This is a genomic window from Paenibacillus aceti, assembly GCF_003614185.1.
GTDB classification, from domain to species: Bacteria; Bacillota; Bacilli; order Paenibacillales; family Paenibacillaceae; genus Fontibacillus; species Fontibacillus aceti.
Window position 1 is genome coordinate 531,646 of record NZ_KZ987724.1, and the last position, 115,343, is coordinate 646,988.

At 46.4% G+C, this 115,343-nt stretch carries 105 protein-coding genes, 3 tRNA genes and 1 pseudogene (1 of these 109 running past the window's edge); 86 read left to right on the forward strand and 23 right to left on the reverse strand.

The features are described 5' to 3' along the window. On the forward strand, nt 1–187 hold the 3' portion of the coding sequence (locus tag BFJ94_RS02435) for a L,D-transpeptidase (protein ID WP_120460874.1). The gene continues 1,274 nt to the left of window position 1, outside the view; 187 of the gene's 1,461 nt are visible here — the last part of the coding sequence; its start codon lies off the left edge, out of view; its stop codon occupies nt 185–187. A 21-nt stretch (nt 188–208) separates the two neighbouring features. Here the strand turns inward: BFJ94_RS02435 and BFJ94_RS25300 are convergent, their stop codons facing one another. Next, the gene (locus BFJ94_RS25300; protein ID WP_162944127.1) at nt 209–346 is read right to left on the reverse strand and encodes a hypothetical protein; all 138 of its coding nucleotides are present in this window, start codon (nt 344–346) and stop codon (nt 209–211) included. A gap of 190 nt (nt 347–536) precedes the next feature. Between BFJ94_RS25300 and BFJ94_RS02440 the strand changes: the two genes are divergently transcribed. The 6 genes from BFJ94_RS02440 (at nt 537) to BFJ94_RS02465 (ending at nt 6,267) form a co-directional block, all read left to right on the forward strand. Beyond that, nucleotides 537–1,631, forward strand: a complete 1,095-nt coding sequence (locus tag BFJ94_RS02440; protein WP_120460876.1) for a quinone-dependent dihydroorotate dehydrogenase — start codon at nt 537–539, stop codon at nt 1,629–1,631. Nucleotides 1,632–1,659: 28 nt separating this feature from the next. After that, a complete protein-coding gene (yjbM, locus tag BFJ94_RS02445; protein WP_120460878.1) occupies nt 1,660–2,481 on the forward strand; it encodes a GTP diphosphokinase in 822 nt (273 codons plus the stop codon). Beyond that, on the forward strand, nt 2,471–2,947 hold the full coding sequence (locus BFJ94_RS02450) for a DUF309 domain-containing protein (RefSeq protein ID WP_120460880.1): 477 nt from the start codon (nt 2,471–2,473) through the stop codon (nt 2,945–2,947). The genes yjbM and BFJ94_RS02450 overlap by 11 nt, the downstream gene beginning before the upstream one ends. 175 nt (nt 2,948–3,122) lie before the next feature. Beyond that, nucleotides 3,123–4,691: an RsmB/NOP family class I SAM-dependent RNA methyltransferase gene (locus tag BFJ94_RS02455; protein WP_120460882.1), complete on the forward strand. Its 1,569-nt coding sequence runs from the start codon at nt 3,123–3,125 to the stop codon at nt 4,689–4,691. Between the two features lie 5 nt (nt 4,692–4,696). Further along, the gene (locus BFJ94_RS02460; RefSeq protein ID WP_120460884.1) at nt 4,697–5,455 is read left to right on the forward strand and encodes a pseudouridine synthase; all 759 of its coding nucleotides are present in this window, start codon (nt 4,697–4,699) and stop codon (nt 5,453–5,455) included. A gap of 17 nt (nt 5,456–5,472) precedes the next feature. After that, on the forward strand, nt 5,473–6,267 hold the full coding sequence (locus tag BFJ94_RS02465) for a Cof-type HAD-IIB family hydrolase (protein ID WP_120460886.1): 795 nt from the start codon (nt 5,473–5,475) through the stop codon (nt 6,265–6,267). A gap of 81 nt (nt 6,268–6,348) precedes the next feature. Here BFJ94_RS02465 and BFJ94_RS25730 read toward each other — a convergent pair whose 3' ends face one another. Beyond that, nucleotides 6,349–6,456: a YjcZ family sporulation protein gene (locus tag BFJ94_RS25730; RefSeq protein ID WP_229716857.1), complete on the reverse strand. Its 108-nt coding sequence runs from the start codon at nt 6,454–6,456 to the stop codon at nt 6,349–6,351. Between the two features lie 118 nt (nt 6,457–6,574). Further along, nucleotides 6,575–7,987 carry an RsmB/NOP family class I SAM-dependent RNA methyltransferase gene (locus tag BFJ94_RS02470; RefSeq protein WP_120460888.1) on the reverse strand — a complete coding sequence of 471 codons (1,413 nt, stop codon included), beginning with the start codon at nt 7,985–7,987 and terminating at the stop codon, nt 6,575–6,577. 220 nt (nt 7,988–8,207) lie between these two features. Between BFJ94_RS02470 and BFJ94_RS02475 the strand changes: the two genes are divergently transcribed. Further along, on the forward strand, nt 8,208–9,329 hold the full coding sequence (locus tag BFJ94_RS02475) for a glycosyltransferase family 4 protein (RefSeq protein WP_120460890.1): 1,122 nt from the start codon (nt 8,208–8,210) through the stop codon (nt 9,327–9,329). Nucleotides 9,330–9,351: 22 nt separating this feature from the next. Here the strand turns inward: BFJ94_RS02475 and BFJ94_RS02480 are convergent, their stop codons facing one another. After that, entirely contained in the window at nt 9,352–10,395 is a 1,044-nt protein-coding gene (locus BFJ94_RS02480; protein ID WP_120460893.1) for a YkvI family membrane protein, read from the reverse strand. Between the two features lie 112 nt (nt 10,396–10,507). Between BFJ94_RS02480 and BFJ94_RS02485 the strand changes: the two genes are divergently transcribed. The 3 genes from BFJ94_RS02485 to BFJ94_RS02495 all read left to right on the forward strand — a co-directional run bounded on the left by BFJ94_RS02485 (nt 10,508) and on the right by BFJ94_RS02495 (nt 11,921). Next, on the forward strand, nt 10,508–11,080 hold the full coding sequence (locus BFJ94_RS02485) for a xanthine phosphoribosyltransferase (protein ID WP_120460895.1): 573 nt from the start codon (nt 10,508–10,510) through the stop codon (nt 11,078–11,080). An 88-nt stretch (nt 11,081–11,168) separates the two neighbouring features. Continuing rightward, entirely contained in the window at nt 11,169–11,495 is a 327-nt protein-coding gene (locus BFJ94_RS02490; protein ID WP_120460897.1) for a hypothetical protein, read from the forward strand. Between the two features lie 210 nt (nt 11,496–11,705). Beyond that, complete coding sequence (locus BFJ94_RS02495) at nt 11,706–11,921, forward strand: hypothetical protein (protein WP_120460899.1); 216 nt, start codon at nt 11,706–11,708, stop codon at nt 11,919–11,921. 506 nt (nt 11,922–12,427) lie between these two features. On the opposite strand, the gene BFJ94_RS02500 is transcribed toward BFJ94_RS02495, so the two are convergent. Beyond that, entirely contained in the window at nt 12,428–12,868 is a 441-nt protein-coding gene (locus BFJ94_RS02500) for a YhjD family protein (RefSeq protein WP_188831391.1), read from the reverse strand. Between the two features lie 196 nt (nt 12,869–13,064). On the opposite strand from BFJ94_RS02500, the gene BFJ94_RS02505 reads away from it, so the two are divergent. Next, nucleotides 13,065–13,148 (forward strand) — tRNA-Leu (locus tag BFJ94_RS02505). Between the two features lie 138 nt (nt 13,149–13,286). Here the strand turns inward: BFJ94_RS02505 and BFJ94_RS02510 are convergent. Next, nucleotides 13,287–13,766 (reverse strand): MerR family transcriptional regulator, encoded by a 480-nt coding sequence (locus tag BFJ94_RS02510; RefSeq protein ID WP_229716856.1) that lies wholly within the window; start codon nt 13,764–13,766, stop codon nt 13,287–13,289. A gap of 219 nt (nt 13,767–13,985) precedes the next feature. On the opposite strand from BFJ94_RS02510, the gene BFJ94_RS02515 reads away from it, so the two are divergent. The 18 genes from BFJ94_RS02515 to desA all read left to right on the forward strand — a co-directional run bounded on the left by BFJ94_RS02515 (nt 13,986) and on the right by desA (nt 32,561). Next, entirely contained in the window at nt 13,986–14,861 is an 876-nt protein-coding gene (locus BFJ94_RS02515; RefSeq protein ID WP_120460901.1) for an SDR family NAD(P)-dependent oxidoreductase, read from the forward strand. A 94-nt stretch (nt 14,862–14,955) separates the two neighbouring features. After that, complete coding sequence (locus BFJ94_RS02520; RefSeq protein ID WP_205571016.1) at nt 14,956–15,948, forward strand: NADP-dependent oxidoreductase; 993 nt, start codon at nt 14,956–14,958, stop codon at nt 15,946–15,948. 402 nt (nt 15,949–16,350) lie between these two features. After that, nucleotides 16,351–17,052 (forward strand): VanR-ABDEGLN family response regulator transcription factor, encoded by a 702-nt coding sequence (gene vanR, locus BFJ94_RS02525; protein WP_120460903.1) that lies wholly within the window; start codon nt 16,351–16,353, stop codon nt 17,050–17,052. Continuing rightward, nucleotides 17,042–18,172, forward strand: a complete 1,131-nt coding sequence (locus BFJ94_RS02530) for a sensor histidine kinase (protein WP_162944129.1) — start codon at nt 17,042–17,044, stop codon at nt 18,170–18,172. Before vanR ends, BFJ94_RS02530 begins: the two co-directional genes overlap by 11 nt. 121 nt (nt 18,173–18,293) lie before the next feature. Further along, nucleotides 18,294–19,721 (forward strand): VanZ family protein, encoded by a 1,428-nt coding sequence (locus BFJ94_RS02535; RefSeq protein WP_120460905.1) that lies wholly within the window; start codon nt 18,294–18,296, stop codon nt 19,719–19,721. Between the two features lie 277 nt (nt 19,722–19,998). Next, on the forward strand, nt 19,999–21,126 hold the full coding sequence (locus BFJ94_RS02540; protein ID WP_120460907.1) for an ABC transporter substrate-binding protein: 1,128 nt from the start codon (nt 19,999–20,001) through the stop codon (nt 21,124–21,126). A gap of 161 nt (nt 21,127–21,287) precedes the next feature. Beyond that, complete coding sequence (locus BFJ94_RS02545; protein WP_120460909.1) at nt 21,288–22,646, forward strand: IS4 family transposase; 1,359 nt, start codon at nt 21,288–21,290, stop codon at nt 22,644–22,646. Between the two features lie 82 nt (nt 22,647–22,728). Then, a complete protein-coding gene (locus BFJ94_RS02550; protein WP_120460911.1) occupies nt 22,729–23,649 on the forward strand; it encodes an ABC transporter permease in 921 nt (306 codons plus the stop codon). Then, nucleotides 23,649–24,458, forward strand: a complete 810-nt coding sequence (locus tag BFJ94_RS02555; RefSeq protein WP_120460913.1) for an ABC transporter permease — start codon at nt 23,649–23,651, stop codon at nt 24,456–24,458. Before BFJ94_RS02550 ends, BFJ94_RS02555 begins: the two co-directional genes overlap by 1 nt. Next, nucleotides 24,455–25,498, forward strand: a complete 1,044-nt coding sequence (locus tag BFJ94_RS02560) for an ABC transporter ATP-binding protein (RefSeq protein WP_120460915.1) — start codon at nt 24,455–24,457, stop codon at nt 25,496–25,498. The genes BFJ94_RS02555 and BFJ94_RS02560 overlap by 4 nt, the downstream gene beginning before the upstream one ends. 4 nt (nt 25,499–25,502) lie before the next feature. Continuing rightward, entirely contained in the window at nt 25,503–26,327 is an 825-nt protein-coding gene (locus BFJ94_RS02565) for an alkaline phosphatase family protein (RefSeq protein ID WP_120460917.1), read from the forward strand. 19 nt (nt 26,328–26,346) lie between these two features. Continuing rightward, nucleotides 26,347–27,354 carry a PHP domain-containing protein gene (locus BFJ94_RS02570; protein ID WP_120460919.1) on the forward strand — a complete coding sequence of 336 codons (1,008 nt, stop codon included), beginning with the start codon at nt 26,347–26,349 and terminating at the stop codon, nt 27,352–27,354. Between the two features lie 820 nt (nt 27,355–28,174). After that, nucleotides 28,175–29,347, forward strand: a complete 1,173-nt coding sequence (locus tag BFJ94_RS02580; protein WP_120460921.1) for an NAD(P)-dependent malic enzyme — start codon at nt 28,175–28,177, stop codon at nt 29,345–29,347. Nucleotides 29,348–29,444: 97 nt separating this feature from the next. Next, a tRNA-Leu gene (locus BFJ94_RS02585) sits at nt 29,445–29,528 on the forward strand. Between the two features lie 389 nt (nt 29,529–29,917). Continuing rightward, complete coding sequence (locus BFJ94_RS02590; RefSeq protein ID WP_120460923.1) at nt 29,918–30,121, forward strand: cold-shock protein; 204 nt, start codon at nt 29,918–29,920, stop codon at nt 30,119–30,121. Between the two features lie 180 nt (nt 30,122–30,301). Beyond that, nucleotides 30,302–30,775, forward strand: coding sequence for an IS200/IS605 family transposase (tnpA, locus tag BFJ94_RS02595; protein ID WP_120460925.1), 474 nt, complete (start codon nt 30,302–30,304; stop codon nt 30,773–30,775). 210 nt (nt 30,776–30,985) lie between these two features. Further along, the gene (locus tag BFJ94_RS02600) at nt 30,986–31,258 is read left to right on the forward strand and encodes an HU family DNA-binding protein (protein WP_120460927.1); all 273 of its coding nucleotides are present in this window, start codon (nt 30,986–30,988) and stop codon (nt 31,256–31,258) included. A gap of 304 nt (nt 31,259–31,562) precedes the next feature. Further along, nucleotides 31,563–32,561, forward strand: coding sequence for a Delta(5) desaturase DesA (desA, locus tag BFJ94_RS02605; RefSeq protein WP_120465058.1), 999 nt, complete (start codon nt 31,563–31,565; stop codon nt 32,559–32,561). 576 nt (nt 32,562–33,137) lie between these two features. Here desA and BFJ94_RS02610 read toward each other — a convergent pair. Together BFJ94_RS02610 and BFJ94_RS02615 are read right to left on the reverse strand one after the other, a co-directional pair. Next, nucleotides 33,138–34,742, reverse strand: coding sequence for a helix-turn-helix domain-containing protein (locus BFJ94_RS02610; protein ID WP_120460929.1), 1,605 nt, complete (start codon nt 34,740–34,742; stop codon nt 33,138–33,140). Further along, nucleotides 34,735–36,564, reverse strand: coding sequence for a sensor histidine kinase (locus BFJ94_RS02615; RefSeq protein ID WP_240431890.1), 1,830 nt, complete (start codon nt 36,562–36,564; stop codon nt 34,735–34,737). The genes BFJ94_RS02610 and BFJ94_RS02615 overlap by 8 nt, the downstream gene beginning before the upstream one ends. A gap of 179 nt (nt 36,565–36,743) precedes the next feature. On the opposite strand from BFJ94_RS02615, the gene BFJ94_RS02620 reads away from it, so the two are divergent. The 12 genes from BFJ94_RS02620 to BFJ94_RS02675 all read left to right on the forward strand — a co-directional run bounded on the left by BFJ94_RS02620 (nt 36,744) and on the right by BFJ94_RS02675 (nt 52,129). Then, complete coding sequence (locus BFJ94_RS02620; RefSeq protein WP_120460931.1) at nt 36,744–37,634, forward strand: carbohydrate ABC transporter permease; 891 nt, start codon at nt 36,744–36,746, stop codon at nt 37,632–37,634. 13 nt (nt 37,635–37,647) lie between these two features. Then, nucleotides 37,648–38,478, forward strand: a complete 831-nt coding sequence (locus BFJ94_RS02625; protein WP_120460933.1) for a carbohydrate ABC transporter permease — start codon at nt 37,648–37,650, stop codon at nt 38,476–38,478. Between the two features lie 73 nt (nt 38,479–38,551). Then, entirely contained in the window at nt 38,552–39,889 is a 1,338-nt protein-coding gene (locus tag BFJ94_RS02630) for an ABC transporter substrate-binding protein (protein WP_120460935.1), read from the forward strand. A 29-nt stretch (nt 39,890–39,918) separates the two neighbouring features. Beyond that, nucleotides 39,919–42,177, forward strand: coding sequence for a glycoside hydrolase family 31 protein (locus tag BFJ94_RS02635; protein WP_120460936.1), 2,259 nt, complete (start codon nt 39,919–39,921; stop codon nt 42,175–42,177). Nucleotides 42,178–42,502: 325 nt separating this feature from the next. Further along, complete coding sequence (locus BFJ94_RS02640) at nt 42,503–43,216, forward strand: NAD(P)/FAD-dependent oxidoreductase (RefSeq protein WP_120460938.1); 714 nt, start codon at nt 42,503–42,505, stop codon at nt 43,214–43,216. Nucleotides 43,217–43,508: 292 nt separating this feature from the next. Continuing rightward, nucleotides 43,509–44,669, forward strand: a complete 1,161-nt coding sequence (locus tag BFJ94_RS02645; RefSeq protein WP_120460940.1) for a GntR family transcriptional regulator — start codon at nt 43,509–43,511, stop codon at nt 44,667–44,669. 208 nt (nt 44,670–44,877) lie between these two features. Continuing rightward, the gene (locus tag BFJ94_RS02650) at nt 44,878–46,170 is read left to right on the forward strand and encodes a glycoside hydrolase family 125 protein (RefSeq protein WP_120460942.1); all 1,293 of its coding nucleotides are present in this window, start codon (nt 44,878–44,880) and stop codon (nt 46,168–46,170) included. Between the two features lie 59 nt (nt 46,171–46,229). Continuing rightward, entirely contained in the window at nt 46,230–47,531 is a 1,302-nt protein-coding gene (locus tag BFJ94_RS02655; protein WP_120460944.1) for an ABC transporter substrate-binding protein, read from the forward strand. Nucleotides 47,532–47,608: 77 nt separating this feature from the next. Then, entirely contained in the window at nt 47,609–48,499 is an 891-nt protein-coding gene (locus tag BFJ94_RS02660; protein ID WP_162944131.1) for a carbohydrate ABC transporter permease, read from the forward strand. Nucleotides 48,500–48,512: 13 nt separating this feature from the next. Then, entirely contained in the window at nt 48,513–49,439 is a 927-nt protein-coding gene (locus tag BFJ94_RS02665; protein WP_229717196.1) for a carbohydrate ABC transporter permease, read from the forward strand. Between the two features lie 65 nt (nt 49,440–49,504). Then, nucleotides 49,505–51,046: a glycoside hydrolase family 76 protein gene (locus BFJ94_RS02670; RefSeq protein WP_120460946.1), complete on the forward strand. Its 1,542-nt coding sequence runs from the start codon at nt 49,505–49,507 to the stop codon at nt 51,044–51,046. 33 nt (nt 51,047–51,079) lie between these two features. Then, a complete protein-coding gene (locus tag BFJ94_RS02675; protein WP_120460947.1) occupies nt 51,080–52,129 on the forward strand; it encodes a glycoside hydrolase family 76 protein in 1,050 nt (349 codons plus the stop codon). Nucleotides 52,130–52,405: 276 nt separating this feature from the next. On the opposite strand, the gene BFJ94_RS02680 is transcribed toward BFJ94_RS02675, so the two are convergent. Beyond that, a complete protein-coding gene (locus BFJ94_RS02680) occupies nt 52,406–53,038 on the reverse strand; it encodes a TetR/AcrR family transcriptional regulator (RefSeq protein WP_120460949.1) in 633 nt (210 codons plus the stop codon). Between the two features lie 151 nt (nt 53,039–53,189). Here BFJ94_RS02680 and lpdA point away from each other — a divergent pair, with 151 nt between their 5' ends. From lpdA to BFJ94_RS02745, 13 genes are all read left to right on the forward strand, one after another. Further along, nucleotides 53,190–54,593, forward strand: a complete 1,404-nt coding sequence (lpdA, locus tag BFJ94_RS02685) for a dihydrolipoyl dehydrogenase (protein WP_120460951.1) — start codon at nt 53,190–53,192, stop codon at nt 54,591–54,593. Between the two features lie 201 nt (nt 54,594–54,794). Further along, the gene (locus BFJ94_RS02690; RefSeq protein ID WP_120460952.1) at nt 54,795–55,652 is read left to right on the forward strand and encodes a hypothetical protein; all 858 of its coding nucleotides are present in this window, start codon (nt 54,795–54,797) and stop codon (nt 55,650–55,652) included. Between the two features lie 41 nt (nt 55,653–55,693). After that, a complete protein-coding gene (locus BFJ94_RS02695; RefSeq protein WP_120460954.1) occupies nt 55,694–57,424 on the forward strand; it encodes an SGNH/GDSL hydrolase family protein in 1,731 nt (576 codons plus the stop codon). A gap of 74 nt (nt 57,425–57,498) precedes the next feature. Continuing rightward, a tRNA-Leu gene (locus BFJ94_RS02700) sits at nt 57,499–57,582 on the forward strand. A gap of 428 nt (nt 57,583–58,010) precedes the next feature. Continuing rightward, on the forward strand, nt 58,011–58,724 hold the full coding sequence (locus BFJ94_RS02705; RefSeq protein ID WP_120460956.1) for an HAD family hydrolase: 714 nt from the start codon (nt 58,011–58,013) through the stop codon (nt 58,722–58,724). Nucleotides 58,725–58,739: 15 nt separating this feature from the next. Then, nucleotides 58,740–59,597 (forward strand): MurR/RpiR family transcriptional regulator, encoded by an 858-nt coding sequence (locus BFJ94_RS02710; RefSeq protein ID WP_120460958.1) that lies wholly within the window; start codon nt 58,740–58,742, stop codon nt 59,595–59,597. Between the two features lie 21 nt (nt 59,598–59,618). Further along, complete coding sequence (locus BFJ94_RS02715) at nt 59,619–60,353, forward strand: MBL fold metallo-hydrolase (RefSeq protein WP_120460960.1); 735 nt, start codon at nt 59,619–59,621, stop codon at nt 60,351–60,353. 21 nt (nt 60,354–60,374) lie between these two features. Continuing rightward, a complete protein-coding gene (locus BFJ94_RS02720) occupies nt 60,375–61,973 on the forward strand; it encodes an ABC transporter substrate-binding protein (protein WP_229717195.1) in 1,599 nt (532 codons plus the stop codon). 14 nt (nt 61,974–61,987) lie between these two features. After that, nucleotides 61,988–62,932 (forward strand): ABC transporter permease, encoded by a 945-nt coding sequence (locus BFJ94_RS02725; protein WP_120460962.1) that lies wholly within the window; start codon nt 61,988–61,990, stop codon nt 62,930–62,932. 5 nt (nt 62,933–62,937) lie between these two features. Continuing rightward, the gene (locus BFJ94_RS02730) at nt 62,938–63,756 is read left to right on the forward strand and encodes an ABC transporter permease (RefSeq protein ID WP_120460964.1); all 819 of its coding nucleotides are present in this window, start codon (nt 62,938–62,940) and stop codon (nt 63,754–63,756) included. A 12-nt stretch (nt 63,757–63,768) separates the two neighbouring features. After that, nucleotides 63,769–64,752 carry an ABC transporter ATP-binding protein gene (locus tag BFJ94_RS02735; protein WP_120460966.1) on the forward strand — a complete coding sequence of 328 codons (984 nt, stop codon included), beginning with the start codon at nt 63,769–63,771 and terminating at the stop codon, nt 64,750–64,752. Beyond that, nucleotides 64,749–65,756, forward strand: a complete 1,008-nt coding sequence (locus BFJ94_RS02740; protein WP_120460969.1) for an ABC transporter ATP-binding protein — start codon at nt 64,749–64,751, stop codon at nt 65,754–65,756. The genes BFJ94_RS02735 and BFJ94_RS02740 overlap by 4 nt, the downstream gene beginning before the upstream one ends. Next, nucleotides 65,722–66,534: a metallophosphoesterase gene (locus BFJ94_RS02745; RefSeq protein ID WP_120460971.1), complete on the forward strand. Its 813-nt coding sequence runs from the start codon at nt 65,722–65,724 to the stop codon at nt 66,532–66,534. The genes BFJ94_RS02740 and BFJ94_RS02745 overlap by 35 nt, the downstream gene beginning before the upstream one ends. Before the next feature lie 194 nt (nt 66,535–66,728). Here the strand turns inward: BFJ94_RS02745 and BFJ94_RS02750 are convergent, their stop codons facing one another. Further along, on the reverse strand, nt 66,729–67,640 hold the full coding sequence (locus BFJ94_RS02750; protein WP_120460974.1) for a helix-turn-helix transcriptional regulator: 912 nt from the start codon (nt 67,638–67,640) through the stop codon (nt 66,729–66,731). Between the two features lie 101 nt (nt 67,641–67,741). Between BFJ94_RS02750 and BFJ94_RS02755 the strand changes: the two genes are divergently transcribed. Next, complete coding sequence (locus BFJ94_RS02755; RefSeq protein WP_120460976.1) at nt 67,742–68,206, forward strand: VOC family protein; 465 nt, start codon at nt 67,742–67,744, stop codon at nt 68,204–68,206. 301 nt (nt 68,207–68,507) lie between these two features. On the opposite strand, the gene rplD is transcribed toward BFJ94_RS02755, so the two are convergent. The 3 genes from rplD to BFJ94_RS02775 form a co-directional block, all read right to left on the reverse strand. After that, nucleotides 68,508–69,131, reverse strand: a complete 624-nt coding sequence (gene rplD, locus BFJ94_RS02765) for a 50S ribosomal protein L4 (protein WP_120460978.1) — start codon at nt 69,129–69,131, stop codon at nt 68,508–68,510. A 321-nt stretch (nt 69,132–69,452) separates the two neighbouring features. Continuing rightward, nucleotides 69,453–69,716 (reverse strand): CD3324 family protein, encoded by a 264-nt coding sequence (locus BFJ94_RS02770; protein WP_120460980.1) that lies wholly within the window; start codon nt 69,714–69,716, stop codon nt 69,453–69,455. Nucleotides 69,717–70,265: 549 nt separating this feature from the next. Next, nucleotides 70,266–71,561: an IS110 family RNA-guided transposase gene (locus tag BFJ94_RS02775; RefSeq protein WP_120460554.1), complete on the reverse strand. Its 1,296-nt coding sequence runs from the start codon at nt 71,559–71,561 to the stop codon at nt 70,266–70,268. Between the two features lie 105 nt (nt 71,562–71,666). Here BFJ94_RS02775 and BFJ94_RS02780 point away from each other — a divergent pair, with 105 nt between their 5' ends. From BFJ94_RS02780 to BFJ94_RS02795, 4 genes are read left to right on the forward strand one after another with little or no spacing between them, the layout of a single operon-like run. Continuing rightward, the gene (locus tag BFJ94_RS02780) at nt 71,667–72,314 is read left to right on the forward strand and encodes a P-loop NTPase family protein (RefSeq protein ID WP_162944133.1); all 648 of its coding nucleotides are present in this window, start codon (nt 71,667–71,669) and stop codon (nt 72,312–72,314) included. Nucleotides 72,315–72,328: 14 nt separating this feature from the next. Then, nucleotides 72,329–72,583: a hypothetical protein gene (locus tag BFJ94_RS02785; protein ID WP_120460984.1), complete on the forward strand. Its 255-nt coding sequence runs from the start codon at nt 72,329–72,331 to the stop codon at nt 72,581–72,583. Between the two features lie 28 nt (nt 72,584–72,611). Further along, nucleotides 72,612–74,405, forward strand: coding sequence for an ABC transporter ATP-binding protein (locus BFJ94_RS02790; protein WP_162944140.1), 1,794 nt, complete (start codon nt 72,612–72,614; stop codon nt 74,403–74,405). A gap of 54 nt (nt 74,406–74,459) precedes the next feature. Continuing rightward, nucleotides 74,460–75,257, forward strand: coding sequence for a DUF6033 family protein (locus BFJ94_RS02795; RefSeq protein WP_120460988.1), 798 nt, complete (start codon nt 74,460–74,462; stop codon nt 75,255–75,257). A 25-nt stretch (nt 75,258–75,282) separates the two neighbouring features. Here the strand turns inward: BFJ94_RS02795 and BFJ94_RS02800 are convergent, their stop codons facing one another. The 3 genes from BFJ94_RS02800 to BFJ94_RS02810 form a co-directional block, all read right to left on the reverse strand. After that, nucleotides 75,283–76,713, reverse strand: coding sequence for a S8 family serine peptidase (locus tag BFJ94_RS02800; protein ID WP_120460990.1), 1,431 nt, complete (start codon nt 76,711–76,713; stop codon nt 75,283–75,285). 262 nt (nt 76,714–76,975) lie between these two features. After that, complete coding sequence (gene wsfD, locus BFJ94_RS02805) at nt 76,976–78,409, reverse strand: glycan biosynthesis hexose transferase WsfD (protein ID WP_120460992.1); 1,434 nt, start codon at nt 78,407–78,409, stop codon at nt 76,976–76,978. 278 nt (nt 78,410–78,687) lie between these two features. Then, a complete protein-coding gene (locus BFJ94_RS02810) occupies nt 78,688–79,881 on the reverse strand; it encodes a transposase (RefSeq protein WP_016311143.1) in 1,194 nt (397 codons plus the stop codon). A 361-nt stretch (nt 79,882–80,242) separates the two neighbouring features. Here BFJ94_RS02810 and nrdI point away from each other — a divergent pair, with 361 nt between their 5' ends. The 7 genes from nrdI (at nt 80,243) to BFJ94_RS02845 (ending at nt 86,690) form a co-directional block, all read left to right on the forward strand. Then, nucleotides 80,243–80,602: a class Ib ribonucleoside-diphosphate reductase assembly flavoprotein NrdI gene (gene nrdI / locus BFJ94_RS02815; protein ID WP_120460994.1), complete on the forward strand. Its 360-nt coding sequence runs from the start codon at nt 80,243–80,245 to the stop codon at nt 80,600–80,602. Further along, nucleotides 80,589–82,673 (forward strand): class 1b ribonucleoside-diphosphate reductase subunit alpha, encoded by a 2,085-nt coding sequence (nrdE, locus tag BFJ94_RS02820; protein ID WP_120460996.1) that lies wholly within the window; start codon nt 80,589–80,591, stop codon nt 82,671–82,673. The genes nrdI and nrdE overlap by 14 nt, the downstream gene beginning before the upstream one ends. 29 nt (nt 82,674–82,702) lie before the next feature. Next, nucleotides 82,703–83,662, forward strand: a complete 960-nt coding sequence (gene nrdF / locus BFJ94_RS02825; RefSeq protein ID WP_120460998.1) for a class 1b ribonucleoside-diphosphate reductase subunit beta — start codon at nt 82,703–82,705, stop codon at nt 83,660–83,662. Nucleotides 83,663–83,888: 226 nt separating this feature from the next. Beyond that, a complete protein-coding gene (gene tnpA / locus BFJ94_RS02830) occupies nt 83,889–84,362 on the forward strand; it encodes an IS200/IS605 family transposase (RefSeq protein ID WP_120460925.1) in 474 nt (157 codons plus the stop codon). Between the two features lie 232 nt (nt 84,363–84,594). Beyond that, complete coding sequence (gene rpmG / locus BFJ94_RS02835) at nt 84,595–84,744, forward strand: 50S ribosomal protein L33 (RefSeq protein ID WP_082672940.1); 150 nt, start codon at nt 84,595–84,597, stop codon at nt 84,742–84,744. 20 nt (nt 84,745–84,764) lie between these two features. Beyond that, nucleotides 84,765–85,982 (forward strand): GTP-binding protein, encoded by a 1,218-nt coding sequence (locus BFJ94_RS02840; RefSeq protein WP_120461000.1) that lies wholly within the window; start codon nt 84,765–84,767, stop codon nt 85,980–85,982. A gap of 171 nt (nt 85,983–86,153) precedes the next feature. Continuing rightward, a complete protein-coding gene (locus BFJ94_RS02845; protein WP_120461002.1) occupies nt 86,154–86,690 on the forward strand; it encodes a pyridoxamine 5'-phosphate oxidase family protein in 537 nt (178 codons plus the stop codon). Nucleotides 86,691–86,836: 146 nt separating this feature from the next. Here BFJ94_RS02845 and pdxR (BFJ94_RS02850) read toward each other — a convergent pair whose 3' ends face one another. Further along, the gene (gene pdxR / locus BFJ94_RS02850) at nt 86,837–88,267 is read right to left on the reverse strand and encodes a MocR-like pyridoxine biosynthesis transcription factor PdxR (RefSeq protein WP_120461004.1); all 1,431 of its coding nucleotides are present in this window, start codon (nt 88,265–88,267) and stop codon (nt 86,837–86,839) included. A gap of 178 nt (nt 88,268–88,445) precedes the next feature. Between pdxR (BFJ94_RS02850) and BFJ94_RS02855 the strand changes: the two genes are divergently transcribed. From BFJ94_RS02855 to BFJ94_RS02880, 6 genes are all read left to right on the forward strand, one after another. Further along, a complete protein-coding gene (locus tag BFJ94_RS02855) occupies nt 88,446–89,357 on the forward strand; it encodes a helix-turn-helix domain-containing protein (protein ID WP_229717253.1) in 912 nt (303 codons plus the stop codon). Between the two features lie 158 nt (nt 89,358–89,515). Then, nucleotides 89,516–89,989 (forward strand): IS200/IS605 family transposase, encoded by a 474-nt coding sequence (tnpA, locus tag BFJ94_RS02860; RefSeq protein WP_120460925.1) that lies wholly within the window; start codon nt 89,516–89,518, stop codon nt 89,987–89,989. Nucleotides 89,990–90,219: 230 nt separating this feature from the next. Then, on the forward strand, nt 90,220–92,016 hold the full coding sequence (locus BFJ94_RS02865) for an ABC transporter ATP-binding protein (protein ID WP_120465063.1): 1,797 nt from the start codon (nt 90,220–90,222) through the stop codon (nt 92,014–92,016). Further along, nucleotides 92,009–93,754, forward strand: coding sequence for an ABC transporter ATP-binding protein (locus BFJ94_RS02870; RefSeq protein WP_120461008.1), 1,746 nt, complete (start codon nt 92,009–92,011; stop codon nt 93,752–93,754). Before BFJ94_RS02865 ends, BFJ94_RS02870 begins: the two co-directional genes overlap by 8 nt. A gap of 125 nt (nt 93,755–93,879) precedes the next feature. Beyond that, the gene (locus BFJ94_RS02875; RefSeq protein WP_120461010.1) at nt 93,880–94,794 is read left to right on the forward strand and encodes a helix-turn-helix domain-containing protein; all 915 of its coding nucleotides are present in this window, start codon (nt 93,880–93,882) and stop codon (nt 94,792–94,794) included. Nucleotides 94,795–95,120: 326 nt separating this feature from the next. Further along, nucleotides 95,121–96,311 (forward strand): IS256 family transposase, encoded by a 1,191-nt coding sequence (locus BFJ94_RS02880; RefSeq protein ID WP_120461011.1) that lies wholly within the window; start codon nt 95,121–95,123, stop codon nt 96,309–96,311. 317 nt (nt 96,312–96,628) lie between these two features. On the opposite strand, the gene BFJ94_RS02885 is transcribed toward BFJ94_RS02880, so the two are convergent. Then, the gene (locus tag BFJ94_RS02885) at nt 96,629–97,147 is read right to left on the reverse strand and encodes a DJ-1/PfpI family protein (protein WP_120461013.1); all 519 of its coding nucleotides are present in this window, start codon (nt 97,145–97,147) and stop codon (nt 96,629–96,631) included. Between the two features lie 190 nt (nt 97,148–97,337). Between BFJ94_RS02885 and BFJ94_RS02890 the strand changes: the two are divergent. Further along, a pseudogene (locus BFJ94_RS02890) lies at nt 97,338–97,703 on the forward strand (winged helix-turn-helix transcriptional regulator); the annotation flags it as partial. Between the two features lie 66 nt (nt 97,704–97,769). Here the strand turns inward: BFJ94_RS02890 and BFJ94_RS02895 are convergent. After that, nucleotides 97,770–98,684 carry a LysR family transcriptional regulator gene (locus tag BFJ94_RS02895; RefSeq protein WP_120461015.1) on the reverse strand — a complete coding sequence of 305 codons (915 nt, stop codon included), beginning with the start codon at nt 98,682–98,684 and terminating at the stop codon, nt 97,770–97,772. A gap of 154 nt (nt 98,685–98,838) precedes the next feature. Here BFJ94_RS02895 and BFJ94_RS02900 point away from each other — a divergent pair, with 154 nt between their 5' ends. The 4 genes from BFJ94_RS02900 to BFJ94_RS02915 all read left to right on the forward strand — a co-directional run bounded on the left by BFJ94_RS02900 (nt 98,839) and on the right by BFJ94_RS02915 (nt 101,904). Further along, nucleotides 98,839–99,594, forward strand: coding sequence for an SDR family NAD(P)-dependent oxidoreductase (locus BFJ94_RS02900; protein ID WP_120461017.1), 756 nt, complete (start codon nt 98,839–98,841; stop codon nt 99,592–99,594). Between the two features lie 47 nt (nt 99,595–99,641). Beyond that, nucleotides 99,642–100,385, forward strand: a complete 744-nt coding sequence (locus BFJ94_RS02905) for an SDR family NAD(P)-dependent oxidoreductase (RefSeq protein ID WP_120461019.1) — start codon at nt 99,642–99,644, stop codon at nt 100,383–100,385. Nucleotides 100,386–100,580: 195 nt separating this feature from the next. Beyond that, on the forward strand, nt 100,581–101,258 hold the full coding sequence (locus tag BFJ94_RS02910) for a LexA family transcriptional regulator (RefSeq protein WP_120461021.1): 678 nt from the start codon (nt 100,581–100,583) through the stop codon (nt 101,256–101,258). A gap of 76 nt (nt 101,259–101,334) precedes the next feature. Then, nucleotides 101,335–101,904: a putative ABC transporter permease gene (locus BFJ94_RS02915; RefSeq protein ID WP_120461023.1), complete on the forward strand. Its 570-nt coding sequence runs from the start codon at nt 101,335–101,337 to the stop codon at nt 101,902–101,904. Nucleotides 101,905–102,087: 183 nt separating this feature from the next. On the opposite strand, the gene pdxR (BFJ94_RS02920) is transcribed toward BFJ94_RS02915, so the two are convergent. Beyond that, entirely contained in the window at nt 102,088–103,524 is a 1,437-nt protein-coding gene (gene pdxR / locus BFJ94_RS02920) for a MocR-like pyridoxine biosynthesis transcription factor PdxR (protein WP_120461025.1), read from the reverse strand. 683 nt (nt 103,525–104,207) lie between these two features. Between pdxR (BFJ94_RS02920) and BFJ94_RS02925 the strand changes: the two genes are divergently transcribed. From BFJ94_RS02925 to BFJ94_RS02945, 5 genes are all read left to right on the forward strand, one after another. After that, complete coding sequence (locus BFJ94_RS02925) at nt 104,208–105,158, forward strand: carbon-nitrogen hydrolase family protein (RefSeq protein ID WP_229717100.1); 951 nt, start codon at nt 104,208–104,210, stop codon at nt 105,156–105,158. Between the two features lie 41 nt (nt 105,159–105,199). Then, on the forward strand, nt 105,200–105,772 hold the full coding sequence (locus tag BFJ94_RS02930; RefSeq protein WP_162944142.1) for an HDIG domain-containing metalloprotein: 573 nt from the start codon (nt 105,200–105,202) through the stop codon (nt 105,770–105,772). 331 nt (nt 105,773–106,103) lie between these two features. After that, nucleotides 106,104–106,646 carry a helix-turn-helix domain-containing protein gene (locus tag BFJ94_RS02935; protein WP_120461032.1) on the forward strand — a complete coding sequence of 181 codons (543 nt, stop codon included), beginning with the start codon at nt 106,104–106,106 and terminating at the stop codon, nt 106,644–106,646. 17 nt (nt 106,647–106,663) lie between these two features. Then, nucleotides 106,664–107,011: a hypothetical protein gene (locus BFJ94_RS02940; RefSeq protein WP_120461034.1), complete on the forward strand. Its 348-nt coding sequence runs from the start codon at nt 106,664–106,666 to the stop codon at nt 107,009–107,011. Nucleotides 107,012–107,169: 158 nt separating this feature from the next. After that, the gene (locus BFJ94_RS02945; protein ID WP_120461036.1) at nt 107,170–107,457 is read left to right on the forward strand and encodes an alpha/beta fold hydrolase; all 288 of its coding nucleotides are present in this window, start codon (nt 107,170–107,172) and stop codon (nt 107,455–107,457) included. A 26-nt stretch (nt 107,458–107,483) separates the two neighbouring features. On the opposite strand, the gene BFJ94_RS02950 is transcribed toward BFJ94_RS02945, so the two are convergent. Beyond that, complete coding sequence (locus BFJ94_RS02950; protein WP_120461038.1) at nt 107,484–108,920, reverse strand: aminotransferase-like domain-containing protein; 1,437 nt, start codon at nt 108,918–108,920, stop codon at nt 107,484–107,486. A gap of 112 nt (nt 108,921–109,032) precedes the next feature. Between BFJ94_RS02950 and BFJ94_RS02955 the strand changes: the two genes are divergently transcribed. The 3 genes from BFJ94_RS02955 to BFJ94_RS02965 all read left to right on the forward strand — a co-directional run bounded on the left by BFJ94_RS02955 (nt 109,033) and on the right by BFJ94_RS02965 (nt 111,606). Further along, complete coding sequence (locus BFJ94_RS02955; RefSeq protein WP_120461040.1) at nt 109,033–109,656, forward strand: LysE/ArgO family amino acid transporter; 624 nt, start codon at nt 109,033–109,035, stop codon at nt 109,654–109,656. A 214-nt stretch (nt 109,657–109,870) separates the two neighbouring features. Further along, nucleotides 109,871–110,596, forward strand: a complete 726-nt coding sequence (locus BFJ94_RS02960; protein ID WP_120461042.1) for a ThuA domain-containing protein — start codon at nt 109,871–109,873, stop codon at nt 110,594–110,596. Between the two features lie 140 nt (nt 110,597–110,736). After that, nucleotides 110,737–111,606, forward strand: a complete 870-nt coding sequence (locus BFJ94_RS02965; protein ID WP_120465064.1) for an AraC family transcriptional regulator — start codon at nt 110,737–110,739, stop codon at nt 111,604–111,606. A gap of 297 nt (nt 111,607–111,903) precedes the next feature. Here the strand turns inward: BFJ94_RS02965 and BFJ94_RS02970 are convergent, their stop codons facing one another. Together BFJ94_RS02970 and BFJ94_RS02975 are read right to left on the reverse strand one after the other, a co-directional pair. Further along, nucleotides 111,904–114,093, reverse strand: a complete 2,190-nt coding sequence (locus BFJ94_RS02970; protein ID WP_120461044.1) for a GH92 family glycosyl hydrolase — start codon at nt 114,091–114,093, stop codon at nt 111,904–111,906. Between the two features lie 39 nt (nt 114,094–114,132). Continuing rightward, the gene (locus tag BFJ94_RS02975; RefSeq protein WP_120461046.1) at nt 114,133–115,227 is read right to left on the reverse strand and encodes a GntR family transcriptional regulator; all 1,095 of its coding nucleotides are present in this window, start codon (nt 115,225–115,227) and stop codon (nt 114,133–114,135) included. Nucleotides 115,228–115,343 lie beyond the last annotated feature (116 nt).

The following is a 115,343-nucleotide window of genomic DNA, read 5'->3' on the forward strand; positions in this document are numbered from 1 at the left end:
GTCGCTGGGTTGTATCAGAATGCTGAAGAAGGATATCGAGGAGCTATTCGATATGATGCCGCGTGGGTCGAAGGTGGAGATCGGCAAGGGGATTCTTCCTCGATTGGAGAGTGTTCCTAAGGAGCGCTTCGTGCTGAAACGCAGCCAGGATCAGACGAATCCCCACCGTACCTATCATTGGCTGTAAGAAGATGATGGAGCACACATCTCAAAGCTTAGATACGACAAGGACGATGATAACGAACAGAATGAGCACTCCGGTCACTGAACTTGCCCAGATGAGTGCCTTCTTGTTCACTTCGTCCTTCTTTTGCTGCAAGGTTGGCGGTTTACGTTTATTGGACATCGATCATTCCCCTTTCTTGTGCTTGAAGGCGTATACATAGTCTATTCTATAGGCAATTCTTATAAATTTCCATAAGCTTGTTATATACTTCACTTGGAACTCTAAACTTTTCTTTTGGCTCAGAAACGGCTAAACTGGAAAAGGAGATAAAGTTAGCGCAAGGGCGAAGGATCGGAGTGAAGCGAAGAACGTGTTGTATCGTAATTTAGGAAAACCTATATTTTTTAAGCTGGACCCAGAGGCAGCTCATCATCTGGTGATCGGTGGTTTACATAAAACAGCGAAAATACCAGGAATGATTCCCGTTGTTCGCGGAATGTACGGTGTGCCGGAGGTGCCGGAGCTTGCTATGGATTTATTCGGGGTGCATTTTCCCTCTCCCGTAGGGCTGGCCGCCGGTCTTGATAAGAATGCGGAAGCGGTAGAAGGATTTTCCTCTATTGGCTTCGGCTTCATGGAAGTAGGGACGGTGACTCCGAAGGGGCAGCCGGGCAATGAACAGCCCCGATTGTTCAGGCTTCCTCCCGATGAAGCGCTGATTAATCGTATGGGATTTAACAACCGCGGTGCTGAGGATATGGCCGAACGACTTGCGGCACTGAAGTCACGCCGGATTCCGGTGGCGGTGAATATCGGCAAGAACAAGCTGACGCCAAATGAAGAAGCCAATGCGGACTATGAGCGGTGTATCTCGATTCTGTACCCGTATGCGGATTTCTTCGTGGTCAATATCAGTTCACCGAATACGCCTAATCTGCGTAGTCTGCAGCATGGGAGCGAGCTAGCTTCATTATTGAAGGCCGTGACGGATGAGATGGCGTCGCAGGCGAAGCATCATGGAGTCGACAAATCCGTATTAGTGAAGATCGCTCCTGATGTCAGTGATGAGGAATTGGAATATATGATCGACACGATTCAGAAGAGTGGGGTATCCGGGCTGATTGCCACGAATACGACGATCTCCCGCGACGGTCTGGCGCATGGTAATGCCCAGGAAACCGGAGGCTTAAGCGGCAAGCCGCTGCGGGCCAGATCGACGGAAGTCGTGTCCAGAGCGTATCGACAGACGGGAGGGAAACTGCCGATCATTGGATCAGGCGGGATCTTTACGGCTGCTGACGCTTATGAGAAGATCCGGGCGGGCGCAAGCCTGGTAGAAATTTATACGGCGCTGATTTATGAAGGCCCCGAGATTAACCGCAAGCTGCATCGCGGGTTAAGGGAGCTGCTGCGGCGGGATGGGTTCTCCCATATATCCGAAGCGGTCGGTGCTGATCACCGATAAGGGGCTACTGAAGATAGGAGGCACAACGATGGATAGTAGAGATTGGGGAACATTTTTGCTTCCATATGAACAAGCTGTTGAAGAGTTGAAGGTCAAGTTCAAGACGATGCGGTCCGAGCTCAAGAAGATTGAGGAATATGCTCCGATTGAGTTCGTCACCGGGCGGGTCAAGAAGATATCCAGTATTCTCGATAAAGCGAAGCGGTTGAACGTTCCGATGGAAGATTTGGAGACGGGGATTGAAGATATCGCGGGAATCCGGATTATGTGCCAGTTCGTTGAAGATATCCGCCGGGTCGCAGAGTATATCAGGAAGCGTAAGGATCTGACGGTTCTATATGAGAAGGACTATATTACGAATTATAAGGAGAGCGGCTATCGCAGCTTCCATATGATTGTGGAATACCCGGTGCAGACGGCATTGGGACAGAAAAATGTACTGGCCGAGATTCAGATCAGGACGTTAGCTATGAATTTCTGGGCGACGATCGAGCATTCGCTGAATTACAAGTATCGTCAGATGCTGCCTGAAGAAATGCGTGTCCGGCTGAAAAAGACTGCAGAAGCAGCGTTTATTCTTGATAATGAAATGTCCAGTATCCGCCAGGAAATTCTTGATGCTCAGAAGAGCTTTGAGGATGATGCCAATATCGTCTCCTCGGTGCTGAATGCGATCCATCGTTTGTACTTCTACCATAAGGTGTCTGAGGCGATCGAGTCGCAGGAGCGGTTCAACCAGCTCTGGGAGGCCCGGGACATGGAGGGAATGAAGGCTCTGCTCGGTGAAGTCAAGGAGATGCTCCAGGATTCCAAGATAAAGGCAGAGGAAGACGCTGCGAATGAAGAATGAACCGTTGTACGTGGCGTTTCTGGTCTATTTTAATCGTGATAGGGATTATTTCGAATGCCATGAAGTGATGGAAGAATTATGGCTGGCCAAGGGGCATGACCCGCTCTATAAAGGGCTGCTCCAGGTTGCGGTTGGGTTATTCCATTTCCGCTACGGGAACGTGATGGGTGCCAGGAAAATGCTGCGCTCCGCCGTGGAGCGTCTGAGACCATATCCGGCGGATTGCCTGGGGATTGATCTGGGCAAGCTGCGCAGTGAGGCAGCGCAATATGCTGCTGATCTGCAGGCGTATGAGCAGAGGCCATTTGCATATTATGATCTGACGATCGATATTACAGATGCAGAGCTATATGCAGCGGTGGAGCAGGCTTCTCGCGGGATCACCCCTAACGAACCACAGCGGCTTCGACCTATGCGCGGGGCCAAGCACGAACAACGAATGCAGCACCCATCCAGTGGATCATAAAGATATCGGCCGCTTTCGCGATAGCGAGGGCGGTTTTTACATAAATGTACGATTTTGCGGCAGTTGACACGGGTATTTTATGCTTATAACTTCCTTTCGCGAAAAGCAAGGGGCTTGTGGTACAATAGTTTTGCTTTTTTATTTTACACAAGTCTATATAGTTGGAAGGTGAAGCATGGGGTTACAATTACCGATCGCTTTTGCGACGAGAATGCAGCTGCTGCTTGGGGATGAATATGAAGAATTTCTCGCTTCTTATGAGAAGCCACGTTATGCGGGAATCCGCGTAAATACACTTAAAATCGATGTAGAGTCTTTCCGCGCGATATCGCCGTTCGAGCTTAAGCCCATTCCATGGTGCGAGACGGGATTCTATGTGGAAGAGAGCTTGAAGCCGGGCAAGCATCCGTATTATCATGCGGGCTTGTATTATATACAAGAACCGAGTGCGATGGCTCCTGTTGAGGTGCTCGACGTGAATCCGGGGGACCGTGTGCTCGATCTATGTGCAGCTCCGGGGGGGAAATCGACGCAAATTGCTGCTAAGCTGCGCGGCCAAGGCCTGCTGGTGACGAATGATATCAGTGCAGAACGAACCAAAGCGTTAGCCAAAAATATTGAGTTAAGCGGTGTGCGTAACGCGATTGTCTTGAATGAGACGCCTGAACGGATCGCTGGCCGATTCCCGCAGTTCTTCGACCGCATTCTGATCGATGCGCCTTGCTCGGGTGAGGGAATGTTCCGTAAGGATGAGGATATGATCAGACAATGGGAGAAACGCTCGCTTGAGCAGTATACGAATATGCAGCGGGATATTCTGCATACAGCGGCCAGAATGCTGTCTCCTGGCGGGAGGATCGTGTATTCAACCTGTACCTTTGCACCGGAGGAGAATGAAGCGATTATCGCCGAGTTCCTTCAGCAGAATGAAGATTATGAAGTTATTCCATTGCCCGTTGAAGGGGGCTTTGCGCCTGGACGAGCCGATTGGCTCGTTCAGGCGGAAGGTTTGGCAGACTTGGACAAGCGCCAAGGTCTCACAGTGGATACGGCTGCCAAGACCGATCGCTGCGGACGATTATGGCCGCATCGGGTCGATGGTGAAGGGCATTTCCTTGCTGTACTCCAGCATCAGGGACAAGCTGAGGCAACGCTGGATATAGCTGAGATGATCCCTTGCCTTGATCGTGTGAATAGTGGACATCATGAAGCTACAGATAAGAAGGGTAAAATGAAACAGCCTCACAGACGCTCCAAAGGGTCGCGTAATGTGAGTAAGTACTCGACTGCCCCGACGGATATCAGCGAGCTGCTGGCAGGCTGGGATAAGTTCAGCGATGAGCATCTCCAGAGCAAGCCTGCGGGCGAGGTCATGCTGTTCGGCAGTCATGTGTATATTTCTCCCCTGCCTAAGGACAGGCTGGATGGTCTAAAGACGATCCGTCCAGGCTGGTATATCGGTGCAGTGAAGCATGGACGATTCAGTCCCGGCCACCCGCTCGCTACCGGACTGAAGCCGGAGGAAGCGGTGCGAGTCTTGGATCTGTCGGTTCAAGACGGCGAGGCCGTGAAATATTTAAAGGGAGAAACGCTGGAAATCCCACAGCCCCGTGTTCAGTTTAAAGAGGAGCTCGGCCCTAAGGGATACGTGCTAGTGATGGCAGGCGGCTTCCCTCTAGGCTGGGGCAAATGGATGGATGGAATTCTTAAGAATGAATATCCTGCCGGATGGAGGTGGACATAAGCGATATGGGAACAGGCAAGAAGAGGCAGAGAATCGATAAAGTTCTCGGAAACCTCGGATACGGCTCGCGGTCTGAGCTGAAGAAAATGGTAAAGCAGGGTCGGATTACGCTGAACGGAGCTGTCGTGAAGGATAGTGGCGCGCAGACAGATCCGGAGTGTGATACGATTGAGGTCGACGGGGAGACTGTCGTATATCGCAAATTTATATATTTGATGCTGCATAAGCCTCCGGGCGTTATTTCCGCAACCGAGGATCTCAGGGACAAGACAGTGATTGACCTGCTGCCGGATGAATTCAAGGTATTCTCTCCTTTTCCGGTTGGAAGACTGGATAAGGATACGGAGGGGCTGCTGCTGCTGACGAATGACGGAGGGCTGGCTCATGATCTGTTATCTCCGCGCAAGCATGTTCCGAAGACTTATCTGGCCGATTGTGTCGGCCGGATCGGAGATGCGGAAATTGCCCAATTTAAGACTGGCGTAAGGCTGGATGATGGTTATATCACCTTGCCGGCTAAGTTGGAAATATTGCATTATAGCGAGTATGCCGACGGCAGAGTCAAGTCGCGTATATCCCTGACGATCTCGGAAGGGAAGTTCCATCAGGTGAAGCGCATGTTCGAGTCGGTAGGTTCCAAGGTGACCTATCTGAAGCGGGTATCGATGGGGGCACTGCAGCTGGATGAGACACTTCCGATGGGTTCTTTTCGCGAATTAACTGCGGCGGAGCTGGAGCTATTGACGGGAGTCAAGAATAGATAGAGAAGGAGTGGAGAGAGATGAAGTATAAATTGATTGCGCTGGATGTTGACGGCACACTGCTGACCGATGATCATGTGCTGACGCCGGGAACGATTGAAGTGATTAAACAAATCGCTGAACAGGGCACGGAATTTGTCCTGTGTACCGGACGCGCACCACTGAGCTGCATTCCCTATATGGAGCAGATGGGCCTGGACGACTATGCGATTACGCATAATGGCGCAGCAACGATCAGTGTTAAGGACGGGAGCGTCATCCACGACTTCTCACTGCGCAGTGAGGGGTTGGAGCGTTATATTCATTACTGTGAGGAACGCAATCTTCATTATGATTTGAATACGACCTTCAGGCTATATGTCAAGGGAGCTGCCGGACTTAGCCGGGAAGCGCTCGATATGTACCGCAAATTTCTGATTGAACCGAAGGATCTGACAGAGCGTCCCGCCGATGATCCGTTCGTTAAGATGACCGTGTCCGGGGATACTCCGCTCATGGATCAAGTCATGGAAGAATGGAATACTTGGACGCATGAATTCAACGTGCTGCGCAGCGGAGACTATTTCATCGATCTGATGCATAAGGATTCCTCCAAGGGCTCAGCGCTGAGTAATCTGGCGGAGATCCGCGGGATTCCGGCGGAGAATGTGCTGGCGATCGGCAATTATTATAATGATCTGACGATGCTGGAATTTGCCGGATTAGGTATTGCGATGGACAATTCGCCGCAGGAAGTGAAGGATGTGGCTGATGTCATGACAGCATCCAATAATGAAGAAGGCGTTAAGCTTGCTTTGCAAAAATATTGCTTGTAAAACATATCCCATAAGTCGTGCGAAAAGAAAAAGGGCGGTGAACCAGTGGTTCGCCGCTCTTTTTCTAATCAGATTTCAGGGTCAGATGACAAATGCACGGGATATGATAACGAGCAGGATGAACAGTACAAGAATGACACCTGTTGAAGTCCAACCTCCACCGATTCCGCCGCCGAATACTTCGCCCATTGTGATTCCTCCCTTAGTCTTATCTTGTTCCCGTTCATCACGGGATACGGTATTTTATGTTTGGGAGCGAATATGGTATGGACTATTACCATGATTGACACAAAACAGGGGATTAGCCTTAATGGCAGCAACGGCTGCGCAGGCCCTTGGGCAGATGGTTCTTCAATTGGCCGCCGCTAGCCTTGCCCCAGCCAACCGGGTAGCTGGCGCTGCCGCATAGCACGGTCACGAGAACCCAGCCGCGCAGCTCCGGCGCGACGGATAGAGCTTCCCCATGCAGAAAGGCGGCAAGCTGAGGCGAATCGGCTTCCAGGGACAAGCTATGCGCCGCCTCTTCCGGGCGGGAAGCCATCGCCAGAGCGTGAGCCGGAATGAAGCGATTCTTGTGACAGTCGCCGACATGCAGCCCGGCTCGGGGAAGCTTAATTCCGGAGAATTGTTCTATATCCAGGATCAATCCCTGACTTTGGGGCAGTAAATATAAGGCTTCTCCAAACAGGACGGGCGTTGCCCCGATGGCCTTGAACCCGGGCAGATCCCGTCTGGCCCAGCTGGTGAAGGCCTCCCAGGCGTTCTTCAATTCTTTGCCTGCTTCAAGACCGGTGCGTTTTGATTTTCCGCGCTTCTTCTGGCTCTTGTCCCCGCTCTTGCTCAGACCTGCTTGTTCCTCCTCCAGCGTATCTCGCTCCAGTACGGCGACATAATGCCCTTCACCCCGCTGTACATGGGGCCATACCCGTCTTTCGGCTTTTAAACGCATGAACGGATAGGCCTCGAGGACCCGGGCGATCATTTCCTCATTTTCGCTGCGGTTGAAGGTGCAGGTAGAGTAGGCGATGGTGCCGCCAGGCTTCAGCATGGCGATCGCACCCTGCAGGATGTCCCATTGCCGGCTGGCACAGAGCGCGACTGAGTCCGGAGACCATTCCGCGATGGCGGACGGGTCTTTGCGGAACATCCCTTCTCCGGAGCAAGGGGCGTCAAGCATAATCCGGTCGAAGGTTAAGGGGAAACGAGCCGACAGCTCGGGCGGTGAAGCCTGGGTGACGATCGCTCTGCGAATCCCCATCCGTTCCACATTTTCCGCCAGTATCTTAGCACGTTGTGGATGGATTTCGTTGCTGATCAGCAGGCCTTGGCCGTTCAGTTTTGCAGCGATTTGAGTCGTCTTGCCGCCCGGAGCGGCTGCGAGGTCGAGGATAGTCTCGCCGGGCTGCGGGTCGAGCATTTCTACCGCCGACATGGCGGAGGGTTCTTGAATATAATAGAGCCCGGCCATGTGATACGGATGCTTGCCCGGGCGGGTATCTTCCTTGTAATAGTAGCCTGTATTGCACCAGGGAACAGGACTTAGATTGAAGGTGCGAATTATATTTGTTAGAGAATCATCGGATTTGAGTTTCAGTGAGTTGATGCGTAGGCCGAAAGTACGTGGTTGTTCGTAGCTGTTCAGAAAGGCACTGCCTTCCTCTTGTCCCAGCATGTGAAGGATCTGCTCCTTGTATTCTGCAGGCAGGGATGGGTCTGACATATTTGCGGCTCCTTTTCGATCAAATAATATTCCTTTCGCAGTTTACCATAATGGATAGCTCGGTTCAAAAGCTTTTTAGACGCGAGTATTGCTGGAATTTGATGTTATGGATAGAAAAAGGGGAATGGATGTTCCGCTCTGCCTATGGCATAATAAGATGAGATGGTTCATTCGCATATAGGACTACCTTTTATACATAGAGCAAAGGAGAACCTTTTTAATGAGATTACTACAAGCTTTATTCTTTCCTCCGGAACAGCCGGGAGGCGTATCATCGATGATCCCTTTTTTACAGGAACGGTTTAATTCTCCCCGTTGGGAGATGGAATTATTTTCGATCCCAAAACGTATTAGAGATAAAGGGCATGAACCTGTCCGCTTTCATACTTTTGATTGGCAGCAATATGGGGACAGTCCGATCGTGCAGAAATATATACAGACCTATCAGGACTACGTATGGTGGACGAGGCTGCGCCTGATCAAGCCGTATGATTTGATTCATGCGCATCATCCGATCGCGGGGCTGGCGATGAAGGAGGTCTTCCCGGAGACACCGGTGTTACAGAGCATTCACTCCAGCTATGAGCGGGAATTGCTACTCAACGGTCGGATCAAGCCGGATGGGCCGGAGCAGCGGTTTTTGACTTCTTTGTACAGGGAGCTTGAAGCGCGTACAGATCGGTTGTTCACCGTATCCCAATCCTTCAAGAGCTATCTGTCGGATTATGTAGACAACCCGGAGCAGATCGGGGTCATACCGAACGGCTTCGATGAGCGGCGCTTCAAGCCAGTGCCCCATGAGAATGAGGTGACACAGCTTGTAACGGTATGCCGGCTCGTACCAGCCAAAGGATTGGATATTCTGCTCAGAGCCTGTAAGGAGCTTAAGTCGCGCGGGCTAAACTATGTGCTGCATATTATCGGCGATGGCCCGATCCGCAAGGGGCTTGAGGATTTGGCCAAGGAACTAGGGATATATAATGAGACGATCTTCTATGGCTACACCTTGCATCCTGAGGAATTTATGCCTTTCTTCGATGTATTCGTGCTTCCTTCCCGGGCCGAGGCGTTCGGCTCGGTATTTGCTGAAGCTGCGCTCTGCAGTTTGGCATTGGTAGGCACGGATGTCGGAGGCATCGCCGAGCAGATCGAGAATGGTTCCAACGGTCTGCTCGTCCCGCCGGAGGATGCGGTTGCACTGGCCGATGCCTTGGAGCAGGTCATTATCGACCCGGCCTTCCGTTATGAGTTGGCCCGTACCGGCTCTGATCATGCCAAGCAGCACTATTCCTTGAACCGGGTTGTCTATGAATTGAAGAAGCTATATTTGGAGTATCAATGAGAGAGTGCCTGGTATCTGTTATCTATGGTTTCGCTCGCTTCGGTCTGTAGGTAGCCAGCATCGCTACCCAGAGCAGGCTGAATATGCCGAAGAGCGGGTATAATATAGACAGTAATGTGCTGAAGCCGAATTGGCTGGTCGCATAGCACAAGCAGAGAATCGTCACGGAAATGAGACGAGGGGGTACATTAATCCGCTGTCTAAGCTGCAGGGTGACCCCATAAATATCGGATACGAAGGTGCTGAATATTTCCATGAAGATCAGCAGGATATAGATAAGCTGGATTGCACTTCCCAATTGCTGGGCGATATTGCCCATCGGAATCTCAAATTGGACGATGCCTGGCATATTCGCGGATAAGGCGAAATGACCCGCCATCAGCATAAAACCGACGCCGCAGCCGCCGAGAACGCCTCCCCATATAATAGCTCGGCGGTTATTCGTGTGGCTGCCGATCGGGACGAGTACAGCTTGCGCCATCGACAGATTGAAGGCGGTGTACATCAGCGGGGATGCCCAGGCGGCGAACAGGCCTGTATCGGTATCGAGGGTCAGGAAGCGTGTGGCGCCTGGAGAACCGGCGGTATTAATAATGATGGCCAGCGACAGGGTGATCATCATCGGCACGACGATGGAATTGAGCTTCATAATTCCGCTAATTCCTCTGCCGAGCAGCATATAGGTGCAGATCAGCGTGATCCAAAGGCCAATCTGGTAATTAATACCGAGATGCTCATTGAAGACGGAGCCGGCTCCAGCCAGCATAACGCTATTCACCCCGATCAGCACGAGCAGGGTGAACAAGCTTAGCGCTTGTCCGAATTTCTCGCCGAATAATTTACGGTTCAGGTCTTCATAGGAGACGGCTTTGATCTTGCTGGCCAGCAGCATCATCTTCGTACCGAGCCATATGAAGAGAAGGGTGGCCAATAGAATGGTCAGAATCCCCCATTTGCCAAAACGGGTAAAAAACTGCAGTATCTCTTGCCCGGTTGCAAAACCGGCGCCGACAACGGTCCCGATATAAGTGAATGCAATCTGCAAAACTTTGACGGCATTTTTCATGTTTTCCTCCCGGTAATTATGCTATATATAGTACAAGGTATGTTGTCTTCAAAGAGGACATGACTCAATCTGTAAAATGAAACTTATTTGCTGTAACTCGGGAGGAATTAGGATGGATAAATTAAAACAACGAATCGTTGAGGATGGCATGGTGGTATCGGAGGAAGTATTGAAATTGGACAAGCTGCTTAACCATCAGGTTGATCCGCAGCTTATGATGGAGCTTGGCCAGGAATTTGCCCAGCGATTCCGTGATGAAGGGGTTACCCGCGTCGTTACGGTGGAATCCTCAGGGATCTCCATCGCGTTCGCTACCGCTTATGCTCTAGGTGTACCTCTGGTATTCGCGCGGCGCAAGAAGACGCTGCTGGAGGAAGCGGATATGCTTCAGGAACGGGTTCCATCCTTTACGAAGGGGATTGTGAGCGATATTCTGATTTCCCGAGATCTGATTTCTGCGCAGGACCGGATTCTGTTCATCGATGATATTATTGCCCACGGCGATGCCGCCAAAGGTCTGATCAAAATTATCGAACGCTCCGGCGCCAAGCTGGTCGGTGCGGGGATTGTTGTCGAGAAATGTTTCCAGCCCGGGGCGCAAGCGCTTCGCGAGCAAGGAATCCGTTTGGAGACGTTGGTCAAGATCAAGTCTCTGGAGGACGACAAGGTTATTTTTGCTGAATAAAATTGGCTCTTCCCATTTTCTCCTGACTCCTTTGCAGGGCACTGTTTTTTCGCTATAATGAGGATTACTAGGGAGAGGAGGCTTAAAAATGGGAAAAGATTCGGTAGTCCCTACAGAATTTTTTATTTCAAAACTATCCGAAGCCAAGACTGCTTTTGAACGGGCTCTCGATTGTAAGCATACAGAGTTTGATGACCTTTATCCCTATATGCTGGAACATCCCCAGTTCTTCTGGTACAAACGCTATGTGGCGTGGTCGAAGCTGCTGACGATTGTTGAACTTTGCGAAGAGCTTGATATGCCTTGGAAAGACGAATTCAGCTCGCAGCAGGTCGAGTATTTGGAGCAAAGGGTTATGTCCGCGAAGGTGCTCGATTTCTGGTTCGATGGAAGCAAGGAGCATGCTCAGCGTTAATAGGGATTCGGGCGGATCAGGGCGCCGTATGCCCCCGTTATTGGGGAGACAGACGGAACCTTAAGCTGAACGATATAGAGGACTCCGCCTGATGCGGGGTCTTTTTTTGAGGGATGATGGATAAATATAGTCCCTTCTGATATAGAGTTAGTTGTTGTTTAGTCTGTATTGGGGCATATTGGAGGAAGAGGGGAGTGAATTGTAAAGACGATGATTACGGACGAACAGTTAAATGAGTATCGGTTATCCGGAGAAAAGGTGCGTGTGGTGCGCGATGCGCTCGCTGAGAACGACGTAAGGGGAATTGTGGTGGCCTGGGATGAGACCCATGTGCTGATCCGTAGACCCAATCGCAATGTGGTTAAGCTGGATCGCAATTATTTGATCCAATCGGCGAAGGAGCCGCGCCCTTCATTTGAAGAATAGATGATACAACTATCCAGGGTGATTGTCGCTTGCGGCTCACATCCTCGGATAGTTGTATTTGTATCCGGGGCTGTCTCAAAAGTCGATCTTCCGACTTGAAAGACGCCTCTTTTGCGTGCCCAAAGATGTCAACATCCCCCTGTTCTGGCCAGATCACTCGGACACGGACATAAATGTCCGTTAGCGTTGATTCTGTGGCATCCCGCCCTTGTAACGGACAATAATGTCCATTACAAGGGAAGTTTTCGTGAAAATGGCATTTTGTGCTTCTAAGGGTAAAAAGTGTCCGTTAGAGGCGGATAGTTGTCGTTTTCAGGCTCTAACGGACATTTGTGACCGCTAGATCAGCGGAGAGTCCTGACCGTCCGTGTTTGTCTCTTGCGCCACGCAAGCTTAATAGATGGTACAAGGATCGAAGCCGACGCGAATAAATACGGAGTTTGGGGATTGTGGCTTTGGCCCACAAAGAAGTTGGACAGAAAACATGACGTTTCTCCGCCCAACTTTTATTTTAGGGGCTTATTGGACAGCCCCCTGACCTCTGAGTTAGTACGTCTGCTGGGCTGCTGGCGTACTCGCTTAGGGGCATTTCCTGCCAGATAGGCCCGCATGCGGGAGTTGATCTCATGGCGCAAGCCGGACCATAGTATTCTCATCTCACCGCGATATCCGCGGCAAGTATAATCGGCCCAGATCCCGTTCTCATCCTGGCGGATTTGATAGAGCTTGATGTTCCGCTTGCGGAATTCGCTCTGTATCTCGGATAGCACGAGCGCGGCCCGCTGTTCTCCACCTTGAATCATCTCTACATAGATCTCAGGACTCTTCAATACCCCGCTCTGTTCCAGAATCCTTGCGTCCCGCTGAAATACATGACGCACGAACTTCAACAGCAGGGCGCTCTTGATCAGAGCCAGCTCCTCTTCAACCATACCGGGCACTGCCATATGAACACCTTCTTCTCGTATACGAACTTATGTTCTTATTATATCCAAAATATTTAGAAATAACAATGGAATAAGCAGCATTGGGAATAGGGCTAGAATTTTTTTGTGAAAAAAGTATTGACTCTTTGAAATGAGCGTAATATTATATATCTTGTCGCTGCAGAACACCAAGTGATCTGCAATAGACATTACATATGCGGTCGTGGCGGAATTGGCAGACGCGCACGGTTCAGGTCCGTGTGGGCTAACCCCCGTGGAGGTTCGAGTCCTCTCGACCGCATCACCCTAAGAATGAACAAGCTCTTGAATCGGTCCTTTTGACGGTTCAGGGGCTTTTTGTTTGATTGGAATTTGCAATGTGTTGCTCATGACTTGCACCGACGAAACCTTGGTGCTGTAATCCAAATGGGCATAAATGTTAGCCGTTGTGGGGGTAGTGGAAAGAAGATACTCTTTTGGCCTTCAATTGCTTCTCTGCCTGTTCAGAGGCACCCGTTCGGTCTTCGACAGGATATTTCTTACAATTTGTCCCCTGTTCTAGCTTCAGATCGATAAAATCCACGGCCTGCTGTAACAAATGAATCTGTTGCACCATATGTTCGCGGTGCCGCCTCATGTAGTCAACCAACTCGGAATAATTGGCGGAGCTCCAGTCGGCAGACACCTGCAAAAAAGGCTTCATTTTCTCTAGCGGCATCCCCGTCTTCTTCAGGAAACCAATTAGCTTGAGGGTCTCGATATCCTTCTCCCGGAAAACCCGGTGACCGTTCTCTTTTTTTTCCACCCGCGGCAGCAATGAAATTTTTTCATAATATCGGATGGTATCCTCGGAAATGCCGGTTTGCTCGGCAGTTTGCTTAATACTGAATGCTGCGTTTTGATCCAAACCCATGCTCATAATGATATTCCCCCTTCGTTTTGTTGGGCTGGAGTCCCTATTGTCCTGAACAGTTCATTTAACGCTATTTTACAACATGGAGTCAACTTCAGGTCAAGCAACTTGAGAGGTTTTAAAAAAATGAATTGGTCCTCTTGACTTGGAGTCGACTCCAATATTTAAACTGTTTCCTAACGGCAGGAAAATCATTCTGCCCACTCTATACGAGGAGGGGATAACATGCAAAGAAGTAAAAGTGAACACGTTGCACTGATTACGGGAGCAAACTCGGGAATCGGGTTGGAGTTGACTAGAAAACTGCTTGCTGAAGGCTGGCAGGTCATTGCTCTAAACCGCTCTAAGGTGCCGACCGAGGATATGGAACTGCAAAAAGCCATTAGCTCCGAACAATTAAGGATTTATAAGGTTGCCGATCTTACCGATTATGATAGTTTGCGGCTTGCGCTGCAGAAACTTCATAATAAGGAGCCGTATATCGACGTCATCTTCAATAATGCCGGCCAGAGCTTTCCTGAGCTTACCTATTCCAGGCAAGGCCGGGAAACCCACTATGAGCTGATAACCGTCGTACCTTACATCATTTTGATGGAGCTCAAAGACTTACTGCTGAAGGGGCGCCTCAAGACCGTCATCAATACCTCGTCATCCGCGTTAAACATGAGAAAATCTTTTACTCTAGAGCAACTTGAGCACCCGCAAAAGTTCCGCAAAGTAGTTGGACCTTACGCTGCTTCCAAGCTGGCGCTTTCGCTATGGACGGAGGCCATAGCTCCTTCCCTTGCTAATGAGGGAATTCTTATCCGCAGCGTTGATCCGGGAGTCAACAATACGGTGCGTAAAAACCAAAAATCCGGTCTGCCCATTTGGATGAAGCCATTTATGCGCTTCGCCTCGCCCCCAACGCATGGGGCTGGTTTGCTCTTTGAAAGCGCCGTAGGGAAACATCAGAGCAAGACAGGCGTATTTCTTATCAAAGGAAAGATTCAATCGCTCCCCTTCAGAGAGTCCGCTCCGCAGCTGCTTAAACGTCTGGAAGAGATTTATCGCCAGCAATTTAAACAAGAGGCCGGAATTGAAGCCGACGCCAGAGTGTAAGCACATATGCCCAATGGAAGCACGCTTTGCTAGAAACATTGTTTGAATTTATGTAAAAAACATTATTTTCCAAATAAAAATGGAGGTTATCGAAATGGAGAATTTAGATACGTCGAGCAAAGAGGTGAACAATCAGGCAACCAACCGTGCTACTATGCGGACGATCCGCTTCCACGACTATGGCGAACCGGCCGAAGTCCTGCGCATGGAACAGGTCGCGATCCCTGACGCAGGTCCAGGACACATTCGCGTGACGGTGCGAGCTTGCGGGCTGAATCCTGTCGACAGGGCCTTGTGCAGAGGGCTGTTTCCCGGTAATCTGCCCCGCGGTATCGGGCTGGAACTGTCCGGGATTGTGGACGCGGTCGGTGAGGACGTCACCGATGTTGCCATCGGTGACGCCGTCCTGGGTACCGCCGACTTCGTGGGCGTCCGGAGCGCCGGCGCGTCGGACCGAGCGATCATGGACCATTGGGTCCGCATGCCTACAGGACTCGACTTCGTGCAGGCTGCGGCGCTGCCAATGGCGGTCACAATAGCATACAACCACCTTGAATCGCTTGGGGTGAAGTCGGGCCACACCCTGCTTGTACACGGAGCCGGCACAATGATGGGCTTCGCTGCCGTCCAGATCGCCCTCATGCACGGCGCCCGCGTGATCGCTACCGCCGGAAACACTTACGCCGACCGGCTCCGTTCGATGGGAGCGGCAGTAACTTCGTACGGTAACGGAATGGTCGAGCGGGTAACCGAGCTCGCCAGACAGCAGGTGGATCTGGTTCTGGACACTGCACCAGTCAGTGGCATAATACCCGATCTTATCCGGATCGCCGGTGGTGATCCCCGTCGTGTTCTAACCATCAGCGACTTTGCCGCTGCCGCCGAACTCGGCGTCCGCGCCAGCACCGAAGAAGACCAGACCTTTCGCTATGACGTTCTCAGCGAGTTCTCCCAGTACGCCGCAGATGGCAAGTTCACCGTTCCGGTCGCCCAGACTTTCGCCCTCAAGGACTGGCGTAGAGCACTCGACATCAGCCAGAGCGGCCACGCCCGTGGCAAACTGATCCTCCTGCCTGCCGACGACTGATGTATTTTCTTGTCCTGCGCTCGTGTTAGCCCCATTTCCAAGATACGCATCTTATGCCATAATAAGGGCAATTGTTTAGGGCGAAGTACGAGAGAAAGCTCTAGACGGGAAACGGAATGCGATCCGAATTGCGGCTTTATTTGCCCTTCGGGGCTTTTTTTTGCGTGAGACCCTCAGTTGGAGGAGAGGGAGTGAACGGTCGGTGCGCTCAAAAAACGAAACGGTGGAGGAACTGCTTTACGACAGAATGCCGATTTATCCCGGCGTCAAAGAGTTAGCAGCGACATCTTGGAAAAAGCCTCGCCATAGTGCGTGACGCAAGGAGGCGATAAATAAGTTATATTAAGGACATGGAGAAACGGAACCGATATACCGAACGCACAGGAAAGGAGCATTCCAGTTATGTCAGAAAAAATACTTATTGTGGATGACGAACAGGAAATTGCGGACTTAGTTGAATTATATTTAAAAAATGAAGGATATACGGTTTATAAATTTTATTCAGCAAAGGACACTCTTACCTGTATTGATACAGTTGAACTTGACCTTGCAATATTAGACGTTATGCTGCCAGATATGAATGGGTTTCAGCTATGTCAGAAAATTCGAGAAAGATATACTTACCCCATCATTATGCTTACAGCAAAAGATGAAGAAATTGATAAAATCACAGGTTTGACATTAGGTGCAGATGATTACATTACAAAGCCATTTCGTCCTCTTGAAATGGTAGCGAGGGTAAAGGCACAATTACGAAGATATAAAAAATATAATCCGTCACATTCTGCGGATCATGAAGAACCCGTAATTGTACATTCGGGTTTACTAATGGATATTAAAAATCACGAGTGTCTCTTGGACGAAAGGCCACTGACCCTTACTCCTACCGAGTTTTCTATACTCCGTATCCTGTTAGAGAATAAAGGTAGTGTTGTGAGTGCAGAAGAATTATTTCGTAAAATTTGGAAGGACGAGTATTACAGTAAGAGTAACAATACGATTACCGTTCATATTCGTCATTTAAGGGAGAAAATGAATGATACGTTAGAAAATCCAAAGTACATCAAAACTATATGGGGGGTAGGATATAAAATTGAAGGGTAAAAGTAAAAAAGAACTTGATTATACCCGTTTGCAAGTTAAAATTTTCTTTGCCCTGATTGGAGTATTGGCTGCCTTTCTTTTAGCGATTGGTCTAATGTATTTTTTCCATTGGAGCAGCATCGGCGGAAGATGGGTTACTCAGATCGCAGCGGATTTCCTTCAAGTGGGTTTTTTTGTAGCACAAAACATATACCGGCCATTTTTCATTTTATTAGTATTGCTTACCGGTGTAGTATTTTTTTTCATAATTCGTATATTCTTACGCTATGTTACCAAGCCACTGTGTGATGTTGAGCAAAGCATGGGGATGCTTCTCATCGACAATTCGGAGGAAATCCACTTATCGAGAGAACTCACTGCCATCACCCAAAGGCTAAACGCTATGAAACAAACCTTGGAACGTCGGAAGCTGGAAGCGCAATCAGCGGAACAGCGTAAAAACGAACTTGTGATGTACCTTGCCCACGACATCCGCACTCCGCTTACTTCTGTAATAGGATATTTAAACTTGCTGGAAGAAGTGGAGAATATGCCGCCTGAACAGAGAAAAAAATACACGCATATTGCACTCGATAAAGCATACAGGCTGGAAAAAATGATCAATGAGTTTTTTGAAATAACACGTTATAACCTACAACAAATTAATATAGAAAAAGCAGATATAGACCTCTACTATATGCTGGTACAATTAACCGATGAGCTGCTGCCCATTTTGTCAAGACGCGGAAATACTGCCGTTTTACATGCAGAAGAAGAACTAATGCTTTATGGAGATGCTGAAAAGTTAGGGCGAGTTTTTACTAATGTTTTGAAAAATGCGACTGCTTATAGCTACCCAGATACAGAGATTCAAATCACAGCCCAAAAAAGCGGTAGCAATACCGTAACAATTACATTTCAAAATAAAGGAGATACAATACCTCCTGAAAAATGCGATGCTATATTTGGAAAGTTTTATCGTCTTGACGAAGCTCGAACAAGTAATACCGGGGGCGCGGGATTGGGACTTGCCATTGCGAAAGAAATTATTATTTTGCATGGTGGATCAATTACTGTGGAAAGCCGTGAACATATAACTTCTTTTATAATTACACTTCCGTTAAATGACACCGCATCTTAGTATTTTCTTAGGAATTAATCAAGAAAGTATTAAATTTTATGCGGCACAAATGTTTTATATTGTAGTTATTGATTACAAAGACTGTTGCCTATAACTACAATATATAGACGGAGGATGTTTCATGGACTTTATTACAATTTCTCAAGCGTTGCTTCGATGGGGTGTGTTTGCACTCATCGGAGGCCTTGTATTGGCACTTACCCTCTCTCTCGGCTACATGGTATATAAAAAGGTGTTTCATGGCCAAAGGAGTATGTCGAAAACAGAGTGGATTGTCCTGTTTCTTTTATGCTGCTGGTTGTTGCTGGTACTGGCACTGACCACCTTAAGCCGCGGTGCAAACTTCACCGGAAGCTTTAACATCGACTTTTTCAGTGCCTATTTGAACGCATGGAATAAGTGGTCAATCAGCGAATTGCAGCTTATTATCTTCAATATGCTGATGTTTACACCATTGGGATTTTTATTACCGCTTCTCTGGAAAAAAGCAGAAAAGTTTAAAGTCACTTTTTTTACATCTATTGGGCTGACTATCTGTATTGAAATCGTACAATTATTGACAGGAACGGGGATATTTGAACTTGACGATTTATTTCACAATTGTATTGGAAGTTTGTTTGGATACTTCTGCATAATGGCGATTATTTCTACTGTTAGAGAAAAGCGCATTCGTTTTGCTCCCATTGGCAAAGTGCTCATATTCCCATGTCTCATTGGAATGATAATCGGTGCCGTGTCGTTTGTTTATGAGCAGCAGCCTTACGGAAATATGCCTATTCTTCCTGCATCAAAACAGGATATGTCAAAGGTTCATATTAACACTGACCTTTCCTTATCGGATCAACCGGCAACGGCCTCCATGTATAAAAATAAATATACAGAAGATCACAATTATATAGAACAAATAATCGCTAAACTTTCCGAATCGGAAGATGTGACCTTCTCTGGTGTTCAACGCCGTGAAGGTGAAAATCGTGTTTACATTGGAAAAAGTCCAAATCGTGAAAATGTTCAACTCAACTTCTTTTTCAGGACAGGACAATGGAGCTACACAACATGGCGTGATCCCGCTGCATTGAAAGAGAAGGCGGCAAAGAACTATGCAGACTTTTATAAAAACTGGCTAAAAGAAAGTGGGCTGTTTCCCAATTCCGCTGTATTCAGTATACAAAATAACGATACGCTTCGATGGGAGATACCGGAAGAGAACAACCTGTCAACTTCCAAAACCGCATTCACATCCGGCGCGATTTTAATACAGTTCGATAGCGATTTGGAGCTTTCCTCCATATATTACGGAATCAGCTGGAATGAATTTGTAGCCGCAGAAGAAATTATTTCTCCCAAAGCAGCATTTAAAGAAATTGAAGAGGGGAACTTTGAACAATATGTCCCGTTCCAGCAGGGGGATACCTTGTGGATAAAGGAATATAAGCTCGCTTATGTTTACGATACAAAAGGATTTTATCAGCCGGTTTATCAATTTACTGGATATATTAACAATGAGGATAATTTATGGGATTGTCAAATTCCTGCTTTAATTAAATAACAACTTTACTTGCCAATAAGCTGCTAGCGCGCACCGATACTTAATCGGTGCGCGCTGTTTCAATTTGTCTTGAAAGCGGTGATAATTTCATAGCGCCGCTCCTTTAACACTCCTTTTAATGCTGCCAATACAAAACCAGCTACTTTTACCGGCAATTAATAAATTTAAACCCTTCAGTTAATCCCGCGCAAATAGTCACTTTCTATACTTTAAGAGGGCCTGAAACAACGAGAATATATCATGAACCCACATTAATTCACAGGGAGTGCGATAAAACATGAAACCTTGGTTAAAGAAAGAATTAGGATTGGGTCTTGTTCTAAGCTTATTTGTTTTGATGCTGGCAGCTTGTGGAGGTTCAAACAGCAGCAAAGAAGCAACTACAAGCGGAAATGCGAGCGCTGCTCCTGCAACGGAAGAAATCTCAGTAACTGATCTGGAAGCCAAAGCGAAGGAAGAAGGCTCTGTCGCAAGCGTTGGCATGCCGGATTCCTGGGCGAACTGGAAGGGGACATGGGAGGATCTCAAGAGCAAATACTCTCTTACTCACACAGATACAGATATGTCGAGCGCGGAGGAAATCGCCAAATTCGAGGCGGAGAAGGACAAGCCTACTGCCGACATCGGTGACGTAGGTATTGCCTTCGGATCGGTTGCGATTGATAAGGGTGTCACACAGCCCTATAAAACTTCCTATTGGGATGAAATTCCGGACTGGGCTAAGGATAGCGAAGGCCACTGGCTGGTCGGCTACCAGGGCTCTATCTCGATCTTTACGAATACACAGCTTGTTCAATCCGCACCGCAAAGCTGGGAGGAACTCAAGAACGGGGACTATAAAATCATTGTTGGCGATGTAACAAAAGCAGCGCAAGCGCAAATGGCTGTGTTAGCGGCTGCAATAGCTTATGGCGGCGATGAATCGAACATCGAGCCGGGAATTGCTTACTTTGAAGAGCTTGCGAAGAAGGGACGTCTGTCCAATGCAGAAGCTTCACTGGCCAACATAGAGAAGGGCGAGGTTCAAGTTACGCTGTTATGGGACTTTAATGCACTCAACTATAAGGATCAATTGGGTGCGGATAAATTCAGCGTGGCTATTCCTAAAGAGGGCAGCGTAGTAAGCGGCTATGCAACGATTATCAACAAATATGCTCCACATCCAAATGCCGCCAAGCTTGCCCGCGAATATATTCTAAGCGACGACGGCCAGATTAACCTGGCTAAAGGTTATGCGAGACCGATTCGTGACAGCGTACAGCTTCCTGAAGAGGTAGCCGCCAAGCTTTTGCCTGCAGAAGCCTATACCAACGTGAAGCCGGTTAACGATTACAAGGTATGGGAAGAAACCGCGAAGACTCTTCCGCAGCTTTGGCAGGAACGCGTACTTGTTCATATGAATTAATGACTCAACTTTCGCAGAGCGAAAACTAGCCTTATTACATGGTGTTACTGGGTAGAATGTCGATTCAATATGGAAGTTGTAAAAATAGAAAAACACCGCTTCGTTTGGTAAAGTGAGAGTGTCCTAAGCAATCACTACCACGCAGAAGAGGTGTCCTCTACATGATAGAACAAAACGTACAGCAGAATCAACTTCCAAATGAAATTAAACCAGCCTTTAAAGAACTAAAAGTACTGCAACACCTAAGAACAGCGGGCTTTAAAAAGAAATTCGGTTATACCTGTTCGTTTTTATTCCAGCTTGTCTTTGTCCTTTTGTTCCACCACAAGAACTGGTTTCGTCTACTGGAAAGCGAGAAAGGTGCATCCTTTCCTGGCAAAGATGCGGTCTATCGCTTCCTGAATCACAGCGGCTATGCATGGCGGCGGTTTCTGTCGTTGCTCAGTTCCTCTACAATTGAGAAAATTCAACCGCTAACGGGAGAAGATCGCGTATCCGTATTTGTAGTTGACGACTCCATGTTCGAGCGCAATCGCAGCAAAGCGGTTGAACTGCTTTCCCGATTTAAAGACCATGCAACGGGGTGCTACTATAAGGGATTTCGTATGCTTACTCTAGGTTGGTCAGATGGCCATACGTTCATTCCGGTGGACTTCTCCTTGCTTGCTTCGATGAAGTCTCAAGTGAACGGCATCATGCAAGAGATTGATAAGCGTACGTCCGGCTACAAGCGGCGAGTTGAAGCTTTGCTTCCTGCTCCTGAAGTCATTCCGGCGATGATTGATCGGGCGCTTTCAGCGGGTGTGCAGGCTTCATACGTCCTCATGGATAGTTGGTTCACTCATGCCCCATTGATCCAATCGATACTTGATCGCGGTCTGGATGTGATCGGCATGGTTAAAGATGACAAGAAGCGTTATCTTGTTGGCGGAAGCCGATTAACTTTGCAAGAGCTTTACTTTAGAGCAACCCCTGTCCAAGGAAAAAACAAGGGAATCTTACGTTCCATCCGTACCGAGTTATCCCCAGGGATTCCGGTTATGATGGTATTTGTCCGCCACCGCTCGAAGAAGAAGGAATGGCTTGCGATTCTATGCACCGATCTCTCGATCCCCGAAGAAGAAATTATCCGGATTTACGGAATTCGTTGGGATATTGAAGTGTTTTTCAAGTGCGCCAAATCCTTGCTGCGTCTACAAAAGGAGTTTCAGGGCCGTTCTTATGACCTGCTGATTAGTCATACGACGATTGTCTTTTCACGTTACATTTTGCTGGCATGGCAACACCGACAAAGCACTGACAACCGCACGCTGGGCGGCTTATTTCATTTGCTGTGCGACGAAGTAAGTCAACTAGATTGGGCAGTCGCCTTAACACAACTTATTGAATTGCTTGAGGATATCGCCAAGAAGGCCAGTAAGAAGATCACAATACTCATCCAGACACAACTCCAGCAATGGATCGCTGGTTTGCCTAATTACATCAAGGCCTACCTGCCGAAATTAAGCTGCGAAAGTTGAGTTAATGAGCAAGCTTAAAGGTGGAGCGTCTTCGTCATCCGATGAACGACGCCCCCTTTTTTACAAGAAGGAGAGTGAGGGCGTGAAGCATAGTCATCGATGGTTCTTACTGGGGTTAGTTCCTTTTGTAGTAATGATCGTCCTGTTTCAATTAGCTCCAATCCTGTCGATGCTGACGGGAAGCATTAGTCAGGGGAACGGTTCAGGTTTTACGCTTGATTATTACTCGCGGATTATTCATAGCGAATTTTATTTGAAAGCCATTAAGAACAGCTTGCTGATTTCCATTTTCTCTAGCGTGATTGGTATTGTAGCCGGGTTGATTTGTGCTTATTCGATTACGCGATTCTCGCCAAAGATGCGGGATCGGTTGTTGATGCTATCTAACATGACATCGAATTTTGCGGGTGTTCCGCTTGCGTTCGCTTATATTATTCTGCTTGGCAGCAATGGGGTATTTACGTTGCTCTTTAAGCAGTGGGGCTGGAGCGTGTTCGCCGATTTCAATTTATATAGCTGGGCAGGACTTGTGCTGGTCTATGTGTATTTTCAGGTACCCCTTGCTTTATTGCTGTTGTATCCTTCCTTTTACGGGATTCGGGAGCAGTGGAAGGAGGCGGCTTCCCTGTTAGGCGCAAGCAAATGGCAGTTTTGGAGAACGATCGGACTGCCTATTCTGACGCCTGCTGTTTTCGGTACATTGGGAATTTTGTTCGCTAACGGGATGGGGGCCTATGCAACAGCCTATGCCTTGGTTGGCGGGAATTACAATTTGCTTGCAGTTCGGATAGGATCATTGGTCGCGGGAGACGTGGTCAATGAGCCACAGCTAGGCAATGCACTCGCAGTTATATTGGCATTATCGACGCTGCTAGCGGTGTATCTTAATCATAAAATGACACAGCGTTCCAAGATGCTTCAATCCGGATTTACTTCAAAGAATACCAGGAGCTTACGGATATTTCCCAAGCTGAAGTCCTCGGCAGTGAAGGAGGAGCTGTAATGGAGAACCATAGAAAGAAGGCAGGCTGGGGTCATCGGTCACTAATGCTGCTCTTGATGGTTTATTTGCTTCTTCCTTTGCTTGCTACGTTTATTTATGCGTTCGCGAAGGAGTGGCAGGCAACGATCCTGCCGCAGAGCTGGACGTTGGCATGGTTCAAGGAGATGCTTCAGGATGTCAGGTATACGGAGGCTCTGTGGACCTCGCTATATCTCTGCATCATTAGTGTAGCGCTGAGCCTCGCCGTGATGCTGCCCGCTGTGTTTATTATTACGGTGTATCTGCCCAGGCTGGAGAGGTTCATGAAGGGAATCGTTGTCCTTCCTTATGCCGTGCCGGGCGTCGTTGCAGCGGTAGGGCTGATTCGGGCCTATTCCTCGGGGCCGATACCGATTGCAGGTACAGCGTATATTTTGATCGGTGCGTATTTCATTATTATATTGCCTTACATGTACCAAGGGATTCGCAACAGTCTACTAACGGTATCTGCCGTTGAACTGGTTCATTCGGCTGAGATGTTAGGCGCCGGTCGATGGCAAGCTTTCGTAACCGTAATTGTGCCTAATATTTGGCCAGGGATTATCACATCTACATTGTTATCCTTTTCCGTATTATTTGGTGAATTCGTTCTAACGAACATGTTGGTAGGCGGACATATTCAGACCATCCAGATTTATTTGTATCAAAGGGTCAACGAAAGCGGACATTTGGCTAGCGCCATTGCAATTTCCTACTTTTTGTTTATTCTAGTGCTGTCTATGATTCTAATGAAGCTAGGCAAAAAAGTGAATAAGGGGATATCAGGATGAAACCATATTTGAGACTTGAAGGTATCCGCAAGCAATTCGGGGATACTACGGTGCTTCATGATGTCAATTTGGATATTCGTGAGGGAGAACTCGTTACGCTGCTGGGTCCATCCGGCTGCGGAAAAAGTACGCTGCTGCGTTGTATTGCCGGCCTGACTGACCTGGATGGCGGACATATTTTGCTCGATAGCAAGGACATCGTGAACCTGCCACCCCGTAGCCGCGAGATCGGCATGGTATTCCAATCCTATGCCCTGTTTCCGAATTTGTCGGTCAGCGAAAATATAGAGTACGGGATGAAGATGAGAGGAGTCTCCAAGGAAGCAAGACGTAAAAGATCGGCTGAATTGCTGGAGCTTATTGATCTTGGTGATAAACGGGATGCGTATCCTCAGCAGCTGTCGGGAGGTCAACAGCAGCGCGTCGCGCTCGCGCGTTCACTTGCGGTTCAGCCTAAGGTTCTTCTGTTGGATGAGCCCCTTAGCGCTTTGGATGCCAGAATTCGAAAAAACCTGCGGTCGGAAATCCGGGAGATTCAGAAGAAATTTAATATAACGACGATCTTTGTGACCCATGACCAGGAGGAGGCGTTAACCTTATCCGATCGGGTATGCCTGATGAATAAGGGAAGTATTGTTCAGCAGGGTACTCCGGAGGAGCTATATGCAATTCCACGCACAGAGTTTGTCGCGCAGTTTATGGGAAGCTATAACGTGCTGACTCGTCCTGAGGTAATGCGATTATTCGGAAAGGTGAACGGGGATGCAGACAGCTTCGCCATTCGGCCTGAAGCGTTGCTACTGGTGAGTCCGGATCTATTAAGCGAAGTTTCGCGTGAAGGTAAGCAAATCGTGCAGGGTACTGTCCATTCGATATCCATTCTAGGCAATATTATCCGATATGCCATTGATGCTGCCGGCGTAAGGTTAATCGTAGATGCGCTTAATGATGGCCGATCCTTAAGAATTCAAGAGCAGAGTCACGTGAAGCTTGCCCTGGATCATACGCAATTGCTGCAGCTAGAGAAGGAAGGAGCCTAAAATAATGGTCCATTTCAGAGAAGCCAAGCTTATCGTAGTTGTACTGGACGGATTAAGATACGATGCAGCCCGCAAGTATTTGGGATATATGGAGCATCTTGTTGAGCAGGGCGAGGTGAACTGTTATCGGGTACAATCCCAGCTGCCGAGTCTCTCGCGTCCGTTGTACGAAGTACTGCTGACCGGCACGCACGTGGCGAGAAACGGGATTACGGCGAACCATATTGCGAGGTTAAGTCATGAACAGAGCGTGTTCCATCTCGCGCGCGAAGCCGGGTTAAGGACTGCTGCGGCAGCGTATCATTGGGTAAGCGAGCTTTATAACAGCGCTCCATTTAACCTTGCCTCAGACCGCCATCAGCATGATGACAGCAGGCCGATCCAGCACGGGATATTCTATTTCGAGGATCACTATCCCGACAGCCATCTGTTTATAGATGCCGAACATTTAAGATCGGTATACGATCCGCACTTTTTATATATTCATTCTATGAACATCGACGACATGGGCCATAAGTATGGGGGTGAAAGCAAGGAATATGCGGGTTCAGTACGTGTTGCAGATGGAATACTGGCCACCTTGGTTCCTATGTGGCGCTCACAAGGGTATCAGGTGGTAGTCACGTCCGATCATGGGATGAATGCGATGGGTCATCATGGAGGAACCGAGCCTGAAGAACGGAATGTTCCGCTCTACGTGTTCGGCGAGCTGCCTTCGCCTTCCTTAATGCCGGATCAGACATGGGCAATATCGCAGCTGCATTTGGCACCGTTAATGTGCCATTATTTGGGGATTAAAACTTCGGAAGCCATGCTGGCATGGAATTAGATCAAGGAGGATACGACGAGTGAAGGTAGATATGCATTTTCATCTGGAGGAGGGTCCCTATTCGCTGCGTTGGTTATCCCGCACTTTGCAGGCGCTTGCCTCTACAGAGCCTGAACGGGATGTCTCATTAGGTCATCATACGCTGCAATATGGGGAGGAAATGACCAAGCTCCTGTCGCATAGAATGGAGCAGGGTTGCTATAATGAGGAATGGCTTGATCGCTTTCTGAATACGGGGCGTAAAAGAGGAATCGGACAGTTCGGCGTGGTAGATCATTTATACCGATTTCGCGAATGTCGGCCGTATTACGAGAGACATATGCTGCTGGACGACAGCCCTGTCGGGAGAGTGCAGCAAGCATGGCTGGATCAGGTATGCGTGGCGTCGCTTCCCGATTTCGTTCGCTTCTTAACGGAGGCAAAGGCCTCAAGACCGGATATTGCCCTGGGAATCGAGGCTGATTTTTTCCCGGGTGGAGAACGGGAGCTGAGGGAAATCCTCGCAGGGTACGAGTGGGATTATGTCATTGGGTCCGTTCATTTCTTGGATGGCTGGGGGTTTGACAATCCCGAGACGAGACATGAATTTGAGGGTAGAGACCCGGTTCAAACCTATAAGCACTATTACGAGCTGATGAGGCAGGCTTGCGTGTCCGGGTTGTTTCATATTATCGCCCATCCCGACAACCTTAAGGTATTCGGCTTCCGGCCAGTTGACGAGAAGGAGCTGCTTCCATATTATCGAATGCTGGCGAAGGAAATGGTGCAATGCGGGGTCATTACCGAGATTAATACAGGACTTGCTTACCGTTACCCGATCGAGGAGAGCTGTCCGAGTCCCTTATTTCTCTCTGTGCTGGCTGAATACAAGGTTCCGCTCACTCTGTCCTCGGACGCACATTTTCCGGATGATATCGGGATGCTGTTGGATCAAGCCAGAGCGGATGCTGAACGTATGGGTTATAAAGAGCTTGTGGCCTTCAGAGACGGGAAGCGGTTGTTAGTACCCATAAATAATGATAGGTAATCGTAAGGGCAGTGCAACCATTTCTTCTCCGGAGCTGTTCAATCCTTAACAGACAGCAACGGTAAAAAGCTGGCGCCAATTACCTACCAAAATACGACGTATTTGCCGGTGCGGGCGATTTCCAACATGGCTGGAATTCACGTAGAGTTTGATGACGTTAGCCATCAGATTCGACTGGAAACGCAACAGGACGGCGATAACCAGCCGCGGAATGGTATACACCTTCTGATACACCGATGCTCGGTTTCCAAATGGACGACCGGACGGTGACGCTTAGCTCCCCTGACGGTTTCCTGAGCAGCCGTCAAATTGAGCAGGTCGCTGTTAGTGTAGCTAAACTAAAGTAAGGAAGGACTTCAACGTGGCACTGTACTAAATAACAAATAAGCTCGTGAATTTCCATCTCCGGGGATTTACGAGCTTTTTAATATAGTAAAGCAACAAAGGGGGTTCTAAGAACCTGACGGAGGGCATATCTAGAACAGTGATGTCCGTATGTTAGGAACATAGGGACAAAGACTTCAGCTTGCCAAGGCTTACTCTCATAGGATTTTTAAGTTTCCGCCATTATCGATTCCCATAAAGGACGGCGCGTGTTATTATATGAATGTCCACTGGTGATATACATCATAACGCCGGGTATACGGTAGATGTTCTGGCAACTTGGTCGTTGGCAACCCTGAGTCAATGAAGTGAGGGGGGATACGCTGTAAGCGCTGTCAGAATGGAAAGACAGGTCGGTCATTAATGTTATCCGTTTAGGTTAAGAAGGAATGATAAGAGCCGAACAGATCTATCAATTATGCCGGGGGTTGGGACAATGAGCATTAAGGAAGAGGCGTTACAGGCACATAGGTTGAGACACGGTAAGCTCGAAATAGCAACTAAAGTACCACTTAATAACAAACATGATCTGGAGCTGGCCTATACGCCGGGGGTAGCGGAACCTTGCAAGGAAATTGCCAAAGATAAAGAAAAAGCCTATGAGTACACGATCAAAGGCAGCACCGTAGCTATTGTCACGAATGGGACCGCCGTTTTAGGGCTGGGCAACATCGGCCCTGAGGGAGGATTGCCCGTTATCGAAGGCAAGGCATTGCTGCTCAAGAAATTTGGCAATGTGAACGCGTTCCCGATCTGTATCGATAGCCTGGATCCAGATGAAATTGTAAGAACTATTCAAGTTATCGCACCTGGCTTCGGAGGTATTCATCTAGAAGATATAAAAGCGCCTGAATGCTTCTACATCGAGGATAAGCTGAAGGAAACTCTAAATATTCCCGTATATCATGATGACCAGCACGGGACGGCTGTCGCAGTGCTTGCCGGTCTGTACAACGCAATGAAGATTGTTGATAAGTCTTTGGATAGTATACGCATCGTGATCAACGGCGCGGGCGCATCGGGCATTGCTATAGCGAAATTGCTGCTGGCGGCGGGGGTAAGGCATATGGTGCTATGCGATATTAACGGTGCCATTTCGGAGAAGGCCGGCTCAATGAACGAGGCCCAGTATAAAATCGCCAAGGTTACGAATAGGGATTTCGAGACCGGAACCCTTGCAGATATTATTAAGGGTAAGGATGTATTCATCGGAGTGTCGGTTGAAGGGGTGTTGACGAAGAGCATGGTGCAATCCATGAATCCGGACGGTATCGTCTTTGCTCTTGCCAACCCGGTACCGGAGATAATGCCGGAGGATGCTGTTAAAGGTGGAGCAAGAATAGTGGCCACAGGTAGATCTGATTACCCCAATCAGATCAATAACCTGCTTGTCTTCCCAGGCATCTTCAGAGGTGCTTTGGAGGCAAGAGTACGGAATATTACGGACAAGATGAAGCTTGCTGCGGCTCAGAGTATTGCAAAGCTGGTGAAGGCTGAGGAACGAAATGAAAATTACATCGTCCCGGACGCCTTCGACAAGAGAGTGAGTAATGCCGTTAGTGAAGCAGTAATCCGCATCGCCCGGAAGACGGGAGTCGCAAGGATATAGTTTGCAAAATGTAATGTTAGGAAATTTTGATTGACTCACTCATAAATACATGGTATATTATATTTCGTTGCTGCAAAACATTGCATCAACGAAATATGCGGTCGTGGCGGAATTGGCAGACGCGCACGGTTCAGGTCCGTGTGGGCTAACCCCCGTGGAGGTTCGAGTCCTCTCGACCGCATCAATCTAACAATGAACGAGCTCTTGAATTTCTCTTGCGGATATTCAGGGGCTTTTTTGTATGCTTGGGATCGGCAACAGCATCTATTATTGTGGGAATTTGCTCCAAGCTGCCGCTGGCAAACGGCATCATAACCTCGATGTTATCGAAGCTCCCCTCGTCTGAGCAGGCTGCCCTAATGCAGTGACGCCTGTCCCATAATTAGTGCCAAGCGGTGTAACTGCGCATTTACTCCAAATATTGACTTATATTATCGGATATGGTATTCTTAACTTTGATACATTAGCGGACATCAAGTATGGGATTCTAAAAATGCCTAATGGCCGCTAATCTTTATTAGTGGCCATTGAAATAGTTGTGTTAAATAATTTGATTTTTGGAGGAATCCTATGCAAACAGGTACAGTTAAATGGTTTAATGCTGAAAAAGGCTTCGGTTTTATCGAAATCGAAGACGGAAACGATGTGTTTGTTCATTTCAGTGCGATTGAGGGTGATGGTTACAAGTCGTTGGATGAAGGTCAACGCGTCCAGTTCAATGTGACCCAAGGCAATCGTGGACCGCAGGCTGAGAACGTTTCTAAACTCTATTAAATCTTTCGAGCTGCCCTAAATGTGGGGCAGTTTTTTATTATGGCTTTAGCCAGTTGAGTGCGTGAAACGCGCGAAACAAAAAACCACCCGCTATGCGGGTGGAGGGATCGAGGGTTTGACCAATAAGACCATCCCGATAGAATTGAGATGTTCAGGCTCAATTGAAAGGAATGGTCTTAGATGGCAAACAAGAGCTATAGTCTAGCTCACACGAAGTGGATGTGCAAATACCACATTGTGTTCACCCCGAAGTATAGACGGAAAGAGATCTATAATCAAGTGAGGAAAGACTTAATCGAAATTTTCAAACGTTTATGTAAGTATAAGGGAGTGGACATCCTGGAAGGTCATATGATGCCAGATCATGTACACATGCTGGTAGCGATCCCCCCAAAGATAGCCGTGTCCACATTCATGGGATATCTGAAGGGGAAAAGTTCGCTAATGATCTTTGAAAAGCACGCGCAACTAAAGTATAAATATGGGAATCGAAAATTTTGGGCAGAAGGCTATTATGTAAGTACAGTGGGCCTAAATGAAGCAACCGTAGCAAAATACATTCGTGAACAAGAAGCACATGACCAAGCAATAGATAAGTTGAGTGTAAAAGAGTACGAAGATCCGTTTAGCAGTAACAGGAGCAAAAAGAAATAAACCAGTTTAACTGGTTAGTGAAAGTGACAAATTACACTGAGCCTGAACAGATTTGTGGTCAGGCTAGCGTCTTTAGGCGCAGTTTGGCAACAGGGGGTTATACCCCAAGTGCAAACCACCCGTTGGACGGGTGGTCATGATTTGTTCCTATTTTACATCTATGCACGAGGACTGTCATCTTCGTAAATAAAATAAGCGGAGGTATTGAAAATGAACAAAGAACAATTGATCGAAGAAGTGGCGAAATCTAGTGGATTTTCAAAAAAGAATGCTGAAAAGGCAGTAACACATGTGCTGGACTCGATTTTTGAAGCTCTAAAGCAAGGCGAAGAAGTTAAACTAGTAGGCTTCGGAAGATTTAATGTCCGTACTCGTGAAGCACGCATGGGAAGAAGCCGCAAAACCGGTGAAAGAGTGGAACTTCCTGCAGGTAAAGTTCCTGTATTCACGGCAGGAGTCACTCTGAAAAAGGCTTTGAATTAAACATAACGTCAAATGCTAATATAAAAAAGATGTAACCACATCAGAAAGCGGTTTTTTATCAAAACAAGTACACATGATTCGAACGTTAGCGGCGCATTTTCTACCATTGATGACATTATTAATTTTTATTCCAAACAGAGTTTGGAGAGAAAAGCAGCCAATTTGAGCAATTTAAAGAAGGACATAAGCAAGGAAAGCGATGATAAATGATAATTGGAGAAATGATTTCCTGTGTTTTTTCTTCATGTCTGGTAAATTCCAGGAATTCATGGCTGCAAGTGACTTCCAAGAAAAGGGGATTGCTATGAAATCACTTCAAGAATACAACCGCTGGAAGAAGGACATGGCTCTTCACGGTAAATCGGATTTGCGGAAGAGCGTCTGGCAGTTGGTTAATAGCATCGTTCCCTTCCTCTTGCTGTGGGGGCTTGCCTATGAAATGCTGTCTATCTCAATATGGATCACCCTGTTACTTGCCATTCCAGCAGCCGGATTCATGATCCGAATCTTCATTATATTCCATGATTGCTGCCATCTGTCGTTCTTCGCTGGGAAGAGGGCGAACACGATCATCGGAACGATAACGGGGATACTCACTCTCTTCCCTTATGAGCAATGGAAAAATGAGCACTCCATTCATCATGCGACTAGCGGCAATTTAGGACGTAGAGGCACAGGTGACATTTGGACGCTGACTACGAAGGAATACGCGGCACTTTCCTCATGGAAGCGTCTGGGATACCGTCTATACCGCAACCCATTTGTCATGTTCGGACTCGGACCGGTATTTATCTTCTTGTATGTATACCGCTTGAACCGGAAGAATGCCAGACGCAAAGAGCGCATGAACACGTACCTAACGAACGCAGCGTTAGCAGGCTTGATGGGACTGCTCTGTTGGTTGCTAGGCTGGAAGGAGGTCCTACTAGTGGAGGGAACGATTCTCTACTTGTCTGGCGTTGCGGGCATATGGCTCTTCTACGTGCAGCATCAATTTGAGGGTACCTATTATGAGCGTGCAGAAGAGTGGGATTTCGTCAGCGCGGCTATGAAAGGCAGCTCCTACTACAAGCTGCCCAAAATCCTGCAATGGATAACGGGGAATATCGGCTTCCACCATATTCATCATCTGGATCCTCAGGTGTCAAACTATAACTTGCAGCTAATACACGATAGCAACGCAGCCATGCATGACGTTCCTGCTATTGGAATTCGTTTGAGCCTGCAGGCGCTTCGATACCGACTGTGGGACGAGAACAGCAAACGATTTGTGGGGTTTCGGGGTCTGAATAGCGAAGGATAAGCGGCATTTTTTCCATATCAATCTTTTGGGTTGGTACACCCATAATGTTTCTATAGTGATCGGTTACGGAGTTAAAGGAAGATATTTCTTCCTGTGTTTTATTATTTTCTTCATTATCCGACTTAGTCATAAACAACATACCTCTTTATAATGTGGTTTTATGAATTGTAGGACTATACAAGCTATATGTTCAAATTTTTAGAAGCTGGTATGCAGAGATTAGGGTGGGAGCTAGCGTACAGAAGCTAGGTTCAGAGGATAGAGTAGGAATTAGGTGCAAAGCCAAAGTGTTAAAAACTGAGCATAAGAGTGAAGTTCGGAGTGCTAACGGAAATGTGGTTCGCTATATGGCTGAAATTAGCAGATAACAAATTCTAACGGAAATGAGGGACGTTATTCGGGGTGGAACAACTAATGTCTCTCATTTTTGGTCCAATAACGTCTCACATGGCTCAGGATCACTATTAAAACACCCAAGCACCTTGCTTGAAAATTAATTGGAAGAGATCATGCAACATCACACCGCGCTGGGGGGTATGAGGAAGGCCATCCCCTTAGCAAAAAAAGAGCGGCGCATCACAATCTTCTGCGCTGCTCGTTCGGCGAATGGCCGGAATAGTTGCGAAATAGCTTGATGAAATAGCTTGTATGCTCATAGCCAAGCTGCTCTGCTATTTCATGAACAGTGAGATCGGATTGATCTAACAGTTCTTGCGCTCGTTCCATTTTGACCCTGGTTACAAAAGAGATGAAGTTTTCCCCGGTTTCATCCTTGAACATTCGGCTAAAATGGCTGGAATTCAAATTGATCCGCTGTGCCATTTCCTCCATGCTTATTTTTTTGCCTGGATTCATTATCACGTAGCGTTTGGCCTCGGCAACCTCCTTGCGAAGTGAGACATCCTTAATTGCCCCAAGAGACGTAATTTTTTGCTCCAAATACTGCGTAAGCCACCGTTCCAAATGATCCAGCGTTTCTATGGCATAAATGATACGGTGAAATTGCTCGACGTTGAAATTAGTAACAAAGCTTTGCATCACGGTATATTTAAGCTCGATTTCTGTAACTAGCTTTAATACCAGGCCTTGCACAGCCTCCATAGGATACTTCAAGTGATTGATGTGGACGATCCAGTGGTGGATCGTTGTGGCAGCCAGTTGCTTGTCTTTGCCGACGATACAATTTCGAATGCTTTGTAATATGTTGGCATAGTGAACGAAAATATCATCTTTTGTTGTTTCTATAGCTTGCCATTTGACGAGACAATTCTCTCCAGCATAAAACCGAAAGGAGCCTAAGTCCAAAATTCGCTGCGCTTCGGTCTTCAACTCAGTCAAGTTTAAGCAAACCCCTCCCAGATAGAAGGAAATGCCGGTTTTCAGATACTGGATCATTTTATTTTGGATTTGCTTAAGCAGCAGTTGGATCTCTTCATACAGATTGCGAGAAATCGTCTTTGGAAAAGGAAACATTATCAGTGAAGAGCGTTCATCGAAGGAGAGAAGTACACAACCGTCGATTGTAATCAGTTCATCGAGTCCATTAAGGAGCACAAACCGCATATTATGCTTTCCGCCAAAACGCTCCTCTAATTCATGCGGATGCTCAAGAATCGATATAACCGGCAAGTAGGGCATTTTTTGCTCAAAATGAATACCGATCGACTCCGCTTTTTCCTCCCACTCGGTCAGATTCCAGATAGGCTGCTCAATTAATGAACGCAGGAAAGTGGCACGGATGGCTGAGCCGTTGGACTTGACGACATCCTGCAGTTGTTGATGTTCACGCTGCGATGCGCGTTCAGCATCCAGCTTCCCACGAAGTTTTTTTAGTATCTCCGTAATCTGCTCAATCCGCAAGCTTTCTTTCAGTACATAATCACTGACCTCCAGTTGTACGGCACGCTGAGCATATTGGAAATCCTCATGGCAAGACAGGATAATTGTTTTTAATCGGGGGTTCGCTGCACAGGCGAGTTGAATGACCTCCAGACCGTTCATGATAGGCATACCAATATCGGTAATTAATATGTCGGGCCGATGCCTAGCGCAGGCTTCCAACGCTTCCTCACCATCAGCGCAAGTTGCAACCAGTTCAAGTCCAAGGCTTTGCCAAGGGATATTGGCTGAGAGATAGTTAAGCATGGGCATATGATCATCGGAAATAATTACTTTATACATGGTAGTCCTCCTTCTCGGTCTGGAGCGGCAGCATTAATGTGACGCAGGTTCCTCGCTGATCCTGACTGCGAATAGTCATTTCAAACTGCTCGCCAAAAATCAGCTTCAATCGATCATAAACATTGGACAAGCCGATGCCAGCGGATTGCTGTTGATCGTCTGCAAGAGAGACGTTAATAATTTCCCAGGTTTGTAGTTCGAGGCGCTGTTGCAAGGCCTCTAAATCCGCTGCCTTCATACCTCGGCCATTATCTTCGATTTCTATTTTTAACATGACCTTGTTTTTTTTACTACAATTCATGTTTTCCATATGTGCTATTGGCTTGACTTGCTCAACGCGAATAACGATGATCCCGCCCTTGCTGCCAAACGAATGTTTATAGGCATTTGCGATAATAGGCTGAAAAATAAAGCGGGGTATCATTTCAAGCCATAGCTCCTCATTTACATCTATCTTGACTTCGATCGGGTGCCTCATTGTGAAATTCATTAACTCAACATAATCTTTTACCGTTTCCAGCTCGGCATAGAGCGTAATAAACTCATCCTTTTTGGAAATCGTGGCCCGCAACAATGAGGATAGCGAACCAATCAGTTCGGCGTTCTCCTCATCCTGCTTGATCAACAGCTGCATGCGAATAGAACTCAGCACATTGAACAAAAAATGCGGATGGATCTGCGCTTGCAGAAGCGATAGCTCTGCGCGCCGTTTCAGCTCTTGCTCGATCTGGACCTGATCCAAAGTGCGCTGAATTTGATCCAGCATCTTATCAAAGGAACGACCGAGACTGCCAACCTCATCACCGCCGCGGATATTGGAACGGATTGTGAGATTGCCGCCTTCTACCTTCTTTGCTACTTGGCCGAGTACTTTTACGGGCTTGGTAAAGCGCTGTAACAAATAGGTGAGTGCGATCAGAAAGCTGACCGCCAACAAGATTTGAACTAAGATGCCGCTCCGGGAAATGCCGTTCAGCTTTTCAGTTAATTGTTCATAGCGGGCTACACTCACTAGGCGCCAGTCGGAAAATCGAACAGGCATCGAGATGTAGAGCTGATTCTCTCCATTAGCATGAATAATACTTGGCGATTCCAACGCTTTTGTATCCAAGATAGAATCAAAGTTTTGTCCAATCAGCTCGTCTTTACAATTTGATAAAATACGATTTTGACCGTCAAGCAAATAAATATCCTCTTTAAAATCAGCGAACAGCTCGCGAATCGTATTTTCGGTGCGGCTAACGATGAGGTAGGCATAGGGTGAACGTGACACATCCTCCATTATTGCGCGTGCCGTGATGATGACATATTGCTGATCGGCAGATTGCGGAGGCAAGTAGTTCTGCTCTGCTCCAAGAAACAAGGTTTCGAACGGAGAGAGCTCAGACATCTCGGAAAACCATTGCTTTTCAAAAAACAGCTTAGGCTGAAAATCGTAAAATGAATAATCGGAATAAGCCCTTCCATCCTGTAGCAGCAGAGTAATCTTCAGGTCGCTTTTCTCTCCAGCAATTTGTTCCAATCGGGTCGTTAGACGTTTCGCTGCAGTCGGATCATCTTTGGCTAGATCAAGTAAGGTTTTAATTTCCGCATCAAATTGAATGAAGTTTGATACAGAGATCATCTCTTCCAAAATCGCTCTGATTTGAGACTGAATGATAGCAAGCGATTGGGTTGCGCTTTCTTGAGAATGCTCACGAATAATCCATTGGGAGTAAACATTGGTGATGTTTAGCATGAGGATCGTCGGAAGCATTAAACACAAAATGGAAGTCATAATCAGTTTTTTGCGAAGTGACAATTTACTTTGAAAATTACGCAAACGCTTTCATACCTCCTTTATTTACGATTATATATGAACGAAAAGAATTTTGTCGAATATGATATTGGGAATTACGCAAGTTAGCATATTTTTTTCAGAATAGAAAAAATCGTTTCATGTAATGAACAAACAATGCTTCTATAATGGGCTTATAGTGAAGTAAGCGAGAGGTGATAGAGATGAAGCAACGCAAGCAGTCTTTCTATAATAGTATAGCTGGATACCTGTTTGTTTTGCCGATGTTGCTGACGACCATGCTGTTGACGATCATACCGATTTTTCTGTCGGGCATAATTAGTTTTACGGATTGGAATTTCATCACAGGGCTGGGGAATATCCATTTTATTGGTTTTGGCAATTATGAGGAATTATTCAAGGATGAGCATTTTTGGCGGGCGATGACAAATAATCTGACGATGATATTAACGGTCCCATTCAGTATGATTATTGCGCTTGTGTTGGCTGTCTTGATTGATCGCATGACGTATTTCAAATCGTTCTTTAAGGTTATCTATTTCATGCCGTTTATATCTAGCTTTGTAGCCGTCTCATTATTGTGGAGAGTGCTGTATCATCCGACAAGCGGACCGATTAACGGTTTTCTAAAATCCATTGGAATTGCCAATCCGCCGCTATGGCTTGCAGATCCAAAGTATGCACTGATCGCTGTGATGATTATTATGGTGTGGACAGGCCTTGGATTCAATATGATCTTATTTATTGCCGGCTTACAAGGGATTCCGAAGGATTTGTATGAGGCCGCCGATATGGATGGGGCTTCGAAATTCAGACAGTTTATGAATATTACGATTCCGATGCTGTCGCCAACTATCTTTTTCTTGCTGATTACAGGAGTCATCGGCTCCTTCAAAGTGTTTGATCTGGTCATGGTGTTGACCGAGGGGGGACCGGCAGGCTCTACTTCAGTGATCGTGCATTATTTGTATGAGGTTGCCTTTGTTAATTTGCGCTCAGGGTACGCATCTGCAATTGGAATTGTATTACTGTTCTCTCTGATAATCGTTACGGTTGTTCAATGGTTTGGACAGAAAAAATGGGTCAACTATTAAGGAGTGATCAAGCATGCAACCGATTCGTGTTAACCGTGTATTGGTCACGGTTCTGATGGCATTCGCAGGTATCTTCTTTATTATGCCGTTTTTGTGGATGCTCTCCGCATCTTTCAAGCCTGAGCTTGATGTTATGAAATATCCGATTCAGTGGATTCCGGAAACCTGGCGAGCCATTGAAAATTATAGAGAAGTGATGTTTGGTACGGTACCCTTCGGACTTTATTATTGGAACAGCATTAAGGTGACATTAGCTACGACAGCCTTTTCGCTGACCATATCGTCCATGGCTGCTTATGGTTTTTCGAAAATTGCTTTTAAAGGGCGCGACTTCCTGTTTCTCGTCGTTTTAGCGACATTTATGATTCCCTCGCAAGCGGTGCTGGTTCCGCAGTTTATTATTTACCGCTGGTTTGGACTGTTTGACAGTCATATAGGGCTTATGCTGCTTGGCGCTTCAGGTGTGCTTGGAACGTTTATGCTGCGCCAGTTCTTTATGGGCATTAACAATGAAATTATCGAGTCGGCGAGAATGGACGGAGCGAATCATTGGTCGATTTTCTGTAAAATAGCGATTCCACTCGTGATGCCAGGACTGGCAACGTATATGATTTTGCGTTTCATTTGGACATGGAACGATTATCAAGGCCCTCTAGTTTTCCTGCGATCAGAGAACCTTTATACGATTCAGCTTGGCATCAGGAAGTTCTCGGATATGCATGGCGAGTTTTACTCACTTATGATGGCAGGTACGGTTATTGCAATATTTCCCTTGCTGCTGATCTTTATTTTTGGGCAAAAATATGTCATTGCAGGTGTAGCTTCAGGCAGTGTGAAAGGTTAATCCCCGTTCGAAATCCGCAATAGCGGTTCCGATATAGCATTCCGTTTCTTCACAAAAAAGGGAGGGTATTATTATGAAACATTTTTGGGCAAAATCGATGGCAGGACTGCTAGCATCGACTTTGTTGCTTTCTGCTTGTTCCACGTCAGGGGGAAACCAAGAGAATGAAAAAGCCGAAGGAACAAGTAAAAACGAAGTTGTAACCTTGAAGTTTAATACTTGGAACAGTCTCGATGCGGGGTTTGACGTTATGATCAAAGAATTTGAAAGCTCTCATCCAAATATTAAAATTGATTTCGTATCGCCGGGCGACAATAACTCGCTGGAGGCTATGAAAAGAGTTGATTTAGCCGCGGCCTCCGGTGAAGAGATGGATGTTATCATGGTGCCCGGAACGAATCAGCTCGTACCTAGAATTGCACTTGATATGTTCGAACCGCTTGATGACTACATGGCCAAAGAAGGCGTTGCTTATGAAGACGAATATAAAGTTGATTTGAAAGTAAACAACAAGTACTACGGGCTTCCAGGAACGATGACGACGAATTTGGTTATTATTAATGAGGATCATTTGAAAGAAGCTGGTCTTGAAGTTCCTAAGGATTGGACTTGGGACGAGTACTTGGAATATGCGAAAGCGATGACAAAAACAGAAAACGGTAAAACGAGGTACGGGAACTATTTCCACACTTGGGCGAACTATGCGTCGCTGGCGCTAAACGGTCAGATGGAAAATACAGGGCTTGTTATGGATGATCATAAGACAGCTAATATTCTAAATCCGGCACTGAAAAAATCACTTGAGCTGCGCTTGCAATCTGAGAAAGATAAATCGTCAACTCCCTATGCAGAAGTGATCAGCCAAAAGCTGAACTATCGTCCGCAATATTTGAATCAAGATGCAAGCATGCTCATTACGGGATCTTATATATTAGTTGACGTTGGCGGTACGGAAACCGTTCCCGCTAACTTTAAGACCGCGTTCGCTCCTTATCCTAAAATGAATAAAGAAGATCCGATGGTTGGACCGATAAGCGCAGATATTTTGACGATATACGGTAGATCGAAGCATAAAGAAGAAGCCTACACATTCGTCCGCTGGTTTACCACAGAGTGGTTAACGATGCAAGGGCAGTATTTGCCATCCTGGAAAGGTGCAGACCTTGAGCAGGTAGTAGATAAAATCATTTCCAATACCCAAACGCCTGAGCATGTGGATAAAGAATCTCTTCTTTATGTGCTGAACAATTCCATTACACCAAAAATAAATGTGCCAGTCTCTTATCAGCCTGAAGTTGAGAAAATCTTCATTGAAGAGTTCGACCGCATGATGCTCTCTAATCAGGATTTGGATACAACGATGAAAAATATGAATGAGAAAATTCAGAAACTGATTGATGATAGACAATAATGATTGCTTTGCAGTGGGAGGCATGGAAAATGACAAAAATTCATTCCGATCGCTTGAACGGATCAATCGATGTCGGCGAATCGTTCAGGACGCTGGAAAGCCAGTATTTTCATGGACATGAAGTCACTTCGTTTGCTCCTCTCGAGCAGCAGGGCATACTGAAATGGGTGCGCGCCAGCCGCAAGCCAAGAATGGCGTTTAATAAAATAGATTACTTTTTCGAGCCAACGGCGATGTGGGAGTTTCCTCCTGATTATGAGCAGTCGCCGGAAATGCCCTTTAAGCTGTCCTTTGTAGCGCAGGATGCCGTGCGGATACAAATTCAGACACGCCTAAGAACGGCCGCTGCAGTTCCATCGGTTATGCTTGATGGAGAGATTGGCATAGATGAGTCTTGGCGTGAAGAAAAAATGGAGAAGGGTTATCGCTGGAGTAATGAATGCGGCTCCGTTGAACTGGAGCTTGCTCCATTCCGTTTGATCTTTAGAGACAGTAAAGGTAGAGTGCTGACCCAAACGTATCATCACGAAGATAAGCCGTCCTTAAACAATACGTACCCTATTCCGTTTTCCTATGCGCGTTCTATTTCCGACATGTCACATCGCATGGCGGCATCCTTTACCTTGTCTCCTGGAGAGAAAATATATGGCACAGGCGAGTCCTTTACGGCATTGAATAAACGAGGGCAACGTATCCGTTTGTTTACCCGGGACCCGCTGAGCGCGCAGTCGCCTGATATGTATAAGCCGATTCCGTTTTTCATGAGCAATAAAGGCTATGGCATGTTTATTCATTCCAGTGCTCCGATGACGTTAGATATTGGTCAGGATTACGATGCTGCCAATACTCTTTATGTGGATGATGACAGCATTGATTTGTTTTTCTTTTTTGGAGAGCCTAAGCAACTCCTGTTATCCTATACAGCGATAACGGGTAGAAGCCCGCTTCCTCCGCTATGGTCTTTCGGGCTTTGGATGAGTCGGATTACGTATAATTCTGAAGCACAGGCTAGAGAAGTGGCTGCTAAGCTTAGAGAGTATGATATTCCCTGTGACGTTATTCATTTGGATACCGGTTGGTTTGAGCAAGATTGGCGTTGCGACTATCAGTTTTCATCCACCCGCTTCGATGATCCGCAGCAGATGATTCACGATTTGCGCAAGGACGGTTTTCGGATCAGTTTATGGCAAATTCCTTATTTTACCCCGCATAATCCGTTTTTTGAGGAACTGATTGAGAAGGGCCTGGTCATTACAGATCATGAAGGCAATTTGCCGACAGGCGATGCTATTCTGGACTTTAGTAATCCAGAGGCGGTTGCATGGTATCAAGAGAAAATTGAAGGTTTGCTGGATATGGGCGTTGCAGCGATCAAAGCAGACTTTGGCGAAAGCGCGCCGATCTATGGACGTTATCATTCCGGCAGAAGCGGACGACTGGAGCATAATCTCTATCCGCTTCGCTATAACAAGACGGTTGCAGAAGTAACGCAAAAGGTAACAGGCGATACGATTATTTTTGCCCGCAGCGCCTGGGCGGGAAGCCAGCGTTATCCGCTTCATTGGGGTGGCGATGCTGAGAACACGGATTCCGCGATGCATGCCAGCTTGCGTGCCGGCTTATCGATGGGGCTTAGCGGCTTTACCTATTGGAGTCATGATATTGGCGGATTCGTGAAGAAGAGCCCCGAGTCTCTATACCGTCGCTGGCTTCCATTCGGTATGCTCTCCTCACACAGCCGTGCGCACGGAGCTCCGCCCAAGGAGCCATGGGCTTACAGTGAGCAGTTCTTGAAGGATTTCCGAGCCGCGGTACAAATGAAATATAGACTGATGCCCTATATTTATACGCAGTCTTATTTGTCATCCGAAGCAGGATTGCCGATGATGAGAGCGATGTTCATAGAATATCCGCAGGACCCGGCATGCTGGATGGTTGATGATCAGTATTTATTCGGCTCAGACCTGCTTGTTGCTCCTATGTTGGAGGAGACCTCTGAGCGCCACGTTTATTTGCCGAAGGGCAAGTGGATCGACTACCAAACAGGTGAAGTCTATGAAGGCGGTGGCTGGGTAACTATTACAGCAGGTGATATCCCGATTATCGTGTTGGTGCGCAGCGGTGCAATCATTCCGCAGGTAGAGCCTGCTGTTTCTCTTGATTTTGTAAATTGGGAGGAAGTAGAGGCGGTGGCTTATAGCGCTGATGGAGCTACTTGTTCAGGCGTTTTTTATCATCCAATTACGAGGAAGTTAGTAGAGTTAGAGGATCGAAGGGTCAACTCTTAAAGCACAAACCAAGCGACTTCGGACATATTTGTCCGGAGTCGCTTTGCTAGACCTCCATAGATTCGTCAACGTGATGGATCGGCGTTCTATTGGGATTTATATGAAATTCATTAAAAATAACTATGAATGATGAAGGTATTATTAGTTCCGAACAGGACGGAAGCCAAAAGGGTTTATTTTCCTATATCGGCTGTAAACCGGGGCATTATATACAGTCGAACCTGGTGTGAAAGTACAAGTTAATAGAAGTAGACCTAAAAGCGTCCACTCTTATCGGCGGCGGGCCGATAGGACTCTTTTCAGCGTTTTATGCTGCATGAGGGATATGAAAATAAAAATTATCGAGGCGGCTCCGTTTCTGGGTGGAAAACTACCGTATTATTCGGAGAAGTTTCTGTACGACGTTGGAGGAATCGCTGCGATTACGGCCGGAGACTTGACGAAGCAGCTGGAGAAGCAGGCGCGCATCTTCGAGCCGACGCTAGTATATTCGCAGTTGATTGAAAAAATGGAGCGTTTGGAGGACGGAACATTTCGTTTGACAAGCAACACCGGGGAAAAGCATTTGACGCGTTCGATTTTACTCACGATTGGATTCGGCACGCTTGTGGCCAACAAGCTGGAAGTACCAGGCGCAGCACAGTATGAAGGCCGTCATCTGCATTATAGGCCCATAAACGTGGAACAGTTCCGGGCTCACGAAGGAAACGTCGTTCAGCTTCAGAGGCAGGCCGTAGCTGTCATGACTTCCTCCCGGATCAAGGAGATATATGGGAATGATGATCGAATTGACAGTGTAAAGATTGAACGGTTGGATATGGAGGAGCTGTTTACACTGGAAGTGGACGAGATCCTTCCGCCCGCCTATTGCCGCCTGTTCAATCTTTCGCGTTGTCTCTTGAAGTCACTGCTGCCCGGTGTTCTTCAGCTTGGACTCGATTTTAAGGTCAATGGAAGCTTGTTGATAGAGCTCAGGTCCGCATGGAACGCTTTGATGCGGTCCAGAAACAAGTGGTTGGATAGGGGCGAAAACAGATAGACCGCATGATGAGGAAAAAGGAAAGAACAGAGCTAATTGAAGCGGCACTAATGGCCATATACAGAAAGCCTGCAAATATGCAGGAATTTCCTCATCACGATAAGCAAGCTGCTCCTGTAATTGTCCTAGTGGCGAGTCAGGGGCTTTTTTTATGTGTATTGCATGCATCTATTGTTCATTGCTAAAGTAGATATAACATGTTATATTATTATATAAGGTTATACATAATATCTATATTATTGAGTATTATCTATCCGACAGGGTAGATATTTTCTTGTGGAGGGGTCTTACCATGTCGCATGAATCATCCTCAAAACCGATGTACGAGCAAATATTCGAAGCGCTGCGAGATCAGATCATATCTCATAAATATGAATTAGGCGAACGGATTCCTTCCGAGAAGGAGCTGGGCGAGGCCTATAATGTCAGTCGTATAACAAGTAAAAAGGCGCTTGATATGCTGACTCAAGAAGGATATATCGTCAGGAAACCGGGGCGAGGCTCTTTTGTTTCCGAACAGCTTGATCCGGAGATTATATCGAAGGGCAATGCAGCGGCAGTTGGCGTTAAGTCGCGACGCGATAATGAAAAACTTATAATAGGAGTTGTCATGACTGACTTCGGCGACAGCTACGGCACAGGACTTATATATGGAATGGAGGAAGCATCCCGGCAGCATGGCAGCTACTTAATTCTTAGAAGATCTCTTGGAGAGCCAGAGAAAGAGCAGGAGGCCATTCAAGACTTCTTGGAGCTTGGAGTCGACGGGATGATTATTTTTCCGGCCCAGGGGGAGTATTTTAATGCCGAGATTCTGAAGCTTGTTATCAGTCAATATCCTTTTGTATTGCTAGATCGCCATCTCAAAGGTGTCTCAGCCAGCTCGATCAGTTCGGACAATATTGCGGCAGCGAAGCATATGGTACACTATCTTTTTGAATTGGGGCATACGCATATTGCATTGATGACAACCCCGCCGCAGGACACATCAGCCATTGAAGAGCGGATCGAAGGGTTCATCCAGGCTCATGCCGAAAGAGGCATCGTCGTGGATCAGAGTCTTTGGATGGATCATATCACAGCCACCCTGCCGACCGCATTTGTCTCCAAAAATAAGGAGAAGGAGAAGGAAAACATCAAAGTTCATCTTCAGGTGCATCCCGAGATCACTGCATTGTTCGCGATGGAGCACAATATTGCTCAACTGGCCTATGAGGCTGCGCGTGAATTGGGATTGCGTATTCCGGAAGATCTGTCGATCGTATGTTTTGATAGTCCGGATTATGCCGGAGGCTTTCTCTTTACTCATATGCGTCAAAATCAAGAGGAAATGGGAAGGCTGGCTTTTGAAAATGTCCTCAAGCTAATAAGCGGAGAAAGCGTGCCAAGCAAAATTCTACTGGAAACTGAGCTGATTGAAGGCTCCTCTACAGGGCCTGTAAACAAACGGTAACTAAAACTGAACCTAATTAAGATGCTATTCGATATGAATGGCATCTTTTTTTAGATTTTGAACAGAAATCTCTTTAAATATTATATCAATATGTTCAAATGTTATATTGACATACTAACTAACTGGAATTATAATGTGTTTATGCAAGAGCTGGCAATACCTGATATATGGTTGTCATAAAAAACTACATACAGCAGGAGGAATGCACATGGAATCATTGGGCCAGGAACCAGCTTCCTTGAGGCAACTGGTTGAAAGAATGTCCGGTAGACTAAGTTCGACTCCGCATCTTTTGTCTATCTTCCAAAATGCCATCCGTAACACATGGGGGACAACACTGAAGAGGATGGAGAACGGGACCACCTTTGTCATTACCGGCGACATTCCCGCTATGTGGCTTCGCGATTCAACTGCGCAGATAAGACCTTTTCTGGTATTGGCGGCAGAGGATAGCGAAGTGGCAGATCTGATCGAGGGGTTGGTGGTTAGGCAGTTCAAGTCCATCTTACTCGACCCATATGCAAACGCTTTCAATAAAGACCCTAACGGTCAAGGGCATCAGGCGGACGAGACGGAAATGTCCCCATGGATCTGGGAACGCAAATATGAAGTTGACTCTCTCTGTTATCCGCTGCAGCTTAGCTACCTTCTCTGGAAGAATACCGGGAGAATCTCGCAATTTGACGACCTGTTCAAAGAGGCGTCGAGCGTAATCATGAATCTTTGGATTACGGAACAAAGGCATGAGACCGACTCGAAGTACAGTTTCCAGCGAAAGGACTGTGTCCCGACGGACACGTTAATCCGCGAGGGAAAAGGCGCCGAGACCGCATATACCGGCATGACGTGGTCAGGATTCCGTCCGAGTGATGATGCTTGCGACTATGGCTACTTAATTCCGTCTAACATGTTTGCGGTGGTCGTGCTTGGATATCTTCAGGAGATTGCCAAAGAGGTACTTCGTGATGAAGATCTATACAGCAGGGCCTATCAATTAGCTGCGGAGATCGACAACGGCATTCAGCAGTATGGAATTGTAGAACACCCTGAATTCGGCAGAATTTATGTTTATGAGACGGACGGTCTCGGCAATTACAATCTGATGGATGATGCCAATGTACCGAGTCTTTTATCCATTCCCTACCTTGGATACCGAGGGACGAACGATGCAGTTTATCAGAACACGCGCCGGTTTATTTTAAGTAGAAATAATCCTTACTACTACACGGGAAGTGCCGCGGCGGGGATCGGCAGTCCACATACGCCAAGAGGTTATATCTGGCACATAGCGCTGGCGATGCAGGGGCTCACTGATGACCGCGTGGAGGAAAAGGAACGTCTTCTTAAGGTCATTAGTGAGACGGATGCCGGTACAGGCTTGATGCATGAGAGTTTCAACGCTGATCATCCCGAGGACTACACCAGACCCTGGTTTTCCTGGGCGAATATGATGTTCTGCGAGCTGCTTATGGATTATTGTGGAGTTCGGGTACTGCGGTGACCCATGGATGATAGCCGGATTCATTTCAAGATAAAGAGAATATTAAGGGAGGTTCTTTTATGAAAAAATGGGCATTCATGATGCTGACTGCGTTAATGATGGTCTCGCTGTTGGCAGGGTGCGGATCGAAAGGAACAGATAGCAATACAGCAGCTAAGGGAGGTGTGAGTTCCTCTGATGAACCAGTTGAACTTGCTTTCTGGGGAGATTGGGCCGGTGAAGGACAAAAACAATTCGAGACGATGGTTGATGCTTTCAACAAATCCCAGGATAAAATCCGTGTGAAATATGTACTCCAGCAGGATATGATCACGAAATTCATGACGACGGCAACTTCGGGCGGGGAAGCACCGGATCTTGTGTTTTGGGACAGATGGCGGACCTCGCTGTATGCGCCGAAAAACGTGTTTCATCCTATCGATGAATTTATGGAGCAGGACCAAATCAACAAAGACGATTTCTACGGCGAAGCGCTCAAGGAATTGAGCTATGACGGCAAGCTCTACGGTCTCCCACTGACAGTGGATGCAAGGGCACTCTTCTATAATAAGAAAATCCTAGATGAAGCCGGTGTGACACCTCCGACGAACTGGGATGAACTAGAGCAGGCTGCAACCAAAACAACCAAGTGGAACGGTAGCAAGCTGGAGGTCGCAGGTTTCTCACTTGCGGACAATGGATTGTTCAACATGTATCTGCAGCAGGCTGGCGGCCAAATGCTGGATGAGACTGAAACGAAAACCAACTTCAATAACGAGAAGGGGCTTGAGGTGCTGGATTTCTGGGATCTTCTCTTAAATAAAGACAAAGTCTACAAAATTGGATTCGAACAAGGGTTGGGCGAAGGGACCGATGCTTTCGTAACCGGGAAGCTGGCGATGCAGTATACCGGGCCTTGGATGCTTAGCACCTACAAAAAATACGGCAAGGACCTTGACTTTGGCATTGTCACGCCTCCGGTCGGGCCCAATGGTGATAAAGGCAGCGTAATGGGCGGTTTGGGGCTTGTCATCCCGGAAGGCTCTAAGCATCAGAAGGAAGCCTGGGAGTTCATGAAATGGTGGGCGGCGAATAAGGACAACGCTCTGCTCTGGGCCAAGACGAGTCTGAATATTCCGGGCTTCAAGCCGGCTATAGAGGATCCCTTCTTCCAGGAGGATCCGCTCTGGAAGCCGTTCCTGGATACCCTAGAATTTGCGAAAATCAGAGCACAGCATCCAGGCTATTCTGTGATGGAGGATGACGGTCTAATTCCGAATTTAGAGCTGTTCCAGCAGAATAAGCTGAGCAAGGAAGAAGCACTGGCCAAATCCCAGCAACGCGGCGACCAGCTTCTGCAGGACAACGCGGTCGTGAAATAAAGCCGACAGAGTTATTTACAATAAATGAGCCATAGGGGCTCCAAAAGAGGGCCCCTATGGCTCAAAGGGAGGGATGGATGTTGGCTTCGATAGGAAAGCTGAACCGGCATCAGGAAAAAATGGCCTATGTGTTTATCACCCCGACACTGCTTTTATTTGCGATCTTTACCGTAATTCCGGTCGTGATGGCTCTATATTTGAGCTTTACGAATTACGATGTCTTGAGCCGGATGGACTGGGTGGCTCTGGACAATTACCAACGGTTGTTTAAAGACGGCCTTTACTGGACTACTTTCAAAAACGTCATTTTTTATTCGATTATTTTCGTACCGCTGAATATTTTGCTCTCCTTGGGAATGGCGATGCTGATGAATTTTAAACGCTTCGGTATCCGTCTGTTCCGTACCATGAACTATTTGCCGACGCTGACTTCAGCCGTTGCAGCGGCAACGGTGTGGATTTGGCTGTTGCACCCGGAATTCGGCTTGGTGAACAACATGCTTGGCTGGTTCGGGATTACAGGCCCAGCCTGGCTGGCTCAGACCGAGACGGCGATGCCTTCTATTATTATGGTGACCCTATGGCAGTCGATAGGCTCCAATATGGTAATTTATATTGCTGGTCTGCAGGGAGTACCGGATTATCTGTATGAGTCGGCAAAGCTCGACGGTGCCTCTGCTTTTGCGAGATTCCGCTATATCACCTGGCCGCAGTTAAGACCGACAACCTTCCTCATTAGCACGATGGCGATTATCGGTGCACTGCAGTTGTTCGATCAGGCCTTCGTGCTCACGCAGGGCGGTCCAGGAAATGTGACCAAAACGCCAGTGTATCTGATTTACCAGCAGGGCTTCAAGCAACTTCAGATGGGGTATGCGTCGGCGCAGGCATTCGTCTTGGCCATTGCCATTCTCATATTCTCGCTGATCAATATGCGTATCAATAAAGCGGAAGAACCGGTGGTATAAAGGAGGAAAGACCATGGATACAACGATGGAACCTAATGCTGGAACAGGAAGGCTTTCGAGACCGCCGGGGGTTGTTTTTGGTAAAATCGCGGCTACAGCGCTGTTCTATATAGTAGCCATTCTGATTGCGGTGGCCATGTTTCTGCCTTTTTTCTGGAGCTTGATCACCTCGTTCAAGCCAAGCGACGAAATTTTCTCAGTGCCGCTGCGCTGGCTGCCATCGCACTTTACATTAGAGCATTACATCAAGGCGTTTACGACGGTGTCGTTCGGCCTGTATTTCAAGAATTCCGTGATCTTGGCTGTCGCCGGCGTTATTGCAAACCTGTTTTTCGGTTCCCTTGCCGGATATGCGTTCGCCAAGCTGAGATTCCGCGGTAATATGCCGATTTTTCGCACGCTCCTGGCAGCGATGATGATCCCGGGCATCGTGACGATGATTCCAAGCTTCTATGTATTGCGACATTTGCCGCTACTAGGAGGTAATGATCTCTTCGGCTCCGGGGGAATGGGATTGTTGAATTCCTTCTGGGGGATTATTCTTCCGGGAGCTTCCGGAACGTTCGCTGTCTTTTTTATGCGGCAGTTCTTCCTGACATTGCCCTCTGACATGATGGAAGTCGCTCGAATCGAAGGGTGTAGCGAATTCCGCATCTTCTGGAACATATATCTGCCACTCACGAAGCCGGCGCTTGCCACACTCAGTATTTTTACGTTCCAGGCAGGTTGGAACAGCTTCCTGTGGCCGATGATCGTTCTAAACGATCCAGCCAAAGCGACCATTCAGATGGGGCTGCAGGCCTTTTCCTACAATAACCAGACAGACTATGGACCGATGATGGCGGGCGCCCTTATTGCGATTCTGCCGATTCTTCTTCTGTTCCTGTTACTGCAAAAGTATTTCGTGCAAGGTATTGCCTTCAGCGGCATTAAAGGCTAAGGAATGGCACGGCCACATGCTGCTGAATTTTATCCTATTCCACGTAAGGAAGGAATGAAGAGTATATGAGGAAGAAATGGGGGAAATGGGCGCTTGCAGCTCTGTTGTTTACCGGAGCTTTTGCTGGAGGTGCCGCCGCACCCAAACAGGCTAAGGCGTTCACAGCGGATAATGCGGATACTGCAATGCATGCGTTCGTAAGCGTGTTTTATGACTCGGATGCTAAATATTTCTATACAAACAGCGATCATCAAATTCATGCCGAACATGCGTATGGACCGGATAACGGAAGGTACACTGATTTCTGGTGGGAAGCCCAACTGTGGGAGACGGTGATGGATGCTTATGAGCGAACGAACAGCAGCACATATCGAACGATGATTGATGATATCTATACAGGCTTCAATACGAAATATACCGATATGATGAGCAATGATTTCAACGATGATCTGGGTTGGTGGGCGCTAGCATGCATGCGGGCTTATGAACTAACGGGGACTGATGAATATCGGAATCGCGCATCATTCTTGTTTGATCAGATCTACAGCTTTTCTGACGAAACCTATGGCGGCGGGATTTGGTGGAAGCGGGACGGAACCTCCCCTCAGAAAAATATGGCGACTAAGGCACCTATGGTCATGTCTGCCGTTAAGCTTAAAAATGCCACTGGCAATACGGATTATCTGACGAAAGCGAAAAAAATCTACGGATGGATTCAGAGCAGGCTCGCCGGAAACGGTAAGCTGGCGGATCATGTGGAGGGCAGCGGCAACGGTGCTGTTGTCGATTGGGAATTCAGTTACAATTACGGCACATATCTTGGGGCTGCACTGGAATTGTACAAAGCGACCGGAGACAGTTCTTACTTGGTGGATGCGAATAATGCCGCGAACTATGTAATCAACAATATGACATTATCCAATACACCGATGTATGAAGGGGAAAATGACGGTGCTGGTTTTAAAATGATCTTTATGCGCAACCTTAATCAGCTCCGGCTGGAAACTAACGATGCGGCTTACCTGACTTTTTTACAGCAAAATGCCACGCAGGCATACAACCATAGACGTATCTCGGATCAAATCATCGGCAGCGACTGGACAGGACCTACCGGTTCGGGGTATGTTCAGAGCCTTGCCGCTGCTGCGGGAGCTTCTGTTCTTCAACTCGTGCCTGCTGATGGTTACACCGGATATATTGCCGGTAATGGGAACTATGAAGCGGAAAATGCCCTGTTAGTTAAAGCTGAAGGTGGCGGTATCCTGACAGAGAGTAGTTCGCCGGGATTTTCCGGAAGAGGTTATGTTGCGGGTTGGAATACCGACGGAACGGCTGTGAAGTTCAATGTGAACCAGAACTCGGCGAGTACGCGCACAATGACGATCCGTTATGCCTCTGGGGCGGGGAATGCGAGCCGATATGTCTCGGTGAACGGAAATGTGGTTCAATCAGACCTGAATTTTCCCGCTACAAGCGGCTGGGGGGACTGGAAGACTGTGACGATTAACGTAGATCTTCAAGCTGGATATAACCAAATTGTCATCGGCCAGGATACCTCGAAAGGAAATGCTAATTATTTGAACCTTGATAGAATATATGGACTGTAAGGCTTAGTCTAGAGAAAGAGGAGGAGAGAAGGCATGCTATGGTCTGACCGTGCGGAAGCCGCTCAAGAAGCACTCCAGCAATATTTTTGGAATCCGGAGATTGCGATGTACAACATTGAAACGCCTTGCCCGAACGGGGAGTGCAATACGATTTTTCATTACTGGTGGATGGCTCATGCCGTAGATGTGTTGGTAGATGGTTTACTCAGAACGAAGCGGGATATTTATGACCGGACGCTAGCCGAGCTTCACCAGGGTATTTTGCGCCGCAACGGAGGCGTGTATCCGAATGAGCTATATGACGATATGGAATGGATGGCCATCGCCTGGCTCCGTGCTTACAACGCGACTGGGCGAGAGACCTACAGGGAAACGGCTCTTTTGCTATGGGAAGATATCAAAACAGGTTGGAACAATCATATGGCCGGAGGCATTGCCTGGCAGAAATCGCAGCTGGATTATAAAAATACCCCTGCCAATGCTCCGGCTGTTATTTTGGCAGCAAGACTATATCAGTGTTTCGGGAATCAGGAAGATCTCGATTGGGCAAAGAGGATTTATGATTGGCAGAAACAGCATCTGGTTGATCCGTTGAACGGATTTGTCTGGGATGGGATGAACCGCACCGGTGATGGGAGCATTGATAAGGATTGGAAGTTCACCTATTGCCAGGGGGTGTTTATAGGCGCAGGAGTAGAAATGTATCGTGCAACTGGAGAGCCCTTGTATCTAAAGGATGCACTGCGGACGGCAGAGGCGGCAGAAGCGGAACTTGTGGGACAGGACGGATTGTTCCCGGATGAAGAGGACGGCGACGGTGGCCTGTTCAAAGGTATTCTGGTACGTTATTTGGCGGAGCTATGCCTTTGTATCGGCTCTCCTGGACAGCAGTCGACAGCATTGCTGATCCGCAATGCGGAAAGCTTATGGGAAAAGGGAAAAGGCGCGGATCATCTCTTCGGGACGGATTGGGGCCAACCTCCTGTCGGGCACGTATCGCTCAGCACGCAGCTTAGTGGTATCAAGCTTCTGGAACGGATGGCCGAGTTGGAAAGGAACAGGATTCTACTTCAAAAGATTTAATATTACGCATAACAATAAGGTTTTAAAAGCGCTCTTCGTCTACAGTGAAGGGCGCTTCTCTAGGTTCAGTTCTACTTTTGCCAAAGCTTTCCGTTAGAAAGGGATTTAGTCTATTCATTCCTCTTTGATTACGCTTTAAATAGTACTGGTCGTTCCGAAATAAATCCAAAATGATTAAAAATAACAACAAAATCGTAACAGCGCCCTATCTGAAAGGGCGCTGTTACGATTTTAAAATAATATCAAATGTCTATTAATTATCCCGAGTTTTAGGAATCAATTAACTTCTAAATGTGGGGGATTGCCCGGGCACGGCTTCTGATCGAAAGTGGGCCCTCCCTGGCTATTCTTAATCAGCTCTTTCGCTTGTTGCTTGCCCGCCTCCAGGAGGCCGTCGCTAAGTTGGGGATCACTAACCGATCGTGCGAGCATAAGCGTGCCGACCATGAGGCTAAGCAAAGCGCTGCCAGAAGAATGATCGATTCTCCCCAGATCAGAGACAAAGTCGATCATACGTTGCAACTCGAGGTTGAAGACTTGACGCACCTCTTCCGATAATCGGGATATTTCACCAGAAAGAGCAGGGAGAATGCAGCCGATCTCCGCATGATCACGATGATGCGGGCTTAAATAAAAATGGATAACCGCATGAATCTTGGGTTCTTCCACTGCCTGGTCTGCCGCTTTCTGCAAAAGCGCGATCGTATCCTTTATGGCATAACGGCAAGTTTCCGACACCAGTTGGTCCTTATTGTCAAAGTGTGAATAGAACCCCCCGTGCGTCAGACCGGCACCTTTCATAATGAACGGGACGCTGGTATCGTGTATTCCGTTCGAGCGAAACGCTTTGGCGGCACTTCCGATGATACGACCTCGAACTTTGATCTTATGTCCTTCAGGATATGGCATCGTCATCGCCTCCTTTCGCATAAACTATCTTCAAAACATTATAATCATCATAATAAAACGCGTCAATTTCGCAGGGTATTGACTGGATTTAAATATGATGACTATAATATATTATGATCATCATATTTAAGGGCGGGAGGTGTTGTTGGAAATGAGCCAACATAAACAAGTAGATACATTAGTCATTGGTTCAGGGCCAGGAGGTTATACCGCGGCGGTGCGATCGGCGCATCTTGGAATGAAGACCATTGTTATTGAACGCGGTCAAATTGGTGGCGTGTGCACAAATGTGGGCTGCATTCCTTCCAAAGCGCTGATTGCGGAATCACATCGATATAATTTACACAGACAATGGAGCCGTTCGGTTGCTTCAGATTACTTTGCTGAGGCTCAGGCTTTCAAGCAATCGGTCGTTAACAAACAGTCCGGTGGTGTTCAATATCTGTTGCAAACTGCCGGAGTAACGGTTCTCGAAGGGGAGGCCAGCTTGATTGACGAACATACTGCCATGATTAAACAATCGGAATCGGAGCAATTGATATCTTTTAAATACGCTATATTGGCGACGGGTTCTCGTCCAATTGAGTTGCGGGCGTTGCCGCTGGGTGGACGTATTTTGTCTTCAACGGAAGCTCTGGCATTATCTCATATTCCAACCAGTTTGGTAGTGATAGGCGGCGGATATATTGGCGTTGAGTTGGGACAGATGTACGCCAAATTCGGCAGCAAAGTTACCATTTTGGAAGGAGGACGGCAAGTGCTTCCCGGGTTCGAGGCAGACCTTGTAGCCCCTGTTATCAAGCAGATGAATACCGACGGGATGACCATGATAACCGAAGCGACTGCGGTCAAAGCGGAGCAAGATGCGGATGGGCTAACACTTCATTATGTAAAAAATGAAGAACAGCATGTTGTTAGAGCGGAGTATGCGTTAGTGACTGTCGGAAGGAGACCAAACACAGACGGTAGTCTAGGGCTTGAACGAATCGGCTTGCCGACAACGAGCAAAGGGTTGATTGAGACGGACGAACAATGCAGAACGGTGATACCGAATATTTTTGCTATCGGAGACATTACAGGCGGTCCGGCGCTTGCCCATAAAGCCTCTTATGAGGCCAAGGTCGCAGCCGAGGTGATTGCGGGCCAACCTTCCATCGTCGATTACAAAGCGATTCCGCTTGTCGTTTTTTCCGAGCCGGAGCTGGCCAGCGTCGGCTTAAGCGAGACAGAGTGTACGGCAAGAGCGATTCCGGTTGTCATTGGGAAGTCTTCATTCGGTATTAACGGTAGAGCGCTGGCACTAAAAGCTACGGAAGGATTTGTAAAAGTGATAGCCAATTCGGAATCCGGGATGGTTATAGGCGCGCAAATTGTGGGTGCAGAGGCGTCAACCCTCATTTCTGAGCTTACTTTGGCAATGGAGATGGGAGCAACCGTCGAGGATTTAGCGATGACCATCCATCCCCATCCTACCTTGGGTGAAGTTATTATGGAGGCTGCCGGCAACGCCGTAAGAAAAATATCGAAAAATAAAAACAATAAACAGGTTGTTTAGAAGCATGCAGAGAGTCCGGGGACAATTGCATGTCAATGCGGCTGTGGCGATTCCGTCAAACAGGAAGATCCTCTCCTCTTTAGTGAAGTTTCATCAATGACAGGTTTCTGCTCTGCCTTTTCTGGCAGAGCTTTTTTTATTTCAACAGAAGTGAAACTTAATGAAGGATAAGAGTGTTTATTATATAAAGGAGGGAGAATCGTGCGGATTAGACTCGTTTATCTTATACTCATACTTATTTGCGTCACTTTTGGTTTTACCGTACTTTCTGCATGTACAACCGAAAAATCTGAAACGTTCCAGTCAATACAAGTACAAGGAAAGGAAGGAAGCGAAGAAATGCTAGGCCATACGTCCATTGAAAAAATCAAATTCACTACGACGATTTATTCAATGGATTTGAGCAGCTATGCAGGTAAGAACGTTAATAAGATACCATTTTATTCGGCCGGAAAGATCGATTACCTTACTGAAGACACAGTAAAGTCCTTCAATGAGGGTCATCACCCTTGGTTAGGGCATGCAGAAACCTTCATTAGCATTAAGGCGGCAAATCTTGTTCCCGATGAATATAAAGAGGAGGATGGGATAAAGAGGGAGAATATCAAAATCAAGGCCCTTTCCGATATTGCTGCAATAGCTACGATTACGCTGGGAAGTAGTAAGTATTATGAAATAACCATGGAGTCATCCGAGAACACCGGAGGTATTTTCTATATCACAAATATTGTTCTACATACGACCATCGATGAACAGCCTGCGGTTATTTCACAATTAGAATTTGAAATCTCCGGTAAGATAGATGGATTGGAGCAAGATTATTTCTTTTATCTGGTTGAGGATGGACATGGTTTTTTGGCTGACGGAAAAATAGTTCTTCAAAAGAATGGAGAATTTAAGACGAAAATATCAATAAAACCTCCAACAAATGGCTTTGGACAAATTTCGTTTTATAGTGATGTGAATCAAAATGGGGAATTCGATATTGAAATGGATACGCAGCAAAAAATAAATTCATATGATCTTGTGTACGATAAGCCTCTTGTCGTATCCAATTGAAGTAGTAAGGAGAATTTAACACAGGGAAGGGATGATGATCTATGACTAATTCTTCGTCTGATGTCGTAAATGGAACGGGAGGTCCGATAGCGCCGCGGGATCCGGTAGCAAAGCGCAGTGAATTATACATATTACATGAATCTATGATTGAAGCAACGCTTCGTTCTGATGGGAAGTTCTCTCAAGAGATTTACCTGGACGGCACCCGGCTTGTTGATAAAGCGCGTATTGTGGGCAATGTATCAGATGAAGCCATTCTTGAACTTCTGAAGAGCTCTAGCGGGTTTCGTCGACTCGTCCATAGTATTGGAATCTCCGTTCAAGCGCATGAAGAAGAGGTTACCCATGTTAATTTTACGCTTGAGCATCGTGGGATGAACAACTCGGGATCCCGAGTGAGCGTCTCATGCCCTACTGATGGCAATGAAACGCTCCTGATCTTGGACGATTACGAAGCGTCTCCGGATGATGATGTTCTCGCCAAATTCGTATTTGAGTTTGGGCGAGTGGGCGCTCTGGCGACGACTACCGTAGTTTTCTATCTGAATGATGGTTACGAGGTCCCAGAGCTTGTGAATGACTCACCTGTCGAGTTCGAGTCGCAGGCCTATCGGGAGATGATTAAGAGATCTCTCATGTCTACAGGCAATAACAAGAGATTGAAGGCAGCCATCGAGAAGGCGAAAAGAGGCGAGCCCGTCACGATCGCTTACATTGGCGGCTCGATCACTCAGGGCGCAGGGGCAGTTCCGATTCATAGCCATTGTTACGCTTATCGTTCTTATGATCTCTTTAAACAAATGTTCGCTCCGCAGGATGGCAGCTCGATTCGACTGATCAAGGCTGGGCTAGGAGGCACGCCATCTGAGCTGGGCATCGTCCGCTATGACCGGGACGTACTGAAGGAAGGCACCACCCATCCAGATATCGTCATCGTGGAGTTTGCTGTTAACGATGCGGGCGACGAGACTGGGGGGAATTGTTACGAGAGCCTGGTACTGAAGGCTCTTAACGCTGATAACAAGCCTGCGGTAGTTTTACTGTTCAGCGTGTTCATGAATGACTGGAACCATCAGGACCGTCTTGCTCCTGTCGGACAGCATTATGATCTTCCTATGGTCAGTGTGAAGGATGCCGTAGTGGAACAGTTCCGCTGGACTGCAGACCAAGGCAAGGTTATCTCTAAAAAGCAATTTTTCTACGATATTTATCATCCTACCAATGCGGGACATAGGGTTATGGCCGATTGCTTAACCTGGCTCTTCGCTGTAACCGACCAGGCCATATCTGATGAGGAGGATATTTCGACGGACAAGTTGCCGATCATCGGGAATGATTATATGGGGATTCAGCTGCTGGATCGCCTGAATGGCGAGGGCATAGTTCAGATCGATGCGGGGGGATTCCGGGAGACAGATACCGATCTGCACACAGCAAATATGGACGATCATACTTACGGAACGCCACAATTTCCTAATAACTGGATGCACACCGCCGAATCAGGAGCTGACCGCTTCAAGATGACACTTCGGAGTAAACGGCTTATTCTGGTGTTCAAAGACTCCGGAGATCCTAGCTTCGGCACCGCAAATATATGGGTAGACGGGAAGCTGGTGAGGCAGGGTGATCCACATATAGCGAATTGGACGCACTGCAATGCTGTGATCCTGTATGATGAACGGGACTCGAATGAGCATACGGTGGAGATCGAAATGGCAGTAGGGCATGAGGACAAGCGCTTCACGATTTTAGGGTTCGGTTATGTGCTGTAATCTTGTAATTGACTCACTTAGAAATTCATGTTATATTTTATTTCCCTGCTGCAGAATATTGCATCAGTGAAAATGCGGTCGTGGCGGAATTGGCAGACGCGCACGGTTCAGGTCCGTGTGGGCTAACCCCCGTGGAGGTTCGAGTCCTCTCGACCGCATCAACTTAACAAAAGGGTTCGTAGTTGCTTAGGCGATTACGAGCCTTTTTTTGTGTAAACAGAAAGTATGAAACTCTGGATTACGTCTGCTCTATTTGATCATAAGAAGATAAGCTGAATGTCAACCAAGAGCTGTCCGATGAAAAAATTAGCATAGAGTTTACAAAAGTTCATTAAATTTACCTATCAAAAACTATTATCGTTCAAAAAATGCCTCCAGTTGCTTTATAAAGCTTGGAGGTATTTTTTTGTGTACTTATTATTAACAGGCCTCTTCCCTTAAACGATACTAACTTTGCCTAATTTACGAAAACGACAAGTTCATTTAATTTTCGACAAATATTTTATCTCTATCATGATGGTGAAGGGAAAATATCATTTGAGCAAGAACGAAGGAAATCCTACAAAGGGGAGAAGTGGATGAGGTTATGATTCGTTACTTATGGTTTGACCTGGGCTACACCTTAGTTGCAACTAACCGGGAAGAGGTCTATCAGAAGACGCTGGAGCGATTTGCGGTGACGAAAACGATCGATGAAATTACTATGGCCTACCATCAGGCAGACAAACTGTTCATGCGAGAGTATCCAGGAGTTTTGGGCAAGGACAGCAGGACGTTTTTGCCGTGGTATGTAGGCACATTGAATTATTTCCTTGGACTGTCGCTGCCGATTGAGGACTTGATTCGTATTCATTTGGAACTGGCGAAAGAGCAGCCGATACAGTGGAGAGCATTCGAATTTACTAAACCGACCCTTCATTGTTTGAAAGAAGCGGGATATCAGCTTGGCTTGATCTCTAATTGGGATCAGAGCGCTCGTGAGGTGTTGTCACGCAATCAATTAGAAGAGTTGTTCGATGAAATCATCATCTCTTCGGAGGTAGGGGTAGAGAAGCCGGATCCGGCTATTTTTGAACTGGCTTTGGCCCGAGTCCAGGTGACGGCAGAACAATCCTTATATGTAGGAGACAATTACTATGATGACGTCAGAGGTTGTCAGCAGGTTGGCATTCATTGCCTACTAATCAATCCGTATAACAACCAAGGCATTGAAGAGTTGGATTATACACATATCATCCCAAGTATCCAAGGTGTAGTTGATTATCTGGGACTCAAATCTATCCCGCAAGAGATTAAATAGTCTGGAGCAAGGATCATGACAACGATTAAGGACAAAATTCAAGAGCAATTCGAGACTTTGAGCGCGGGGCAAAAAAGAGCGGCCCATTACATTCAGCAGCATATGCAGGAGGTTGCGCTGCAACCTGCTCATAAGACTGCTACCAAAGCCGGCGTTAGCGAAGCAACGGTTCACCGGCTGGCCCAGGCACTATCCTATCCGAGCTTCTCGGCGATGCATCAGGATATCCAGCGATATATATTGCGCGACCAGCGCGCTGTCAAGAATCTTGAGCATTTGACCAGCCGGCAGGAAGAATCATGGCTGGAGAAGCACTTTACACAAGAAATGGATAATATTCGGGAGACGATGCTGCAAACGGACAAGATGCAGATTCAAGAGACGGTAAGGGCGCTTCTGCAGGCGGAGCGGATTTGGGTAGCAGGCTGGCGAATGGGGTTATCGGTCACCTCTTTTCTCAGCTTTGTCCTTAAGTATATGCTGGGCAATTGCGAGCTAATTCCGCAGGGCAGTGTAGCGGAGTATTCAGCCTATATTCGGCCTAATGATGCCTTATTCGTCTGCGGGTTTCCAAGATACTGCTCCAGAACACTAAAGGTATCGAAGCTGGCCAAGGAGCAAGGAGCCACGGTTATTGCATTGACGGACTCCAATCTATCGCCTTTCGCCAAGCTGGCCGATCTGACTTTATTGGCGCAGAGCAAATCGAAGGGATTTCTTGACTCGTATACGGCTTCTTTATCCGTAGTGAATGCAATCATTAATGAAATCTCTTATTTGGAGAAGGACCGGGTCAAGGTCAATATTGAGCGAATGGAGCTTATGTTTGAAGAGTTCCAGGATAGTTTCGAGTGGATGGGTAGAACGAAGTGATTTGTTGGAAAGGAAATAGCAATGGATCTTACGGTTATAGGGTACTGGGGAGCATATCCCGACAAAAATGAAGCAACCTCAGGTTATTTACTTGAGCATAAGGGCAGCAAAATTTTATTGGACTGCGGCAGCGGGGTTCTGTCCAAGCTGCAAAATTACACGACGCTAGAGGAACTGGATGCCGTCGTTATAACTCATCTGCATGCGGATCATATGGCGGATGTGTACAGTCTGGAGTTCGCTACACTTATTTCCATGCAATTAGGTAGGCGCCTTAAACCGCTGGAAGTGTACGTCTATTACAAGGATTCCAACAGGCTCGATTTCTCTTATCCGCAATATGTAAATGTACATCAGGTTACTCCGCAAAGTGTAGTGACGATTGGCGAGCTTACTTTGGAATTCTCGGAGAATATTCATGAAGTTCCTTGTTGCGCAGTCAAAGTGACATCAGGGGAAGGAAAGAGCCTCGTCTACTCTGGTGATACGGGTTACTGCCAGAAAATCATTGATTTCTCATGGGGTGTTGATGTGCTGGTGCTGGAGAGCAGCTTCTACAGCTGGCAGAAGGAATTGAATCAAGGCCACCTGACTGCGGGAGAGGCAGGTCAAATCGCTGCCATAGCTCAGCCCGGAAGGTTAATCCTGACGCATCTTCCCCATTATGGTGATCATCAACAATTGGTGCTAGAAGCTTCCGTTCATTATAACGGTGAAATTCAATTAGCTTATTGCGGTATGAGACTGACGATTTAATTCAGGAAGGGGAAAATCAACGTGGCAATTTTGAAGAAAAAACTGGCTCTTGGTATTTCTACTCTCTCTTTATTGGCGGTTATCATCACAGGCTGTGGCAGTAATAGTACGGCAAGTAACTCAGTAGGCAATTCAGCAAACACAACAGCATCTAACGAATCCAACCAAACTGTGCAGAATTCAGGTGAAAAGGTCATGGCGGGTGGGACCGTCCGAGTAGCGATGTCTACGGAGCCCGATAATCTGGATCCTTATTTATCGGCTGCAACGGATACCAACTCCATGATGGATAATGTGTTCGACGGATTATTTGAAGCGGGAGAGAACAGCGATTTGGTCCCAGCGATTGCTTCTTCCTACCAAGTGTCGGAGGATGGATTGACGTATACTTTCACTTTGAAACAGGGCATTAAATTTCACAACGGCGCTGATCTGACGTCAAAGGATGTGTATTACTCCTATGCCAAGCTGTCCGGGCTTAATGGACAAGAGCCGCTATCATCCAAGTTCTCGGGTATCGAAAGTATAGATACGCCGGACGATTATTCAGTTGTCATTAAATTGAAGGAGAAAAATGCCGCCTTCCTCGCTGCCAACATTATCGCTATTGTACCTAAGGATTATGAGCAGCAAAGCGAGAAACCGATTGGCGCAGGACCTTACAAGTTTGTTGAATATAAACCGGGTCAGGAACTGGTTCTAGAGAAAAACGAAAATTTCTACAACAAGGACCATGCCCCTGTAATAGATAAAGTCGAGTTCAAAATTATGCCGGACGCCAACGCGTCTGTATTAGCCCTGCAATCGGGGGATATTGATATGATCCCAGGCATCAGCAGTCAAGGCGTACTTCAATTGGGTGATGGCTACACCGTGATCTCCGGTCCGCAAAACATGGTTCAACTGATGGCTTTAAACAACTCTGTGAAGCCATTAAACGATGTAAAGGTTCGTCAGGCCATCAACTATGCGATCGACAAGGATGCAATTATTCAGACCGTTGCGGAAGGGAATGGCACGAAATTAGGTTCCAATATGAGCCCTGCCATGAAGATGTACTACCAGGAAGGTCTGGAAGATTACTATAAGACTAACGTTGATAAAGCCAAAGAACTGTTGAACGAGGCCGGTTATCCTAATGGATTTGATCTAACAATCACAGTTCCATCCAACTATCAATTCCACGTAGATACTGCTCAGGTGATCGCAGATCAACTCAAGAAGGCTGGCATCAATGCAACAATCAAGCAAATTGAGTGGAGCAGCTGGCTGGAGGATGTCTATAATAACGCCAAATATGAATCAACTATTGTTGGACTAACCGGCAAGCTGGATCCGCAAGAGGTATTGGGAAGATACGAAACTACTTACGCTAAAAACTTCTTCAAATTCAGCAATGCTGATTTCGATAAGTTAATCAGTGAAGGCAAGATAGAAATCAATGAAGCAAAGCGGGCCGATTTATATAAGCAGGCACAAACCCTGTTAACAGAACAGGCAGCGGCCGTCTTTATTATGGACCCTAACCGGACCGTTGCGATGAAGGGGAATTTAAAGGGCTTCAAAATGTACCCGGTGCAAAAATACGATTTTGCTGAGATGTACTACACAGAACAGTAAAGTAGGGGAATATCTTGAGATTTTATATTCGCAAGCTGATCACCTTTATATCTACACTGGTTCTTGTGTCCGTCATTACGTTTCTGGTATTTCAGGTTCTTCCCGGAGACCCGGCGCAAATTATTCTCGGTGTGGATGCAGACCCGCAGCAAATTGCCGCTTTGCACGAAGCAATGGGGCTTGACCGATCGGCCGGAGAACGTTATTTGATGTGGATCAAGGATACCTTATCCGGCGATTTCGGCACCTCGGTGCGATATCACAGACCGGTAGCCGACCTGTTATTGGAGCGTCTGCCTGTTACCTTATCCTTGGCTTTATTCTCCCTGGGGCTGACCCTGATCATAGGGCTCCCCCTGGGGATTTATATTGCCAGAAGAGACGGCAAGTTATCGTCCTTGCTCCTGTCGCTATTTACGCAGTTAGGCGTATCGGTGCCTTCATTTTGGCTGGCTTTTATTCTAATCTTATTATTCTCGGTCACGTTCAAATTGTTCCCGACCTATGGATATACTTCATGGAGCACAAATCCGCTTGGTGCCATCAGGTCGTTGTTTCTGCCCTCTCTGGCCCTCGCTATTCCCGGCTTCGCGGTGGTGATCCGTTATTTAAGAAATACGCTGCTGGATCAATCGCGCATGGATTATGTACGGACGGCTAGAAGCAAAGGTCTGCATGAGAAGGGAATCATGTACCACCATATACTGCGCAACGGACTGATTCCTGTCATTACCATTGTCGGGTTATTAATTGCCGATACGCTGGGAGGCAGTATTGTGGTTGAGAATGTATTTGCACTCCCGGGTATTGGAAATTTGCTGGTCAGCTCCATCGGGGCGCGAGATCTGCCGCTGGTACAAACGATGGTGCTGTATATTGCCGTGATTGTCGTCAGTATTAATTTTATCGTCGACATGCTCTATAAAGTCATCGATCCCCGGATCCGGTTGAAAAGGTGAAAGCTATGAATTGGAAGCAGTTAACTAAAAGCAAGCCGCTCCTTATCGGCAGTTCGCTCATTGCCCTGTTAATGCTGATGATGCTAATCAGTTTGTTCTATACTCCTTATGGCCCCAACGATATGAATTCCGGCATACGGTTGTCGCATCCCCAATTGTCCCACTTATTTGGGACAGATAATTTCGGGCGGGATATCTTTAGCCGGATTATGAAGGGCTCACAGACCGCTTTTCTTATAGGGCTAAGTTCTGTGCTGATCGGATTATCCTTGGGTGTGCTTATCGGCGCAATCTCCGGCTATTTCGGAGGCTGGCTGGACGAAGTGATTATGCGTTTGATGGACGCGCTGCTGGCTTTTCCGGGCATTTTGCTGGCCATCATGCTTGTTTCGGTATTTGGACCGGGACTTAACAATACAATCATTGCCTTGGGCATCATGAGTATTCCCTCCTTCTCGCGGATCGCCCGCAGCGGTTTTATGCAGTATAAGGAGTTTGATTTCGTTAAGGCGGCAATAGCCAAAGGGGCAGGGCCGCTGCGAGTCATCTGGTATCATATTTTGCCTAATATTGCTTCGTCCCTTATTGTTGCCACCTCATTGAGATTCTCAGGCTCCATTCTGGCCGAGGCCGGGTTGAGCTATTTGGGACTAGGCGTACAGCCACCTGACCCAAGCTGGGGCAGAATGCTGAATGAAGCGCAGCCTTTTATGATCAATGCTCCTTGGTATGTTCTTATTACAGGTGTGATCATTACGATCATGGTTCTGGGTTTCAATTTATTGGGCGATGGGCTTCGTGATCTTTATGACAGGAAGAGCTAGGGGGTGGACATAATGAATCCGGCTTTATTGGCCTTGGAGAATGTGGAGGTTGCCTTTTCCGTTAACGGGAAGAGCTATCCAGCATTGCAGGATATCTCCTTTCAGGTAGGGGAGAAGGAAGTAGTAGGCATTGTAGGTGAATCTGGTTGTGGCAAGAGCCTGACTTCATTATCTGTGATGGGCTTGCTGCCGGGTACGGCAAAGACGACAAAAGGCCAAATTGTTATGGATGGGCTGGCGGTAAGCGGCTTAACCCCGGAGGCCTGGTGCGAAATCAGGGGGAAACAAGTCTCCATGATCTTTCAAGACCCCATGACCGCATTAAATCCTCTAGTGCCGATCGGCAAGCAAATTGCTGAGACGCTATTAATACATTCCGCTGTTACAAAGAAGGAGGCTAAAGAACGGGCACTCGAAATGATGACCAAGGTTGGTCTATCCAGAGTTGAGCAGTTGTATAATGACTACCCTCATCAGCTCTCCGGCGGGATGCGGCAGAGAGTGATGATTGCCATGGCGTTGATCTGCAATCCACGGCTATTGATCGCTGATGAGCCCACTACGGCACTGGATGTTACGATACAGGCCCAGATTCTCCAGCTACTACGTGATATTAATGAAACGATGGGTACAGCGATTATCTTAATCTCTCATGATTTGGGGGTTATTCGCGAGGTATGCGATCGGGTTCTGGTCATGTACGCCGGGTATATCGTTGAGGACGCACCGGTGCAGCGTATATTAGAGGAACCGAAGCACCCGTATACGCGCGGCTTGCTGCACTGTATTCCTGATATCAGCAAGCGGGGACAGCCTCTGTACACGATACCTGGCAGAGTTCCGCCGATTACGGAACGGCCTGGAGGTTGTCCTTTTGCCGGGCGTTGTGCGCAGGCGATGCCGGAATGCAGGGAGCATGTGCCGCAACTAGAGCAAGTAGTGGAGCAGCATCAAGTTCGCTGCCATCTTTATCCCGGGGCAGGTGAAGCCGTATGACACAGTCTCTACTCCGGGTTGAGGATTTATCGAAGCACTATGAAGTAGCGAGACAGGGACTGCTGGAAGAGAAGAGGTGCGTAAGGGCGGTAAATGGTGTTTCTTTTGACATCAGAGAAGGTGAAACGTTTGGACTAGTTGGGGAGAGCGGTTGCGGTAAATCTACGACAGGGCAAATGCTCGTTCATTTAGTGCAGCACACGGGTGGGCAGATCCATTTTGCTGGCAGAGATATTACCAATCTGTCCAAGCATGAGATGAAGGCGCTGCGCAAGGAGCTGCAAATCGTCTTCCAAGACCCTTATTCTTCGCTTAATCCGAAGAAAAAAATCGGCTGGCTGCTGGAAGAGCCGCTCATCATCCATCAAATCGGCAGCAAGGCTGAGCGGCAAAAAACCATAAGCGAAGTGCTGGAACAGGTTGGATTGGATCAAAGCCACCTTCAGCGCTATCCTCATGAGCTTAGCGGCGGCCAAAGACAACGGGTCGGGATTGCTTCGGCTCTAGTTCTGAACCCTAAATTTATCGTTATAGATGAGGCGGTTTCGGCGCTCGATGTTTCCGTTCAGTCGCAAATCCTGAATCTGCTGAAGGAGCTGCAGCGGGTGCGCGGCCTAACTTATCTGTTCATCTCACATGACCTGAATGTTGTTCAGTACATGAGTGATCGAGTAGGTGTGATGTATTTGGGAAAAATGGTGGAGATTTTCGATGTAGAAGCAGGCGGCGAGCCGCTGCATCCTTATACACGTGCGTTATTTTCGTCGATCCCTCAAGTAGGAAGCCGCCAGAAGGAACGTATCGTATTGTCTGGAGATGTTCCTAATCCCATTTCTCCGCCGCCCGGTTGCGCTTTCCATCCCAGATGTCCTTTGGCTGTGGAGCAGTGCCGTCACTCTACCCCTGTACTTCGCAGTCAGGAAGCCGGTCATTACGTTAGTTGTCATTTATATGAGGAGGAAGCAGTTCATGAGATTAGGAGTCATATCGGATCTGCATGTTGATCTAAACGAAGTGTCCGGGCAGCCGCTGATTGAGGAGGTATTGCTCGAGGTCGTTGCTGCAAGTGAATTGCAGCATCTGATCATTGCCGGCGATATCTCTAATGATGTGAACCGAAGCATGGCTGTACTGAGAAGACTGAAGGCTGAATCAGGCATTCCGGTGCTGTTCGTACCGGGTAACCATGATTATTGGAGCAAGGATAACGGTATAACCGATACTTGGGAGATTTACAGACAATATCAGTCTTATGAAGGCTGTTTGAGTCAGAATCCAATCCAGCTTGATGACGATTGGGTCGTTATCGGCAATTCCGGCTGGTACGACTATACAATGGGCGAGCCCAAATACAGTTTCGCCGATTTCGAGAAAATGCATGCTATGGACCGCACCTGGCAGGATAGCATTTACGTGAAGTGGAACATGAGCAATCAGGAGATTCATCGTTACTTCTATCGCCATTTAGAGCAGGAATTGGAGCGTCATCAGGGCCAAAATATTATTATGGTTACCCATATGCTCACCCACCCTTATTTTAAGGCGCCTGTCGATCATCCGCAGTGGCAGTATTTTAATGCTTTTCTTGGGAGTAATGAGTATGCTGAACTGTATCATAAATACAAGGTGCGCTACGGGATAATGGGTCATGTTCATTATCGCAAGCGAATGAAGGAACAGGAGACGGAGATGATCTGCGCTTGTCTTGGTTATCGCAAAGAATGGAGAACGGTGGAAGCGCTGAAGGAAGTTCAGGATTGCTTACAGATTATTTCGATCTAAGAGACACCATAATAAAAGATATATTACAGATAGCCTCTGTTCATCGCTTAAATTAGCGGAGGGGGTGGTCCAAGCCTGCGACTCGATCTTACCATGCCTAAAAAATCAGCTCCTGAAATGTCCTTAAGGCGGTTCAGGAGCTTTTTGCATATTAGGGGATTATAAGTATTGCTCAACACTTGTGCGTTACCTTCTTAAGAATATTTCTTCATCATTTCATGCAAATAATTTCGAAAATCTTCAACATAAGTTTTTGGCTCTATTATTTCTAGATTTGTACCGAAGCTTGCTAGAAATTGAAATCCAATACTGTTTTGAGGAACATGGATTGTTGCCAATAAAAGTTCAGAACTATAGTTTTCAATACTCTTTCGACCATACCTTTCTATGAAGTGATCTTGTATGCTGGGCGAAATCAACGCTCTTACAGCGACTAGTTCCGGTTGATAACTTGTTTCATGTTCTTGTTCTAACGAATAATCCCTAGGGTTAAATGTTTTTTCATCTACATGAAACTGATCGATCCTAGATAATTTAAATGTTCTAAATCTCATGCGATGCAAACAGAATCCTTTCAAATACCAACTCGTTTCACTGAAATGAAGCTGATAGGGCTCGACCATTCTCTTCGTTATCATGCCATTTTTATCGATATAATCAAATGAAATCAATCTTCTCGCTAATATGGCCTCTTGACACATCTTCAAGATTTGACGAATTTCGGACCGACCCTCCCAATCATAAAATGACAGTTGGATGGAACCTTTCGGGGACAACGGGCTAACCATGGCTTCTATTTTTTTTATCGTCACTTCAACTTCTTCGCTAATTAGAATTTGTTCCAATCCGCCGAGCGCGGTCAATATATTCTCCAAGTCAGAGCTGCTTAAAAGACGTTTATCAACCTTATATTCGTCCATAATACCATAGCCACCATGAACTCCGTTGACAGAATAGATGGGGATATTTGATAAACTCAATGTTTCCATATCACGAAGAATCGTTCTTTTGGTAACGTTAAATAACTGTGCGAATTCTTTGGTTGAAACAACATCCTTTTTCAGCAATATCATGATGATGGATATTAATCTCTCAACCTTTTCCATATGTTCTCCTTCTTTTTTGAACTTTATTTATAAATGGTGACATACATATGTCACCTCTTATTCATTATACTACATTTATAACAAGAAGGAGGTTTTACTTTATGTCAGCTATTGTCTATTTAAACTTTGATGGGGTTGCAGAACAAGCGATTGATTTTTATTCGGAGGCTTTAAATGCAATTGAAGTAAAAAAAGTTAAATTTAAGGATTTTCCGCAAGATCCAAACTACCCGTTACCGGAAAATGAGTTAAATATGATCATGGAGTCTTCAGTAGAATTTGCAGGCGGGAAAATCATGATGTCGGATATTATACCTTCGATGAAGAGTGTAACGGGCGAGTTGGTTAAAGGTAATAATATACTGATTAGTATCGTTAATGATGATAAACAGGCACTAGAAAAATATTTTTCTAATTTGTCTGTAGGTGGTTATGTTATCATGCCGTTATCCAATACGCCTTGGTCTTCGTGCTTTGGGATGCTGGTCGATAAGTTCGGAGTTTCCTGGAAGTTTAATAGTGACGCAGATAAGTTTCTAAATAACGTAATTTCCAACAAACAGTAACTCATTTTTGCATATCCCTTAGGCGTATAAATCTATTCAGAACAGGAGAATGGATTTGATTTATGGAAATCGGAGATCTAATTCCAGTAAAATCGAGAGCAGATTTAAGGATTTGGCTGCAGAACAATTTATCGGAGACGGATCTAGCGCAGAGACTGTCTCCCAGGAGCAAAAAAAGTTCAAGGACTGAATTGTACGGTCAATGGAACGATAATGGACGTCTGCTAGACTATTAATATAGGCAAGAATAAAAAAACCGTCAAAAGTCTTGATTTTACAAGGTTTTGACGGGTTAAAAATGTTAAGAGTACATTTCCGTAATCATATTGACGGCTTCCTTGGCGATTATTAATTTATCACAATTCAGAACGTTGTATACATTAAGTGAATCTGCTACAGTGGTTTCTACACCAGGAATGTTATTGGCGCTCTTAAAAACAAAGTTATTTATCATAGGTGTAACAATTAGCACCTTTTTCTCTGCCCCAAGAGCATTAAGCATAGCTACTATAGACTTTGTCCTGTAGTTATCCAACTTGATTTCATCGACGACAATGAATTCTTTATTCTGTACTTTGCTTGATAAGGCAGATTTTATCGCGAGCCGCTTAACCTTTTTATTGAGTTTGTAGCTATAGTCGCGAGGTTTAGGAGCAAACACAACTCCTCCACCGCGCCAATGTGGCATACGAATCGAACCTGCTCTAGATTTATCAATTTTATTCTGCTTATATGGTTTTCTGCCACCGCCCCTAACTTCACCACGTGTTAATGCAGATTGGGTTCCACTGCGATTATTTGCTAGATAATTTAGAACTGCATCATGCATAACTGATTCATTGGGAATAATACCAAAAATAGATTCTTCAAGTTCCATTTCCCCAACATGAATACCATCCATGTTAAAAATAGTAACGTTCAACATTATTCTTTCCTCCAGATCCTAAACTTTCAGGATGTTGGTACCCACATCCAAAGTAAAAACTTCATTGCATTAGAAAAGTTGTTGATTAATGTTCTTTGTATATTTACAATAGCATCCATTATATTAACCTCCGTTTGTCCTGCTACATTTTAGAAGAACCGCTAGTAATTAAGGTAACAGATAGAAATCACATAAACTATACACAAAACGGCTCTGTAATGTTTGGTATAACCTGCATCAGGGGACAAAAAAAGATGGTCCCGTGTGAGTACAGGGATCATCTTATAATTTGTGCACAATAAGGATCGCAGTTCAGCGTTTTTATTTGTTATAAATTATTTTTCTGATAGCATAAACAGAAAGGCAGTAAGATTCTGCAAGTTCCTGAATCGAATTACCAGAATTATATGCTTGTATTATTTCACTATTTCTCCTATCAATCTCTTTACGAAAACCGGATAATTCTCCCCAATTTTTATGTTGATCTTTAATTGCCGGAATGTAGATGTATTCACCTTGTATAAAATCTTGCAATTTTTCAACCAATTCTTTTGGGAGAATGTCATTAGCGTTGATATACCTCATGTAGACTCACTCCTTGAATAAATGTAGGATCTCAAGTAGCAAAGCCAGCATGATTGGTGATGATGTTATTCCATGCAAATATCACCAAATATCTGTCTTTGCATGGAATTGAACATGGGTTATAGTAATATTCTTACGAGACATAATCATTCTCCCACTATAAATTAATGTTTTCTTTCATTTGCTCACGTTTTCTTAGAATCTCAAACACGATGTTCTCAAGAGATGGGGATATCATGCTGTTATGACATATTTTTCTCGAGGAACCGGTGACGGGAATAAAGCCTGGAACACATTTTCCAATCTGTGGATGGTACCTATGATCGCACCTTGGATATCCACAATTCCCTCGACGGTTTACCCTCCCATGTCACACTGGGTCTATGCCCTCACATTCCTTCGTTCTACCTCTCAAGGGGTGGATGCCGCTTCTTGCTCCTTTACTGGGTCGTTGCCCTTATGATGAAAAATCTGCGGCTACTCCGTGCTTCTGTTTGTCGCGTTTGAAGTCTAAGCACTGTGAAGCAAGATGAATCGTTAATGTTTGAATTAAGCAACCATCTGTAGCTGAGACTGGCGTACCGGTCCCAATACGTCATTTGCATTGTAGCGTATCTGTTTTGTTCCCAACGTATGCAATACTCGAATGAGTTTTCCACATAAGGCTACAATAGATTGTTTCTTCTTTAGCGGGTTCTGGGCTCGTTTCGTGTAATAGTGATGCAGCGCTTTAAATTCTGTATTTTTTGCCACCATGGGCATCATCGCACGGAACAGTAAAGCTCGAAGTCGAGACCGTCCCCGTTTGGTAATCGTGGACTTCCCTTTCTTCTTCCCAGAACTGTTCTCCCTTAGATTAAAGCCCGCAAGCCGTATAATCTGCTGACTATGATTATATCCTTTGAGATCGCCTACCTCGGCCAGAAATCCAGCCAATGTTACGACTCCAACCCCAGGAACCGTTAGCATTTCTTCCGAACCAGGGATCTGTTCAAGCAGTTCTACCACCTGTCTCATGATGTCGTCTATCTGCCGAGTAAACAAAGTATGCTGCTCCAGCAAGTTCTTCAATTCAATCTTGGCTGCCATTAAACCCTCTGTGAGGCCGATAGAGTCCTGAGCTGCTTGAACCAGTTTCTCTGCTCGCTTCATGCCAACCGCCCGTTTAACCTCTTGTTTCCACCGTTTCAAAACTGTGAAAGCTCCAAGTGTTACAATTTCTTGCGGGGTAGGAAATTCTGCAAGCGTGATGAGAGAGGCTTTTCCTTCCCAGTCAGCAAACACGTTTTGATATTCAGGAAAGAACCGGTCGAGCCAATTTTGAATCCGTCTTTGGACTTGACCCAGGTTTAACATAACCTTTTCTCGATGATTCATGAGGATGCGTAAATCCGCATAAACGCTCTTTGGAAGCCGGGGCTCCGAATAATGGCCGTTACGAACGAGATCTGCAATAACCTTGGCATCCTTGTAGTCGTTTTTCGTTGGTGAATTGTCTTCAAGTTCTTTACTCTTGCTAACATGATGAGGGTTTACGATAACTAGTTTAATGCCCTCATGCTGTAGAAACTCAGCCAGGGTAAACCAGTAGTGTCCGGTTGGTTCGATGCCGAAGATGACGTCAGTCTTGGCATGTTGCCGTTGAAGTTCCTTCATCCACGATACTAGTTTTAACAAACCTGAACGGTCGTTTTTAAATACACAATCTTTTCCCAATTCGATCCCACGAAAATCGATCCCGCGTGCTACATGGGTTTCTTTGGCGATGTCTGCACCGATAACCAGTGTATTTTCGGTAATTTGTTCAATACGTTGATTCTGTTTCTTAGATTGTTTATACTTCATATTGAGCGTCCTCCTTCTAACTTAGGGAATGAATGTCGACCATTCGGAACCCAGCATACAGGAGACGCTCTTTTTATTCAAACCTCAAATTAATTCATTACAGGAATGGCTCCTATAGTTTTTGTTTTCGGTATGTTTGAGCATACCGAAAAACTGGATACCATTTTATATCTGCATAAAGGCATACAAAAAGCCGGATATAAGGTAAAAACGATTCTTACCCGGAAAAATGAAACAGATGCTGAGGAGTTCCTTTCCTTCCCTAGTTTCATGTATGAGAAGCAGTATTCCGATACGGACAAGGTTTTCTTTTTCAACCATTTCATAAGAAGAATAGAATTGGAAGAGAAACCAGACATCATTGTGATAGGCCTGCCAGGTGAAATGATGCCACTGGATGAAAAGCATAACGGGAATTTTGGAATATTTCCTTATCTTATTTCTAATGCTGTTCATTGTGATTATGCCGTTATGAAATTATTCCATAATTTTTATGATAATACCTTTGCGGATAAGATGCAGGAAATAGTAAGGAGCAAGTTTGAAATTGATATTAACGCTTTTGTAGTGTCCAACAGTATATTGGATGTTACCAGTGTTTCAACGGCTACTCTTAGGTTTTATGAATCCGAGAAAAGGCCTACTGATTTACCACAAAATTATTACTTTAATCATTTCGATGGTACTGGTGAGTCTTTGTGCAAGCATCTTATCAATACTTTACAGATGTTTGGAAATTACAGAACAGTCTAAAGAGGTGAAAATTAATGGATAATGATCAGAAATTAGATAATTTATTCCTTCAATTATTTTGCTATCCTTTTCCGAAAAATCTTAAAGACACTTTATTCTTTGAAGAACCGATTAATATGAAAGCGAGACATTTCGTGATGTTGTTATTAGAAGTAGAAAAAGTATTCGATATATGCATCCCGAATGAATTGATCGATGAAATGAAACTGGTAACGTATAATGCCCTGCTTCGTGAAATTAACCGTTTAACTAGTTCATACGTTGTATGATCAATAAAAAAATTATATGGCGATGTTTATGAAGGATACTACAGGTTTTTTCCATGCCATTAAATATTCTTTACATATCTGCTGGATTGCCGCAAAGAGTTATACAATTTGCAATGTAATGATACAAATTGTCAATGCTTTGCTTCCTTTCATTACAATCCTATTAACAAAAAAATTGATTGACACCCTCTCTCTTTCTTTCGAGAGCCAGAACTCGAATTTCTTACTAATTCTAATCCTTCTCGGGGTCGTTAATCTAACCACGGCTATTTTATCTAAAATCCATGAATATACACAGACCATGCAAGAAAACTTACTTCAGAATTATATAAATGTAGAATTAATGCACAAGAAGCTTGGTATGGATATGGAATATTTCGATAGTCCGAAATATCAAAATATCCTTCATGCAGTAGAACGAGATGTGTATGCCTTAAATAGTGTGGCTTGGAATGTGTTTCAGTTTATTGGGGCTTGGGTAGCTTTGGTGAGCTCTTGGGTGCTATTTTCAAAAGAGAGCATCTTGTTTGCCGTTGTCGTTACTGTAACCATTTTACCAACAGTCATTGCTAATCAAAAATACACTAGATTATTGTACATGTGGAGTTTGGAGCAGACGCCAAAGGAACGGCAAATGGATTATATTCGATGGATATCGGGTGAAAAAACATTCTCGAGTGACATCAGGTTATTTCATTTGAAGGATTTGCTGATGAATAAATACAAAACTATTTGGAGTTTGCATTTTAATGGGAAAAGAAAAGTATTAAAGGGTAAAACCGTAATAACCGTATTCTTGAATTTATTACCTGAGTTTGTTTCAGTTTTTATCCTGGTTTCCCTTTCAAGGGATATTTTATCGGGCCTACGGACCATTGGGGACTATACCTTGTATACTGGGTTGTTAACTCAATTGACAGGTGGGCTGTATCTGGTCATTCAAACGGGGATGTCTATTTATGGAGACAAACTCAAAATTGATACTTTACAGCGATTTAACCAGTATCACAATCGTATTCTAGATAAGGGAGATAAAGATCTCGTAGGGCCTGTATCAATAGAATTTCGAGATGTAAGTTTTAAATACCCAGATACAGATGTGTATATTTTGCAGCATCTCAATTTTACAGTTCAAGCAGGAGAAAAGATTTGTCTAGTAGGAACTAATGGTGCTGGGAAAAGTACGATTATCAAGTTATTGCTCCGTTTTTACGACGTAACGGAAGGATATATCCTGTTAAATGGAGTAGATGTTCAGGAATATAACTTACAAAGTTTGCGTAAACAGTTCAGTACCTTATTTCAACAGTATGTAAATTATTCATTTTCCTTACGAGAGAATGTAACAATCTCTGATTCTCAAAAAACAATTAGTGATCAAGAAGTAGTAAATATATTGCATCAAGCAGGGGCGGATCATATTCTTCAGCATGCACCCGACGGGTTAGAATCCTATGTGACCAAATTTTTCAGTGAGAAAGGTTTAGAATTATCAGGCGGTCAGAGACAAAAAATAGCCCTTGCACGTGCCCTTTACCGATCTTGTTCCGTAATTATATTCGATGAACCTTCCGCATCCCTTGATCCTGAAGCAGAACACACGATGTTTCAGAATATAAGTACTCTATGGTCAGATAAAACTGCCATTTATACTTCACATCGTCTTTCTGCCGTACATTTAGCAGACCGGATTATTTTTTTAGAGGGAGGAAGGATTATAGAACAGGGAACACATAAGGAGTTAATGAATTTGAATGGCGAGTACTCAAGATTGTACCATCTACAGGCTGACAAATATGATATAAAAAGTGGAGTGATTTAGCCGATAAATATACTATAAAATTATCACCTAAAAATTTCATTAGGAGGTAAATAAATGGACATACAGAATGTTTCTGCATTGCTGAATTATTCCAAAAACAATAATAATAGTTCGATGGCTGTTCTTGATTTTCAAAAAATATTGAGTAACGCAACACAGAAAGCAGAAAAGCCAGAGAAAACAACTCCGTTTGTTAGCGCAGAGCAGAGTCTAAAAGAAATTTATCCGGATCTGAAATATCACGTACTGGATGCTTCTCAATTTAAATACTGGAATCGGCTGGATTTTCCAACTTCAAAGCTTTATGATGACAGGATCGATAGAAGTACTATCAATGAATTAAGAGCTTGGAAACCTCAGACACAAACGGCTACTGGCTATGAACCGTGGGTACAACGTGATCTTGAAAAAATACAAAAGGGACTTCATGTTGTCATGATTCATCCTACTGTTCAAGAGAAAATGGACAAGGATCCGGAATATGCAAAACAGATTGCATCTAAGATTCAAAAGTATTTTGAAGACGATATTAAACTGAATGCGGAAATTGATCCGGAATCTGTTAAAAGTATGTCCCAATTGGTCACAATTACAGTAGATGGTGAGATAGGATTTCATCATACCGTCTGTGATGGACCTTCCAAGCAAGAAAATGACTCCGAAGAAAAATTTGGAATGAAAAAGGATAAGAAAAAACAAAATCCATTAAGCGGATTGCAAACCATGGCGTTAACTTCTTCATTGCCATTACCAGAACAAATAAAAACGACAACACTTGAATATGGTTATAGTTACGCATATGGGCTATATAACTTATATCAAAAGCGCGAATCAGGAAACAACGAGGATTAAAAAGCCTCGTTGTTTTTTAGGTAATTTACTCACAAATGATATCACAAATGATTTGGAATATCTCTGTAGGGTCGCGATGATCAGTAAATATAATATGGGTGTTGTCCTTTGGTATTTTGAGCAGGCGGTTTTTGCAGGTCTTATCATAAAGGATAATATCCGGTTTTAGTATATGTAAGTTTTCTAAAGTTGTATGTACAAGAAGTAATTCGGCGTTTAAAAGTTTAGCCATATTCATACAATGATATTGGTAAAATTCGGTATTGTCTATATATACAGCTCCAACAAGAATGTCAATCGGATATTCAGAAAAAAACAGAGCGTAATGATCCCTTTGGTTAAACATCTCTTTCAACACTGCACTAAGAGGAAAATCGGAAAGTATGGTATCCTGGAGAATTGCTACTACAGGTCGTTCATTATGGATTCGTTGATTCGTGGCGTAATCATCTATTAGAGTAGGAATGAATATTCGCGTAGCATACTGTTGCCAATCTTGAACATTTACTCTATTCAGAAACACCAGCGGACGAGTTTTTATGGGGGTGAATTTTTTGATATCTAAGGAATTACTAATACTAATGGCTATAGGTAAATCTCCCAATGAAGAATGAAGCAAGTCCTGTAAAGCTGAATTAGATTCAAGGGCTATTATTTCATCTATATTCCAATAATGCATATTTGTTGGAGAAACTGGAGATTCACCCAAAACCAGCAATTTAACATGGTGGACCCAATCTATACTCTTATAAACCATAGGGTAGTAAGATGGGATAACCAGTTTACTGGTTTTATTTAATTCTTTTTTAATTTGATCAAATGTCATATAAGGATGTTCTGCCAAGATTGAATAAACTTTAGCAGTAATAACAGGAGCAGCATAGCTGTTACATATTGGTGTTAGTCCCTGAAAGGGAGTCGAAATGAGTTCTTTTATTTCATGCACTGCACTGGCAGAGAAGTCAATTCCATGATAATTTGGTTCCCGTGCATAATAAGCATCGTTTTTAAGAGTAGAATCACATTGAACACCAATTACGTTGGAGAAAGCTGCCGGATAAGAGGTCTGGCTCCCATTTTTACAGGCAGAAATAATAATGATACCATGCTCGTAAGCATTATTGATTGCTTTTAAAAGAGAAGGATAATCATAAACAGATACAGTACCTAAACTTAAGTGGATGATTTTTATATCGTGGTCAATACACCAATAAATCGCCCTTTCAAGATTAGTACAGTCTCCCCTCTTGGTTTCACTATCCAGTATCTTTATGCTCCCTATCAAAGCATGTGGAGCATACTTTTGAATAATGGCTGCACAAATACTACCGTGACTTAGAGCATCAGTATATACAGTGAAACTATTAATCATCTCATGCTCATCAACTTGCAATGAGAATATTAAATTATTGGTCGTATGAGTACTAACACCATCATCAATAATTACTACTATCATGATATCTCCATAGAAATATGTGTATTTATTTGTTGGACATTACTTTGTAGTTACTATTCCAGGGTGTTTCCATATTATAGCATAAAACGTGATCCAATAAGGATTACATAGTAGGAAAATTTAAAGTAATCTGGAATAAGTCGGTTTGAGGAGTTCTCTTTAACCAAACATACTCTAGATGCACTTTATTAGATAATAAAAGGGTAGTCCCGCAGAAGTCATTTCAGCGGACTACCCTTATTTTCTTATCGATGAAACTGTTTTAATGGTCAGCAGAAGATCGGAAGATTCGAAGATTCACCAGTTGATATAACAGCCATACTACCGAAACAACAATCATCATATCGTAGCACACATTAAACAGGAACAGATGCTTGCCTATATCCGCCTGGCCATCGCCAAGGATAGGAACCATGAACCCGATGATCCCCGCCAAGCCAATCAGCATCATCAATTCCGTCCGAATCCGGCTGTTCCGGTCCGGGCAGCGAATGTACTCCCATATCGCTACAGCATAGTAGGCTGCATAGAAAAGGGTGATAGAGAGCAACGACCTTGGCATATGAGTATTCTTGAATTGACTCCAGCCGCTGTAGCTGAAGGCGAGAGTGCCTGAAGGCAGGTTCTCCTGCTTCAAATACGAGCCCAGGTAATAAGGCCGGATGTTCATGCTGTTGTTTGCAGCATATTCCATTTTGTCTATGAGTCTAGCCGGGTGCTTGAAATAAAACAATAAAATATCCGTATGTGAAATCCGGTCATAGAAATCGAGCTTCATGGCGGGGTCATCCTGCTTGATTGCCGTATCGGTCTGAAAATAGTTCGTGCCGGCCAGCACGGACAGATGTCCGGGCAGACCGAGCTCTTCCAGATCTTCCTTGACATCGGGAGAATCGTTCAAAATTCCGTAGAAGACGGTCTGATATAGATTGATATTCTTCAGCTCTTTAGGAGCGGCAATATACAAGACAACCGAAATGAGACATATCGAAGCTGACAGCCCGATCGTTAGACGGCGCCAGCTCAGGTTGTTACGGAGCGTCATAAAGCGCAGACCGAGCAGCGCGAACAAGATGCCGACCGGCGTATTTTGGATTTTGGAGCCGGTCAGGAAGAATACCGAAATAAAAAATAGCCAAAGCACAAGCTTTGAGGGTTTCTCCTGATGAAGGAGACATAGGCCGAATCCTACTGACAGCAGCATGAATACAAGCGAGACGGGTTCTCCATACAGAGAATTGAAATAAGAGATGTAGCCTACATCATAGAACATAAACAGTAGACAAACGGCCAGCACGGCTCCCACCAGGGTCGATTTATATTTGTTATGACGAACGATGATATAAGTTGCCGCCAACAGAAGCAATGAGTATAGAGCCCCAAGCACGCGTATATCGAAGGATGACGGATGAACGGCATACCCAATCAAGCGGGCAACGGCGACAACAATAATTTGTGTTGAAATATATAAGAGCTGAAAAAAATGATTATACGCAAAGTATTGGTGTGCATATCCGAAAAACCGGTCGCCGTAGGACTCGTCTGGAACTCCGTAATTCAGTCCGGCGGTTCCCATGACTCGCAGAAAGTCGCCATTGTCCGCTACTCCAATAAATGGCCTGGCGAACAGAATATATCCGATGATACATATACCTGCCAGCACGGCAAGCCATTCGACGGAAAGAAACTTTTTCATGGGTAACGATATCCTTCCTTATACCTTGATTTTTCAACGCCTCTTAAAAAGTTTACGCTGTAGCTAATCTCTTGTCTATCGTTCTTATATTTCAATGCCGCCGACTGGCTTTGCAGGTTCAAGATTTCTTCAAAATTATTTATTTGAGTGTTTTGCATAATTCCGTTTCAGAGAAGAAGCGATAGCATATTCACTGTCGTTAAGGGGTAATTTTCGAAAATGGTATTATATGGGTGAAGAAAAGGGCAGACTTGCAGAATTTTAGAACAGCTCGTTTTTTAAGCGGCAGCCCGTTTTGAATGATGAGAAACGGCGAGCGCAGATGCAAGCAGAACAATGGCATTCAAATACTGGTGAGTTGTGACTTTCTGAATGCCCCGGACATGTGCGGCGTCTGCCGTCAAATAGGTTTTCAATCGGGAGTTGCAGCGTTCTACGCTGGTTCGTTCATTGTAAAGTTCCTTCCAACGCTTTGTATCCCGATGAGGGATGCTGTATCGCCGGAGATCATCCTTCGCATTTACTTTGACGACCATTCCATAGTTTGAAGACGAGCAGGCAGCCATGCCAAGCGGACAGTCGACTTTACCCGTGGCATGCGGGCAGCGAAATTTATGCATATCGCCGTCAACTCCCCAGTATGTCATCGCATAACCCATGGAACAGCACGGTGTTCCGTTCGAGGTCATGCCAGCAGGCGGTTCCTTCTCCCCCCGCAGATTAAGGGGAATGATGGCTTGTGCCTTGACGTTGCGGGCGGCCTCATAAACTTTCATTTGGTCGTAGCCCGCATCGAGTATGAAAAATCGTGTGCTCGTCCTGGACGCTGTTTTCTCGATCAGGCCCGGCGCCATTTCTCCATCATTGACATGCGCCGGCGTTACTTCCAAGGCGATCGGCAATTCACTTTTCGTATCGACCGCCAGATGAATTTTGTAACCAAACCATGTGATTTTATTGCCGAAGGAATCAATTTTTGCGCCCCAGTTCGCATTACCCGTTTGCTCGCTTTTGCGTTTGGGCTGCTTTTTCTCGTAAGCGCGGAGAGCGGCGCTGTCTATGGCGACGTTACTGCCTTCTATGATACCTTCCTGCTGACAGCGTGTGACCAAATCCTCAAAAAGCCGTTTTGCCAAGTCCTTTCTCGTCAGTTCTGAGAAAACTCGGCTTAATGTGGATATGGAAGGAGCTTCTCGATCCAGCGGAAGACCACACTGATAACGAAACCGGAGATCCGTATCCAAACGCTTATGCAACCCTGAAAAGGTACTTATTCCTTCAAGCGGCGCAGCCAAGAGTGCTCGTAGAATACCTTGTCTGCAGTATCCCTCAGCGCCTCGGGGTGAACGGCTTCTCAGTTCCTTGGCATACGGTCTCAGATCGAGAGAACTGAAGAAGATCGGCAATCTCTCCTTGGGTTGAATTTTTAAAAGTTCTTCGAAGGAAAACAGACATTCTTGGAGAATATACAAAGTGACTTCCTCCATCCTTGAGGTTTTTGGGTTTGGTCACTTGAAAACTTCTCCAAGTTGGGGTGAAGTCCCTTTTTTATGTCCGAAAATCCTTACGGCTCAAGGCCTCAGATTACTGCAAAACGCTCATTTAAAAAAGCGATCTGACGAGGGACAGGATATAGGCGGGATTTAAGCGCTTTTTCTCCTAATCTATAACTTTTCACAGCCGGTTTGGGACGTTTGTGCGGATTGACAATACTATATATAGGTGGTAAATTGATTTAGCGCAACAAGATGTTGTTTGTTTATAGGTTTTTAACCTTTATATTTGAAATATAGGAAAGAGATAGATTGCAAGGGGAAAAGTGAGGGAGTATCGATGCTAATTGCGTATGATTCCAAGACAGGGAATGTAAAACGGTTCATTCAGAAGCTTGACTTGCCTGCTGTACAAATTGACGAGGGAATGACGCTTGAGGAGCCGTTTGTGCTGATTACATATACGACCGGGTTCGGTCAGATACCGCCAAGAGTCTCAGCATTTCTGGAACATAATCATGGTCGGATGCTCGGTGTGGCGGCCAGCGGCAACCGCAATTGGGGAGAGAGATTTGCGAAGAGTGCGGATTTAATCTCCGAGCGTTACCAAGTGCCAGTTGTGGCCAAATTTGAGCTGTCCGGGACGAAGAGGGATGCTGAAGACTTCAAGCAGGAGGTGAGCCGGGTTGCGGCATATTGAACTGAACAATCAATTGATGCAGCGTGATGAGAACGGGTTCTTCCAATTAGAGAAGGACCGGGAAGCTGTTGCTGAGTTTATGAAGGAAGTAGCGGGTAGAACAATGACCTTCCCGACTACGGCCGATAAAGTACGATATATGATCGATCATGACTATTATGAAAATGTGTACGAACGGTATACGGCTGATGAAGTCGATCAAGTATTTGCTATTACCCATAGCTATCGATTTGAATTTCCGTCTTACATGGCTGCATCGAAATTTTACACGGACTATGCATTGAAGACGAATGACAAGTCCAAATATTTGGAGCATTATCCCGACCGGGTGGCCATCGTAGCACTACATCTTGGCCGAGGAAATGCAGATACGGCCAGCACGCTGGCACGATCGATGATGGAGCAACGGCTGCAGCCAGCCACTCCAACGTTCCTGAATGCGGGCAAGAGCCGGCGCGGCGAGATGGTCTCCTGCTTCCTACTGGAAATGGACGATTCGCTGAATTCAATCAACTATGTGCTAAATACATGCATGCAGTTGTCCAAAATCGGCGGAGGTGTCGCAGTTAACCTGTCGAAGCTGCGTGGACGCGGCGAAGCGATCAAAGGCGTGGAAGGTGCGGCCAAAGGAATTATGCCGGTGCTGAAGCTGATGGAGGACGCTTTCTCCTACGCAGATCAGATGGGACAGCGTAAAGGCTCGGGCGCAGGGTATTACAACATTTTCGGTTGGGATGTCGCAGAGTTTCTGGATAGCAAGAAGATCAACGCCGATGAGCGGATCCGCTTGAAAACTTTGTCGATCGGTTTGATTGTACCGAACCGCTTCTATGAACTGGCCAAGGCTAACGAACCGATTCATGTGTTCGGTCCATATAGTGTATACAAAGCTTACGGAACACATCTGGACGATATGGATCTGGACGTGATGTATGACAAGCTGCTAGCTGACGACCGGGTGAAGAAGAAGAAATTGATGAGCGCACGGGACATGTTGACGAAGATCGCTATGGTTCAGCTAGAATCCGGCTATCCATATATCATGAACAAGAGCAACGCGAACAACCAGCATGCCTTGAAAAATATCGGGCAGGTCAAAATGTCCAACCTGTGTACGGAAATTTTCCAACTGCAGGAGACATCGGAGATCAAGGATTACGGCCAGGAGGATATGATCCGCCGCGACATCAGCTGTAACCTTGCCTCATTGAACATCGTGAACGTGATGGAGCGGAAGAAGGTCCGTGAATCCGTACATGAAGGCATGGTAGCCTTGACGGCTGTTAGTGACATGACGAGCATAGCGAACGCTCCAGGTGTTGCCAAGGCGAACCGGGAGATGCATTCCGTTGGTCTTGGGGTCATGAATTTGCACGGATTCCTGGCCAAGAACAAAATTGCATATGAGAGCGAAGAGGCGAGAGATTTTGCCCGCACTTTCTTTGCGATGATGAATTATTATTCGCTGGAAAAAAGTATGGAAATTGCTGTACAGACAGGCGAAGTTTTCGCCGGTTTCGAGCAGTCCGAATATGCGACAGGTGAGTATTTCAGTCGTTATGTGGATACGGATTACCGTCCACGCACTGATAAGGTGGCTGGACTGTTTGAAGGTATGTACATCCCTTCTCCTGAGGATTGGGCAGAGCTGCAGCAATCCGTGATGAAGAATGGACTATATCATGCCTACAGGTTGGCAATCGCGCCGACCGCAAGTATTTCCTATATTCAGAATGCGACATCCAGTGTGATGCCTGTCGTGGAACAAATCGAGACCCGTACTTATGCGAATTCGACGACTTATTACCCGATGCCATACTTGAGCGCGGAAAATATGTTCTTCTATAAATCGGCTTATCAAATGGATCAGTTCAAGGTCATCGATCTGATCGCGGAAATTGCACCGCATATTGACCAAGGTATCTCGACGGTTCTGCATGTGAACAGTAATGTGACGACTCGGCAGCTGGCGCGCTATTATTTATACGCCGCACATAAAGGGTTGAAATCGTTGTATTATACGCGGACGAAGAAGCTGTCTGTGGAAGAATGCCTTACCTGCTCGGTGTAACAGAGAAGAAGAAAGGATGAGAAACAGCGATGTGCGCATTACAAGCAGTTAACTGGAACCGTCCGGATGATGATTTTACGATGATGTTCTGGAATCAGAATATTATGCAGTTCTGGACCGATGATGAAATCCCGTTGTCCGATGACAAAATGTCGTGGATGACGTTGAACGAAGATGAGAAAGAAGCATATATGAAGGTGCTTGGTGGGCTGACACTGCTTGATACAGTGCAGGGCGGCGTCGGCATGCCGCAGATTATGGAGCATGTGGAGGGGCTGCAGCGTAAAGCAGTGCTTGGCTTTATGGGTATGATGGAGCAGATCCACGCCAAGTCGTACAGCAGCATTTTTACTACGCTAGCTTCTAATGAAGAGATTGATGAAATTTTCCGCTGGGTGGAGCAGAACCCGATGCTGCAGACGAAGGCTGCGACCATTCGCGAATACTATACAAGCATCAATTCACCACGTGAACTGTACTTGGCCATGGCGTCATCCGTTCTCCTGGAGAGCTACTTGTTTTATAGTGGATTTTTCTATCCACTCTATCTGGCGGGTCAGGGCAAGATGACCTGTAGCGGTGAGATCATCGACTTGATTCTGCGCGACGAGAGCATTCATGGTGTGTATGTCGGTGTACTGGCGCAGGAAGTTTTCGCACAACTCGATGAAAAAGAACAGAAGGATGTATCCGATACGCTGCAGGGGCTGTTGAAAGATCTTCATGCTAATGAAGAGCAGTATACGGAGCTGATATATACGAAGATTGGCTTAGTGGACGAGGTTAAGACGTTCTTGCGCTACAATGCTAACAAGGCATTTATGAATCTGGGCCTGGAGCCACCGTTCGAGGACGAGGAGATCAATCCGATCGTACTCAATGGTATCCGCACGAATACGAAGCAGCATGACTTTTTCTCCAAAAAAGGTAACGGCTACGTACGTGCGCTGAACGTTGAGCCGCTCACGGACGAAGACTTCAATTTCTAAGATTAACCGCTTGAAATGAATTTCTATATAAGAACAGGGTGCTTCTCACTTGTTAAGGTGAGGGGCGCCCTGTTTTGTTTTTATTATGGCTTTAGCCAGTTGAGTGCGTGAAACGCGCGAAACAAAAAACCACCCGCTATGCGGGTGGAGGGATCGAGGGTTTGACCAATAAGACCATCCCGATAGAATTGAGATGTTCAGGCTCAATTGAAAGGAATGGTCTTAGATGGCAAACAAGAGCTATAGTCTAGCTCACACGAAGTGGATGTGCAAATACCACATTGTGTTCACCCCGAAGTATAGACGGAAAGAGATCTATAATCAAGTGAGGAAAGACTTAATCGAAATTTTCAAACGTTTATGTAAGTATAAGGGAGTGGACATCCTGGAAGGTCATATGATGCCAGATCATGTACACATGCTGGTAGCGATCCCCCCAAAGATAGCCGTGTCCACATTCATGGGATATCTGAAGGGGAAAAGTTCGCTAATGATCTTTGAAAAGCACGCGCAACTAAAGTATAAATATGGGAATCGAAAATTTTGGGCAGAAGGCTATTATGTAAGTACAGTGGGCCTAAATGAAGCAACCGTAGCAAAATACATTCGTGAACAAGAAGCACATGACCAAGCAATAGATAAGTTGAGTGTAAAAGAGTACGAAGATCCGTTTAGCAGTAACAGGAGCAAAAAGAAATAAACCAGTTTAACTGGTTAGTGAAAGTGACAAATTACACTGAGCCTGAACAGATTTGTGGTCAGGCTAGCGTCTTTAGGCGCAGTTTGGCAACAGGGGGTTATACCCCAAGTGCAAACCACCCGTTGGACGGGTGGTCATGATTTCAGCGACAAGAATAGGCTGATTGACAAGTGATGTAAGAGCCTGTAAAATACTTAATCGTAAACATTACGATTAAGGAGAGTTGCTTGAGATGAGAGTTGTCATTACTTTGGCATGTACCGAGACAGGAGACCGTAATTACACGACTACCAAGAATAAGAAGACGCATCCTGAGCGTATGGAACTGCGCAAATATTGCCCGCGGTTGAGAAAATATACGCTGCATCGAGAAACTCGTTAATCTGCTGAAGGAGGTAATATATGTTTGCAGACCAAGGAACAAGAGAGAAAATACCGGTAACGGTGCTGAGTGGTTATTTGGGAGCCGGGAAAACGACGTTACTGAATCATATCCTGCACAATAAAGACGGGCTAAAGGTTGCAGTAATTGTGAATGACATGAGCGAGGTAAATGTTGACGCCAATCTAGTAAAGTCGGGGAATGCATTGTCCCGAACAGAGGAGAAGCTGGTGGAAATGTCCAACGGCTGCATCTGCTGCACACTGCGTGACGATCTGCTGCGTGAGGTTCAGAAGCTGGCTGCTGAGGGACGCTTTGAATATATTCTGATCGAATCGTCTGGAATCAGTGAACCTGTCCCGGTTGCTCAGACCTTTACTTATGCCAACCCGGATCTGGATATTGATTTAACCTCCCTGTCCCGCTTGGATACCATGGTTACTGTCGTGGATGCGAACCGTTTCTGGCATGATTTTGCCTCGGGAGAGAGTCTGCTTGATCGGGATCAGGGGGCAACGGAGGCTGACTATAGGGATATCGTTGACCTTCTCATCGACCAGATCGAGACCTGTGATGTTCTACTGCTGAACAAATGCGATCTGGTTGAAGAGGAAGAGCTGGTTAAGCTGGAGGCGGTGTTACGAAAGCTTCAGCCATCGGCCAAAATCATTCGTACAGTGAATGGAGTTGTCGACCCCAAGGAAATTTTAAACACCGGCTTGTTTGATTTTGAAAAGACGAGCATGTCCTCGGGCTGGATCGCTGAGCTTACCAAGAAGGAGCATACCCCAGAGACTGAGGAATATGGAATTGGATCATTTGTGTACCGCAGCAGGATCCCATTTCATCCGCAGCGTCTCAGTTATTTCTTCAGCAATTGGCCTGAAGAGGTTGTGCGGGCCAAAGGGCTGGTATGGATTGCTGCTCATGGTGATTATGCGGCATCCCTTAGCCAGGCCGGAACTTCCATTCAGTTCGGTCCTGCCGGCTATTGGCTCGCTTCATTGCCGGAGGATCAGCAACGTGAAGTATTGGAGAGCGAGCCTGAGGCTCGGGAGCGCTGGGATGATAAATGGGGCGATCGAATGACTGAGCTCGTCTTCATCGGCATCGATATGAATCGAGAGGACATCGAGAAGAGATTGGCCCGCTGCTTACTGAGTGACGATGAAATGAAGCAAGACTGGAGTCGATTCAATAACCCGCTGCCTTGGGTGGTGGAGGAATTCCATAACTAGTAAAAATCGAATATATGAGCTCTTGAATCTCCTTTGTGGAGGTTCAGGAGCTTTATTTATTCTGTAAGGTTGGATTTGGATTGCTCTGAATTGATAGCTTTGGATATTTCTATTCACTCCAATCATTGATAAACTTACCCAATAATATTTCAATAATATAGGAGTGATAGTATGGATGAATTACGCTACAAGACAAGGGAAGTGTTGGACAGGAGCAAGATTGAGACATTTTTGTTGCAGGCTCGAATTGGACATCTTGGAATGGCTGATGGTCATCTGCCGTATGTAGTTCCGCTTAATTTTGTCTGGACAGATGGCAAGCTTTATTTCCATGGAGCGACAGGCGGGAGAAGAAATCGTGTGATGGATGCTAATCCAGAGGTCTGTTTTACGGTTTGTGAAGAATATGGAACTATTACTGATCCGGTGCCAGCCAAGACGGACACAGCGTATATGAGTGTCATGATTTTTGGTAAGGCAGAACCTGTCATTGATCTGGACGAAGCTACACATATGCTGCAAGAAATGATTAATAAGTATGTGCCTGGTTACTATAATCGTCCTTTACCTCAGCAACACGTAGACAGGTACCGATCAGCCGTATTTGGTGGTCCGGTTCAGGTGTATCGAATAAATCCACATCATATCACGGCGAAAGAAAATCCGATGGAAACTGAAAAAATGTTCAGACCGGGGAAAACCGTGTAAGTCCAAAATCATCTCTTTAAAAAATAATGCTGCCACTACTGATGCGGCAGCATTATTTTCAACTATCATTTTCGTTAGCTTATATTCTATAAGTGTGCGTTCAAAAAGTCAGACTTTCAGCACCGAAGCAACTATTTGAACAGCCTCTATAAGATCATTTCAGCAAGGCGGGACATTCCTTCCTCAATAAGTCCCTCATCTACCTTAGCAAAACCCAGCACCCATCCTTTTCGATCACTTTCCAAGCAATATGTACTCAGCGGATATACACGGATTCCCTGGTCGAGCGCTAGCTTCGTCACTGCTTCTTCTCCAAACGATTTATCAGCCTCAAGAAGCATATGAAGCCCCGTTTCTGCGCCGCTTAGAGTAAAGTGTTCACTAAGACCTGTTGTGTTAATGGCTTTCGTCATGACTTCGTGTCTGCGCCGATATACATTGCGAACTCGTCTCATATGACGCATAAAATGACCATGTTCGATAAAATGAGTAAGCGTTAATTGCTCCATAATCGGGAGATGGCGATAGGTTAATTCATGGACCTGGGCAATCTGACGAATGGCCTCTTTGGGGCCAACGATTGCTGATATTCGGATACCAGGAGCGATCATTTTGGAAAAACTCATCATATACAATGTGTTCTGAGGTTGCTGACTGAACAAGGTTGGAAGCGGGTCACCGCGATACCGGAATTCACTGTCGTAATCATCCTCAATAATCCAGCAACGCTGTTCAGCAGTCATATGTAACAATTGTTGCCTGCGAGGCTCCGACATAATAACTCCAGCCGCACACTGATGCGATGGCGTAACATATACAAGTTTGGACCCAGGATGAACGCGCTCTACGCATAGTCCGTGTTGGTCGACCGGAACGGATGCGACTTGCATGCGCCGATTTTTCATCACCATCCAGGCAGCAGGAAAGCCGGGATCCTCAACCGAAACCATATCTCCTTCATGTAGCAGGGCTTGAGCGATTAAATCAATGCTATGTTGTGCGCCAGAAGTTAAAATGATTTGGTCGATATCCACATGAACTCCTCGTTCAAGCGACAGGTAGCGTTGAATCTGCTCTCGCAGCGGCAGGAAGCCATAGGGGTCGCCATAAGCCCAACTGTCCAAGCTTGCTTCTGTAGAGGCATGCAAAAAGGATTTTCTCCAATTCCTATGAAAATGCTCGTCTAAATAAGGCTCATGAGGACAGAAATCGATCTCTGCTGTTCGGTTATCTTTATTGCCAAACCAATGGTGTAAATGGTCAACTCCAATGTTTAGCAGAGGTAGCTCAGGAGGGAGGGGACCAGGTAGGGCAGCATTTTCGGAAGGTGGAGCTGTGTATGTCCATTCGCTAACTCTTGTCCCGCCGCGACGGGAGGTCACGGTATATCCGCGGCTGAATAACTCTTCATAAACGATCTGTATGGTGGAACGGGAAACGCCGATCAATGAAGCGAGTTCACGGGAAGGGAGCAGTAATTCACCGGGTGGCCATTTTCCGGTCGTAATATTATGAATCGCTTGATCCAGAAGCTGCTGCCAGATGGGGCGTTCGTCATCACGATTTACCTTTAGCATTTATTTTCACCCCCGGTTATATTTGCTATAAATAGACTATACCGTTTTTATTGAATAGGAGATTGCTCCATATTTTCACAGAGGGAGGCGGGTAGTCATAGCAGATGATTATGATAGCCGTATTTTTTACGGCGATAGTATTGAGATACATAGGCAGGATGAAGAGTGCACGATATTTATGATGAAGGATGATAGCGGTACAGGCATCATGACGAGCTATGATGTGTTTCCCGGTATCAAGCTAATGTACAATCATTTTCAAATGGAAAGCTGTTTCTCCGAGTTCCGGTCGAACATACAGATGCTTACGATTAATCATTGTCGTGAAGGCCGGATTGAATGTGAGGTTCAGAATGGTTCCTATATGTACCTGGATGAGGGAGATTTGCGAATCAGCATGAAGCATCATCCTGATCAGATGTTTGGATTTCCGCTGAATGAGTATAGAGGCATGACGATTAGTATTTACCTGGATGAAGCCTTGGGCCCATCTGCTTCTATATTTGAGCCATTTTCAGTTGATCTTCGTTTGCTGTGTGCAAAGTTTTGCAATGAAGATCGCTCATTTCTGATGCGAGCGAAAGAGCCCATCCGACAAATTTTCTCAGAGCTGTATGCTGTCTCGGAACCGATCCAAATTCCGTATTTTAGAATCAAAATTATAGAATTGCTGCTCATTTTAAGCGCTATAGATGTTTCCGAAGACGGTGAGAGCCGCCCCTATTTTCCTAAGAAGCAAGTAGAAACGGTAAAAGCGATTATGGAATATATTCGTACTCATTTGGATCAGCATATGACACTACAAGACTTATCAAGTCGATTTAATATTTCACAAACAGCGATGAAGCTATGCTTCAAGGCTATTTACGGGCAGTCCATCTATGCTTATTTACGAAATTACAGAATGGAAAGGGCTGCCTATTTATTGAGGCACAGTGACGATACAATAACGATTATCGCAGGAAAGGTCGGCTATAGCAATCCGAGCAAGTTTGCAGCGGCATTTAAAGCGATTAAAGGGATGACGCCGGTCAGGTATCAGCAAGACGTTGTCCGAATGGAGCATACTCAGACGGATTGGAGCGGTTAAACCGCTCTTTTTTTATTATGGCTTTAGCCAGTTGAGTGCGTGAAACGCGCGAAACAAAAAACCACCCGCTATGCGGGTGGAGGGATCGAGGGTTTGACCAATAAGACCATCCCGATAGAATTGAGATGTTCAGGCTCAATTGAAAGGAATGGTCTTAGATGGCAAACAAGAGCTATAGTCTAGCTCACACGAAGTGGATGTGCAAATACCACATTGTGTTCACCCCGAAGTATAGACGGAAAGAGATCTATAATCAAGTGAGGAAAGACTTAATCGAAATTTTCAAACGTTTATGTAAGTATAAGGGAGTGGACATCCTGGAAGGTCATATGATGCCAGATCATGTACACATGCTGGTAGCGATCCCCCCAAAGATAGCCGTGTCCACATTCATGGGATATCTGAAGGGGAAAAGTTCGCTAATGATCTTTGAAAAGCACGCGCAACTAAAGTATAAATATGGGAATCGAAAATTTTGGGCAGAAGGCTATTATGTAAGTACAGTGGGCCTAAATGAAGCAACCGTAGCAAAATACATTCGTGAACAAGAAGCACATGACCAAGCAATAGATAAGTTGAGTGTAAAAGAGTACGAAGATCCGTTTAGCAGTAACAGGAGCAAAAAGAAATAAACCAGTTTAACTGGTTAGTGAAAGTGACAAATTACACTGAGCCTGAACAGATTTGTGGTCAGGCTAGCGTCTTTAGGCGCAGTTTGGCAACAGGGGGTTATACCCCAAGTGCAAACCACCCGTTGGACGGGTGGTCATGATTTATGATATGAATCATGTAAATGATATTGATTATCAATGAGAAAGAAGTGAGGGAAAGACATGGAGAAAGATTTACGAGGCAGGATATTATGAAAAATTCGAATTGGGTTTCTATTGTCTGGTCGTTCGCCGCTGGCTGTAAAAGCAGGCTGACGCTTTCTGTAGCGTGTGCGATTATTAGTGTGGCTGGAGGAATGATCCCGTATCTGGGCGTCTACCAGCTTATTCATTTATTTATGATTCATGAAGTTCAGCTTCGCAACATTGTTTTTTGGTCTGGTGTTTGTCTTGGAGGCTATGGATTGAAGATTATTTCTCATGCTGCTTCAACGACGCTAGCCCATCATTCGGCTTATCAAATCTTAGAATCCATGCGTGTTCGGATTGCTGAACGACTCATGAAGGCTCCGTTAGGAACTGTACAGAACGAATCGGTAGGCAAGCTGAAGAATGTCATGATTGATCGGGTAGAGACGATCGAACTGCCGCTTGCACATATCATCCCTGAGGGGATCTCAAACCTTTTATTACCGATTTGCGTGTTTGCGTATTTGCTGTTTATCGATTGGCGGATGGCATTTGCGGCTCTGATAACCGTGCCTATTGCGGCCATTTCCTTCGCTTATTTGATGAAGTCCTTCAATAAACAATATGCGTCCTATATGGAATCCAGCAATCACGTCAATAGCGTCATTGTAGAGTATGTAGAAGGAATTGAAGTCATCAAGACATTCAATCAATCCTCATCCTCTTACGAGAAGTTTGAGCAAGCGATTCAAGCTTTTAAAGACTATACACTGGGCTGGTTCCGCAGTACATGGAAGCTGATGAATTTCTCCAATGCTGTCTTGCCTTCGACCTTGCTCGGCACTGTGCCCATCGGGATGTATTTATATCAGACAGGGATATTGGGTCCTTCCGAGCTGGCGATGTGCTTTATTTTATGCTTGGGAATTGTTGGGCCGCTAACAAGCTTCACCTTATTTGTGAATAACGCGAAGACGATCGAATATGCCGTTATGGAAGTGAGTGAATTTTTACAGTTGGAAGCGCTGGAGAATGCGTCAGAACAAGTCCAATTCGATCATTACGGAGTAATCTTTCACGATGTTTCTTTCTCGTATTCGACGCCTCCGCAAGACGCGGGCTCTGCACAGAACAAGGTACTTCGTTCGATCAATCTAACGTTTCCGGAAGGAAGCTTTACGGCACTTGTAGGCCCTTCGGGGAGCGGGAAATCGACCATTGCCAAATTGATTGCGAGGTTCTGGGATGTAACAGAGGGGGAGATTTCGATCGGGAATGTTCCGCTCAAGCAAGTTCCCTTGGATCAATTAGCAAATACCATCAGCTATGTATCACAGGACAATTTTCTGTTCAATTGCTCTTTGATGGACAACATTCGGCTTGGTAATCCGGATGCGACAGATGAAGAGGTGATTGCAGCGGCTAAGGCTGCTTGCTGCCATGATTTCATCGAGCAATTGGAGCATGGCTACGATTCTCTTGCCGGAGAGGTAGGGGGGAAGCTGTCAGGAGGAGAGAAGCAGCGCGTGGCTATTGCCAGAGCAATGCTGAAGAATGCTCCCATTATTATTTTGGATGAAGCGACTGCCTTCACAGATCCCGAGAATGAAGAGAAGCTGCAGCAGTCGATTGCCGCTTTAACCAAAGAAAAGTCTTTATTCGTCATTGCCCATAGATTATCAACGATTCAGCATGCGGATCAAATTATTGTACTCAATTACGGACAGATTGAATCCACAGGAAGCCATAACCAGCTTCTTCAAACATGCGAATTGTACCGACATATGTGGGAAGCCCATATCGGGGCCAAAGCATGGTCAGCGAGCAGCAATGCCAAGGAGGTGCATGCCAATGGTTAAATCGATCCAGCGGTTGTTGAATTGGACGGGAAATCGGCGAAAGCGTATCTATATCGGATTTGTCTATTCTTTTTTTCATACGATCTTCACCGCTTTGCCTGTCATCATTGCCGTTTATAGTTTGAAGCTGATTCTGGATGATATGAATGGCCGGGAGCCGCTTGCAACCAGCTCTATCGGGTATATTGCCATGGCTATGGTGGTCGCTGTAGCCGGCCGTTTTATATTTGGCTATCTTCGTGCTTCCACGCAAGAAAGTGTAGGGTATGATGTGACGGCTGAGCAACGGATTCAGATTGGCGGATTGTTAAAGCGGGTATCTTTGGGCTTTTTCCATCGTAAAAAAGCGGGAGATATTACTTCGGCTGTCACGACAGATTTATCCTTTATCGAAATGTATGGTATGAAGATGATCGATGTCATTGCCAACGGCTACATCAGTGTATTTACCCTAGTTCTGTGCCTGGCTTGTTATCATTATGCCATTGCAATGGTGGCCTTCGCAGGTATTGCGTGTTCTGCCCTATTCTTAAAATTGCTGCGCAACAAAAGTAAAGAGAACGCGCCGATTCATCAACAGGTTAAGGATCGCATGATTTCAGCAACGATTGAGTATATCCGGGGAATGCCTGAAGTAAAAGCCTATCATCAGCAAGGCGTTACGAAGGAAAGTATTCATAAAGCGTATAAAATGAGCAAAGAGATCAATATCAAAATTGAAAAGGATTATATGCCATACAATGGCCTGCATCTGTTCTCTCTTCACGCTGCTTCCATTGGCATCGTTGCTGTCTCGGCCTGGCTGGCTATGAATGAAAGCATTTCGTTATCGACGATGATCATGATGCTCATATTTTCATTCGTGATCTTTAATCAGGTTGAAGCGATGAATAACGCCTCCCATGTATTGGAGGTAATTGATGCAACGCTGGATAAGTTGGAGGAGATAAAGGAGACGGAGGTTCTGGATAGGCATAGTCAAGAAGTCCAGTTGGAGAAATTTGATATACAATTCAGGAAGGTATCGTTTGGCTATGAGGAGCGGCAGGTGATTCGGGATATTTCCTTTACGGTTCCGGAGCATACAACGACAGCCATCGTAGGACCTTCCGGAAGCGGGAAAACAACGCTGTGCAAGCTGATCGCGAGATTTTATGATGTAGACCGGGGGCAGATTGAAATCGGCGGAGTAAATATCCGCGAGATTACGAGTGAAAGCTTGTTGAAAAATATGAGTATCGTATTCCAGAAGGTATATTTATTTCATGATACTATATTGAACAATATCCGCTTCGGGAAGCCGGATGCTACCTTGGAGGAAGTAGTAGAGGTATCTAAAAAGGCACGCTGTCATGAGTTTATTATGGCACTGCCGGATGGCTATGACACGATGGTCGGGGAAGGCGGATCAACGTTGTCGGGCGGTGAGAAACAACGGCTTTCTATTGCAAGGGCGATGCTGAAGGATGCGCCTATTATTATTCTGGACGAGGCAACAGCGAGTATTGATCCGGAGAACGAGCATGAAATCCAAGCAGCGATCAGTGCGCTAGTCGCAGGCAAGACGATTCTTATTATTGCGCATCGTTTGGCGACCATCCAAAATGCGGATCAAATTATTGTGCTTGATCATGGTGAGATCGCTCAGAGGGGAGCGCATGAAGAATTGATAAAAGAAGACGGAATTTATAAACACTTTTTGCAAATAAGACAAAGAGCAGAGGGCTGGAGTTTATGATTATTTATGATTAGTAGTTTAATAGGTTATCTGAGGGGGAGGCGGACTGTGCAATAGTTGTACAGAAAATGCAAAGTAATTAGGTATGATCTGCTGTAAAATACAATTCGTAAGGAGGTATTGGCATGGAAGTGATGGATCAAACACAGCAGGTTATCGATTTGCTTGAAGCAGACATCATGCACGTGGATTATGAGAAAATTGCAAAATTGACAGGAGTTCCACTGGGACTCTATCAGCGTATTTTTACTTATCTATGCAATATGAGTCTGACAGGATATGTGCGAAAGAGGAAGCTTACCCGCTCAGCGGAAATGCTTCTTTCAGGAGGTAAAAGTGTGACTGATGTGGCGCTGGAATGTGGCTATGAGAGCAACTCCTCCTTCTCAAGAGCCTTTAAAGAACTGTTTTCTGTGCCACCGGCGATGATCACAAGGGAACTCTATGAAGAAAAGGCATTCCCCCCGCTTTCTTTTACAAATACGGATACCTATTATGTGCTGAAAGGCAGGAGAGTTATGGCTGATATCGAGAGACTGGAATATGCAGATATGGATGATATGCTCCTTATTGGTATAAGTAATGAAGACTATGGGGTGACGACCCATGAGCTGTGGAAGGTTTTTTGGGAGCAGGGATTTGATCAAAAGCTGGCTGAGCTTGCAGAGTATCAGTTGGGTATGGAAGATTGTATTGGTGTCGGCTATATGACTGATTTCGCGAATGAGAGTGGCCTTGGGGATACTTATATTGTCGGTAAGTATTTTAAACCGGGTACGCCGATCCCTGACGGCATGACGGGCAGGCTAATCCAAGGCGGGATGATTGCAAAGGCACAGATTAGTGCTGCGAATCTCGACGAAATTATTAATAATGCCTATATTCTTATTTCCGATATGGTACGCAAAAATGGCTATACGCTTGATTATGACCGTTTCTATTGGCTGGAATTCTACACAGTCAGCCGATTCTGTGACGCTGTAGAGAGTGGGGCAGAGCGAGTGATCCTTGATTGGCATATGCCCTGCAGGAAAATATGATTGTCTGCGGGTTCTCGTAGCTTTATTTTGAAAAATAGCCCATCTTATCTCAATGTAAGGGGATAAGTGCAAATATGCAACTATATGCCTCATTTATACGGTTCGCAGGAGGAATAACTGCTTTTATACAACTAATTGGCTGGATTTCCCTCAGAATGTGGCTTAGATCAGGAAATAGTTGCACGGGTGCAGTTATTTTCCAACCTAGAGACAAATTTGTCGATGACGTAAAATAAGTTGTGTACCATGATTTGGAGTCTATCCAAAACATAAAAAAGTAGGGTATCCTCGAGATTGCGAAATCACCAAGAAAGGAACCCTACTCGATGACTATGATACCCGAAAATTCAATCAAAAATCTATTTGAAAATCTTGTCACTCAATTTATAAAAGAAAATCTGGAATCCATCATGAAAGCAGAGATTAAGCACTTCATGGCAGATGATAAGAATGAACATAACAGCCGAAACGGCTACTACAAACGTGCGTTGCACACGAAATACGGACACATTACCGATTTGGAAGTCCCACGGGATCGCAACGGTGTGTTTCAAACCCAGGTATTTGAGCCCTACCAGCGTCGAGATGGCTGGCTAGAGGAGGCCGTTATTCAAATGTACAAAAGCGGCATGGGTACGCGTGATGTCGCTCGATTTATTGAAAGTATGTTTGGCAGCCACTACTCACCAACGACGGTTAGCAACATTACGGCCACCGTTCTGGAGGATATCCAGAATTGGCAAAAGCGTTCGTTAAAGAAACGCTACAGCGTCATCTACCTGGATGGCCTATACGTCAAGCTCAAACGCAGTACGGTAAGCGGAGAGGTCATCTACTTTGCCATGGGAATCGATGACGAAGGACATCGTCAGATTCTAGGTTTTTACGTAGGCGGTCAAGAGAGCTCAAATGGCTGGAAGAGTGTCCTTACGGACCTGTACAGCCGTGGTGTTCACGAAGTGCTGCTGGGCGTGTTTGATGGGCTACCGGGACTGGAGCAAGCCTTTAAAGAAGTCTATCCCCAAGCTGATGTTCAGCACTGTGTGGTGCATAAGGTGCGTTCCACTTTTCCGAAAGTTCGTGTCCAGCACAAGACCGATTTCATTGAAGATCTCAAAACGATCTACAACGCTCTTGACCATGACTGTGCTCTTGCTGCCTTTGATACCTTTAAAAGCAAATGGAACAGATTGTACCCCAAGGAAGTGAAGTCGTGGGAAGAACAACTGTCGACGCTTCTGACGTTCTATCACTATCCCGCTTTAATCAAGGAGGCGATCTATACATCCAATCCGATTGAACGAATGAACAAAGAGATTCGTAAGCGCCTGAAACCGATGAACAGCTTAACGAATATGGATGCGGCTGAGAAGATTGTCTACTTGGATGTGATCGCCTACAACGAGCGTTTTGAGAGCCGTGTGATTCGTGGTTTCGGTGATCCACGAGTACGGGAGGAGCTGAACCAAATGTTTGAAGAACGTTATCCGAGCTCAGACGCACTGAACGAAAACTAACCAAATACTGTACGGCCTGGGTTGGGTGGGGGCGGAGGCCTCCGCCCCCACCCAACCCTCTCGCAACTCCATCTCAGATGGATACTTTACTGGCTTACACAAACTTCTTGACGCTACCAATTTGTCAGGAATAATTGTACTTCTGCAACTATTTATCCCATTCTAGCTCCGACGTTCGCAGGATACGGTCAGTTCCATGTTCTAACGAAACACCATATCGCTATTTCCCAAAATTCAGCGGTAAAATAATTCTAGCGGTACAATGCAAAAAAGTCATCTAGACCCCATCTAGATGACTTTCTTTCAACTTAATTACCTTATTTCGACGCTTGAACGAGGCTTTGGCCGAATTCCTTCGCACCGTCTGGACCGTCGCTGGTAATAATATCATTGTAGGCTACGACATGCTGCTCCACATACTCGACATGATGGGACTTCAGCTGTTCCTTCTGCACATCAACGGGGTAGCACGCCGCTTGTCGACCATCGAGCAGGCCCGCTTTAGCTACAGTTACAGAACCGGCGCAAATCCCGCCTACAAGAACCTTCTGCTCATGGGCTTGTTGCAGATAGCTGCGCAGCTCTTGATTTTCCCACAGAAAATCATTTGTACCGGATCCGCCGATCACCGCAAGGACATCATAATCAGTGACTGCTGCCTCCGAGAAAATGACTTCTGATGTAGCTTTTCCTTCATAATCACCGGTGATTTCACCTGTGACGGTACTTGCGATAGTTACTTCAACTCCTGCATTCTCAAGAACCTGTTTTGGCTGAAATAATTCATCTTCATTGAACCGTTCTGGTGGTATAATGAACAGTGCTTTTTTATTCATCAGGTTGGCCTCCCAAACTTATAGTAAACAGAATCTGTCCCGAAGGACTAACCTTATTCTACGGGCGGCGGGGTGGATTGTGAAGAATGCACTTTTCAGTGCGGAGGTTACCAAAGGGTAACTTATACGATATGATGATACTTTACGCAGTACACAGTTATACAGATTTACCGTGAAAGGGAGAGATACCATGTCAGATACTTTTAGACAAGAGATTAGAGAGAGAATACAGAATCACGACTATCATTGTGAAAAAGAATATACCTTATCGGTGATCAGCGGCAAGTGGAAAATAGTCATCCTATGGCATTTAGGCGTCGAAGGACCGCATCGTTTCAGCGAGTTGCAGAAGCTGTTTCCGAAAATATCCCACAAGATGTTGACGAATCAATTACGTGAGCTGATGGAGGATGGGATCGTCCATCGAGAGGTGTATCCTGAGGTTCCGCCCAAAGTTGAATATTCGATGACAGAGGTCGGGATGACCTTGCTGCCGATTGTGGAGATGATGTATGAATGGGGGCTGAACCGGATTAACCAGCTCAAACAGGAGCTTGGACAGAACTACAGGCCCTTAAACTACGAAAATAAACTACGAATTCGTACTTTGCAGGCCTGCCGCTTAAATCACTTGCTGCAATTCGGATATATCACGCTTCAAGCGCTCGAGAAATTGACGGGATATGATGGAGGGCGTACGGTCCTTCCGCTGGATAACCCCCAGATATACCGGGCTTTGCTGGGGAAGATCCAGATCCATAATGACGGTATCGTATTCGGTGAATAGAGGCTCCGTTACAAAAGAATAATTGAGTCCTAACGTAACCGCCAGATAGTTCATACAGGCCCGGCTGATCAGTGCACGGTTATTGGTCGTATAGACGATGTCGGCAGCTCCGTATTCCTCCTGAAATTCATCCATGAACCATTTCACATAATCATCGTTATACAGAACTACAGGTTGCCCCAGCAGTTCTGCCGGAGTAATGATCTTCTGAAAAGCAAGCGGGGATTGAATACTGGTGGCTGCTACCATTCTTACTTTTAACAGGCGCTCGAATTCCAGTCCCAAATGCTCAACCAGCCGATTCTTGAACAGAATGATGATACCGAGATCGCATTTATCATTCAGAACATCGTCGATAATGTCCTGCGAGCCCTGCTCCACGATTTCAATCTTGACCTGCGGATGCTGCTTCTTGAAATCCAGCACAGCCTTCTCCAGCAGGAACATAGGGCTGGGAATCGTCGCCACGCGCAGTCTTCCCTCGACGATTTCGGAACAGCTTTGTGCGGTTTCTTTTAATTCGGTGTACTTTTGCAACAGCTCCGCCGCCTTCTTGATAATCGCCTCTCCTTCGAAGGTAGGAACAGCCCCTGTCCGCGACCGCTTGAGGATGGTGACACCCAGCTCTTCTTCGAGACTTGAAATCGACTGACTGATGGCTGAGATCGTGACATGCAAATTTTGGGCCGCCTTTGACATAGAGCCTGTCCTAGCTGCCTCCACTAAATATTCCAGTCTGTCAATATTCATGAGTTCCGCCCTTTATGTTTAAGAAAAATTTAAATTAAATTCAAAACAATTAAATTCTTTTAAATCAGTTTTGATGATACCATAGAAATGAAAGTTAGGGTATCCGCACGATAGAAATTTTTCATTACTAATTAATGGGAAAGGAAGTTATCGCATGAGATTGGAAGGTAAAGTGGCATTGATTACAGGGGCAGGGGCAGGTATTGGAAGAACGACAGCATTTCTCTTTGCAGAGGAAGGCGCAAAAGTCATTGTCACTGATATAAATTTTGAGAGCGCTACCAATACGGCTGCCGAGATCGAAAAAGCAGGGGGGACAGCTCTAGCGTTCAAGCATGATGTGAGCAACGAAGAAGATTGGACAAGCATCGTTAAAGAATCGTTAAATAAATTGGGCTCCATCGATGTATTGTTCAACAATGCAGGCATCTATTTCATTAAGCCAATTGCAGATATTGGTCTGGATGAGTGGAACAGAATGCTATCCATTAATGTGACAGGTGTGTTCCTTGGTATGAAGCATGTTCTGCCAGTCATGGCCAAGCAAAAGGGCGGATCGGTCATCAACGCTTCCTCTATTGCTGGCCTGATGGGGGCATCGGGACACTTGGCGTACGGAGCTTCCAAAGGTGCGGTGCGGATTATGACCAAGGATGCGGCGATCGAATATGCTTCGGCTAATGTCCGTGTCAATTCGATCCACCCGGCATATATCAATACAGCTATGGGCGACTATGCGGCGAAGATGACGCAGATGTCCCAGGCTGAACTCGGCAAGCGGGTGGCTCCATTGGGCAGATTCGGAACAACTGAAGAAGTATCCAGGATGGTACTGTTCCTGGCCTCCGACGAGTCGTCTTATTCGACAGGAGCGGAATTCATAGTAGATGGCGGCGCTACAGCGAACTAATACTTCATTATATTCATGCAGTAACGAGAATAAGGGGAGGGTCATCCATGAGATTTGAAAATAAAGTAGCCATCGTGACAGGCGGAGCCAGCGGAATTGGCGAAGCTACCGTAAGATTATTTGCAGCTGAAGGAGCCAAAGTCGTAATTGCAGATTTCTCCGATCGTGGACAAACCGTATCCGATGAACTGAACGGACAGGGCTTCGATACATTATTTGTGAAAACCAACGTAACGAGTGAACAGGATGTTATCCACATGGTAGAACGTACTGTAGAGAAATTCGGCAAGCTGGACATTCTCTATGCGAACGCTGGCATCGCTAAGGACGCTCCTGCAGATCAGCTGTCGTTCGAGGACTGGAAGCGGACGATTGACATTAATTTGACCGGCGTGTTCCTCTGCGATAAATATGCGATCAAGCAAATGCTGGCGCAAGGCACGGGCGGTGCTATCGTAAACACCGGCTCAATTCACAGCCATGTCGGCAAATCAAGAGTTACCGCTTATGCTTCGGCCAAGGGCGGCGTGAAGCTGTTGACCCAGAGTCTCAGTGCAGATTATGCGACCCAGGGCATCCGCATTAATGCAGTATGTCCGGGATATATCGATACTCCGCTGATCCAGGGCAGAACCGAGGAGATCACGAAGCATCTGGTCGGTTTGCATCCGATGGGTCGTCTGGGCAAACCGGAGGAAGTCGCGAAGGCCGTTCTATTCCTTGCTAGCGATGATGCATCGTTCATTACAGGCACTAGTCTGCTTGTCGATGGCGGATATACCGCTATATAAGTTTGGTTTGAGTTAGATAGAGTAAGGAATGCCGTATCGTACCCAGCTTCTGGTGTGCGATGCGGTATTTTTGTGTGGCTTGACGTTGACGGTCCATATTGGCAGTGCTAATATATACACAAAAGACCCAAAAACGTATTTTCCAATGGTCGATCTTCCGATTTGGAATGCTTAACTAAAATGAGGTGAACGCCAATGAAGCTTACGAAACGACGGCTTCAATTTTTGGATAAATTGGTTGAATTATATCAGCGCACGAGGTTGCCAATCCATTATGAGACATTGGCTCTATCTTTGGGGGTCAGTAAATGGACTGCATATGACATGATGAAGGAAATGGAGAAGCAGGGCTTCGTAAGCCGGAGCTATGAAGTGAATTCCAAGGAGACAGGCCGATCCCAAGTGGTGTTCGCTCCTACGGATCAAGCGACGGATTTATTCAGCGCGAGCCGGGCGGATCATTATGACCCGACGGACTGGGAGCATACGGTAACTCAGATCAGAAAGCTGTTGAACAGTGTCAAGGACAGCAACGTAAATGAGGTCATCCGCAAAGTCATGAATGAGATTTCCTCGAAAGCATCGAATATGGAGTTCTGTGGCTACATACTCGGGCTGCTGCTGGTTTATATTAAGAAGCTGGGTGCCAAGACGGAATCCCTGATTTCCTTGCTTGTAACCAAGAAGCTTCATACTCAAGGTGGAATTCTCCTGTTCGTCGGCACGGTTATGGGGACGGTGATCCAGACTATGAATGAGGAGTTGGGGAATGAGCTTGCTGAGCTGGTCTCAAAATTCCTCGACACTTTGGATCGTTTGACCCATCAAGAGCAGCGTTTATTATCTGATATGCTGCAGGAAGCTTTAGCTTGATGCTAAGCTTTTCGATAGTTTTTGGGTCTTTTGTGTGTGGTGATTCATATTTCATATCGATGGAGGAGTGAAATTCATGAGTAGCACATTAGCACAAAGAATGGTACTGTTTGCGATTTACGCCTTCGCCGGCTGGTTGCTGGAGACGTCCTATGCCAGCATTCGAGAGCGGCGCTTTGTGAATAGAGGCTTTCTTTGCGGGCCATTTTGCCCTATTTATGGATTTGGAGCGCTATTGATTATCGCCGTTGCAGAGCGGGTGGGAGCTCGGATGGATACGCCCTGGACGCGCGGTCTCGTTATCGTCCTGGTGTCCGCTCTGCTGGTCACATGGCTGGAATATGCTACAGGCTGGATACTAGATCGAATTTTTCATCGAAAATGGTGGGATTACCAAGGCAGAAGACTGAACATCGGCGGTTACGTCTGTCTGGAATACTCCCTGCTCTGGGGCGCCTTGGCATTCATGCTGGCCGAGCTGATTCATCCCGCCGTCCTCCTGCTGCTCACCCCACTGCCGGGCTGGTTCGATATGACGGCAGCCTGGATCATCCTGTTGTACTTCGCCATTGATACAGGGGTCTCAGCCAGCAGGGAATGGCAGCGCAAGCATGCGGCTAGTCTACATAGACTTAAACTGCGTTAGGTTATAAGTGAGCCGGGTCGATATGGATTATGCTGTTTAATATGGTGGCTCAATAAGAAGGGATATGGAGTGCCCTCGTATGCTTTCCACCGATGGAGGGGAGCTATGCGAGGGCTGGACGCTACAGAACCTGACTGCCGTAAAATGGCGGATGCTCTATGCAACGGACGTTCATCCTGCTATTTAATCGGTCAAGCTATGCAGCGCCTCGGCGAATTTAGCGATACCACTCTCGATCTCCTCGGTCTTCGCTCTGGCGTATGTGAAGCGGACGAAGCCGGAATCCGAGCCGTAGACGCTGCCGGGTACGAAGACGACACCCCTGCGGATCGCTTCATCCAGCAGCCTGCCATCCGGTACCTTGGGGGCGAGCATGCACCATAAATGCAGGCCGCCTTGCGGAGTGACGAAGGAGATCTGATCGCCCAGCTCCCTCTGCAGGGAGTCGATGACCAGGTCCCGCTTGAATTGGAGCTGGATTTGCAGTCGATCCAGATGGGGCTGGAAATAATCCGATCTTATGAATTGGGCGGCGACCTGCTGCGGGATGACACTCAAGCCGAAATCCATCTGCTGTCTGGCATCAGCCAATCTCTGCACGATCGAATTCGGAGCGACCATCCAGCCGATCCGCAGGCCTGAGGCGGCGATTTTGGAGAAAGAGCCGATGTAGAGAATATTGCCGTTCGAATCCATCGATTTGAGCGGTGCAGGCGCGCTTCCTTCAAATGCGGTCAGGCTGAATGGGTCATCCTCTACAATCGGAAGCCCTAATTCACTGGCGACAGCGAACAGTTGCTGGCGACGTTCATCGCTGATGACAGCGCCCGTCGGGTTCTGAAAGTTGGGATTCAGGAATACCATTTTGATCCGATGCTTCTTGTATAACTCCCGTATGTCTTCAGGATGGACGCCATGCTGGTCAACAGGCAGTCTGAACAGGCGGAGCCCGGCCGATTGGAACATCGGCAGCGAGTAGCAGTAGGAAGGATCTTCGATCGCTACTGCATCCCCGGGGGACAGCAGGCATTGTGTGATCAAATACAGCGACTGCTGGGAGCCCGAGGTGATCATGATCGATGATTCCGTCGCCTGAATGCCCCGGTACTTCTGCAAGTAATCGACCAGGGCTTGTCTGAGCGGCATATATCCCTGCGGGTTATCGTAGCCCAGATAGGAGGCATAAGTATGCTCTCGCATCAGAGCGGCGATTTCATCCAGCGGCGCTAAATCCGCAGCCAATTCACCGCTTGCCAAATCGATCAGAGAAGGATGCTGACTAAGCGCATCCCGGATTTTGCGCAGAAAAGGCAAATTGGGCAGGAAGCTCCCGCCTTCGGCATATCGGTTCCAATTCGGTGTATGCTTGGGCATCGCGCCCCATTTGGTGCGGCTTACCCGCGTCCCGCTGCCGGTACGGCTCTCAATGATCCCCATCGCCCTTAGTTCGGCGAACGCCAGGATGACGGTGCTGCGATTCACGCCGAGCTGCTCCGCCAGCTTCCGCTCAGAGGGGAGCAGACTGCCTGGAGGGAACTCGCTATAGGCGATTCTCTGCTCCAGATGATCGGCAATTTGTTCATAGAGCGGTTTTTTGCTCTCACGGTCTGGTTTCCACATGCTTTCACCACCAAAGAATGTAATTCACGCTTTATTGTGATTTTCATCATACCACTGATCTTCGGTGTGAATGGGCCGCTTTTCATCGTAACCTTGACAATTGTTTTGCGATTCTTTGAACATGAACGGGTCTTGAGGCGATAAATTGGCTGGTGCTGCCCGCGAAATAGAGACTACTCTGATTGTAACGAAACTACATATCGCTATTTGCCACAAAAGGAGCGATTTCAAATTCTAAACGAAACTATGTATCGCTATTGCAGCAAAAAAGGGGCCAAACGGCAGGTTTTGACCCGAATAGCAATATGGTGTTTCATTAGATTTGAATGGGGGCTGATTTGACTCGAATAACGATATGGAGTTTCGTTAGAGCTCCAGGAGATTTGCCAGACTTGCCCAATTTGTCAGTGCTTTTCAAAAGCCTGCATTTCTGCAGGAATTTACCTTTGAAGAGGTGGCGCTCCAAATCACTGTTTGCCGAGTAACCGCCAGTAGGCCCAGTATAACGAATATCGTGAATAGAGTATCTAATGCCGAGTGGATGGCTGCACAAACCGTAAATTGGATGGTTACAATTCGTGCTCTATTGGAGGGTTCATTTTGATCCAGTCTCTTCTATCATAATGTTCAAGGTTCGGTACCTCAATCCAGTGTTGCACTCCATAATAGAGAGGGATGATAAAGTGAGAAATCGGCGTGTGAAAGTAGCGGTCGTCCAAGCCGCGCCGATCTTGTTCGATAAGCAGTCCGCCATGGACAAGATAGCCAAGATGACGAAGGAAGCAGTTGAACAGGGGGCGGAGCTGATTATCTTCCCGGAAGTATTCCTGCCCGGATACCCGCGCGGTCTGAGCTTCGGAGCACGTATCGGAAGCCGCACTGCCGGTGGGAGGAAGGATTGGGAGCGCTATTGGTCCAGCGCCATCACTGTTCCGGGGGACGAGACGAAGCAGATCGGCGAATGGGCCAAGGAATGGGGAGTTCATCTCGTCATCGGTGTCGTGGAGCGTGATCAGGAGTTCAGCACAGGCACCTTATTCAACACGGTCATCTATATCGGGCCTGATGGCAAGCTGCTAGGCAAGCATCGTAAGCTGGTTCCTACCGGCTCCGAGCGGCTACTATGGGGCCAAGGCGATGGCAGCACGTTGACGGTGATCGACACTCCGTTCGGCAGAGTAGGTGGACTGATCTGCTGGGAAAATTATATGCCGCTGGCGCGGACAGCCATGTATGCCCAAGGCGTTGATATTTATGTTGCCCCGACGGCGGATGCGCGGGATTCCTGGCAGGCGACGATTCGCCATATTGCCTGCGAAGGTCGCTGCTTTGTCCTCTCCTGCAATCAGTTCGCGACCAAGGAATCCTATCCAGCGGATCTGGCCTACTATTCGGATCTCGAGCAAGATCCGGATGTTCTCAGTAGAGGGGGAAGCGCGATTGTCGGCCCGTTAGGTGATTATGTCGTCGAGCCGCTGTATGACCAGGAAGGGATGCTCGTGGCTACGCTGGATCTGTCCGAAATTGCGCGGAGCCGATTTGACTTTGATGCGGTCGGACATTACAGTCGCCCGGACGTCTTTCAATTAATCGTGAATGCGACGAAGCAGGACATTGTACGGAGAAATCAGTAGACATCTATATAGCATGAAGCATGAAAAAGGGGATGGAGAGAGTGAACAATAGCTTGAGAGAACGGTTGGAGACGATCCTGCTGACGACGGATGACATCGCCTTGGTGGAAGAAGAGCTGCTATCGATCGTGCCGGAGCTGATCGTCTGCAAAGCGTGTGCGCAGAATATGCCGGCACATCGTCTGCCAGTGCTACTTCATACTTACGAGGTGGTGGATGGAGTAAGGAAGAATCTCGTCTTGAAGCTGGCCGCATTATTCCATGATATCGGCAAGCCTTACACGAAGGTCACACGAGATGGTGTAGACAGCTTCAAGGGGCATGAAGAGATCAGCGTCATTCTGGGAGATTTCATCCTGCAGCGTCTCGGCTTCGACGATATGATTCGGCGGGAGGTCGGCATGCTCGTCAAATACCATGATACTGCATTATTCCCGAGCCCGGAGAGCATGGACGATATTACGGGTAAAATAGGCATAGATCTGGTGCTGCCTTTGCTGGAGCTGCAACTCTCTGATCTGCTGGCGCATTCCGAGCAGAAGGTGAAGGCTCTCTTGCCGCAAAGGGAGGACACGCTGAAATTTTTCCTCAGCAGTGTGGGCAGTAAGCTGTAGTGATCCTGCGGAACGGAGCTGGAGCTCTAACGAAACACCATATCGTTATTTTCGCTAAAACAGCGATAAATAAAAATTAACGAAACACTATATCGCTAATCGGGTTAAATTCGACTCCAAATCCATTAAACCAGCTGAAGAACGATCTCCAGTTTCGTTACATTTCTCAGCCGCCCTTTTCGGCGCAAATAGCGATCCCCTGTTTCGTTAGAATAAAGGGAGGCCCGAGCTCTTAGGGCTTCCCTTTTCCCATGTCACTTGCCCTATTTACGCTAGCGGTCGATCATGTTATTATCATTTTATAAAATGATAATGGTTAAGGAGCAGTACAATGACTAAAAAGGCCGATCTATTACTTCATCCCGTACGTATGCGCATTATCCAACAATTGCTGTTAGGCAAACCGCTAACGATAGCTCAGCTTGCCGCATTGCTGGGCGATGTGCCCCAAGCCACTTTATATCGACATGTCAATCTTCTGCTGAAAGCGGAGTTGATCGAGATCGCCGACACGAAAAAGGTCAAAGGGACGGAAGAACGGCTATTTGCGGTAAAAGAAGATAACCTGAAGATTCCCGAAAATGAGATTGAAACGACTTCGATTGAGGACCACATCCGTTATTTTTCCGTATTCCACGGTAATTTGCTGCAATTAGCAACCACATATCTGTCGAATACGCCGCCCGATCAGTACAAAGCAGATGGGTTCGGATATTGGTCGACACCGTTCCATGCGAGTGATGAGGAATTCATAGAGCTTATTCAAGCCATTAACCAATGCCTGGAGAAAGTCATGGATAATAAGCCAGCGCCAGAGCGGAAGCCGCGCCTATTTGCCGGCATGTTCATTCCGCAGAAATCGGAGCCAACTTAAAGAGGAGGAGAGCCATAATGGGTATGCAAGTCGTGTTAGGTGAACGTGAGTTAAGTGTGAAGATTTCGGGTATGGAAGTCTACGCTATTTTGAAAAAAGAGCTTAAAATCCCCTATGCTTCGATCGTGAATGTGCAGACGGGCAGCTTCGAGTTTCCTTTGACCGCGGTAAGAAGAACAGGGATTACGACAATGGGTTATAAGGCGGGGAGCTTTGTAATCCATGGGGAGAAATATTTCCTATCCTATCACAATGCTCATCAAGTCGTCATTCTCAGCCTCAAGGGGGCTGAATTCGATAAAATCGTGTTGGAGAGCGAAGCTCCTGAGCAACTGGCGAACGATATTCGGGCACGCTGTTCATGATATGAAGCGGCATGGTAGGGTGTAGGGTGCTTGATCATGCCGTAAAATCTATAAAAAGCAGGTGAGATGTTTAGTGCTGCATTATAAAGAATACGGTGATAAAAGGGCTTCCCTGCTGCTGTTTTTGCATGGCGGCGGAGTGAGCGGGTGGATGTGGGATGCCAGATCTACCCGGACATGGGGCGAGTAAGGATATCCCCTTCTCAATACAGGACAGTGCGGACCGATTAATTCAGCTCATCGAGGAAAAAGCGGCGGGAAAGCCCGAGGGAAGCGAAGTCATCCTGATCGGGTTTTCTTTAGGTGCTCAAGTTATCATTCAACTATTAAGCATGAGACCGGATCTAGTCGCTGTTGCCCTTCTCAATAGCGCGCTGGTCAGACCGAATGCTCTCATCCGCCAACTTATCCGGCCTACGGTCAGATTATCTTTTCCAGGAATGTAGAGTAATCCGTTAAAAGACTATGTTCCTTATGTTCCTTCCACAATAGCTCCATATAGAAGGTTCAGGCCTGTCTCTAGCTGTTCAAAGCTGGCGTAGGCGTAAGAGAGGCGGATATGGTGAAAATCCTTGGCATCGTATATATACCCTGGATTAATGAGTACCTTCTGCTTCATGAGCTTGAGGAACAGGGCTTTGTTCACCAGCGGCTCATGGAGACGCAGCCAGATGTAGAATCCGCCTGTCGGCTCATGCCAGGTAGCGATGCGGCTGAAACGGCTCCGCAAAATTCCCGTAACGAAGTCGGCTCTCTGCTTAAGCTGTCCCCGCAGCTGAACGATATGTTGCTCATACAGCCCCGATTCCAGCCAATGCCTGGCGATCTGCTGCGAGAATGCGCTTGACCCGTAATCGGTCTGCATCTTGATGTCCGCCAGCCTGTCGATGACTGGCTCGGGAGCGATGACCCAGCCGATGCGCAGGCCAGGGCTTAAAGTCTTGGACATGCTGCCGATATAGAGCACTTGGCCGGAGGTATCCAGAGATTTAAGCGCCGGCGGGATCTCACCGAATGCCAGCTCGTGATACACATCATCTTCGATGATGGGAATTTGCTGGGCGGCGCCTATTTGCAGCAGCTCCCGGCGTTCCTCCAGGCTCATGATTGAACCGGTCGGATTATGCAATGTCGGTACAGTATAGAACAGGGATTGTTTTTTGCCTTTCATAGCTCTGATTTGCTCAAGCCAATGGTTATCCCGCTCCCCTCTTTCCAAGGAGATGATTCTCATTCCCGCAGACTGGAAGGGACGGACTGAGTTTAAGTAGGAGGGGGATTCCTGAAAAACGGTCGAGCCCGGCTCCAGCAAACCTAGCGAAATTAACTGCAGAGCCTGCAGCGCGCCGGATACGATCATAATACTGTCGGGTGTGACGTGAATTCCCCTCTGGATGGCATATCTGCTGAGAGCATGACGCAGCGGTCTGCTCCCCTTCGGTTCAGAGTAGCCGATATCCCGGGCGGTGAGCGAGATGTCCTGCAGCGAGCGCTGCAGGGCTGCTGTCGGCAGTAGCTCTGGGGATAGTTCCCCGGTTCCTAGCCGGATGATATCCTCCCGCTGCTCATATTCATTAATAAGCTGGATCGTCTGGAAATTCGGTTCATAAATGCTGGAGGAGATATGCTTCTCCCAATCCGGATGATTGCTCTTCACCAGCACATTCCAGCTATTGTTGGATACATAGGTTCCATCGCCGACTCGCGCAGACAATATTCCATCGGCCACCAGTTCTTCAATCGCATTAACGATGGTGCTGCGGTTAACCCCCATAGCTTCGGCCATTTTTCTCTGCGGCGGAAGCTTCGTATGGATCGGCCATTCACCGCTTTGAATGCGCTGCTTGATCCAATCTATGATTTGCTGATGTATGGTCAGATGAGAGTGGCGGTTTGGCAGCCATTTCATAGGCGTACAACTCCATTCTTTAAATTGGTTGGTTTCCTTGCCATCCAATTGGTCGTTCCTATTATGTATACCATATTTATAATAGAAAGAAAAAGAGTGGAGGACATCAAAATTGCAGGCTTTCATCCATGGCGCGGTACTCGCCTTCGGTCTTATTTTGCCGCTGGGCGTTCAGAACATCTTCGTATTTACTCAAGGCGCAGAGCAGCCAGCGTTGCGGAAGGCACTGCCGGCTGCGATCACTGCGGCGGTCAGCGATACATTGCTTATTTTGCTCGCTGTGCTGGGTCTATCGGTTATTGTAGGAGAGGTGGAATGGCTTCGGATCACGCTGATATGCGGGGGGATTGTTTTTCTCGGGTATATGGGATATTCCTTATGGAGAACGAAGCCGGAGGCAGGGCACAGCCCCAATCGAGGTGGACTATCTGTCAAAGAGCAGATTCTCTTCGCTCTCTCAGTCTCCCTATTAAATCCCCATGCCATTCTGGATACGATCGGCGTGATTGGAACGAGCGCGCTGCGTTATACGGCGGCTGACAAGCTAGGGTTCACGGCTGCTTGCATCCTGGTCTCATGGTGCTGGTTCCTCGCCCTGACCATCGCCGGACGGCTATTGAAGCAGCTTGATGGAACGGGAAGAATCCTCGTTATCATCAATAAATGCTCAGCCGTCTTCGTCTGGCTCACGGCGGTCTGGCTGTTGCTTGACCTCATGGGTTGGAGTCCAAGCTAAGCATGCTCTAAGGAGCATATGATACTAGTAATCTGACAATCCGAATGATCTGCTAGAGCAAGCAAAAATCTGGAAGACAAAATTCAGGAATAATAGAACAAACGGTAGGAAGAAAACAGCCTAGGTGTTCTGTATGATAGACATATAGACACGTCACAGAATTTATAGTATGGACAGAACAATTCTGGGCTGAATGGGCAGGAGGAATCGAGCAATGACTAGAGTAACGGTATGGAATGAATATCGACATGAGCAGACGGACGCTAAGGTCCGCGAAGTATATCCAGAAGGAATTCACGGTCAATTGGCCAGCTTCTTGAAGGAAGCAGGTATGGAAGTAAAGACAGCGACATTGGAACAGCCGGAGCATGGACTGACTGAGGAAGTGCTTAAAGATACTGATGTACTGATCTGGTGGGGACATGTTGCCCATCAGGAAGTCAGCGATGAAATTGTAGATCGGGTGCATCGTCATGTTCTGCGCGGTATGGGGCTTATCGTACTGCATTCGGCGCATATGTCGAAGATCTTCATGAAGCTGATGGGTACGAGCTGCGATTTGAAATGGCGTGAAGCGAATGAGCGTGAGCGTCTGTGGGTCATGGACCCGAGCCATCCGATTGCGGAAGGTATCGGTGAATATATCGAGCTGGAGCAGGAAGAAATGTATGGCGCTCATTTCGATGTACCGGCACCGGAGGAACTGATCTTCGTCGGCTGGTTCGAGGGCGGTAATGTATTCCCGAGCGGTTCGACTTATCGCCGTGGTAACGGGAAGATTTTCTACTTCCAGCCAGGTCATGAGACACATCCAACATATTACCATCCAGACATTCAGAAGGTGATCATTAACGGTGTGCGCTGGTGTGCGCCAGTGAAACGTGATTATCCGGTCTATGGCCATTCCGAAGCACTGGAGAAGATCAGCAAGAAGAATTAATCAGGGATTTATAGGAAGCTAACGGGCGGGCCTCGCGTGAATATCGCGGGTCCCGTCCTTTTTGTGCTGGTTTACAACCTATATCATATTGTCTAATATAGTCAGTGAGTCTAAGACAACCGAGAGTACGAGGGATGATTGTGAGCATTTATTTGGAACTTCCGGAATTGAACAAGGATTTTTCGTTCAGGAGCTTTATTGATCTTGGCACCGGGTTATGCTACCCGCACTGGCACAAAGAGATCGAGATTATATATGTGACAAAAGGGAGCTTCGAGCTGGGCATTAACGATGTTCCGATTCGAATGCATGCAGGCCAGATTCAGTTCATCGCAGGCGGGGATGTTCATTATTTCCTGGCCGCGCCCGATGGCGAGCGGATCGTCATTCAATTTGATCTGAGCCTGTTCTATGATTCATCCACCGATGCGGAACGCAAAAAATCGATCAGTGATTCCTTCATGAAGATGGAGCATTCGAGCTGGAAGTGGCCTGAGCCTGTGGCGGAGCGGATGCGGGCGTTGGTGCAGGACATGCATGAAGAGAATATAGCGCGTCAGGAAGGCTATATGTATATGGTTAAGGCCCGGTTATTTGAAATGCTGCCGATGATATTCAGGGATATTCCTCGCAATGAAATGGCCGAGTACGCCAGTAACGGGAATATCCAGTCGCGTGAGACGCTAGAGCAGCTGGAGCGGGTCTTCTCCTATGTGGAGGAGCATTATCAGGAATCGGTCACACTGAAGGAAGTGGCGGAGTATATGGGCTTCGATCCGTTCTATTTCAGCCGACTGTTCAAGAAGAATACAGGTAAGAATTTCATTACATTCTTGAATGAATACCGCTTGAATAAGGCCAAATGGCTGCTGCTAACCGAGGAAGGCTCGATGGCTGATGTCGCCGAAGCCTCGGGCTTCGGCAGTGTGAAGACCTTTCACCATTTATTCAAGGAGGCTACGGGGCTCTCACCGCTGAAATATAGGAAGACACTGGCTGGAAAAGAGTGAAGCTAGAGCCTGGGGTGCGACCGCCACAGCTGGGGACACAGCTAACAGCTAACGAAACTGAGACACGCTATTTAGGCAAAAATGAGGCCGTGGGAAATGTAACGAAACACCATATCGTTATTAGGGAGAAAAAGCGGCCAATTCGCGTTAAATGAAGCAAATAGCGCTACCACGTTTTGTTAGAAAGTGAGAAGGCGTAAAATGGCCTCAATAGCGATGCACAGTTTCGTTAGAATAGGGAGCGTAATAAAACAGGGACAAGCTGAGTTAGATTCAGCCTGTCCCTGTTTGGTGTTACTATTTTGATATCGAGAAAGGAAGTTCTTCTGGCTTATAGTCGCGGTAGCTAGGAGCTAAGCCGAGACGGAAGTCGAGCGTCTTGCCTTCAATAATGTCTTCATGGGTGATGTACAGCTTGGTATAATCCTGTCCAGCCAGCTTGACACGAGATACGAAGTTGGACTGCGGATTATTGTTGTCCGTATGGATCTGCATCTGCTTGCCGTTAGGCAGCTCGATCGTCACCTCATCGAATAGCGGGATGCCGAGCACGTACTCGCCGCTGCCAGGGGATACTGGATAGAAGCCCATGGAGCTGAATACATACCAGCCTGCCATACTGCCGTTGTCCTCGTCACCAGGATATCCGTCAAAGCCGCTGTTGAACAGATGCGTGACGATCTGCTTGATCACGACCTGTGAAGAAGCCGGCTGTCCGACATAATTGAACAGATACGGAATGTGGAAGCTCGGCTGATTGGAGATGGCCACTTGCCCGAAATCGACCGCTGCCATTTCACTCATCTCATGAATCTCGAAGCCATAGCCGAGCACATCGAAATCTGGCGCCTTATTGCATAGCTCGGTGAGCTTATCGAAGAAGCGCTCCTTCGAGCCATAGGCATCGATCAGCCCTTGGAAGTCCTGGAATACGGCGAAGCCGTTCTGCCAGGCGCTGCCTTCGGCATAATCCCGTCCCCAGCTCGTATCGTTGAAGTCTGGACGGAACTGGCCGTTCTGATCCTTCGCCCGCATGAAGCCGAGCTCGGCATCGAAGATGTTGCGGTAGTTCCGTGCGCTCTCGCGATACTTGTCAGCGATATCTGTCTTACCGAGTAATTCGGCGACACGGCTGATGCAATAATCACTATAGGCATAGTCCAGCGTGTGATTGACGCTCTCGTGATAGTTGCTCGGAACGTAGCCATATTTAATGTAGTCCAATGTGCCCTGACGGCCGTAGCAGCTCTGCTCGCTCTGGGTCGTCGCTGCCGTTAACATCGCTTCCAGCAGCTCAGGCATCATATCCATCCCGATCCCCTTGGTCGCGGCATCGGCGATTACCGCATCGATCAAGGTACCTGGCATCAAGCCGCGCTCATCAGGCGATAACCATTTCGGCAGGAAGCCGGTCTCGCGGTAAGAATTCAGATAACCCTCCAGCATCTCGGCATATTCCTGTGGCGCGATGATGGAATAGAGCGGATAGACGGTTTTATAAGTATCCCAGAAGCCGTTATTCGTGTATAATACGCCTTTCTTGACCGCTCTTGCTGTCGTATCGTAATGCACCGGCTCCATATTGGCATCGAGCTCATAGAACTTCTGCGGGAACAGGAACATGCGGTACAAGCAGGTATAGAAGGTGCGTAGATACTCTTCATTGGAATGAGACACCTGGATTTTATTCAAATAATGATTCCAGCTTTGCGCAGCCTTGTCTTTCAGCTCATCTATCGATAGCTCCAGCTCTCGTTTCAGGTTAAGCATAGCCTGTTCGCTGCTGATGAAGGAAGTCGCCAGCTTGACATGAAGAGCATCGGTCTCGCAATCCTTGAAGCGGATCACGAAGTGACGATCCTTGCCGCTGACGGATGCCTCGCTATAGAGCTTGCCCTCTTCATCATAGTAACCGGAGGTAGCAAGATCGATCTCCTTGCTGAAGCTCATGGCGACATACATCCGGAATTGATCATCATGACAACCGGCAAAATTACTAACATATCCGGTAAGACGACGATTTGCAGCATCGAGATGCCATTCGCTGATATTCTTCACATTCAACACAAGCCCGGCCTGATGGCGGGAATTGTATTGGATGCGCAGGGCAGCTCCATAGCAAGAGGGAACGAGTTCGCTCGTAATGTTATAACGCTGCTGTTTCACCTTGACATAGTTCGGCTTGAAGACGGCCTCTTCCGGCCGGTATGAGCTCTGGCAGGTGAAGACGGTGCCTCTAATTTTGTCATCCGCAATAGGTGTCATCAGGAAATGGGAGAAATCCCCCATCCAAGGACTTGGTTGATGGGTAAGACGGAAGCCCTGGAAGACACGGTCCAGCGGATTGAAGAACCAGCTTCCCTCATCATTCGTCTGAACGACATAATGATTCATGCCGAACGGTACGGCTGTATAAGGGAGTGTGTTCCCATTCGAATAAGAATGCTTGTTGTTGGAGCCTTGTCTAGTATCGATATAATGCAGCATGTAGACTCTCCTTTTATTTTTTTGATGATTGAATAGGTATTATAGCTTCTTCACGGTCTGGCGTTCGATCAGCTGGATCGGTACGACCACATTGTCCCGCGGCCGCTTCTGCGGATCTTCAATGATCTCAACCAGATTCTTCGCAGCCATATAGCCCATTTGCGCAAAATCCTGAGAAATCGTAGTGAGCTTCGGCTCGACGAAGCTGGACAGATGGATATTATCAAAGCCTACGATCGAGAAGTCATCCGGGATGGACAGGCCCATATCCTTGGCAATCTGCATGATCTCGATGGCGATCAGGTCGTTCTCGGCCACAATCCCCGTAACTCCGCTGTCCATCATCGCCTGAATGAACCGCTTGTAATATTCCTTGCCGTCATCATCCTCATGGGTTAAATAACGCTCCGTCAGATCGTTCACGCTATAATCGATCAGACTATTATCGTACAGCGCTTGCAAATAACCGAAATACCGCTCCCGAATGGACGAGGATTTCTCAACCCTGGAAGAGGAGAGAAAGGCGATCTTCCGGTGATGGTTCTCGATCAAGTGCTTGCACGCTTGATATCCGCCATCAAAATTATCAGAGATGACCGCTGGAAACGGGATGCCGTCGATGATCTTATCCATCGTAACTAGAGGATATTTCGACTGATAGTATTGATACAGGATGCCGAGATCCTCATTGCTGCTGACCGGATACAGGATCAACCCCGAATTGTTGTTGTGGAATGCCGTCTCCAAGAGCTTGCGCTGCCCGATAATCGTATTGGATTGGATATTCAACGTGTAATCGGTGGTGGCTAAATATTCATTAATACCCTTCTCATAGTCGCCGAGTCCTGGATTGTGAGTGAATGGCAGAATGAACAGCATTTCTTTGCCGATCCTGGGCTGAGGGCGGAGAGGAGGAAGGTCAGAATTTACGAAGCTGCCCTTACCCTGCACCCGGTAGATCAAATTGGCGTTTTCCAGCTCCGTCAAGGCCCGTTTGGACGTAATCCGGCTCACTTTGAACTCTCTGGAGAGCTCTGCTTCGGTGGGGAGCTGGTCCCCGGGCTGCAGCTCTCCGGATTCGATTCTCGCTTTGAGCGTGTTGAAGATATGTTGATATAGTGGAATCTGTTCCATAAATTTCTCCTCACTAAATTTGGTATACCATTTTTAAATTTGATATGTCAAGTGAATATGTTATTCGCAGTATAGCGATAGTAGTTATTATGTTGAATATACGATAGAACCGACTT

Coding starts and splice junctions, on each gene's coding strand:
- nrdI (WP_120460994.1), top strand. CDS start 80,243: ATGCTAATTGCGTATGATTCCAAGACAGGGAATGTAAAACGGTTCATT.
- BFJ94_RS02905 (WP_120461019.1), top strand. CDS start 99,642: ATGAGATTTGAAAATAAAGTAGCCATCGTGACAGGCGGAGCCAGCGGA.
- BFJ94_RS02565 (WP_120460917.1), top strand. CDS start 25,503: ATGGTCCATTTCAGAGAAGCCAAGCTTATCGTAGTTGTACTGGACGGA.
- BFJ94_RS02500 (WP_188831391.1), bottom strand. CDS start 12,868: ATGGCAGTGCCCGGTATGGTTGAAGAGGAGCTGGCTCTGATCAAGAGC.
- BFJ94_RS02770 (WP_120460980.1), bottom strand. CDS start 69,716: ATGAGGTATATCAACGCTAATGACATTCTCCCAAAAGAATTGGTTGAA.
- wsfD (WP_120460992.1), bottom strand. CDS start 78,409: ATGAAAAAGTTTCTTTCCGTCGAATGGCTTGCCGTGCTGGCAGGTATA.
- BFJ94_RS02755 (WP_120460976.1), top strand. CDS start 67,742: ATGTCAGCTATTGTCTATTTAAACTTTGATGGGGTTGCAGAACAAGCG.
- BFJ94_RS02910 (WP_120461021.1), top strand. CDS start 100,581: ATGAAGCTTACGAAACGACGGCTTCAATTTTTGGATAAATTGGTTGAA.
- BFJ94_RS02800 (WP_120460990.1), bottom strand. CDS start 76,713: ATGATAGTAGTAATTATTGATGATGGTGTTAGTACTCATACGACCAAT.
- BFJ94_RS02710 (WP_120460958.1), top strand. CDS start 58,740: ATGACAACGATTAAGGACAAAATTCAAGAGCAATTCGAGACTTTGAGC.
- rpmG (WP_082672940.1), top strand. CDS start 84,595: ATGAGAGTTGTCATTACTTTGGCATGTACCGAGACAGGAGACCGTAAT.
- BFJ94_RS02545 (WP_120460909.1), top strand. CDS start 21,288: ATGATAGAACAAAACGTACAGCAGAATCAACTTCCAAATGAAATTAAA.
- BFJ94_RS02485 (WP_120460895.1), top strand. CDS start 10,508: ATGGATAAATTAAAACAACGAATCGTTGAGGATGGCATGGTGGTATCG.
- desA (WP_120465058.1), top strand. CDS start 31,563: ATGAAATCACTTCAAGAATACAACCGCTGGAAGAAGGACATGGCTCTT.
- BFJ94_RS02655 (WP_120460944.1), top strand. CDS start 46,230: ATGAAAAAATGGGCATTCATGATGCTGACTGCGTTAATGATGGTCTCG.
- BFJ94_RS02960 (WP_120461042.1), top strand. CDS start 109,871: ATGACTAGAGTAACGGTATGGAATGAATATCGACATGAGCAGACGGAC.
- BFJ94_RS02600 (WP_120460927.1), top strand. CDS start 30,986: ATGAACAAAGAACAATTGATCGAAGAAGTGGCGAAATCTAGTGGATTT.
- nrdF (WP_120460998.1), top strand. CDS start 82,703: ATGTGCGCATTACAAGCAGTTAACTGGAACCGTCCGGATGATGATTTT.
- BFJ94_RS02750 (WP_120460974.1), bottom strand. CDS start 67,640: ATGGAAAAGGTTGAGAGATTAATATCCATCATCATGATATTGCTGAAA.
- BFJ94_RS02490 (WP_120460897.1), top strand. CDS start 11,169: ATGGGAAAAGATTCGGTAGTCCCTACAGAATTTTTTATTTCAAAACTA.
- BFJ94_RS02645 (WP_120460940.1), top strand. CDS start 43,509: ATGTCGCATGAATCATCCTCAAAACCGATGTACGAGCAAATATTCGAA.
- BFJ94_RS02665 (WP_229717196.1), top strand. CDS start 48,513: ATGGATACAACGATGGAACCTAATGCTGGAACAGGAAGGCTTTCGAGA.
- BFJ94_RS02895 (WP_120461015.1), bottom strand. CDS start 98,684: ATGAATATTGACAGACTGGAATATTTAGTGGAGGCAGCTAGGACAGGC.
- BFJ94_RS02450 (WP_120460880.1), top strand. CDS start 2,471: ATGAAGAATGAACCGTTGTACGTGGCGTTTCTGGTCTATTTTAATCGT.
- BFJ94_RS02735 (WP_120460966.1), top strand. CDS start 63,769: ATGAATCCGGCTTTATTGGCCTTGGAGAATGTGGAGGTTGCCTTTTCC.
- BFJ94_RS02715 (WP_120460960.1), top strand. CDS start 59,619: ATGGATCTTACGGTTATAGGGTACTGGGGAGCATATCCCGACAAAAAT.
- BFJ94_RS02865 (WP_120465063.1), top strand. CDS start 90,220: ATGAAAAATTCGAATTGGGTTTCTATTGTCTGGTCGTTCGCCGCTGGC.
- BFJ94_RS02975 (WP_120461046.1), bottom strand. CDS start 115,227: ATGGAACAGATTCCACTATATCAACATATCTTCAACACGCTCAAAGCG.
- BFJ94_RS25300 (WP_162944127.1), bottom strand. CDS start 346: ATGTCCAATAAACGTAAACCGCCAACCTTGCAGCAAAAGAAGGACGAA.
- BFJ94_RS02780 (WP_162944133.1), top strand. CDS start 71,667: ATGGCTCCTATAGTTTTTGTTTTCGGTATGTTTGAGCATACCGAAAAA.
- BFJ94_RS02675 (WP_120460947.1), top strand. CDS start 51,080: ATGCTATGGTCTGACCGTGCGGAAGCCGCTCAAGAAGCACTCCAGCAA.
- pdxR (WP_120461004.1), bottom strand. CDS start 88,267: ATGCTAAAGGTAAATCGTGATGACGAACGCCCCATCTGGCAGCAGCTT.
- BFJ94_RS02745 (WP_120460971.1), top strand. CDS start 65,722: ATGAGATTAGGAGTCATATCGGATCTGCATGTTGATCTAAACGAAGTG.
- BFJ94_RS02730 (WP_120460964.1), top strand. CDS start 62,938: ATGAATTGGAAGCAGTTAACTAAAAGCAAGCCGCTCCTTATCGGCAGT.
- BFJ94_RS02880 (WP_120461011.1), top strand. CDS start 95,121: ATGACTATGATACCCGAAAATTCAATCAAAAATCTATTTGAAAATCTT.
- rplD (WP_120460978.1), bottom strand. CDS start 69,131: ATGTTGAACGTTACTATTTTTAACATGGATGGTATTCATGTTGGGGAA.
- BFJ94_RS02670 (WP_120460946.1), top strand. CDS start 49,505: ATGAGGAAGAAATGGGGGAAATGGGCGCTTGCAGCTCTGTTGTTTACC.
- BFJ94_RS02555 (WP_120460913.1), top strand. CDS start 23,649: ATGGAGAACCATAGAAAGAAGGCAGGCTGGGGTCATCGGTCACTAATG.
- BFJ94_RS02875 (WP_120461010.1), top strand. CDS start 93,880: ATGGAAGTGATGGATCAAACACAGCAGGTTATCGATTTGCTTGAAGCA.
- BFJ94_RS02740 (WP_120460969.1), top strand. CDS start 64,749: ATGACACAGTCTCTACTCCGGGTTGAGGATTTATCGAAGCACTATGAA.
- BFJ94_RS02970 (WP_120461044.1), bottom strand. CDS start 114,093: ATGCTGCATTATATCGATACTAGACAAGGCTCCAACAACAAGCATTCT.
- BFJ94_RS02495 (WP_120460899.1), top strand. CDS start 11,706: ATGATTACGGACGAACAGTTAAATGAGTATCGGTTATCCGGAGAAAAG.
- yjbM (WP_120460878.1), top strand. CDS start 1,660: ATGGATAGTAGAGATTGGGGAACATTTTTGCTTCCATATGAACAAGCT.
- BFJ94_RS02695 (WP_120460954.1), top strand. CDS start 55,694: ATGACTAATTCTTCGTCTGATGTCGTAAATGGAACGGGAGGTCCGATA.
- BFJ94_RS02870 (WP_120461008.1), top strand. CDS start 92,009: ATGGTTAAATCGATCCAGCGGTTGTTGAATTGGACGGGAAATCGGCGA.
- BFJ94_RS02515 (WP_120460901.1), top strand. CDS start 13,986: ATGCAAAGAAGTAAAAGTGAACACGTTGCACTGATTACGGGAGCAAAC.
- BFJ94_RS02855 (WP_229717253.1), top strand. CDS start 88,446: ATGATGAAGGATGATAGCGGTACAGGCATCATGACGAGCTATGATGTG.
- BFJ94_RS02580 (WP_120460921.1), top strand. CDS start 28,175: ATGAGCATTAAGGAAGAGGCGTTACAGGCACATAGGTTGAGACACGGT.
- BFJ94_RS02625 (WP_120460933.1), top strand. CDS start 37,648: ATGCAACCGATTCGTGTTAACCGTGTATTGGTCACGGTTCTGATGGCA.
- BFJ94_RS02620 (WP_120460931.1), top strand. CDS start 36,744: ATGAAGCAACGCAAGCAGTCTTTCTATAATAGTATAGCTGGATACCTG.
- tnpA (WP_120460925.1), top strand. CDS start 83,889: ATGGCAAACAAGAGCTATAGTCTAGCTCACACGAAGTGGATGTGCAAA.
- BFJ94_RS02790 (WP_162944140.1), top strand. CDS start 72,612: ATGAAGGATACTACAGGTTTTTTCCATGCCATTAAATATTCTTTACAT.
- BFJ94_RS02475 (WP_120460890.1), top strand. CDS start 8,208: ATGAGATTACTACAAGCTTTATTCTTTCCTCCGGAACAGCCGGGAGGC.
- BFJ94_RS02885 (WP_120461013.1), bottom strand. CDS start 97,147: ATGAATAAAAAAGCACTGTTCATTATACCACCAGAACGGTTCAATGAA.
- BFJ94_RS02560 (WP_120460915.1), top strand. CDS start 24,455: ATGAAACCATATTTGAGACTTGAAGGTATCCGCAAGCAATTCGGGGAT.
- BFJ94_RS02650 (WP_120460942.1), top strand. CDS start 44,878: ATGGAATCATTGGGCCAGGAACCAGCTTCCTTGAGGCAACTGGTTGAA.
- BFJ94_RS02705 (WP_120460956.1), top strand. CDS start 58,011: ATGATTCGTTACTTATGGTTTGACCTGGGCTACACCTTAGTTGCAACT.
- BFJ94_RS02635 (WP_120460936.1), top strand. CDS start 39,919: ATGACAAAAATTCATTCCGATCGCTTGAACGGATCAATCGATGTCGGC.
- BFJ94_RS02640 (WP_120460938.1), top strand. CDS start 42,503: ATGAAAATAAAAATTATCGAGGCGGCTCCGTTTCTGGGTGGAAAACTA.
- BFJ94_RS02945 (WP_120461036.1), top strand. CDS start 107,170: ATGCCAGATCTACCCGGACATGGGGCGAGTAAGGATATCCCCTTCTCA.
- BFJ94_RS02510 (WP_229716856.1), bottom strand. CDS start 13,766: ATGAGCATGGGTTTGGATCAAAACGCAGCATTCAGTATTAAGCAAACT.
- BFJ94_RS02480 (WP_120460893.1), bottom strand. CDS start 10,395: ATGAAAAATGCCGTCAAAGTTTTGCAGATTGCATTCACTTATATCGGG.
- BFJ94_RS02940 (WP_120461034.1), top strand. CDS start 106,664: ATGGGTATGCAAGTCGTGTTAGGTGAACGTGAGTTAAGTGTGAAGATT.
- BFJ94_RS02935 (WP_120461032.1), top strand. CDS start 106,104: ATGACTAAAAAGGCCGATCTATTACTTCATCCCGTACGTATGCGCATT.
- pdxR (WP_120461025.1), bottom strand. CDS start 103,524: ATGTGGAAACCAGACCGTGAGAGCAAAAAACCGCTCTATGAACAAATT.
- tnpA (WP_120460925.1), top strand. CDS start 30,302: ATGGCAAACAAGAGCTATAGTCTAGCTCACACGAAGTGGATGTGCAAA.
- BFJ94_RS02535 (WP_120460905.1), top strand. CDS start 18,294: ATGGACTTTATTACAATTTCTCAAGCGTTGCTTCGATGGGGTGTGTTT.
- BFJ94_RS02950 (WP_120461038.1), bottom strand. CDS start 108,920: ATGAAATGGCTGCCAAACCGCCACTCTCATCTGACCATACATCAGCAA.
- BFJ94_RS02455 (WP_120460882.1), top strand. CDS start 3,123: ATGGGGTTACAATTACCGATCGCTTTTGCGACGAGAATGCAGCTGCTG.
- BFJ94_RS02470 (WP_120460888.1), bottom strand. CDS start 7,987: ATGTCAGACCCATCCCTGCCTGCAGAATACAAGGAGCAGATCCTTCAC.
- vanR (WP_120460903.1), top strand. CDS start 16,351: ATGTCAGAAAAAATACTTATTGTGGATGACGAACAGGAAATTGCGGAC.
- BFJ94_RS25730 (WP_229716857.1), bottom strand. CDS start 6,456: ATGGGCGAAGTATTCGGCGGCGGAATCGGTGGAGGTTGGACTTCAACA.
- BFJ94_RS02660 (WP_162944131.1), top strand. CDS start 47,609: ATGTTGGCTTCGATAGGAAAGCTGAACCGGCATCAGGAAAAAATGGCC.
- BFJ94_RS02795 (WP_120460988.1), top strand. CDS start 74,460: ATGGACATACAGAATGTTTCTGCATTGCTGAATTATTCCAAAAACAAT.
- BFJ94_RS02775 (WP_120460554.1), bottom strand. CDS start 71,561: ATGAAGTATAAACAATCTAAGAAACAGAATCAACGTATTGAACAAATT.
- BFJ94_RS02520 (WP_205571016.1), top strand. CDS start 14,956: ATGGAGAATTTAGATACGTCGAGCAAAGAGGTGAACAATCAGGCAACC.
- lpdA (WP_120460951.1), top strand. CDS start 53,190: ATGAGCCAACATAAACAAGTAGATACATTAGTCATTGGTTCAGGGCCA.
- tnpA (WP_120460925.1), top strand. CDS start 89,516: ATGGCAAACAAGAGCTATAGTCTAGCTCACACGAAGTGGATGTGCAAA.
- BFJ94_RS02845 (WP_120461002.1), top strand. CDS start 86,154: ATGGATGAATTACGCTACAAGACAAGGGAAGTGTTGGACAGGAGCAAG.
- BFJ94_RS02460 (WP_120460884.1), top strand. CDS start 4,697: ATGGGAACAGGCAAGAAGAGGCAGAGAATCGATAAAGTTCTCGGAAAC.
- BFJ94_RS02465 (WP_120460886.1), top strand. CDS start 5,473: ATGAAGTATAAATTGATTGCGCTGGATGTTGACGGCACACTGCTGACC.
- BFJ94_RS02680 (WP_120460949.1), bottom strand. CDS start 53,038: ATGCCATATCCTGAAGGACATAAGATCAAAGTTCGAGGTCGTATCATC.
- BFJ94_RS02630 (WP_120460935.1), top strand. CDS start 38,552: ATGAAACATTTTTGGGCAAAATCGATGGCAGGACTGCTAGCATCGACT.
- BFJ94_RS02785 (WP_120460984.1), top strand. CDS start 72,329: ATGGATAATGATCAGAAATTAGATAATTTATTCCTTCAATTATTTTGC.
- BFJ94_RS02900 (WP_120461017.1), top strand. CDS start 98,839: ATGAGATTGGAAGGTAAAGTGGCATTGATTACAGGGGCAGGGGCAGGT.
- BFJ94_RS02610 (WP_120460929.1), bottom strand. CDS start 34,742: ATGTATAAAGTAATTATTTCCGATGATCATATGCCCATGCTTAACTAT.
- BFJ94_RS02540 (WP_120460907.1), top strand. CDS start 19,999: ATGAAACCTTGGTTAAAGAAAGAATTAGGATTGGGTCTTGTTCTAAGC.
- BFJ94_RS02840 (WP_120461000.1), top strand. CDS start 84,765: ATGTTTGCAGACCAAGGAACAAGAGAGAAAATACCGGTAACGGTGCTG.
- BFJ94_RS02590 (WP_120460923.1), top strand. CDS start 29,918: ATGCAAACAGGTACAGTTAAATGGTTTAATGCTGAAAAAGGCTTCGGT.
- BFJ94_RS02915 (WP_120461023.1), top strand. CDS start 101,335: ATGAGTAGCACATTAGCACAAAGAATGGTACTGTTTGCGATTTACGCC.